The organism is Citrobacter sp. RHBSTW-00986 (assembly GCF_013783065.1).
GTDB lineage: Bacteria > Pseudomonadota > Gammaproteobacteria > Enterobacterales > Enterobacteriaceae > Citrobacter > Citrobacter braakii.
The window spans coordinates 2,876,697-2,992,039 of sequence record NZ_CP056200.1 but is presented as its reverse complement, the minus strand read 5'-3'; the positions used below and the strand labels follow the sequence as shown (position 1 = coordinate 2,992,039).

The following is a 115,343-nucleotide window of genomic DNA, read 5'->3' as shown; positions in this document are numbered from 1 at the left end:
AACGTCGCGGATATGTTCCATCCCGATAACTTCCGTCCAGCGTGAAATGCGCTTGTCAGACCAAAACCAGGCCATTCCGGTTTCCATCACGCCCATGCCCACGGACTCGAAGTTCTTGATGATCATCTGCTGGCGTTCCTGCTCGCTCATTTGCGGGAAGCACAGTTCCAGATTACGGGAAACAATTTTTGCCCGACGTTTCATCAAACGTAATGCCAGACGACCTAATGCGCAGCCCAACTTGTAAAGAACCGGGTAGGGTAACTGCACGATTAACCAAAGGATGCCAATGCCCAGCCAGGTTAACCAATAACGTGGATGCAGTAACGCAGCCGAAAACTTGGGTAAATTCGTCATGTCTATCCTGTCTTCAAACGACCAATTGCCTGTATTGTCGCATTTTTTCGCGCATATCAAAAATTTGTGACGGGAGAACGGTGATTAAACCAGCAATTGTTGTTGCACTTTTATATTGGAGTAAGAAATGTAGCGTAAAATGTGTGGATGTAAATTGGCGGTGTTTGCTTTATTATGCCGCCGATTTTCATTTTCTCCCTATTTGCAGGATACGTACACCATGCCAGTGTTACACAACCGCATTTCGAACGATGCGCTCAAAGCCAAAATGTTGGCTGAGACCGAGCCGCGCACGACGATCTCATTCTATAAATATTTCACCATCGCCAATCCTCAGCACACGCGTGATGCGCTGTACCAGATGTTCACTGCATTGAACGTCTTCGGGCGCGTTTATCTTGCCCATGAAGGAATCAATGCGCAAATCAGCGTACCGCAAAGCAACGTCGAGGCATTCCGCCAGCAGCTTTATGCGTTTGATCCCGCATTCGCCGGGTTACGTCTGAATATCGCGCTGGATGATGATGGTAAATCGTTCTGGGTGCTGCGCATGAAAGTGCGTGAACGCATCGTGGCGGATGGCATTGACGATCCGCAATTTGACGCCAGCAACGTAGGTGATTACCTGAAGGCGGCGGAAGTAAACGCCATGCTGGACGATCCTGACGCGGTATTCATTGATATGCGCAACCACTATGAATACGAAGTGGGCCATTTCGAGAATGCGCTAGAAATCCCGGCAGACACGTTCCGCGACCAGTTACCGAAAGCCGTTGAAATGATGCAGGCGCATAAAGATAAAAAAATCGTTATGTATTGCACGGGCGGGATCCGTTGTGAGAAAGCCAGCGCCTGGATGAAACACAACGGATTTAGCAAAGTCTGGCACATTGAGGGCGGTATTATTGAATATGCCCGCAAGGCGCGTGAACAGGGGCTTCCTGTGCGTTTTGTCGGTAAAAACTTCGTTTTTGATGAGCGTATGGGGGAAAGGATTTCTGAAGATGTTATTGCGCATTGCCATCAGTGCGGAACGGCGTGCGACAGCCATACTAATTGCAAAAATGATGGCTGCCATCTGTTGTTTATCCAGTGTCCGGCCTGCGCGCAGAAGTATAACGGCTGCTGTAGCGAGTTGTGTAGCGAAGAGAGTAAGTTGCCGGAAGAAGAGCAACGTCGTCTTCGCGCCGGACGTGAAAATGGCAACAAAATCTTTAATAAGTCACGCGGTCGCCTGAATACCAAACTGGGTATTCCGGACCCTGCGCAATAGTCATCATGCCGGATGGCGGCTTTAGCCCCATCCGGCAACTCATACGTTACTTCTGTTGGACGCCTTCCACTGAGATGATCAGATCGACTTCCTGAGACGCCGGGCCGAGATCGGTGGTGATGTTGAAGTCCTTCAGCTTAATTTTACCTTCTGCTTCAAAACCTGCACGCGTGCCACCCCACGGATCGCCGCCCTGACCGATCAGCTTCGCATCCAGCGTAACCGGTTTGGTGACGCCGTTCAGGGTGAGATTACCGGTGATATCCAGGTCGTTCCCCTCTTTCTTCACGCTGGTAGAGCTAAAGGTCGCCTGCGGGAATTTGGCCACGTTAAGGAAATCTGCGCTACGCAGGTGCTTGTCGCGTTCGGCGTGATTGGTATCAACGCTGTTGGTGTTGATGGTGACGTTAACCTTATCGGCTGAGGGATTTTTCTCATCAAAGGTAAAAGTCCCGTCGAAATCTTTAAATGTGCCGTACAGCCAACTGTAACCCAGGTGCTGAATACGGAAATTAACAAAGGCATGCTGTCCTTCTTTGTCAATTTTGTAATCTGCCGCCAAGGCTGACCCGGTGGTGAATAATAGAGAGGCGAGTGTAAGTCCCAGCAGGTTTTTTTTCATTTTAAGCTCCATAGTCAGATGACGATTTTCCCAACATGCGATTCAGGGTATCGTCGTTATCGATAAAGTGATGTTTCAGGGCCATCAGTCCGTGCAGAAGCGATAAAACCACCACAGTCCACGCAAGCCACAGGTGCAGACTACCGGCGAGGTCGGCCTGAGCGCCCGCATTGGCAAGGGTGGCAGGAATGTCGAACCAACCAAATACGCTTATCGCTTTGCCATCAGCGGTGGAAATCAAATACCCGCTGATGACAATTGAAAAGAGCAATGTGTATAGCGCGAGGTGACCCAGTGCCGCCGCGATGCGGGTGAAACGGGAATAACTTGCCAGCGCAGGAGGAGGAGGGGAGATCAACCGCCAGACGACGCGGATAACCAGCCCCATCATGAGCACAACGCCGATGCTTTTATGCAGTTCAGGGGCCTGGTGATACCAGCCGTCGTAATAGCTGAGTGTGACCATCCACAATCCCAGCGCAAACATGCCATATACAGCAATCGCAATCAGCCAGTGTAAAGCGGCAGACACCACGCCATAGCGTTGTGGAGTATTATTGAATTGCATAAGTGCACCGTTAGATATTTCAGAAGTGAATAAAAATGGCGCGTAAAAGACATTAATGCAACTAATAAATAACAATAATGGTGATATTTGTTTTTGATTCAATAAAATTGATTGAATTATGAAGTAATCATCAAGGAATTAGTGGGGGGGGGATGATGTGAAGCCTTGGTTTGTGGGTGTTTAAGGTGTTTTTCTTGTTCAGTTAATTGCAATGAAAATTAAGTTAATATCAGTTTATGTCAATTAGTGTCAGTGTTGCGGATTCAGAAAAACATAATATATATCACATCCATAATTGCCAGCAGCGACCATAAAATAATGTAGAGCATAAGATGCTCGCGAATATTATTAACCAGATAGTGAAAGATGCGGCGCATCAACGTTATTCCTGTCATTAAAAATGGCCTCACCAACGAGGCCATTCATTTATTATCGCTTAAAACGACTTAGCCTGAAGGGCGTCAGGTCAAAGTCAGACGATTTGTCCTGGGCGAAGTCTGCCGCAATCTCTCCGAGGACAGAGGTAAACTTAAAGCCATGTCCGCTCAGCCCGGTGATGATCAGCGTGTTGTCATGCTCCGGTAGAGTATCAATAATAAAGTCTTCATCTGGTGAGTTATCATAGGTGCAGGACGCACCGTGCAGACAGCAGCCTACGCCTGGCAGAATTGTGCGCAGGAATGGGAAGGCTTCAGAACCATCGCTGGCTACAGCGGCAAACGGCTTGCGCTCTTCTGCCGAATGAATTACCTGTCCGCCATTGTGCTTACCAATTTTTAGCTCGTCATTTTCTGCCGGGAAACCGTAGAATTGATCGCCATTTGGTAGCTCCCCGGTGAAGGCAGGGAAGTTATTCTTAACGCTGTAACGCCCATCGGCTTGATACCAGGCGAACACTTTGCGTACCGGTTGTATCGGTAGTTCAGGGACTAATGCCTGTACCCAGGTTCCGGCGCTGATCACCGCTTTTTGCGCGTGATAGTCACCATCGGCGGTTTCTACCGTGACGCCATCATCACTATGACGAATTGCGCTGACCGGGCATTTAAATAGCTGCGCACAGCCTGCTTCTTCCGCCAGACGGATCCAGGTTTTAATCGCTAACTCACTACGTAAAAAACCAGACTCCGCTTCAAACAGACCGATATAGTTTTCAGGTACGCGAATCTCTGGCCAGCGCGCCATAATGGCTGCTGCATCCAGTTGTTCAACATTGAGTTGCCACTGTTTTGCGCTTTGCGCCGCGGTCGCTAAGAAGGTTGAATCTGCCGGACCAAGGTTGATGACACCAGAGCGCACAAAAATCGGCTCTTCATTTTGGGTGGATAATTCATCCCATAATGTTTGCGCACGCAGCACCAGCGGAACATATTTTTCACCTTCGCCATAGGCATGACGAATTAATCGAGTGTCGCCGTGGTGGCTGCCCTGCTGATGCGGTGGCATATGCGCATCGATCATCAGAACCTTCAGACCGGCGCGAGTGGCATAGTATCCGGCTGCGGCGCCCACGGAACCGCTGCCAATTATGATTAAGTCGTATTTCATCCGCTTCTCTCTGCAATCGCGATAGTAGCAGGGTAAATAAGTGACCCGGAATATTCAACCTGGAAATAAGAAAGGCACCGGAAAGGTGCCTTTTGATGGTTGGATGTATCAGATTTAATGTCGCTGATACTCATTTACCTGGTAATCGCCGGATTCAATTTTAGCGATTCCTGCTTCTAATATCGAAATAAATTGCCTGGCAACATCAGTGGTTAACCAGAGCGTTTGACCAACTTCAGTCCCATCCGGGTCTGGACGATTCGGGGTCTGGTAGTGCAAACGCAGCATCAGCGCATCGTAGCTATCAACAGTGCTGATGTCCCATCCTACTAACGGATGAGTCTGAATGACTTCATTATTCTTTTCCATCATGCCCCCTAATTCGTGTTACTAGACAACGGTTTTCGAGGTTCAATGCATTTTTTCTGAAGCAACTTCAGTATATCAATAAATAAGGGTATTCATTGAAAATTTAAAGAGGTAAGCACATAAAATTTTCGTTTTCAGCGTTATCTGACTAACAAACCGACATGTTATTCATTTTTTTTAAGCATGTTGCACAATTATTTTGGTGTTGTGGTTAAAAGATAACCAGGGATTTATTATTAAAATATAAGTTTGCCAGAAGGAATGAACGATTGATTAAAAGATGGTGTGTATAAAAAAGCCGGGGCGACCCGGCAAACAAACATCACTGCATATCATTATTTATTCATTGATGAACCAGTCATCCGCGCTTTCCCAGGTCTCCTGGAGGATCTCGCTGATGCGTTCTTTATCCTCTTTGGTGGCACCAATAACCGACAGATTGTTTGCGCCGGCATAACGGACGGTAACGTTACCTTCGTTATCCGGAAAATGGTGCTGAATACGGCGGGAGAGTTCACCTGCCAGCGCGTCAATTGCACCAGCAGGTAAAGGTGAAGTTTTGGCAATAGTGACTTCAATACGCATAGTAGCCCCCTGTGGAATATACTGTTTATTTATACAGTTATTCTCACCAGTTGGCTACACTTTTTTTAGCTTTTCACGGACCAGAGTACCGTTTCGCCACCCAGGAAAGGCACCAGCGTATCATCTTGCAGCGCAATGCTCTCCGGGACCTGGTGCTCCACGCGTTCCAGTTCAATAAAGGTTTCATTCACCGGCAAACCGTAGAACTGTGGGCCATTGAGTGAGCAGAAGGCTTCAAAATGGTCCAGTGCATTCATCTCTTCAAACACGGTGGCATAACTGCCCAGTGCGGTCGGCGCATTAAAGCAGCCCGCACAGCCACAGCTTGACTCTTTGCGATGACGCGCATGCGGCGCTGAGTCGGTACCGAGGAAGGCGCGGTTAAACCCGCTGGCGACCAACTCACGCAGCGCCTGTTGATGGACGTTACGTTTGAGGATCGGCAGGCAGTACAGATGAGGGCGAATCCCGCCGACCAGCATGTGGTTGCGGTTAAACATCAGGTGCTGCGGCGTAATGGTCGCCGCCAGAAGGTCGTTGCCGTCGCGCACGTATTCGGCAGCATCTTTAGTCGTGATATGTTCAAACACCACTTTCAGCGCAGTTAAACGCTGACGCAGTGGTTCCATCACCGTTTCAATAAAGCGCGCCTCGCGATCGAAAATATCGATATCCGCATGCGTCACTTCGCCGTGCACCAGCAGAGGCATACCCAATTTTTCCATCCGTTCCAGCACTGGCATGATGGCATCAATAGAGGTTACGCCATGCGTCGAGTTGGTGGTGGCATTGGCCGGATAGAGTTTTGCGGCGGTGAACACGCCTTCGTTGAATCCACGTTCCAGCTCATTGGGATCCAGCGTATCCGTTAAGTAGCAGGTCATTAATGGCGTGAAGTCGTGTCCGGCAGGTACCGCGTCAAGAATTCGCTGGCGGTAAGCGATAGCCGCGTCCACCGTGGTGACGGGCGGAGCCAGGTTCGGCATGACAATGGCGCGGCCATAAACTTCGCTGGTATAGGGCACGACAGTTTTTAACATGTCGCCATCGCGAAAGTGAAGATGCCAGTCGTCTGGGCGGCGGATCTTTAAAACCTGGGATGGTGCAGTCATCAATATGCTCCGGCTGAGGATAGTCTTTTTTGCCGGAAACAAAGGATAAGCGGAAACGTTTTCGTTTGCACGAAAAAAAAGGGCGCATCGGCGCCCTCTGTCATATTAGTCGGTGAACGGGATAATGATTTCTCCCGGTTTCACCTCAATGCCTTTCGCCAGTTTTTTCGCCAGCGCTTCCCCCTGGCTGCTGTCATCCCGCAGAATGTACGCTGGCTGCTGGTTGAAATAGTTGCGCAGCGACTGATTTAAATAAGGCATCAGCGTTTGCAGTACCGACTGCATTTTTTCCGGCGTGACGGTAGCGTCCACGACTTCCATTTCTTGCAGATAAATCGCGCCTTTTTCTTTATTGAAAACCGGTAAGGCTTTTAGCTTCAACTTCATGGTTGCTTTCTGACTGCCAAACAGGGAGTTCATGTCCAGGTTGGCGTCTCCGGTCAGCGTCACTTTATTGGGTTCTTCACGGCCTATCTGGCTGGCGAGATTGTTCAGTACGATATGTGCTTCAGCGACGCCAGGCAAACCGATATCTTTTGAAAAGTTATTATTCTTCGCCAGGGCCTGATTAATCTCTTGCTCGCTAACCGTGTATTGCGTGAGTTGATTACAACCAACCAACAGGCCGCTGACAATTAGTGCAGCGGCAAAAAAAAACTTTTTCATGGGGTTCCTCAGCATGATGCTTGTGGTGTAATCGTGACACAAAGCATCATCGAGCACCAGCGCTGCGGGTAACAGCAGAAAAAACTGAAAAATGCGCGTACACCAGATTGGCTATCAGGCGTCAGGCTCCAGCATACCACGCGTTGGGCGTTTGAGACTGAATTGCCACCCCAGCGCCAGGAAAGTGATGAAGCCGATAATGCCGAGCATCATCCAGGGCAGCTCCGGTTGTGCCAGGGCTTTACCCATGTCAAACAGCCAGCCGCCGCCGATATAACCAATGGCGCCGCCGATGGCGAGTCCCAGTCGACTGAAACCCATATAGCTTCCCCGGGCCCGTGCATTCGCCAGCGAGGCGCTCAGGGTTTCACGCGCCGGTTCGGCGATGATTGAGCCAATATAGAACGTGCAAATCAGGGTGAACAACTGCTGCAAATTCCCGACCAGGCTGATGGGCATCATGCTTAAAGACATCACCAGCAGACCGGCCATCAGGCGATGCTCAAGGCGAAAGCGTTTTTCACTCCAGCGGGCAATCGGGTAGAGCAACGTTAAAGAGAGGCACGCCTCAATGGCATACATCCATTTCACTGCGGCCGGTGACCCAGCGATGTCGTTTACCATTATTGGCAGCATCAGCATCACTTGTACCGCCAGCATGTAATAGCCCGCCAGCGTCAGCACATAAGTGACAAAGCGCTTGTCATGCATCACATGGCTCATTCCTTCGCGCACCGGAATTTTCACCGTTGACAGCTTCCATGCCGGAAGCAGCCAGGCGTTAAACGCCGCGCACAGAACGAACAAAATTGCGCCGGTGGCACACACCAGACGGAAATCGTATTGCAATAACCAACTGCCGAGCAACGCGCCAACCACTGCCCCGGCGCTATCCTGCATCATCAGAATAGAGAAAAAACGCCCGCGCTTTTCCGGACGGATCAGTTTGACCACCAGCGCCGAGCGGGGAGGGTCGAACAACGTGCCGCCCAGCCCGGAAAGAAAGCAGGAAAACCATAGCAGCCACGGTTCATGGGCAATGCCCATGGTGGCGAATCCGGCAGCGCGCATCAGCATGCCGGTGACGATCATCGGTTTTGCCCCGAAACGGTCAGCAATAGCACCGCCGAAGATACCTAAACCTTGCTGGATAAATTGACGTAATCCAAGCGCGATACCGACCATCACGGCGGCCCAGCCCATTTGATCGACGAAACGAATTGAGATCAGCGGGAAAACGACGAAGAAACCCAGCACGACCAGCATGTTATCGATAAGAAGGAAGTATTTACCCAGGTTCCTTGCCTGCGAGACTTGCGACATTTCCCCTCCAGGGAAAAACTCGTCACTCTGGATAGAGTTTAAAAGATAAGCACCTCCTATTCTGCGGTGTCGTCATCGCTTTTCCCACCCTTCGCGGGACAATATTTTTTTATCAAAAGTCCGTCTTGATAGAGAGTTTTCATCAAAATGTGTGAATAATTCAAAAAATGGCATTTTGCTCTTTTCACAGGGCGTATTTGCGCAGGTATAGTAATGCGAATAGCGTATTGAAGACGTTACGGGAAGGAGTAGGTATAGAATGTTTGGCTATCGCAGTAACGTGCCAAAAGTGCGCTTAACCACGGACCGCCTGGTCGTGCGTTTAGTGCATGAGCGTGATGCCTGGCGTCTGGCAGATTATTACGCAGAAAATCGTCATTTCTTAAAACCCTGGGAACCTATTCGCGATGAAAGCCACTGTTATCCGTCAGGCTGGCAGGCGCGTTTGAGCATGATATCTGAGTTTCATAAACAGGGCACCGCTTATTACTTTGCGCTGCTCGATCCGGAAGAAAAAGAGATTATTGGCGTCGCGAACTTCTCGAACGTCGTGCGGGGATCTTTCCACGCCTGTTATCTCGGTTACTCCATTGCGCAGAAGTGGCAGGGGCAGGGGCTGATGTATGAAGCCTTAACCTCGGCCATCCGCTATATGCAGCGCACGCAGCATATTCACCGCATTATGGCTAACTACATGCCACATAATAAACGCAGCGGTGACCTGCTGGCGCGACTGGGTTTTGAAAAAGAAGGGTATGCCAAAGACTACCTGCTGATTGACGGGCAGTGGCGCGATCACGTGCTGACGGCGTTGACCACATCAGAATGGACCCCCGGCCGCTAAGTTTCAGATGCAGCCATGATTAATGGAGAAGACGATGAAATACGAATTAACCGCCACCGAAGCACGGGTGATTGGCTGTTTATTAGAAAAACAAGTGACTACGCCTGAACAGTATCCGCTCTCCGTTAACGGAGTCGTAACCGCCTGCAATCAAAAAACGAATCGTGAACCCGTAATGAACCTGTCGGAATCCGACGTGCAGGATCAGCTTGATAATCTGGTGAAACGGCATTTCCTGCGTACGGTGAGTGGCTTTGGTAATCGCGTCACCAAATATGAGCAGCGTTTCTGCAACTCTGAGTTTGGCAATCTTAAGCTCAGCGCGGGGGAAGTCGCGCTCATTACCACGCTGTTGCTGCGCGGCGCTCAAACACCAGGTGAACTGCGTAGCCGCGCCTCCCGGATGTACGAATTCAGCGACATGGCCGAAGTAGAGTCGACACTGGAGAAACTGGCAACCCGGGAAGATGGTCCTTATGTCGTTCGCCTGGCGCGTGAGCCGGGCAAACGTGAAAGCCGTTATATGCACCTGTTTTGCGGTGACGTTGATGAAGCGATGACCACGGCAGATGAACTTCCGGCAGCTTCGGGCGATCTACAGGCGCGCGTTGACGCGCTGGAAACAGACGTCGCGGAGCTTAAGCAGCGGCTTGATTCCTTGCTGGCGCACCTGGGAGACTGATGTGAATAAATTACGTATCGGCGTTGTCGGGCTCGGCGGGATTGCGCAAAAGGCCTGGCTGCCCGTGCTGGGCGCTAGTGCAGACTGGACGCTGGAAGGGGCATTTTCACCTTCGCGGGAAAAAGCGCAGCGTATCTGTGATACCTGGCGGATACCCTACGTTGATTCACTGGTTAATCTGGCGCAAACCTGCGATGCGGTTTTCGTCCATTCCAGTACCGCAACGCACTATGCGGTGGTCAGCGAACTGCTGAATGCCGGGGTTCACGTGTGCGTGGATAAACCGCTGGCGGAAAACCTGCGCGAGGCTGAACAATTGGTGGAGCTGGCCGAGCGGAAAAAGCTGACGCTGATGGTGGGGTTTAACCGTCGATTTGCGCCGCTGTATCAGGATCTCAAATCCCAGTTGGGCAATGCGGCGTCCGTACGCATGGATAAGCACCGGACGGACAGCGTCGGGCCGCACGATCTGCGCTTCACTCTGCTGGACGACTATCTGCACGTTGTCGATACCGCATTGTGGCTGGCGGGAGAGAAAGTGCAGTTAAATCACGGTACGCTGTTAACCAATGAATCCGGCGCGATGCTCTATGCGGAGCACCATTTTTCTGCCGGGCAAATGCAGGTAACGACCAGTATGCACCGCCGCGCCGGTAGCCAGCGCGAGAGCGTGCAGGCGGTGACGGATGGTGGCCTGATTGACGTCACGGATATGCGGGAATGGCGGGAAGAGCGCGGGCAAGGAGTGGTGCACAAGCCGGTAGCAGGCTGGCAAACTACCCTGGAACAGCGTGGTTTTGCCGGATGCGCACGTCATTTCATTGAGTGCGTGCAAAATCAGACGGTTCCCCAGACGGCAGGTGAGCAGGCGCTCCTGGCCCAGCGCGTTGTCGAAAAGCTGTGGCGGGAGGCAATGGCTGAATAACCCCCTGTAACATCTGGCGGTAGTAATTCATTGTAATCCAGGTACTATATGCCAACTCAAAAATAACACCTCTTTTCAATCATAGGCTGGTTTGTCGGCCTGATAAGACGCTACGGCGTCGCCATCAGGCACAGCAAAAGTGCCGGATGGCGGCGATCATGCCTTATCCGACCTACGGGCAGGTTTGTCGGGGTTTTGCCTCAGAGTCTGGAATACAACATAGATGAATTTATTAAAGTCGCTGGCAGCCGTCAGCTCGATGACGATGTTTTCACGTGTGCTGGGTTTTGCGCGTGATGCGATTGTCGCCAGAATCTTTGGCGCAGGGATGGCGACTGATGCCTTTTTTGTGGCATTCAAACTTCCTAACCTGCTGCGCCGAATCTTTGCTGAGGGCGCTTTTTCGCAGGCGTTTGTGCCTATTCTTGCCGAATATAAAAGTAAGCAGGGGGAGGATGCGACCCGCGTCTTTGTCTCTTACGTTTCTGGGCTGTTGACTCTGGCGCTGGCCGTGGTGACGGTCGCCGGGATGCTGGCTGCCCCGTGGGTGATTTTAGTCACCGCGCCTGGGTTTGCCGACACCGCGGACAAATTTGCGCTGACCACTCAACTGCTACGGATCACCTTTCCGTATATTCTGCTGATCTCACTGGCTTCGCTGGTGGGTGCGATCCTGAATACCTGGAATCGCTTTTCCATTCCGGCGTTTGCGCCGACCTTTCTGAATATCAGCATGATCGGTTTCGCGCTGTTTGCTGCTCCTTATTTTCACCCTCCGGTGCTGGCGCTGGCGTGGGCCGTTACCGTTGGCGGCGTGCTGCAGCTGATTTACCAGCTTCCGCACCTGAAGAAAATTGGCATGCTGGTGCTGCCGCGCGTGAACTTCCGTGATGCGGGGGCGATGCGCGTCGTCAAGCAAATGGGCCCGGCGATCCTTGGGGTATCTGTCAGCCAGATTTCACTGATCATCAATACGATTTTCGCTTCATTTCTGGCCTCTGGCTCAGTGTCATGGATGTATTATGCTGACCGTCTGATGGAGTTTCCGTCTGGCGTACTTGGTGTCGCGTTGGGGACTATCCTACTGCCCTCGCTATCCAAAAGTTTTTCCAGCGGTAATCATGATGAGTATTGCCGTCTGATGGACTGGGGCCTGCGTTTGTGTTTTCTGTTGGCATTACCGAGCGCCGTGGCGTTGGGAATTCTGGCCAAACCGCTGACGGTTTCTCTGTTCCAGTACGGTAAATTTACCGCCTTTGACGCAGCGATGACGCAGCGCGCGCTGGTGGCATACTCGGTAGGTTTGATTGGCTTGATCGTGGTGAAAGTGTTGGCCCCTGGTTTTTATTCGCGCCAGGATATTAAAACGCCAGTCAAGATTGCCATTGTCACGCTGATTATGACCCAGGTAATGAACCTGGCGTTTATTGGACCGCTGAAACATGCCGGGCTGTCGCTGTCGATTGGTCTGGCGGCGTGTCTGAACGCTTCACTGCTGTACTGGCAACTGCGGAAACAGAAAATTTTTACCCCACAACCGGGTTGGGCCTGGTTCCTGGCGCGACTGGTGATTTCTGTGCTGGTGATGTCGGCGGCACTGGTTGGGATGCTCTACATCATGCCGGACTGGTCGCAGGGAACGATGTTATGGCGTCTGCTGCGTCTGATGGCCGTTGTGGTGGCAGGTATTGCTGCTTACTTCGCTGCGCTCGCGGTGCTGGGCTTTAAAGTGAAAGAGTTTGTGCGCCGGACGGCGTAACAGATTAATGCCGGATGGCGGCATGACGCCGTATCCGGCCTACAAAACGCGTAGGCCTGATAAGCAAAACGTTATCAGGCTAGCATCAGATAGAGAATTTTTTCCCGCCGCGGTGCGCAGCAGAGGTTTGACCGTTTGCGCCATACAGCGCCGGTTCCTGGTGCGGTTTCAGCACTTGAATCGCTTGTTGATTGCGCTCGATCTGCCCTTCCAGCAGCCAACCATTGTGCTGGTTGAGTTCGCGTAGGTCCTGTGTTTTCCGGGTAATGGTCTGCCAACGCTCGGCAATTTCATCATTGGCGCTGCGTGTGGCGTCATGCTCCAGACGGCGCTGCTGCTCCAGATAATCAAGGGTTGCCAGCAAAGAGCTTTTTTCTTCTGTAATACGCTGTAGCTGGCTGCCGTTAATATATCCTGCGGAAAGCTGCTGCTGTTCAGCATCCATTACCGTTTTCAGGTCATTGAGGACGGTCGTCATCTGGTCAAGTATTTCTGACAAACGAGTCATACTTTATTTACTCTGTAAGTAGCTCTGCGCCTCGCGGATCAGCGAGTCGGCAATTTTTCCGGTGTCCATTTTCAGCTCGCCATTACGGATTGCGGTTTTGAGTGCTTCCACGCGTTCCATATTGATGTCATTGGTGCCGGGCTGCATCAGTTTGGCCTGGGCGTCGCTCAGCATGACGCTGGTGCTGGTGGTGGCGGTGGTTTTTTCCTTCCGCGTTTTTTGTACCGGCGCATCGCTGGTTTCACGTGGCTGAACGGTACTTACTGGCTTCAATGGTGAGGTACGATCAATGCTCATTTTGTTTATCCTCATCGAGGGGTTACGCTATAGCGGCCCGCTGTAATCATTGGTTGTTTATCTATCGGCACACGCTAAAAAATCTTTAACCTATTATAGGTTAATAAGAATATTCCCATCAGAATCGACGACACCGCTCACCACCTGGCCTGAAATCATCCGTACTCGGGCATTCTGGGCGACGGCGGCATTGTTCAGCGCTTTACCTTCGGCATTCACCCGAAAGCCATCTCCGTTGGCAATAACCAGGACGCGCTGACCGGCCTTGATTCGCCATGCCTGGCGCAACATGGAAAGCTGTATCGGCTGACCTGGCACCAGATCGCGCAAGCTTACGGCATCCTGCACCTGATTCATATCCAGCACGGCGCGCGGAGGGAGTTGGTCCAGTCGACCTCGTTTTAGCGTTACGCTGGCCGAAGTCAGGGCGCTACCCCGAGCGACGGGCGCGGCGGCAACAACGTAGTTTCCCGTGGCCTGCACGTTCACCTGCAGATAACGTTTCTCGTTGGCGCAGCGCGCCAGCACGTTCACATTACCCCACAATTTTGCACTCCCGGACACGCTTAATGCTGGTTGTTCGCAGCTCGGCAATAAGTTTGGCGACGTTCGGATAGTAACGACGACCTCATCGCTAAATCCGGCCAGACGCTGGGAAAACCATGCCGTCAGCTGTGAATTCAGGTCTTGCGCCAGCGTCATAGGACTGAACAGCAGTGCTGCCACGACGACTCCACGATTAAACGTTTGCATCAAAACCTCGTGCTTTTTCAGGTAGTGACAGGATTCTACCTGTGTGACGCAGTCATCAACGCAACAAATAGCGACGCATTTTGCGTTTATTCCGGCGATAACGCGCGCGTAATGGGATTTAAGCTGTCGGCTGAATTTTGTCATTTGCGGAGGAGATATGCTCGATAAGCTCGACGCCGCCTTACGTTTTCAACAGGAAGCGCTGAATTTGCGCGCCCAACGCCAGGAAGTATTGGCGGCCAACATAGCCAATGCCGACACGCCGGGGTATCAGGCGCGCGACCTGGATTTCGCCAGTGAATTAAAAAAAGTCATGGTGCGAGGACGGGAAGAAACCGGCGGTGTCTCGTTGACGCTGACCTCTGCACAACACATTCCGGCCCAGACCGTTTCAGCTCCTTCTACGGAACTGCTCTACCGCATTCCTGATCAGCCGTCTCTCGATGGCAACACGGTAGATATGGACCGGGAGCGTACGCAATTTGCAGACAACAGCCTCAAGTATCAAATGGGGCTGACCGCGTTGGGTGGACAAATCAAAGGCATGATGAACGTGCTGCAAGGAGGGAACTAATTCGTGGCGCTGTTAAATATTTTTGATATCGCAGGCTCTGCGCTGACGGCTCAGTCTAAGCGCCTGAACGTGGCGGCCAGCAACATGGCGAATGCGGATAGCGTCACCGGACCTGACGGTCAGCCGTATCGCGCGAAGCAGGTTGTGTTTCAGGTTGATGCCGCGCCAGGTGCGGCAACCGGTGGCGTAAAAGTCGCTGACGTCATTGAAAGCCAGGCGCCGGATAAGCTGGTTTATGAACCCGGTAATCCGCTGGCCGATGCGAACGGTTACGTAAAAATGCCGAATGTGGACGTCGTCGGCGAAATGGTCAACACCATGTCAGCCTCGCGTAGCTACCAGGCAAACGTCGAAGTGCTCAATACGGTGAAAAGCTTGATGCTCAAAACGCTGACGCTAGGCCAGTAAAAGGAGGCGCACATGTCTATTGCTGTAAAAATGAATGACCCGAGCACGACGGGTGTGAATGACGCAACGGGGAAGAGTTCACTGACGGGCAGCAACGCCGCGGACCTGCAAAGCAGCTTCCTTACGCTGCTGGTTGCACAGCTGAAAAACCAGGATCCAACCAACCCGCTGCAAAACAACGAACTGACCACCCAGTTGGCGCAAATCAGTACCGTGAGCGGAATTGAGAAACTGAACACCACGCTGGGATCGATCTCCGGGCAGATCGACAACAGTCAGTCGCTGCAGGCCAGTACGCTGATTGGCCACGGTGTCATGATCCCAGGTACCACCATCCTGACCGGTAAAGGTACGGAAGAGGGCGCAAAAACCACCACCACGCCGTTTGGCGTTGAACTGCAGCAACCGGCAGACAAGGTTACCGCAACCATTACCGATAAAGACGGCAAGGTGGTACGCACCATTGATATTGGTGGGTTGAAAGCGGGCGTTCATACCTTTACCTGGGACGGCACCATGACCGATGGCACGGATGCGCCAAGCGGTTCTTACAACGTGTCAATTGCTGCCAGTAATGGCGGAACACAACTGGTGGCTCAGCCGCTTCAGTTTGCGCTGGTGCAGGGCGTTATTCGCAGCAACGGCGGTAATACGCTGGATCTGGGCACCTATGGAACCACCACCCTCGACGAAGTACGGCAGATCATTTAAGCCTTCACACTTATCAGGAGTAAGTCATGGCCTTTTCACAAGCGGTCAGCGGTCTGAACGCTGCAGCGACCAACCTCGATGTCATTGGTAACAACATCGCCAACTCCGCCACCTACGGTTTTAAATCCGGTACGGCCTCTTTTGCCGATATGTTCGCCGGTTCTAAAGTGGGTCTGGGCGTTAAAGTTGCGGGCATTACCCAGGACTTTACCGACGGTACCACGACCAACACTGGTCGCGGGCTGGATGTCGCTATCAGCCAGAACGGTTTTTTCCGCATGGTAGACAGCAACGGTTCCGTTTTCTACAGCCGTAACGGTCAGTTCAAGCTCGATGAAAACCGCAATATCGTCAACATGCAGGGGCTACAACTGACGGGCTATCCGGCTACCGGTACACCGCCAACGATACAGCAAGGTGCTAACCCGGCGCCGATCACTATCCCGAATACGCTGATGGCGGCTAAAACCACCACGACTGCGTCAATGCAGATCAACCTGAACTCCACTGACAAGGTGCCAACGAAGACCCCGTTTAATCCCAGCGATGCGGATTCCTACAACAAAAAAGGCTCAGTTACCGTTTTCGATAGCCAGGGTAACGCCCACGACATGAATATTTTTTATGTCAAAACAGGCCCGAACAAATGGGATGTCTACACCCAGGACTCCAGCGTTGCGGGTTCAGTTGCCAACAAGAATGCGGTGATGAACTTTAGTGCTAACGGTACGCTGACCTCAGTGAACAATTATGTTCCAGGGACTGTGCCAGTAGATCCAGCAGATCCGACTGGACCAAAAATCCCCGTTGAAGGCCCAGCTAATGCCCAACCGCAAATTCAGATAACGACCGGTACGATCAATGGCGCAGTTCCGGCGAACTTCTCCCTGAGCTTCCTCAATTCCATGCAGCAGAACACTGGCGCCAACAACATCGTTGCCACGAATCAGAATGGCTATAAGCCGGGCGACCTGGTGAGCTACCAGATTAACAATGACGGTACTGTGGTCGGTAACTACTCCAACGAACAGCAACAGGTTCTGGGGCAGATCGTGCTGGCAAACTTTGCCAACAACGAAGGTCTGGCTTCTCAGGGTGACAACGTCTGGGCAGCCACTCAGTCTTCCGGCGTGGCGCTGCTGGGTACCGCAGGCGAGGGTAACTTCGGCAAGCTGACCAACGGCGCGCTGGAAGCATCAAACGTGGATTTGAGTAAAGAACTGGTGAATATGATCGTCGCCCAGCGTAACTATCAGTCGAACGCGCAGACCATCAAAACCCAGGACCAGATCCTCAACACGCTGGTCAACCTGCGCTAAGCGCCTGACGGGATGGCTTAATGGATCACGCAATTTATACCGCCATGGGCGCGGCCAGTCAGACGCTGAATCAACAAGCGGTGACGGCCAGCAACCTGGCAAACGCCTCAACGCCGGGTTTTCGTGCGCAACTCAATGCGCTGCGCGCGGTTCCCGTTGAAGGATTGTCTTTACCGACGCGTACGCTGGTGGTGGCCTCCACGCCGGGGGCCGATATGACGCCGGGTCAGATGGACTATACTTCACGTCCGCTGGACGTGGCGCTGCAACAGGATGGCTGGTTGGCTGTGCAGACCGCGGACGGTAGCGAAGGATATACCCGAAATGGCGCCATTCAGGTAAGCCCTACGGGGGAACTGACCATTCAGGGACACCCGGTGATTGGCGAAGCCGGACCAATAGCCGTACCGGAAGGTTCAGAAGTCACGATTGCGGCAGACGGCACGATCTCGGCGCTCAACCCTGGCGATCCGGCTAACACCGTTGCGCCAGTTGGGCGACTGAAACTGGTGAAGGCCACGGGGAGTGAAGTGCAACGTGGCGATGACGGTATGTTCCGTCTGACCCAGGCCGCGCAGGCTACCCGTGGCGCTACGTTACAGGCTGACCCCAGCATTCGCGTTATGTCGGGCGTGCTGGAAGGCAGTAACGTTAAGCCGGTAGCCGCGATGAGTGACATGATCGCCAACGCCCGTCGTTTCGAAATGCAAATGAAGATTATCAGTAGCGTGGATGATAACGCGGGTCGCGCCAACCAACTGCTGTCGATGAGTTAATACAGGACATTTTATGATCAGTTCATTGTGGATCGCCAAAACCGGCCTGGATGCGCAGCAAACCAACATGGATGTGATTGCCAACAACCTGGCAAACGTCAGCACCAACGGATTTAAGCGTCAACGTGCCGTGTTTGAAGATCTGTTGTACCAGACGATTCGCCAGCCTGGCGCACAGTCTTCTGAACAAACCACACTGCCGTCTGGTTTGCAGATTGGTACCGGTGTGCGCCCGGTCGCGACCGAGCGTTTACACAGCCAGGGGAACCTGTCGCAGACCAACAACAGTAAAGATGTGGCGATTAAAGGGCAGGGCTTTTTCCAGGTCATGCTGCCTGATGGCACGTCCGCCTACACCCGTGACGGTTCTTTCCAGGTGGATCAGAACGGTCAACTGGTGACAGCGGGTGGTTTTCAGGTTCAGCCGGCTATCACCATCCCGGCTAACTCGCTCAGTATCACCATTGGACGCGACGGTATCGTCAGCGTAACCCAGCAGGGCCAGGCAGCACCGGTTCAGGTTGGGCAGCTTAACCTGACTACTTTTATGAACGATACCGGTCTGGAAAGCATTGGTGAGAATCTGTACACCGAAACGCAGTCATCCGGTGCGCCGAATGAGAGCACTCCGGGGCTGAACGGCGCGGGTCTGCTGTACCAGGGTTATGTTGAAACCTCTAACGTCAACGTGGCGGAAGAGCTGGTTAACATGATCCAGGTTCAGCGCGCTTACGAAATCAACAGTAAAGCGGTATCGACCACCGATCAGATGCTGCAAAAACTGACGCAACTCTAAAGTGTGGCCCGGTGGGGTGAAAGCCTCACCGGCACACTGATTTTGAAGATGACCGCAATGCGAAAATACGCGCTTCACCCATACCCAATTTTAGCCCTGTTGGTGGTTTCATTGACAGGATGCGCCTGGATCCCGGCCACGCCCCTCGTGCAGGGCGCAACGTCTGCCCAGCCTGTTCCTGGCCCGACGCCGGTGGCGAATGGATCAATCTTCCAGTCGGCCCAACCGATTAACTACGGTTATCAGCCGCTATTCGAAGACCGCCGTCCGCGCAATATTGGCGATACGTTGACCATCGTATTGCAGGAAAACGTCAGCGCGAGCAAAAGTTCTTCGGCTAATGCCAGCCGCGACGGCAAAACCAACTTTGGCTTTGATACCGTACCGCGTTATTTGCAAGGACTGTTTGGCAACGAGCGTGCTGACGTAGAAGCTTCAGGCGGTAACACCTTTAACGGTAAAGGCGGCGCGAACGCCAGCAATACCTTCAGCGGTACGCTGACCGTAACGGTCGATCAGGTACTGGTGAATGGCAACTTACATGTTGTGGGTGAAAAACAGATCGCCATTAATCAGGGCACTGAATTCATTCGCTTCTCCGGGGTCGTTAACCCGCGCACCATCAGTGGCAGCAACTCCGTACCGTCAACTCAGGTTGCGGACGCACGTATTGAGTATGTCGGCAACGGCTACATCAATGAAGCGCAGAATATGGGCTGGTTGCAGCGTTTCTTCCTTAACTTGTCGCCGATGTAAGCGAGGTAGCCAGTGTTTAAATCTTTAGTTGGAATGGTACTGGTGCTGATAACCACCTTTGCGCATGCCGACCGTATTCGTGACCTGACCAGCGTTCAGGGCGTGCGGGAAAACTCGTTGATCGGTTATGGGCTGGTGGTCGGTTTGGATGGCACGGGTGACCAGACTACGCAGACGCCGTTTACTACGCAAACGCTCAACAACATGCTTTCGCAGTTGGGAATTACCGTGCCAACCGGCACCAATATGCAACTGAAAAACGTGGCGGCGGTGATGGTGACCGCGCAATTCCCGGCCTTTGGTCGTCAGGGGCAAACCATTGACGTGGTGGTCTCTTCCATGGGGAACGCCAAAAGCCTGCGCGGCGGAACGTTGCTGATGACCCCGCTGAAAGGGGTCGATAGCCAGGTATATGCGCTGGCGCAGGGGAATATTCTGGTAGGCGGTGCAGGCGCGGCTGCGGGTGGTAGCAGCGTGCAGGTAAACCAGCTCAATGGCGGACGTATTACCAACGGCGCGACCATCGAACGTGAATTACCCAGCCAGTTCGGCGGCGGTAACACCATTAATCTGCAGCTCAATAATGAAGATTTCACTATGGCGCAGCAGATAACCGACACCATTAACCGTTCGCGCGGCTTTGGTAGCGCCACTGCGCTGGACGCCCGGACGATTCAGGTACGCGTGCCAAGCGGCAACAGTTCGCAGGTGCGTTTCCTTGCTGACATCCAGAATATGGAGGTGAACGTCACGCCGCAGGATGCGAAAGTGATTATCAACTCGCGCACCGGATCCGTTGTCATGAACCGTGAAGTCACGCTGGATAGCTGTGCCGTCGCGCAAGGCAACTTGTCGATAACGGTAAACCGCCAGGCGAACGTCAGCCAGCCGGATACACCGTTTGGGGGTGGACAGACTGTGGTGACGCCTCAAACCCAGATCGATCTGCGCCAGAGCGGCGGTTCGCTGCAAAGCGTGCGTTCCAGCGCCAACCTGAACAACGTTGTGCGTGCGCTTAATGCGCTAGGGGCAACGCCGATGGATCTGATGTCCATTCTGCAATCGATGCAGAGCGCGGGATGCTTACGCGCCAAACTGGAAATCATCTAATGATTGGAGACAGCAAACTGCTGACCAGTGCCGCCTGGGATGCGCAATCACTGAACGAACTGAAAGCGAAAGCGGGTCAGGACCCGGCGGCGAATATCCGCCCGGTTGCCCGTCAGGTTGAAGGGATGTTCGTACAAATGATGCTGAAAAGCATGCGTGAAGCGCTGCCGAAAGATGGCGTTTTTAGCAGTGATTCGACACGTTTGTATACCAGCATGTATGACCAACAAATTGCGCAGCAGATGACCGCAGGCAAAGGTCTGGGACTGGCTGAAATGATGGTTAAGCAGATGACCGAAGGTCAGGCGCAACCCGCAGACGATGCGCCGCAGGTGCCGATGAAGTTCTCTCTGGAAACGGTGACCAGCTATCAAAACCAGGCGCTGACGCAACTGGTCCGTAAAGCCATTCCCCGGGCGACGGAAAACAATGATGAGCCGCTGTCAGGTGACAGCAAAGACTTCCTCGCCCAGCTATCGCTGCCAGCTAAGCTGGCAAGTCAGCAAAGCGGGGTTCCGCATCATCTGATTCTGGCGCAGGCGGCGCTGGAGTCCGGATGGGGCCAGCGACAAATCCGCCGTGAGAACGGTGAACCGAGCTTTAACATTTTTGGCGTGAAGGCTTCGGGAAGCTGGAAAGGCCCAACCACCGAAATCACCACCACCGAATATGAAAACGGCGAGGCGAAAAAGGTGAAAGCCCGATTCCGCGTCTATAGCTCTTACCTTGAGGCACTGTCGGATTATGTCGGTCTGATATCGCGTAACCCGCGCTATGTGGCGGTAACCGCCGCTGCTACCGCCGAGCAGGGGGCACAGGCTTTGCAGAATGCCGGTTACGCGACTGACCCTAACTATGCGCGTAAATTAACCAGCATGATCCAGCAGTTGAAATCGATGAGCGAAAAAGTGAGCAAAACCTACAGTACGAATATCGATAATCTCTTTTAAATAGCTCAAGTCTACCAACCTGCTGCCGATAATAACGAGTATTGAAGGATTACAAGGAACCTCCATGTCCAGCTTGATTAATAACGCGATGAGTGGACTCGCCGCAGCGCAGGCCGCGTTGAATTCTGCCAGTAATAACATCTCCAGCTATAACGTTGCCGGATACACCCGTCAAACGACAATTATGGCGCAAGCGAACAGCACGCTGGGTGCGGGGGGCTGGGTTGGCAATGGCGTCTATGTTTCTGGCGTACAGCGCGAGTATGACTCCTTTATCACGAATCAGTTACGTGCCGCGCAGAACCAAAGCAGCGGCCTGACAACGCGCTATGAACAAATGTCGAAAATCGACAATCTGCTCTCCAGCAAAACCAGTTCCATTTCGACCTCAATGCAGGACTTTTTTACCAGCCTGCAAACGCTTGTCAGTAACGCGGAAGACCCGGCGGCGCGCCAGGCGCTGATCGGTAAAGCTGATGGTTTAGTCAACCAGTTCAGAACAACCGACCAGTATCTGCGCGATCAAGACAAGCAGGTTAATACTGCGATCAAGGCCAGCGTTGACCAGATCAACAACTATTCAAAACAGATTGCCAGCCTCAACGATCAGATTTCCCGTCTGACCGGCGTCGGCGCGGGCGCATCGCCTAACGATTTACTCGACCAGCGCGACCAACTGGTCAGTGAACTGAACCAGATTGTCGGTGTTGAAGTCAGCGTTCAGGACGGCGGGACTTACAACATAACCATGGCGAACGGTTATTCACTGGTGCAGGGCAGCAATGCACGCCAGCTGGCGGCTGTACCCTCCAGTGACGATCCCAATCGAACCACAGTGGCCTACGTCGACGGGGTTGCCGGCGAGGTTGAAATTCCCGAAAAACTGTTGAATACCGGTTCACTGGGCGGGCTGTTGACCTTCCGTTCTCAAGAGCTTGACCAGACGCGTAACACGCTGGGCCAACTGGCGTTGGCGTTCGCCGATGCGTTTAACACCCAGCATAAAGAGGGTTTTGACGCGAACGGCGATCAGGGTAAGGATTTCTTTGCTATCGGTAGCCCGGCAGTATTCAACAACGCTAAAAATACAGGAACAGGATCGTTAAGCGCGAAGATTACCGACAGCTCTGCTGTACAGGCGACCGATTATAAAATCGTTTATGACGGGACGGACTGGCAGGTTACTCGCCTGGCGGATAATACCAGCTTCAAAGCTACCGTTACCGGTGGGAAGATGTCCTTTGACGGGATGGAAATCACCGTAAATGCTGGCGCAAAAGCAAATGACAGCTTCACAGTGAAACCTGTCAGTAACGCCGTTGTTGATATGAAAGTCATGGTGACCGATGAGTCGAAAATCGCCATGGCCCAGGTCTCAAAAAATGATCCGGACCCGGATAGTGATAAGGGAAAAAGCGATAACCGTAACGGTCAGAAACTGCTGGATCTGCAGACCAAAGCTACCGTGGGTAATAAGACCTTCAACGATGCTTATGCCACGCTGGTAAGCGATGTCGGGAACAAAACCGCGACGCTGAAAACCAGCGCCATTACCCAGAACAACGTGGTAACGCAGCTTTATAAGCAGCAGCAGTCTATTTCCGGCGTCAACCTCGACGAAGAATACGGTAACTTACAGCGCTACCAACAGTATTACCTGGCTAACGCGCAAGTGCTGCAAACTGCAAATGCGCTGTTTGATGCACTGATTAATATTCGCTAAGGGAGAGGGACACAATGCGTATCAGCACCCAGATGATGTACCAGCAGAATATGCGTGGCATCACTAACTCTCAGGCTGAATGGATGAAGTTCGGCGAGCAGATGTCAACGGGCAAACGTGTGATCAACCCATCTGACGATCCGATCGCCGCCTCGCAGGCCGTGGTGCTTTCTCAAGCACAGGCGCAGAACAGCCAATATACGCTGGCGCGTTCATTTGCGACGCAAAAAGTATCGCTGGAAGAGAACGTACTGAGTCAGGTAACGACGGCAATTCAGACCGCGCAGGAAAAAATTGTCTATGCCGCGAACGGCACGTTAAGCGATGACGACCGTGCATCGCTGGCCACCGACCTGCAGGGGATCCGCGATCAACTGATGAACCTGGCGAACAGCACCGACGGTAATGGACGCTATATTTTTGGCGGATATAAAACAGAATCTGCACCATTTGCTCAGGCAGATGGCGCTTACAGTGGCGGTACAACAAATGTGACCCAGCAGGTCGATGCCTCCCGTACCATGGTTATTGGTCATACTGGCGATAAAGTATTTGTTAATCTGACCAGTAATGCCGTACCGGAACCAGGCGGCGGTACTCAGGAAAAGAACCTGTTCAAAATGCTGGATACCGCTATTGATGCGCTCAAAACCCCTATTGAGGGCAATGACGCGGCAAAAGCTACCGCCTCTGCAGCCATTGATAAAACCAGTCGTGGCCTGAAAAATTCATTGAATAACGTGCTTTCTGTTCGTGCAGAATTAGGGACTCAGCTCAGCGAGTTAAGTTCACTGGATTCACTGGGCGCCGATCGCGCATTGGGCCAGACTCAGCAGATGAGCAATCTGGTGGATGTTGACTGGAACGCAGCTATTTCGTCCTACGTGATGCAGCAGGCCGCACTGCAGGCATCGTACAAAACATTTACCGATATGCAGGGAATGTCGCTATTTCAGCTGAACCGGTAACACACTTTTGAACATATCTTGAAACTGGATATGTTTGTCTGCCCGCTCCTTTAACACCCCGGAGCGGGCATTTTTTTAGGCCACTGTTTTTTCTCAGCGACAGATTCCCCGTTAATCTTATTACCCGCGCAATCGCACCGCTAAAGATTGCCAGCGTAACCACGCCTTCTCAGTTTGTCAGTGTGTAGAGCAGAGATAAAAAAAAGCCGACCCGAAGGTCGGCTTTGATGTTGATTATGACTTACTCAACGGGCTGCGGGCGCGTTGCTGGCGCAGTCGCCTGGTGCGTGGCGCTGTGTCCACCTGCGGCACCTTTACCTTCAAAGGTGAATTCCGGGCGTTGCCAGTCACTATGACGCGGCGCTTCAGGCACATACTCTGGTGCCGGAGCACGGGTCATCGGGGCGGCCGCGTGGCTGTGAAGATGTTCTGCGTCAACGTGGGTTGCGACAACTTCAGCCTTAACGACTGCGTCTTCGACGACAGGTGCGGCAACAACCTCTTGCGGCGCGGCAACTTCTTCAACCACTGGCGCTGTTTCCACAACCTCGGCAATCTCTTCAGCCACTTCAGGCTGAGAAATAACAACCTCCGCAGATTCTTCGACAACCGGCGCAGCCACGATTTCAGCGACAGGTTCGGCTTTCGCCGCGGTATCCTCAGCAACAGGCGCGTCAGATTCAGCGATAATTTGCGGTTGTTCCTCGACCGGAGTAGCGATGACTTCCGGATGCGTGGTTTCAACGACGGTAGCCTGAGGTTCAGCAATGACCACCTCTGGCTGTACGGTTTCAACCGACGCAGGGGCGTTCACAATATGCTCAACGGCAGCTGCAGCAACCTGAGGCTCTACGGCGACAGGTGCAGTTTGCCCCTGAACCGTTTCCTGCTCGCGCTGCTCTGCAACCTGCTGATCCTGAGGACGAGCAACAGGGTAGCGGATCCAGACTTTACCGGACGCTAATTCTGGAGATGCGCAGGCAACCGTTAACGGCATCGGCGACTGAACCGGGTAACGCTCATCACGATAGCGACGACGACGCTGTCCACTGACGCGCAGATGGCGAGGTGAGCGACGGGAACGACGCGGCATACCATTAGAGTCACGCGCTTCGCTGTTGTCTTCCTGCTCAGTCGCAACGACGGCAGGCAGATCAACTTTCGCCAGTTCAGTACGCTGTGCCGGTACGGGCTGTTCAGTTGGCTGAGCGACAGCCGTTTCAGCGACCACCTCGACAGTAGCGACTTCGGCTTCAACAGCCGGGCTGTCTGTGTAACGAACTTTCTGAGTCAGCTGACGCTGTTTACGGCGAGTCTGAGGCTGACGAACGCGCTCTTCCTGCTCGGTATCCTGCGCAGGTTGTTCTGCCAGGTTCAGCTCTTTAACTTCCTGCTGCGCCTGACGCTTATCATCGTTGCGACGGCGGTTGCGCTCGCGACGCGGAGCCTGCTGGTCATCACCGGATTTCGCTTTGTCAGCGACCTCAGTAGACTGCTGGCGGTTATCGCGCGCTTCCGCATTTTGCTGCTGCGACTGACGGCGGTTACGGCGGTTGTCTTCACGGTTTTCGCCGCTTTCTGAACGCTCGTTACGGTTATCACGCTCGCCACGGTTGTCGCGATTATCACGACGATCGTTACGGTCGCGACGATTGTTCTGACGCGGTTTACGACGATCCTGCTGGCGATCGGTTTTCTCTTCCGCTTTCGGCGCAGGTTGTTCAACCGGTTTCACTTCTTCACTACCGCTGAAGATGGACTTCAGTGCGCTGAAGAAACGGCTAATCAAACCTGGCTGTGCGGCGACGGCCGCGGTCGCTGCTGCGGCTTTAGGTGCGGCGGCCTTCGCAGTAGGTTCCTGCAAAGCAGGGGCTGGCGGTACCTCTGGCATAGCAAAGGTGGCCAATGCCGGCTGCTCTGGCTGTTTACGCTCGACGAACTCTTCTTCCGTCGGCAATGCCATCGCTTCTTCATGCAGTTTCGGCAGCAGGTAGCTCAGGGTTGGTGTTTCTTCCCCTTTGCGTACGCGCAGCACGGAGTAATGCGGGGTTTCCATCTGATCGTTTGGCACAATCACACAGCGCACGCCATTCTGACGCGTCTCGATGGCATTTACCGCGGTACGTTTTTCGTTGAGCAGGTAGGATGCGATCGGCACAGGAACAATAGCGTGAACTTCCTGCGTATTTTCTTTCAGCGCTTCTTCTTCGATCAGACGCAGAATAGACAGCGACAGTGATTCGTTATCACGTACGGTACCCGTGCCGGAGCAGCGTGGGCATACGTGATGGCTGGATTCACCCAGCGACGGGCTCAGACGCTGGCGGGACATCTCCAGCAGGCCGAAGCGAGAAATATGGCTGATTTGAATACGCGCTCTGTCCTGACGCACGGCTTCACGCAGACGGTTTTCAACCGCACGCTGGTGACGAACCGGCGTCATATCAATGAAGTCGATTACAATCAGGCCGCCGAGGTCGCGCAGACGCAGCTGACGAGCAATTTCATCGGCTGCTTCAAGGTTGGTGTTGAACGCAGTTTCTTCGATGTCGCCGCCGCGGGTCGCGCGTGCGGAGTTGATATCGATAGCGGTCAGCGCTTCTGTGCTGTCGATAACGATTGAGCCGCCGGACGGCAGACGCACTTCGCGCTGGAACGCGGACTCAATCTGAGATTCGATTTGATAGTGGCTGAACAGCGGGATTTCACCGGTGTACAGTTTGATTTTGCTGCTGAAATCCGGACGACCCAGCGCGGCGATGTGCTGACGCGCCATCTCCATAACTTTCGGGTTGTCGATGAGGATTTCGCCGATGTCCTGACGTAAATAGTCACGGAATGCGCGAACGATAACGTTGCTTTCCTGATGGATCAGGAACGGAGCAGGGCGGCTGTCAGCGGCTTTTTGAATCGCTTCCCAGTGCTTCAGGCGGAAACTCAGGTCCCACTGCAGCGCTTCGGCAGATTTGCCGACACCTGCGGTACGCACGATAAGCCCCATGCCATCAGGCAGTTCCAGGCTTGCCAGCGCTTCTTTTAATTCGGTACGGTCGTCGCCTTCAATGCGACGGGAGATACCGCCCGCGCGCGGGTTGTTCGGCATCAGAACCAGATAACTACCTGCCAGGCTGATAAAGGTGGTCAGCGCAGCGCCTTTATTGCCGCGTTCTTCTTTATCGATCTGAACAATGACTTCCTGACCTTCGCGCAACACGTCTTTAATGTTGGGACGACCATGGGAGTTGTAGCTAGCGGGGAAGTATTCGCGGGCAATTTCTTTTAACGGGAGGAAACCGTGACGTTCAGCGCCGTAATCAACAAAAGCAGCTTCCAGACTCGGTTCAATACGGGTAATTTTGCCTTTATAGATGTTGGCTTTTTTCTGTTCGTGTCCAGGACTTTCGATATCCAGATCGTACAGACGCTGCCCATCTACAAGGGCGACACGCAACTCTTCCTGCTGAGTCGCGTTAATTAACATTCTTTTCATCGTAACTTACTCATTATTCTTACATTGACGACTAAGCTGCGGGCAGAGTAATGCCTTTCCGGGTGTGAACCGATGGCCTCGTGTCTATTCGCGTCGCCAACCTCACGGTTATCGTCAGCTCAAAGAGGCGCAGAGTGTCGGTTGCCTGTATTTCATACGGAAACACAGCGCAATTATCAGGGGAACAGTCTGGGTGTTACTCTCCAGAGAAGCTTCCATTGTGCTTATCGTCTTTCACGCTGTGGGTGCGTTGGCTTCATCTTCTTACCCCAACCACTTACAGGAGTAAGCACCTGGGGTTCCCAGACTTGCCGCCTTCCTACAACGCGAAATCTATAGAGCACTTACCGGTAAGGACTGCAACCCGCAGCCCGCTAACTGCCTGAAAGATCAATACGTCTTACGCCATTGCTGCGTTGATGATCGGTCGGGCAAAATTGGGTCATTCCGGAAATGGTCTTGTTTTAACAAGATTCAACACGGAAACAACCTCATTATTCCACTGCTAACCTTGTTATAGCAAGATGACTTTTGCCATTTATCACCCGGTTACTCACAGTTTTTTCACTTCCGCGTAGTGATTGCTTTAATAACCACCAAATCGGCTATGTCAAACTTAAGTAATAAGGTATAGCAGTTAATATAAGCATAGAAAAATGTGTGGCGCGAATCTTGATGGCTATTTAAAATCGGCCCCCATGAAAACAGAGACTCCAGCCGTAAAAACAGTTGCCATTACTGCCGACGAAGCAGGGCAACGCATCGACAACTTTTTGCGCACCCAGCTCAAGGGCGTGCCGAAAAGTATGATTTATCGCATTTTGCGTAAAGGCGAAGTGCGGGTGAACAAAAAACGCATTAAACCCGAGTACAAACTCGAAGACGGGGACATTGTGCGTATTCCACCTGTACGTGTCGCTGAACGTGAAGAAGAGGCCATTTCACCGAATTTGCAGAAGGTCGCGGCGCTGACCGATGTCATTTTATATGAAGATGACCACATTCTGGTGCTTAACAAGCCTTCAGGTACGGCCGTGCATGGTGGAAGCGGGTTAAGCTTTGGCGTCATTGAAGGCTTACGTGCGCTGCGCCCGGAAGCGCGTTTCCTTGAACTGGTGCATCGCCTCGACCGAGATACCTCCGGCGTGCTGCTGGTGGCCAAAAAACGATCTGCCTTGCGTTCGTTGCATGAACAACTGCGTGAAAAAGGCATGCAGAAAGACTACCTCGCGTTGGTACGCGGCCAGTGGCAGTCCCATGTCAAAACCGTGCAGGCCCCGCTGTTAAAGAACATTCTGCAAAGCGGCGAGCGCATTGTGCGGGTGAATCAGGAAGGCAAACCATCGGAAACACGCTTTAAAGTGGAAGAGCGTTATGCGTTCGCTACGCTTGTGCGCTGCAGTCCCGTGACTGGACGAACGCACCAGATTCGCGTGCATACACAATATGCCGGACATCCGATTGCCTTTGACGACCGCTATGGCGATCGTGAGTTCGATAAGCAACTGGCAGATACCGGGCTGAGCAGGCTCTTTTTGCACGCCGCTGCGTTGAAATTTACTCATCCTGGGACGGGTGAAGTAATGCGTATTGAAGCGCCAATGGATAAGCAGTTGAAGCGCTGCCTCGAGGTGTTACGCAGTAAAGGCTGATGCGCATTGATATTATCGCGCATTACCTGTAGGCCTGATGGCGCTGCGCCTATCAGGCCTACAGGATTGGCCTGTACAGCCGTCAACCCGTCAGGCTTTTAACGGGTTCATATCTTCTCGTCGCAGCATTTGACACAGTGCGATTAGCGGCAAACCGATTAAGGTATTTGGGTCGCGACCTTCCAGGCGCTCAAAAAGTGCAATGCCCAATCCTTCGCTTTTAAAACTACCGGCACAATGGAGCGGGCGCTCTTTGCGCACGTAATCTTCAATTTCCGTTTCGCTTAAGTGACGAAAATGGACGTCGAACGGTTCAACTTCAGTTTGTAAATGTCCGGTCGCAGAATTATACAGCGCCAGTCCGGTATAAAACGTCACAATATTGCCACGGGCTTTGAGTAACTGCTGGCGTGCATTTTCTTCTGTTAACGGTTTGCCGGTTATTTCACCATCGAGAACACAAATTTGATCGGAACCAATAATAAGATGCGATGGATAACGGTGGGCGAGAGATTGCGCTTTTTTCTGCGCCAGTCGCAAGACTAAGTGCCGGGGGGCTTCGCCCGGTAACGGCGTTTCATCAACCTCTGGTGCTGCGCATTCGAACGGGATTGCCAGTTTTTCTAGTAAAGCGCGACGCCAGGGAGAGGTAGAAGCAAGAATAAGTTGAGGCATATTTTTTCCCTCGCATATAGCGTATTGATGAGAGCCATTTTAAACTATGGACTTCGTCCTACAAGCTGGCTGTAATGGCTTGTGTTGAGCGATTTTAAGTCGATGACCCGCAATGTGTGCGAATTATTGGCAAAAGGCAACCACAGGCTGCCTTTTTCTTTGACTATATGACGTTACAAAGTTAATATGCGCGCCCTATGCAAAAGGTAAAATTACCCCTGACTCTTGATCCGGTTCGTACGGCTCAGAAACGCCTCGATTATGAAGGTATCTATACTTCTGATCTGGTTGAGCGTGTCGCCGATTCTGTAGTCAGTGTGGACAGTGATGTGGAATGCTCCATGTCGTTCGCTATCGATAACCAGCGCCTTGCCGTTATAACCGGTGATGCAAAGGTGTCGGTTACGCTCGAATGTCAGCGTTGCGGGAAACCGTTCCCACTTCATGTTCACACAACATATTGTTTTAGTCCTGTCCGTTCTGACGAGCAGGCTGAAGCACTCCCGGAAGCGTATGAGCCGATTGAGGTTAACGAATTCGGTGAAATCGATCTGCTTGCAATGGTTGAAGATGAGATTATCCTCTCCTTGCCGGTAGTTCCGGTGCATGATTCTGAACACTGTGAAGTGTCCGAGGCGGACATGGTCTTTGGCGAATTGCCTGATGAAGCGCAAAAACCAAACCCATTTGCCGTATTAGCCAGCTTAAAGCGTAAGTAATTGAGGAGTAAGGTCCATGGCCGTACAACAGAATAAACCAACCCGTTCCAAACGTGGCATGCGTCGTTCTCATGACGCTCTGACCGCAGTCACCAGCCTGTCTGTAGACAAAACTTCTGGTGAACAACACCTGCGTCACCACATCACTGCCGACGGTTTTTACCGTGGCCGTAAGGTAATCGCTAAGTAATCACGCATGACTCAATGACTTTCCTGCTACGGTGAGAAAGACAAAGAGTACACGCGTGATGAAGCTTAGTGAGGCTTTCCCCGGGTAACTGGGGAAACACCTAACCGGGCAGCGACGATACCTTGACACGTCTAACCCTGGCGTTAGATGTCATGGGGGGAGATTTTGGCCCTACCGTGACAGTGCCTGCAGCATTGCAGGCACTGAATTCTAATTCGCAACTCACACTTCTTTTAGTCGGGGATCCCGATACAATCACGCCATTACTTGCCAAAGCTGACTTCGAACAACGTTCACGTCTGCAGATTATCCCTGCTCAGTCAGTTATTGCCAGTGATGCCCGGCCCTCGCAAGCTATTCGCGCCAGTCGTGGAAGCTCAATGCGCGTTGCCCTGGAGCTCGTGAAAGAAGGTCGAGCGGAAGCCTGTGTGAGCGCCGGTAATACAGGTGCGCTAATGGGTCTTGCGAAGTTATTGCTCAAACCCCTTGAGGGGATTGAGCGTCCTGCGCTGGTGACGGTTTTACCCCATCAGCAAAAGGGCAAAACGGTGGTGCTGGATTTGGGCGCCAACGTGGATTGTGATAGCACGATGTTGGTGCAATTTGCCGTCATGGGTTCCGTGCTGGCAGAAGAGGTGGTTGGAATTGCCAATCCCCGTGTTGCGTTGCTCAATATCGGTGAAGAAGAAACCAAGGGTCTCGACAGTATTCGGGATGCTTCTGCAGTGCTAAAAACAATCCCTTCTATCAATTATATCGGCTATCTTGAAGCCAATGAGTTACTGACTGGCAAAACTGATGTGTTGGTCTGTGACGGCTTTACAGGTAATGTCACATTAAAGACGATGGAAGGTGTTGTCAGAATGTTCCTTTCACTGCTGAAGTCTCAGGGTGAGGGCAAAAAACGGTCGTGGTGGCTGCTGTTATTAAAACGTTGGTTACAAAAAAGCCTGACAAGGCGATTTAGTCACCTCAACCCCGACCAGTATAATGGTGCCTGTCTGTTAGGATTGCGCGGCACGGTGATTAAGAGTCATGGTGCGGCCAATCAGCGAGCATTTGAAGTCGCGATTGAACAGGCAGTGCAGGCGGTGCAGCGACAAGTTCCTCAGCGAATTGCCGCTCGCCTGGAATCTGTATACCCAGCTGGATTCGAACTGCTGGACGGTGGCGAAAACGCAAACTCGCGAGCACACAGATAACCGTGCGTTTGTGAATGCTGCCAACGTATCAGCGATTTGCTCGTGGCGGTATATAACCAAAAAGTGACTGAGCGTACATGTATACGAAGATTATTGGTACTGGCAGCTATCTGCCTGAACAAGTGCGTACTAACGCCGATTTGGAAAAAATGGTTGAGACATCTGATGAGTGGATCGTCACTCGAACAGGTATCCGTGAACGCCATATTGCAGCGCCAAATGAAACAGTTGCGACGATGGGCTTTGCCGCCGCAAACCGTGCAATTGAAATGGCGGGCATCGACAAAGAACAAATTGGTCTGATTGTGGTTGCCACCACATCATCCACACACGCATTTCCAAGTGCGGCATGCCAGATCCAAAGTATGCTGGGGATCAAAGGCTGTCCGGCGTTTGACGTTGCAGCCGCTTGTGCCGGTTTCACCTACGCCCTGAGCGTTGCCGACCAGTACGTTAAGTCTGGCGCAGTGAAGCATGCTCTGGTGGTTGGCTCAGATGTCCTCGCTCGTACCTGTGATCCAACCGATCGCGGGACGATCATTATTTTCGGTGATGGCGCAGGTGCCGTTGTACTGAGTGCATCAGAAGAGCCCGGCATTCTCTCTACGCATCTGCACGCTGATGGTCGCTATGGCGAACTGTTGACGCTGCCTAATGCCGATCGCGTGAACCCGGAAAACCCGATTCACCTGACGATGGCGGGTAACGAAGTATTTAAAGTCGCGGTGACCGAGCTTGCACACATCGTTGATGAAACGCTGGAAGCAAATAATCTCGATCGTTCTGCACTGGACTGGCTGGTGCCGCATCAGGCAAACCTCCGCATTATTAGCGCAACCGCGAAAAAGCTGGGTATGTCGATGGATAATGTTGTCGTGACGCTCGACAGACATGGCAATACCTCCGCGGCCTCCGTACCGTGCGCGCTGGACGAAGCCGTCCGCGACGGGCGTATTAAAGCTGGGCAGTTGATATTGCTTGAAGCCTTTGGGGGTGGATTCACCTGGGGCTCTGCGCTGATTCGTTTCTAGTATAAGGATTTAAACATGACGCAATTTGCATTTGTGTTCCCGGGGCAGGGTTCCCAGACCGTTGGGATGTTGTCTGAAATGGCAGCAAACTACCCAATTGTTGAAGAAACTTTTGCTGAAGCATCAGCTGCACTGGGCTATGATCTGTGGGCGTTGACTCAGCAGGGGCCGGCCGAAGAGCTGAATAAAACCTGGCAGACGCAGCCAGCACTGTTGACTGCCTCTGTTGCGCTTTATCGCGTATGGCAGCAGCAGGGTGGTAAAACACCTGCGCTGATGGCAGGTCACAGCCTGGGCGAATACTCTGCGCTGGTATGTGCGGGTGTTATCGGTTTTGCCGATGCCGTTCGTCTGGTTGAACTGCGTGGCAAATTCATGCAGGAAGCGGTACCGGAAGGCACTGGCGGCATGTCTGCTATTATCGGTCTGGACGACGCTGCTATTGCTAAAGCGTGTGAAGAGTCTGCCGAAGGCCAGGTGGTTTCACCGGTAAACTTTAACTCACCAGGTCAGGTGGTTATTGCCGGGCACAAAGAAGCTGTAGAACGTGCCGGCGCAGCCTGTAAAGCTGCTGGCGCTAAGCGTGCTCTGCCACTGCCGGTCAGCGTTCCTTCTCACTGCGCGCTGATGAAGCCTGCTGCTGAGAAACTGGCCGTTGAACTGCAAAAAATCACTTTTAACGCGCCGACTGTTCCGGTTGTGAACAACGTCGACGTGAAGTGCGAAACAGACGCAGACGCTATTCGCGATGCGCTGGTTCGCCAGCTGTACAGCCCGGTTCAATGGACTAAAACCGTTGAATTCATGGCGTCCCAGGGCGTAGAGCACCTGTATGAAGTTGGTCCGGGCAAAGTTCTGACCGGTTTGACGAAACGTATTGTTGACACCCTGACTGCTTCGGCAATGAATGAGCCGGCGGCATTATCTGCGGCGCTAGAGCAATAAAAGAGGAAGACCATGAGTTTTGAAGGAAAAGTCGCGCTGGTTACCGGTGCAAGCCGTGGCATTGGCCGCGCAATTGCTGAAACACTCGTTGCCCGTGGCGCGAAAGTTATCGGTACTGCAACCAGCGAAAGCGGTGCGCAGGCCATTAGCGATTACTTAGGTGCAAATGGTAAAGGTCTGATGTTGAATGTGACCGATCCGGCATCTATCGAATCTGTTCTGGGAAATATTCGCGCAGAATTTGGTGAAGTCGATATCCTGGTCAATAATGCCGGGATTACTCGTGATAACCTGTTAATGCGCATGAAAGATGACGAGTGGAACGATATCATCGAAACCAACCTGTCATCTGTTTTCCGTCTGTCAAAAGCGGTAATGCGAGCTATGATGAAAAAGCGTCATGGGCGTATTATCACTATCGGTTCTGTGGTTGGTACCATGGGAAATGCGGGTCAGGCTAACTACGCTGCGGCGAAAGCGGGTCTGATCGGCTTCAGTAAATCACTGGCGCGCGAAGTTGCGTCTCGTGGCATTACTGTAAACGTTGTTGCTCCGGGTTTTATTGAAACGGACATGACGCGTGCGCTGTCTGATGATCAGCGTGCGGGTATTCTGGCGCAGGTTCCTGCGGGTCGCCTTGGCGGCGCTCAGGAAATCGCCAGTGCGGTTGCATTTTTAGCTTCTGACGAAGCAAGTTACATCACAGGTGAGACTTTGCACGTCAACGGCGGGATGTACATGGTTTAACCACGAGATAAAAAAATTTGCGTTATTAGGGTGAATGCCCTCAAAATAACGTAAAATCGTGGTAAGACCTGCCGGGATTTAGTTGCAAATTTTTCAACATTTTATACACTACGAAAACCATCGCGAAAGCGAGTTTTGATAGGAAATTTAAGAGTATGAGCACTATCGAAGAACGCGTTAAGAAAATTATCGGCGAACAGCTGGGCGTTAAGCAGGAAGAAGTAACCAACAATGCTTCCTTCGTTGAAGACCTGGGCGCAGATTCTCTTGACACCGTTGAGCTGGTAATGGCTCTGGAAGAAGAGTTTGATACTGAGATTCCGGACGAAGAAGCTGAGAAAATCACTACCGTTCAGGCTGCCATTGATTACATCAACGGCCACCAGGCGTAAGTGAACATCTCCAGGCGGTCATTCGACCGCCTGAGTTTTATCTTTTTATCCCACTTGAATTATTTTCCCTCCCTGGAGGACAACCGTGTCTAAGCGTCGTGTAGTTGTGACCGGACTGGGCATGTTGTCTCCTGTCGGCAATACCGTAGAGTCTACCTGGAAAGCTCTCCTTGCCGGTCAGAGTGGCATCAGCCTGATCGACCATTTCGATACTAGCGCCTATGCAACGAAATTTGCTGGCTTAGTAAAGGATTTTAACTGTGAAGACATTATCTCGCGCAAAGAACAGCGCAAGATGGATGCTTTCATTCAATATGGAATTGTCGCTGGCGTTCAGGCCATGCAGGATTCTGGTCTCGAAATTACGGAAGAGAACGCTCACCGTATTGGCGCCGCTATCGGCTCTGGTATTGGCGGTCTCGGATTGATCGAAGAAAACCACACCTCTTTGGTGAATGGCGGTCCACGTAAGATCAGCCCGTTCTTCGTTCCGTCGACGATTGTTAACATGGTGGCAGGTCACCTGACCATCATGTACGGCCTGCAAGGGCCAAGCATCTCCATTGCGACCGCCTGTACTTCAGGTGTGCATAACATTGGTCATGCAGCACGTATCATTGCATACGGCGATGCAGACGCGATGGTTGCGGGTGGTGCAGAAAAAGCCAGTACCCCGCTGGGCGTGGGTGGTTTTGGTGCGGCACGTGCGCTGTCTACACGTAATGATAACCCGCAAGCGGCAAGCCGTCCGTGGGATAAAGAACGTGATGGCTTTGTGCTGGGCGACGGCGCAGGCATGGTGGTACTGGAAGAGTACGAGCATGCGAAAGCGCGTGGTGCAAAAATCTATGCTGAAGTCGTTGGTTTTGGCATGAGCAGCGATGCTTACCACATGACGTCACCACCTGAAAACGGTGCGGGCGCTGCGCTGGCAATGGTCAACGCACTACGCGATGCGGCTATCGAAGCGGGTCAGATCGGCTATGTCAACGCGCATGGCACGTCTACTCCTGCTGGCGATAAAGCCGAAACCCAGGCAGTGAAATCTGTCTTTGGCGATGCGGCAAGTCGTGTGATGGTAAGCTCCACTAAATCCATGACCGGACACCTGTTGGGTGCGGCGGGCGCGGTAGAGTCTATTTTCTCTATCCTGGCGCTGCGCGATCAGGCTATTCCGCCAACCATCAACCTGGATAACCCGGATGAAGGTTGTGACCTGGACTTCGTACCTCACGAAGCGCGTCAGGTTAGTGGTCTGGAGTACGCACTGTGTAACTCCTTCGGCTTTGGTGGTACCAACGGCTCTTTGATCTTTAAACGCGTTTAGTTATAAACGATGATGCTGGACATTTTATGTCCGGCATCAGATTAAAGCGACATGTTCATCCTTTGTATTACTTCCCCTCTGTCCCCCAGCTTTTGCCAGGAAATTTCACACTTCCCTTTTTCAGGACACCAGTCATTGGCTCGCTGACTAAACGGCGGCACCATTCCCCCCTGATACATTTTACCATTGATCTGTAATGCCGATAGCGTCACGTACCAGGGTGAATCGTTGCTGACGGTCACACGTTTGTTATGGCGTTGCCACGTTAACGGTTTACGCTTCGCCACCGGTGTCGTCGGCATCCCCGTCGGTCGCCAGAGTATTTTTATCTGCTGACTTACGGCGATTTTTACCGGAGACACCAACCCTTCGCTGCTGTCTGTCGGTGGAATGGCTGCCACAGAGAGCCAGAATAAACTTTCCCGATCGCCTGGCAGCGAATCATCCACATAAATGATTTTAATCTGCTGCTCGTCTCCACCATTAACTACTACTAGCGGTGGTGTAGCAATAAACGGTGATTTTTGCGGCTCGGTGGTAGGGCTCAGCTGCCCGGAAGTGCTGAATCCGTTATCACTGACAATTTTGCTTTGTACCAGAAAAGGTTCTTTTTCAGTATTTCGCAGCGCGACGACCAGCGTTTTATCCTCCTGCGGGAAGATAAAACGTGTGCCTCCAACCACCACGCCGCAGTTCGCGTGATAGGGGAACAGTAGCAGGGTCGTTAGTACCCAGAGCAACTTCTTCATGATTATGGCCATGTCAGTGAAAGCTTAGCGCTGGCGTTCGCTTCACCAGGCTCTAACGGGACGCTAAGTGCGACGTACTGTGCATAAAACTGGAGTGTTTGGGTGTCGGCGTCCGGTATCAGAGAGTAAAGCTGGCCGCCATTTGTGTTGTCATTTAAGTTGATAGGTGTCTTGCTCTTATCCAGAATGCGGATTGCCAACTGGCTGATAGAGAAGTCGTCCAGCGCCAACAGAGCGCTATCCCTGGATGCCCCGGTGCCGGTAAACGCTATCTGGACTTCTCTCATATCTGGGCCACAGTTTTCAAGCTGGACGGTAAATTCTACGGGGGGGCTAACATCGTTGACGTGATCAAAATTTAGCACCAGATGCGTCCCCATCGGGACGTCTTTGGTTTTGTCTGCCAGTGCGACCTCACAGGTGCTGTCAGTGATCCTGCCGATGAGCTGTAACTGAAATGAGTCCGTTTCAACAGCATAAGAACTGAAAGAGAGGTTTAGCCAAAACAGGCAAAGTGCGTACTTCACTTTTTTACTCCTCATAACGCAAAGTCACCCACAAGATAGCGTTCGCCTCTCCAGGCGTAACCTGGTCCTGGGTCGCACGATAGCGAAGTTTCAGGGTAGGCAGCGGTGTATCACCCTTCTGCATAGGGACTTTAACCACATCACTGTTCAGTGCGATGCGCTGATCGCTGTTATCGAGAATTTCAATGGCAACGCCGCTGGCGGTTCTGCTGCCATCTTTGGTCGTTATCTGCAATAGCTCCGTATCTGCCGAGTCCCCGGTTCCTCCGAGGATCATGCTGATGGCGTTAGTCGAGTTTGGGTTAAGCTGGCAGTTCTCAAGCGTGATATTCAGGGGGACGGAGGGTGAAACATCTCCGGTATGAGTGAATAATTTTCTTTCATGCTCGCCCAGATTAATCACTCTGTTGTAGTCGCTCGTTTTGACATCGCAGGAGCGCGCCAGAATGTTTCCTGTGAAATAGAGGGCACTACTGCCAGCTTGAGTGTCAGCCTGACAGCATGAGGTAAAGGTCAGCGCAATCAGTAAGTTATAAATTGGTATTCGCATTTAAATATCCCTCCTTATGGCACATACACATCCAGTAACGCTGTGGCTGAATAGCTGCCAGGGGCGGGATCCTCCGACGATACTTTTACTGGCCATGATTTCAGCGTGATTGTTGCTTCGCCGTTGTGCGTATCTAACAGGAAAGGCACGCGTATCGAGGGGTCGCTTGTCAGGAGCTGTGTTTCCGGGCTCTGGGCTGATTGCGCCGAGAGCATGATGCCGATATTGTCGTTAGTGGTTTTAATCGCGCCATAGCCACCTGCGGCGGCAGTGGCTTCCATCCCGAGACTGAGCTGCTCTGTTGCGTGAACATTGTCACAGTGGGCTTTCACGGTGATCACTTTGGGTTCATAGGTGTCGGGTTTTGCCCCCGGTACTTTAAAGTCTCCCGCCCATGCATTACCCAGATCTATCGACAGCGTTGATCCGGCGTTGATAGTACAAGACTGCGGCACGATGATTGAACCCGAGACAATAACTTGTACCATAGGAGAGGGGCCGTAAGAGCCTTTGGTATGTGAACCCCACAGCTCAGCGACAACTGTTGGTGGGATGACGATACGAGACGAGGCGAGTTCTTTCTCTATCCGCACTATAATATATCCCTCACCCCCGCTGCTCCAGTGAGAACCGGGTTTGGAATGATCGTCAGGCGCCAAATTGCTGGCATCATTCAGCGGCACGCGCAGCTCACCATGGCCAACAATATATATGTGTGTTTGGACAGAAAGCGTGTTATCGGTACCTGGGATGTAATAGAAACGGGCATTGCCAGGAGCTTCACTTGTAAGCTGTGGGCCTGGGTTGGCTTTAAACCAGGTTTCGGTTTTTACGCCAGGTTCGTTGTCGCACCAGCCGACGTATGTCCCTCCCTCATCCCAGTCCTTGCGGATTGTTTGTCCAGGGGTGATCTTCGTGACATCGCTGACCGTTGTATTGAGTGAGAAAATATACTGGTGAGCGGTTCCTATTCCCGGTGTTCTGGTATCAGAACCCGCAGCACACCAGCCGGTGTAGGCGAGTACGCTGTGGGAAAAGCCAACGCTCATGATAAGCGCCAGGCAGGGAAGGGTGGCTTTTAAGATTCTCTTCATTACTGACACTCCACCTGTAGTTGTAACAACGGCGTATCGTTGGCTGATAGCTGATAATTTGCCTGGCAGCGCTGGTTGGTGTTTTTACCCCAGCTTGCTTTCAGTATTCCCTGCGCGGCAAGGCCGCTCATAAAGACTTGCCCGTCATCGCCAACAATACTGGTATTGTCGTTTTCTTCGCCAGTTACCGTGGCACCGAAGGGAATCGGTTTGCCGTTGTGAGTTAGGGTGATCAGCGCGCGCGCGCCCACTTTGGCGTTGAATTCGGCGCGCACGATGGCTCCTTTGGTGGGAACGACATACTGGACGTTGTGGGTGATCTCTACGTCATCGTTGATATCCGAAGCACGCAGGGCGATACGGTTCTGTCGCCAGGCGGTCGCCCAGGGGATCACTGTATAACCGCGGGAGTCAGTTTTAATTCCCGTGGCATTTTCCAGTGCCACACCCTCCGCCCCTGGCGCTTTGATAAGCACGTTGGTATCGCCGAGTTCCTGGCTTAAGGTGATGCCGTTAGCGTGTACCAGGGCACTGCCCTGAATTCCATAGCTGAGCTGATTGCCGTGAGTGTCGTAGCTATACGCAAGGTTGGTTTGTGCTCTGGCACCCCGGTAGCCCAGACTGGCATTACCACCGTAGCTGGTGTTCTGGTTGCTGACGTTCTGTCTGATGTTGTAGTTCAGGTTACTGTCTTTGAGCAGCGTGCCGGAGAGCCCCAGGCTGTTGCTACTGTTACCATTACTGTCCGTATTGTTGCTATAGCTAACCCAGGCGAGGTTGCGGGCGCTGCTGTAATCATCCGAAGCGGGTAAAAATGCACTCAATGGGACAGAGAGGTTAATGAACAGGATACGGTCGTTGCTGCTGCCGCTTATCTTGTTATAGCTGTAGGTTACGCTGTAGGTCAGCTTGTCGAGCGTACCGTTGTAACCGGTCTGGATATTGCGGGTTGACGCACTGGAGTTCCAGTAATCCTGATTATCCGCACTCACGAACACGGATCCCCATTCGGCCAGTGATTGGGAAAGTGTGAACTGAAACTGCGAGCGTTTATTCTGGCCCAGGTTCCAGGTGTTGAGTACGGTGCGGTCGTCGTCTTCATTCCATGATGCTTTATCCCCCGACATTCTGTTCCATGTCGTGTCCTGTAGGGTATAGAAGCCGCGTGTGGAATATCGGTATCCCGCCAACTGAATGTGGGTATTGGTCTGCTCTAGCGTTTTGGAGTAAAGGAAACGATACGATTCACCACTGTGTCTGGAGTCATCGATCAGGGTGCTATCGGCGTGAGTCACGTCCACAGAGATAGCGCCTAAACTTCCCATATTCATACCCAGACCGAGCGCCTGTGAACGATATTTGTCTGACCACTGCATGCCGCCATACAGCGTGGTGTTATAGGGAAGCCCCCAGAATAACTGGGCCTGCGCCACCTCCGGATTATCCTGATGGTTGTCGTTCGACTGGTACTGACCGACCGCAATGTTGTAGTTGACTCTCCCTTCGCGCTGCAGCATTGGAACGGCGGCGTAAGGGACGATAAAGCTGCTTTGGCTGTTATCCGACTCTTTGATAGTTACTTCCAGATCGCCGCTAGATGCCGCCGGATAGAGATCGTTAATCACAAAAGCACCCGGTGGAACATAAGTTTGGTAAATCACATAACCGTTTTGTTTTACGCTGACCTGGGCATTACTTCTGGCCGTACCATGAATGGTCGGTGCAAAGCCCTGCAAGCTGTCTGGATACATTCCATTTTCAGATTCCAGTTGTGCACCGCGTAAGTTAATGCTGTCAAAAATCTCGCCAGAGGTCCAGGTGTCGCCCAGCATCAGTGTGCTGCGTAGCGCGTTAATACTGCGTGTTAACGTGGTGCTGATATGCTGAAAATTACCGCCAGAGGAGTTGCTGCTGCTGTTTTGGTTGTTCCAGGTGGAGTAGTCGCGCAGGCGCCAGGGGCCTAAATTGAGGCCACTTTGCAGATTGAGGAAGTTATCGTCACCGGACATCCCGCCGCTACCGGTGCTGCCGCTATACTGGTAGTTAAACCGAAGCGCGGTGATACCGTCATCCCACTCCGCAGGGTCAATATAACCACGGGCGTTTTGCTGTATCAAAATCTGTGGCACGGTGATTTTGAGCACCTGGCGTCGAGTGTCGTAATTCACCGTCGTACCATCGATTTGATGAGTGATAACCTGGCATGAGCCCTCTGCAACCGGTTTTTTCCCGGGGGGAGGTTTGATACCTAACATTTTAAATTCAGCGTCGCTAAAGCAGGGCTCTAACGTGCCGTTGTTAAGCTCAAACGCGATATCCTGGGTGCCGGTATGCTCATTATTAAGCCACAGCTCAACGTGGTATTTTCCAGGCGGTTGCGTTGCGCCTTGTTCAAAAAGGTCGAGCGCCGCGACGGCAGAGGGGTCGTTAGATAAAAATGCCGGATCAAAATGGAGTTTATCCGCCCCTGCGCTATCGCTTGCGCAGAGCAAAGCGATAGCAGAGAGATGGCAACCGCATAAAAAGGCGGCATTACGATGAATTTTCATTTCATCGCCCTTGTGATAACAGGCGTATAGGAACCGTAATCATTCACAGTCTGGAAAGAAACTGCCCCCTTTGCCCCGACGGGGAGTGGCAGATAGGTCTCTTTAAACGGTTCAATGGTATTACTGGGCAGTTTTGCGGCGCCGACCTGAACATTGACCAGGCTAAGGTAATACGGTGTCGGATTATTGATGATTAGGTCAGCGTTGTCGCGGCGGAACTGCAACATCCCCGGCGCATCGCTAAACTTCACTGACAGATCATGTGGACGAACTAGCAGACGAATACGGTTCTGAATGGCAATTTTCAGTGAGTTTCCCTGTTTTTCGCTTTCAGAGGAGGGAATTGCTTTTACATTAATCCAGTAAAGCGTTTCGCGATCGTCCGGGAGTTTTTTCCCGGTATAAATGATGCGTAAACTGTTTTCATCTTGCGGATTCATAACAAATAAAGGCGGTGTGATAATAAAATCATTAACTTTATTTCTGGAAAAGTCTTCAATAAAGGATTGCACCAGGAAGTGTTGTTTGGGGCTGGTATTACGCACTCCGAGCATTGTTTGTTTTTCACCCGACGCGATGACAATTCGTGAACTATTTAACCCAATGCCGCCGACGAGTGATGTATCCGCTGAACTGGCATTTGGGAGAGAGAACAAAATAAATAGGAAAATGAGAAGGCGATGTAAAATAAGCATAGTCCTGTGCCTTATTATGTGTAATCCGTTACATAACAGTTGAGGGTGATGAAATAAACCCCCCTTCGCAACAAGTGGCCCTCTGATGCTCTGTCATGAAGGGGGGGGGGAGTTAGTTAAACGTTACGTCGAAAGTGGCGGTAGCTAATACATCTCCGATACTTACCGTTGATTCCGTTGCAATATAGTCGGCTTTAAAGGTTTGCTCGCCAGTTGCTGCTCCCACTGGAATAATGAGCGGGGTTGTAGTGCTTTCGTTAATTTTAACGGGAGTTGTGCCATCGTTTTCGAAGAGCGCCACGCCGACGCCAGTTGCTGCATCGCTGGCCGCGATATTTTTCAGCACCTCGCTATTACTGGTATCAGTCTCGCCTTTAAATTTAAAGGTTACATCTTGCGCCTGACTGGTATCACACTGCTCCAGATGAATCGTAAACTCAGCCGGTTGGCTGCCGACCTGTCCTACAGAGGCAATTGAAGCGCCAGAGCCATAGAACTGGTTTTTTGCAACGTCATTCAGTGTAACGTTTTTGCTATTATCGCTCTGTGCTACTACGCAAGGTGGAGAGACAACTTTACCATTAAAATTAATGGTTCCGGCATTTACTTCAGTAACCGAAGCATTTGCTAGTGACGCAGAACCAATTAAAGCGATACCTAATAAACTATTTAAATGTTTCATTTCCATTTGACTAATCCTTATCGAGTGGAGTAATAGGTTCGGTTTTGAGCATAACAATACATGGCTTACATATAGGCATGGTAGGTGCTAATGATAATATTATATATCGTGCTGCTTCGGTAATACTATAGTGACTTGTTTTTTTGTTTTCAATTTGTTTTTTTCTTTCTGAATGTTAATGACTTGGATTGTATTTGTCGTGATTATATCTTGTTGTTTGATTATTAGTTGTTTGGATTAATTTTAATTATTAATTGGTTCTGCAAATGTGATTTGGAATGCCTTGTTTTCATTCAAATAAAAAGCGAGGATCTGGGGTGTTTGATTTAAATGGAGAGTCGTTTTGCTTTATGATTTTTAGCGAGACAGGGAGAAATATAAAGGGGATTTTTTAATGTTCATAATTTTTGTGAATGTATATTTATGGTTCTTGCATGCCAAAATCAGTCTTTCCTATTAGGTCAGTCACGGTGCGCAATGGACCAGGCGATGCTTGCATAAAATGGTCATGAAAGGCACTCTTGACGAAGAGAACGAGGAGAAAGCATGTTTGTAATTAACGGCCAGCCTGCTGAAAATCTTGCTGTAACTGATAGGAGCATTCAGTTTGGTGACGGGTGTTTCACCACGGCTCGCGTAGTGAACGGGCGAGTTCAATTGCTGGAAATGCATCTGCAAAGGCTGCAGAAAACGTGCGACGTACTGATGATCCCTTTTACGGCATGGTCTGATTTGCGCCTGGAGATGCAGACGATTGCCAGGGCTGATAATACCGGAGTGGTCAAGGTCATCCTAACCCGCGGAGCCGGATCACGGGGCTACGGCCTGGCGGGATGCCATACCCCTACGCGAATTGTTAGCGGAACCCCTGCTCCGACGCATTATGCCACCTGGCGTCAGCAAGGAATAACTCTGTCGCAAAGCTCCGTGCGATTAGGACGAAATCCGTTACTTGCTGGCCTGAAACACCTTAATCGACTGGAGCAGGTGCTGATCCGCGCTCATCTTGAGCAGACAAACGCCGATGAGGCGCTGGTCCTTGACAGCGAAGGGTGGCTTACGGAATGCTGTGCCGCGAATTTATTCTGGCGCCGGGGAATGGATGTGTTTACCCCGTGTCTCGATCAGGCGGGCGTTAACGGTATTATGCGCCAGCACATTATCAGGCAGCTCGCCGCTTCGCCATATCGGGTGGCGGAAGTTGCCGCTCGCCTTGAGATGCTGGTCGATGCGGACGAAGTTTTAATCTGCAATGCACTGATGCCGATTGTTCCGGTGCAAAAATTTGAGGGCCAACGCTGGCCGTCGCGCGAACTTTACCAATATTTAGCCCCACTGTGTGAGTTGTCTGATTAGCATGAAGAAATTGTTAGGCGTTTTATTATTGTTGCTGGTAGTGATGGGTATCGCTGCCGGGTTCGGCGCGTGGAAAGTTCGCCAACTGGCGAACAGTACGCTACTCATCAAAGAAGAGGCTATTTTTTCCCTGAAGGCAGGCACTGGGCGTCTGGTGCTGGGCGAGCAACTTTATCGCGAAAAAATCATCAATCGTCCGCGTGTGTTCCAGTGGCTGCTGCGTGTGGAGCCCGAACTGTCGCATTTTAAAGCCGGAACCTACCGTTTTACGCCCGACATGACGGTCCGGGACATGTTGCAACTGCTGGAAAGCGGTAAAGAGGCGCAGTTTCCGTTACGTCTGGTTGAAGGGATGCGTTTGAGCGACTACCTCAAGCAACTGCGTGATGCGCCGTACATAAAACATACGCTGAGCGATGATAAATACGAGACCGTTGCACAGGCGCTGAAGCTGGAAAACCCGCAATGGGTGGAAGGCTGGTTCTGGCCAGATACCTGGATGTATACCGCCAATACAACTGACGTGGCGTTACTAAAACGCGCACATCAGAAAATGGTTAAAGCGGTAGACTCCGTCTGGGAAGGGCGCGCTGAAGGCCTGCCTTATCAGGACAAAAATCAGCTGGTAACCATGGCCTCTATTATCGAAAAAGAGACTGCGGTTGCCAGCGAGCGTGATCAGGTGGCCTCCGTCTTTATTAACCGCTTACGGATTGGCATGCGTTTACAGACCGATCCGACGGTGATTTACGGGATGGGGTCACGGTATAATGGCAAGTTGTCGCGTGTGGATTTAGATACCCCGACCGCCTATAACACCTATACCATTACGGGGCTGCCGCCTGGCCCGATTGCCATGCCGGGAGAGGCCTCATTGCAGGCCGCGGCGCATCCGGCAAAAACGCCGTACCTCTATTTCGTGGCTGACGGTAAAGGCGGTCACACGTTTAACACCAATCTTGCCAGCCACAACCGGTCCGTGCAGGATTACCTGAAAGTGCTTAAGGAAAAAAATGGGCAGTAACTATATCGTCATCGAGGGCCTGGAAGGCGCCGGAAAAACCACTGCGCGTAACGTGGTGGTAGAGACACTTGAGCAACTCGGTATTCGTGACATGGTTTTTACCCGCGAACCGGGGGGAACACAGCTTGCTGAGAAACTAAGAAGTCTGGTGTTGGACATTAAGTCGGTGGGTGACGAGGTCATCACTGACAAAGCTGAAGTTCTGATGTTTTACGCCGCGCGCGTACAGCTGGTCGAAACCGTTATTAAACCTGCGCTGGCAAAAGGCGCATGGGTAATTGGTGATCGTCACGATTTGTCGACCCAGGCGTATCAGGGGGGCGGACGCGGCATCGATCAAAACATGCTGGCAACCCTGCGCGATGCGGTGCTCGGTGATTTTCGCCCGGACCTGACGCTCTATCTGGACGTGACTCCAGAAGTCGGATTGAAGCGTGCCCGTGCACGCGGCGAGCTGGATCGTATTGAGCAGGAATCTTTCGATTTCTTTAATCGCACCCGCGCGCGCTATCTTGAACTGGCTGCCAAAGATGCCAGCATTCGTACCATCGACGCTACGCAGCCGCTGGAAGCTGTGATGGCTGATATCCGCAATACCATCACCCAGTGGGTGCAGGAGCAGGGCGCATGAAATGGTACCCATGGTTACGGCCAGATTTTGAAAAACTGGTAGCCAGCTACCAGGCGGGTCGTGGTCACCATGCGTTACTGATTCAGGCGTTACCCGGAATGGGTGACGACGCGCTGATTTACGCGCTCAGTCGCTATTTAATGTGCCAGCAGCCGGAAGGGCATAAAAGCTGCGGACACTGCCGGGGCTGTCAATTGATGCAGGCGGGGACGCATCCTGATTACTATTCGCTGCTGCCGGAAAAAGGCAAAAGCACGCTGGGGGTTGATGCGGTACGTGAAGTGAGTGAAAAGCTGTACGAGCATTCACGCCTTGGCGGTGCGAAAGTGGTGTGGATCCCTGATGCTGCCCAGTTAACTGATGCTGCTGCCAATGCTCTGCTAAAAACGCTGGAAGAACCGCCAGCACAAACCTGGTTTTTCCTCGCCAGCACAGAGCCTGCGCGATTGCTGGCGACATTGCGCAGCCGCTGCCGGTTACACCATCTTGCGCCGCCGGCTGAGTCGTACGCTATCTCCTGGCTCGCCCGTGAAGTGACCGCATCTCCAGAAGCGCTGTTGAGCGCATTACGCCTGAGCGCGGGTTCGCCTGGTGCGGCACTCTCGTTGTTACAGGCTGAAAGCTGGGCGCATCGCACAGATTTTTGTGCGGCACTGGTAAACACATTAAACGCAGGTGACTGGTATATCCTGCTCGCGGCGTTAAACCACGATCAGGCCGCCGCCCGTTTACACTGGCTGGCAACGTTGTTGACGGATGCCTTGAAGCGTCCGTATGGGGTTTCCCATTTAACCAATCCTGATGCGCTGGACCTGATATCTTCTATCGCAGAACGGTTATCCGTCGCCCGGATACAGGCGATACTCGGTGACGTTTGTCATTGCCGTCAGCAGTTGCTGAACATAACAGGCGTAAACCGTGAACTGGTGTTAACCGATCTTATCCTGCGTATTGAGCATTACCTGCAACCAGGCACCGTATTGCCGGTTCCCCATCTTTGAGAGAGACATTATGTTTTTAGTCGACTCACACTGCCATCTTGATGGCCTGGATTATCAATCTCTGCATAAGGACGTGGATGACGTGCTGGCTAAAGCGGCCGCACGCGATGTGAAATTCTGTCTTGCCGTCGCGACCACTCTGCCAGGATACCGCAGTATGCGCGAACTGGTCGGTGAACGTGACAATGTGGTGTTCTCCTGCGGCGTGCATCCGTTAAATCAGGATGAAGCCTATGATGTTGAAGACCTGCGCCGTTTTGCCGCCGAAGAGGGCGTTGTGGCGATGGGGGAAACCGGGCTGGACTATTTCTATACGCCGGAAACAAAGGTGCGCCAGCAGGAATCTTTTATCCATCATATTCAGATTGGCCGTGAGTTACAAAAGCCAGTTATCGTGCATACCCGCGATGCGCGAGCCGATACGCTGTCTATTCTGCGCGAAGAAAAAGTGACGGATTGTGGTGGCGTACTACACTGTTTTACAGAAGACAGAGAAACGGCGGGCAAATTGCTGGACCTCGGATTTTATATCTCGTTTTCCGGCATCGTCACGTTCCGTAACGCAGATCAGCTCCGTGATGCCGCCCGCTATGTTCCTCTGGATCGGTTGCTGGTTGAGACAGATTCTCCCTACCTTGCGCCTGTACCGCATCGTGGAAAAGAGAACCAGCCCGCCATGACCCGTGACGTTGCGGAGTATATGGCCGTAGTGAAAGGTGTTGCCGTTGAAGAACTGGCGCAGGCAACCACTGATAACTTTGCCCGCCTGTTTCACATCGACGCTTCTCGCCTGCAATCCGTTCGTTAACTGACTTTTTTTAAAGCTCGTAATTAATAAGCAAAGCGAGTAAAGTTCACCGCCTCAAAATGGGCGGTGAATAACCGGTTTGACACATTCAGAAACGCATTTTATCGGAATGTGAGGATTTTACGGCCTTCCACGACTGAATTGTGATAGCCGTCAAACAAAAACAAACTGAATTATTTTACTCTGTGTAATAAATAAAGGGTACTTAGATGCCCTGTACACGGCGAGGTTCTCCCCCCTCGCTAATGCGTGAGAACGTAGAAAAGCACAAATACTCAGGAGCACTCTCAATTATGTTTAAGAATGCATTTGCTAACCTGCAAAAGGTCGGTAAATCGCTGATGCTGCCGGTATCCGTACTCCCGATTGCAGGTATCCTGCTGGGTGTCGGTTCCGCTAACTTCAGCTGGCTGCCAGCCGTTGTATCGCACGTAATGGCAGAAGCAGGCGGTTCTGTTTTTGCAAACATGCCGCTGATTTTTGCCATCGGTGTCGCGTTAGGCTTCACCAATAACGACGGCGTATCTGCACTGGCATCCGTTGTTGCCTACGGCATTATGGTTAAGACCATGGCTGTTGTTGCGCCGCTGGTTCTGCATTTACCTGCTGAAGAGATCGCAGCTAAACACCTTGCTGATACGGGTGTTCTCGGGGGGATTATCTCCGGTGCGATTGCAGCGTATATGTTCAACCGTTTCTACCGTATCAAATTGCCTGAGTATCTTGGCTTCTTTGCGGGTAAGCGCTTCGTTCCTATCATTTCTGGTCTGGCCGCTATCTTCACCGGTGTGGTTCTGTCCTTCATTTGGCCGCCGATCGGGACTGCTATTCAGACGTTTTCCCAGTGGGCTGCATACCAGAACCCGGTCGTAGCGTTCGGTATCTATGGCTTCATTGAACGCTGCCTGGTGCCGTTTGGTCTGCACCATATCTGGAACGTTCCATTCCAGATGCAGATCGGTGAATACACCAATGCTGCGGGCCAGGTATTCCACGGCGATATCCCTCGCTATATGGCGGGTGACCCGACTGCGGGCAAACTGTCTGGTGGCTTCCTGTTCAAAATGTACGGTCTGCCGGCTGCCGCTATCGCTATCTGGCACTCTGCTAAACCAGAAAACCGCGCGAAAGTGGGCGGTATCATGATCTCCGCGGCGCTGACCTCGTTCCTGACCGGTATTACCGAACCGATCGAGTTCTCGTTCATGTTCGTGGCACCGATCCTGTACATCATCCACGCAATTCTGGCTGGTCTGGCATTCCCGATCTGTATCCTGCTGGGTATGCGTGACGGTACGTCGTTCTCCCACGGTTTGATCGACTTTATCGTTCTGTCCGGTAACAGCAGCAAACTGTGGCTGTTCCCGATTGTCGGTATCGGTTATGCGATTGTTTACTACACCATCTTCCGTGTGCTGATCAAAGCGCTGGACCTGAAAACTCCGGGCCGTGAAGATGCTACCGAAGACACCAAAGCGGGTGCGTCCGGCGAAATGGCTCCGGCCCTGGTTGCGGCATTCGGCGGTAAAGAAAACATCACTAACCTCGATGCGTGCATCACTCGTCTGCGTGTCAGCGTCGCTGACGTTGCCAAAGTGGATCAGGCTGGCCTGAAGAAACTGGGTGCAGCGGGCGTTGTAGTGGCGGGTTCCGGTGTTCAGGCTATCTTCGGTACTAAGTCCGATAACCTGAAAACTGAAATGGATGAGTACATCCGTCACAGCTAAGCAGTAAAAAGTTGGGGAGAATTAAGGCAGCCTGCGGGCTGCCTTTTTTAATGCATTAATTGGCCTGAACGCGAATCGGCGCAGTGGCGGCGAACAACCACGGACGAGCCTCTGCGTTCACGCGTGGGGATAACGTCTCTCTGACCTGCTGGTGATAATCATCAATCCACTGCTTTTCAGCCTCACTTAGCAGGTGCAGTTCAACCAGACTTAAATCAATCGGCACCAGCGTCAGCGTTGAGAAGCGACAGAAGCCAGGACGACTGTTGATAATCTCCACCTGATTCTCAATACGGATCCCATATTCTCCGGCCAGATAATAACCCGGCTCGATGGTAATGATATTGCCCGCAACCAGAGGCCAGGGGTTTACTTTTTTGGCAATGCGATGGGGCTGCTCATGGATCAGGAGCTGATGGCCTACGCCGTGTCCCGTACCGTGATCAAAATCCAGACCCAGATCCCACAGCGCCCGACGGCTAAAGGCATCCAGTTGATGACCCTGAGTGCCGCTGGGAAATTGCAGCGAGATAAGCGACAAAAAGCCTTTTAACACAGCGGTGTAATGCAGACGACGCTGCGGATCTTGTGGACCAAACGCGAGGGTGCGCGTTGTATCCGTCGTACCATTATGGTACTGGCCGCCGGAATCATTCAGATACATGGCCTGAGAGGTAATGGGCGTATTGGTTTTTTCGCTGGAATGGTAATGGCACATTGCGGCATTGCTGGCTGAGGCCGAAATCGTGTTGAAGCTTTGCTCGATAAATCCCGGCTGCTGCTGGCGAAATTCCAGTTGCCTGGCCTGCGCTTCCAGCTCAGTGACCGGATTGCCTGCCGCTTCGCGCAAGGGAACTTCATGGGTAAGCCATGCCAGAAAGTTAACCCAGGCCGCGCCATCTTGTTCATGGCATTCCCGATAGCCCGCCAGTTCAACGTCATTCTTGTGCGCTTTCATCAAGGTGATGGGATCGGGTGCCCATAAGACTTCGCCACCGTGTTCTATAATGGCAAAACGCAGCGCGACCGGGGCGTAGTCTTTATCGACCAAAAAGCGTTTCCCTTTGGCCAACTGCTGGCAGCGGGCAAGAAAACTCTCTTGTGGGGCCAGCGTGAGCGTATTCAGCAGTGCAGCAGGGAGCTGCTGGGTTTTGTTGCTATCAACAAACCATTCCAGCTCGCCGCTGCGATGGAGCAGGGCGAACGAAAACGGCACTGGCACCATTGGCAGATCGGAACCGCGCACATTCAGCAGCCAGGCAATGTTATCCGGCAGCGTGATCGCCAGAACGTCGGCCTGTTGTTGCGTGAGCAGATCCACGACGCGGGCTCGTTTTTGTGTGCTGCTTTCCCCGCTGATTTCAATGGGCATTTCACGAATGATGCCGCAGGGTGCAGCCGGGCGGTCAAGCCATACCTGGTCGAAAGGATCTTGCTCAAGAGACACCAGCTCGCAATGGGTCGCCGACAGTGCTTCAAACTGGCTGTTGACCATCAGCAACGGTTCAAAACCGATACGCGCGCCCGCAGCAACGTGAGACTGCAAATAGTCGGCCAGCGGTTCGTCATGTAAATGGTGAATTTCAAAATCATCCAGCGAGACTTCATTGCGCACCTGGACCTGATAGCGTCCATCGACAAACATTAATGCGCGGTCGCGCAGGACCAACGCGAGACCAGCGGAGCCGCTAAAACCGGTCAGCCAGGCCAGCTTATTGTCATGCGGTGTACAATCTTCGCTTTGGTGAGCGTCGGCGCGCGGAACAATCATGCCATCCAGCCCTTGCGCTAACAGCAGGTTGCGCAGAGCGGAAAGAGGAGTTGAGTTGTGCATAGTTACCTTCAGGCCTTAACGGAACGGCGGTTCGTTGAACGTACGTAATTTACGGGAGTGCAGTCGATCGCCTTCAGCACGCAGACGATCAATTGCCCGGATACCTATTTGCAGGTGCTCGGAAATGGCACCTTCATAAAAACGGTTGGCCTGACCAGGCAGTTTGATCTCGCCGTGCAGCGGTTTATCGGAAACGCACAGCAGCGTGCCGTAAGGGACGCGGAAGCGGTAGCCCTGGGCGGCGATGGTGGCGCTTTCCATATCAATAGCCACCGCGCGACTGAGGTTAAAACGCAGCGCAGAAGCGGAATAGCGTAACTCCCAGTTGCGATCGTCGGTGGTGACGACGGTACCGGTACGCAGGCGCTGTTTAACCTCTTCGCCGGGCATGCCGCTGACTTCTTTGGTGGCGTCATACAGTGCGCGTTGTACTTCCGCAATGCTCGGAATCGGAATATCCGGCGGTAGTACGGCATCCAGCACATGGTCGTCACGCAGATAAGCGTGGGCCAGAACATAGTCGCCAATCGCCTGGCTTTCGCGCAGGCCGCCACAGTGTCCAATCATCAGCCAGACGTCAGGGCGCAGGACGGCCAGATGATCGCAAATGGTTTTGGCGTTAGACGGGCCAACGCCGATATTGACCAGCGTGATCCCCTGACCGTCGGCGGTGATTAGATGCCAAGCGGGCATCTGATGTTTCTTCCAGGCGAGATCGGAGATGGCCTCTTCCGGAGCTTCCGTTTCAGCGGTGATCCAGATCCCGCCCGCGCATGACAGCGCGATATAGGGGCTGTTCGGATCGAGGATCTGGCTGCAGCCCCAGCGCACGAACTCATCGACATAGCGGGTGTAGTTGGTGAACAGCACAAATGGCTGGAAATGTTCAACCGGCGTTCCCGTGTAGTGACGCAGTCGTGCGAGCGAAAAATCTACTCGTCGGGCGTCGAAGTGCGACAGCGGGGAGAATTCCGCCGGATGATAGGTACCGTCGGCTGTTTCGTCGCCGATTTGTGACAACTCGGTAGTGGGGAAATGGCGCGTTAATCCGGCGCTCATCGAGCGGTCGAGCGTCAGTTCAGAACCATCAATCACATAGGGATAAGGGATTTCATGCTGCGACGGTTCGACGGAGATATGCGCATCATAATCCTGATACAGCAGCGTGAGTTGTTCTTCAAGATAGGGACGAAAAAGCGACGGACGGGTGATCGTAGTGGTATAGCTGCCCGCATGGGTAAAACGGCCATAGGCACGGGTTTTCGGGGGATTGGTGGCGCTGCCATCCCAGGTGACACAAAGCGATGGGTAAACAAAAAGACCATTATGGCGGGCGATTATGTCAGGGAGCGTCCCTGTTTCAATGTACTTACCAATGGCGCTACGCAGTGCTTTAACCGACTGCTCGTACAGCGCGTCCAGTTTATCCAGTGCCTGAGTTGGGGTCAGGCTGGAGCCCTTATTGTTCATGTCTGTCTCCTTGTTCCACAGATGTACTGCTCTCCCGATAGTATGTCACAGGAATATGAAACAAAAGTCAGACGTTGAGGAAGATTGTGCGAAGGCCGAATGACCTTCGCATCAGGGCTTAACTGTGCTGCTTATCCCGCATCAGCAATGCAGTGGCGGCGGAAATAAGACACCCGGCCATCAGATAAATGGCCACGCTGTGCCAGTCTCCGCCCGAGAATGTCACCAGTGCCGCAGCAATGAAGGGGGTAAAACCACCGCCAACCACACTTGCCACCTGATAGCCAACGCCTGCGCCGCTGTAGCGATAACTTGCGCCAAACAAACCGGTAAACATAGGCTGCTGTACGCAGACCACCATATCGTGCGCAATATTGGCCAACATAATCGCGAAGAACACGATCCAGAAAATAGACTGTGCTTCCAGCGCCATAAAGAACGGGAAGGCGCTCAGCGTACCGACCAGTGCACCGGTAATGTACACGCGCCGTCGACCAAAGCGGTCGGCAAGCCAGGCAAAGCAGGGGATGGTCAGACAGCTCAGTCCTCCCACTAACAAACCGATATTCAGAAACAGCTCGCGCGGTAGGCCCAGGTTCTGCGTAGAGTAATTAAGGGCAAACGCGGTGACGATATACATCGTCAGCAGTTCACATAAGCGCAAGCCGATAATTTTTAAGAATGCGCCCGGATGACGGATTAACGCCTCGACCACCGGTAACCGCTTTTTCTCTGGTTGCGCTGCCTGTTGCTGCTGTTCGAATTCGGCTGATTCATCCATTCTGTTGCGCATCCACAACGCGCCCAAAACCAGTACGATGCTGAACAGGAACGGAATACGCCAGCCCCAGCTCAGGAACTGCTCATCGGTAGTTTGCGAGCTAATCAGTGAGACCAGACCGGTAGAAAGCAGCAGTCCGACGCCGTAACCGACCTGAACGCCACTGCTGTAGAAGGCTTTTTTATTTTTCGGCGCGCTTTCGACCGAGAGCAACGCCGCGCCGCCCCATTCACCACCAACGGCGAATCCCTGAATGGCGCGTAGCGTCACCAGCAGCACAGGGGCCCACCAGCCAATAGTGTCAAAAGAAGGAATAATCCCTATCAGCGCAGTGGCAATCCCCATCATCCAGACGGTGAGCATCAGCATGCGTTTACGGCCAAGGCGATCGCCAAAGTGGCCGAAGATAACCCCGCCTAACGGACGGAACAAAAATCCGACGCCAAAGGTGGCAAATGCGGCAAGTGTTCCCATTGCCGGGCTAACCTGCGGGAAGAACTCGCGATTAAAGACCAGTGCGGCGGTGATGCCATAAAGCAGAAAATCATACCAGTCGACCACGGCGCCAGCGAAGCTACCAAGCGCAGCGCGTCGGGCACGATGAAGCGAAGAGACGTCCTCTTGGGGACCCGCGGAGGTGAGAGTGGAATCCATAGTTATCCTGTCTGTACTGTCTTTTAGTTATTAGTATTTGAATTGGGCTACACACATTGCAGTCGATATATTAACGACCGTTATGAGATTACCGCGACAGACGGGAAGAGAAAACGATTATCTCCCTCACCAGAGGGCTACATGAAAAATAAGATGAATGAAAAACAGAAAAGCAAAAAGCCCGCTTAAAAGCGGGCTTCTCTAAATTTGGCTCCTCTGACTGGACTCGAACCAGTGACATACGGATTAACAGTCCGCCGTTCTACCGACTGAACTACAGAGGAATCGTTTGAACGAGGCGCATATTAGCGAGGGCGATGAGGCTTGTCAAAGGGGGAAATACATTTGTGCGTTCGTTTGCTGACAAAATCAGCAAAGCGGCGATCTTTCCGTCTTTTTATGCTTTTGCCCCATTCTGGTGCGCGTCTACCTCTTCCAGGGCAGCCAGAATGAGAGATTCAGGTGTGCAAAAAGTCCATTCTTCACCTTTGAGCCTGACTTTACGCGGTTTTAACCGTAAAACACGGCTGCTGACTAAACTGGCAAGCATCTTGCAATCCTGAATTTAATGACTGCCAGCACGGGTTCTGGTATTCCGACAGGAGGCAAAATGAACTTCAGACGACTGAAATATTTCGTGAAAATCGTCGATATTGGTAGCCTGACCCAGGCAGCGGAAGTGTTGCATATCGCGCAACCTGCGCTGAGCCAGCAGGTTGCTACGCTGGAAGGCGAACTGGATCAGCAACTGTTGATTCGCACCAAGCGCGGCGTCACACCGACGGAAGCGGGGAAAGTGTTGTATGCCCATGCGCGGACGATTTTACGCCAGTGCGAGCAGGCGCAACTTGCGGTCAATAACGTAGGTCAGACCCTGGGGGGACAGGTCTCTATTGGCCTGGCGCCGGGGACAGCGGCGTCAGCCATCACTATGCCGTTATTACAGACAGTACGAGCAGAGCTGCCCGATGTGCTGGTCTATTTGCATGAAAACAGTGGGGCGGTGCTGAATGACAAGCTGCTCAGCGGGCATTTAGACATGGCGGTGCTCTACGAGCGCTCACCCGTGGCGGGTATCAGCAGTCAACCGTTGCTTAAAGAGGATTTGTACCTGGTCGGGACGCGTGATTGCCCAGGACAAAGCGTCGATTTAGCCGCGGTGGCGCAGATGAATCTGTTTTTGCCACGGGATTACAGCGCAGTTCGCCTGCGTGTAGATGAAGCTTTTTCGCTTCGTCGCCTGACGGCAAAAGTGATTGGCGAAATTGAATCTATCGCCACCTTAACGGCTGCCATCGCCAGTGGGATGGGCGTCACAGTGTTGCCTGAGTCGGCGGCCCGTTCATTATGTAATGCCGCGAACGGCTGGATGGCGCGGATAACAACCCCGTCGATGAATCTGCCATTATCGCTGAACGTCTCAGCCAGAGGGAGCTTATCGCCGCAGGCACAGGCCGTGAAGGAGATCCTGTTGTCGCTGGTAAGCCGTCCGGCACTGGAAAACCGCGAGCTACAGCTGGTCAGCTAAACCTTATTCCCTTCAGGAATAAGATGCGGGTTTTTATTATTTGTTATGCCGGGCATCAGACTTTAACAATAGCGTAATGTCTGATGTGCCCGGAGCAAAAAGTGAATTTCCAGCAACTTAAAATAATCCGCGAGGCGGCCCGTCAGGATTACAACCTGACGGAAGTCGCGAATATACTGTACACCTCGCAGTCGGGAGTAAGCCGACATATTCGTGAACTTGAAGATGAACTTGGCATTGAGATTTTTATCCGTCGCGGTAAACGCCTGCTGGGCATGACCGAACCGGGCAAAGCCTTGCTGGTTATTGCCGAGCGTATTCTGAATGAGGCCAGCAACGTTCGCAGACTTGCGGATCTGTTTACCAATGACACGTCCGGTGTACTGACGATTGCCACCACGCATACACAGGCACGCTATAGCCTGCCCGCGGTGATTAAAGCCTTTCGTGAGCTCTTCCCTGAGGTGCGTCTGGAACTGATCCAGGGTACACCGCAGGAGATTGACGTACTGTTGCAAAACGGTGGGGCAGACATCGGGATTGCCAGCGAGCGACTGAGCAGCGATCCGCTGTTGGTAGCTTTTCCCTGGTTTCGTTGGCACCACAGCCTGCTTGTTCCTCACGACCATCCCTTGGTGAAAACGTCTCCTCTCACACTGGAATCTATCGCCCACTGGCCATTAATTACGTATCGTCAGGGGATTACGGGGCGTTCCCGTATCGATGAGGCATTTGCCCGTAAAGGGTTAGTGCCGGATATTATCCTCAGCGCCCAGGACTCGGATGTGATTAAAACCTATGTGTCGCTGAGGCTGGGAATCGGGCTGGTGGCAGAACAATCCAGTGGAGAGCAGGAGGAGGGGAGCTTAACCCGTCTGGATACCCGGCACTTATTTGATGCAAATACCGTCTGGCTGGGCCTGAAACGCGGGCAACTGCAGCGCAACTATGTCTGGCGATTTATTGAGCTATGCAACGCAGGGTTATCCGTCGATGAAATCAAGCGCCAGGCGATGGAGCCAGATGAAGCCGTGATTGATTATCAGATATAATGCAAAAAGTCTGCTTAGTTTCCTAAGCAGGCTTCTTAAATTTGGCTCCTCTGACTGGACTCGAACCAGTGACATACGGATTAACAGTCCGCCGTTCTACCGACTGAACTACAGAGGAATCGTGTGAACGAGGCGAATATTAGCGATGCCACTCAGCGTTGTCAAAGCCTGAATAGATAAATGCGATCGTTTGCTGAAATATTCCCCATTTCGCCGCTTATTCAGACGCAACCGGTTGTTTTATGCACTTTTCACGCTCGGGACGAGGGTATTTCCATAACCAGCGGCCTGTAACCATACGCCAGTAAAATAACGCGGCGCGCACGGCCCAGTCGAAGAACATCCCTAACCAAACGCCGACTACACCCCATCCTAATACAATTCCCAAGGTGTAACCCGCCACAACGCGACAGCCCCACATGCCCAACATCGATACCCACATCGCAAAACGCACATCACGTGCGCCCTTAAACCCTGATGGTAGCACCCAGGATGCTGCCCATATCGGCATAAACGCTGCATTGAGCCAAATTAGGATGACTATGACCTCTTTTACATCCTGATCGTGGGTATAAAATGAGGCCATAATGCCGGCAAAAGGGGCGGTTAGCCAGGCGATGGCGGTTAAGCCGATTGTTGAGAGCCAGAATATATGGCGTAACTGGATTTCCGCTTGGGCTATCTGACCATTTCCCAGACGCCTGCCGGTAATGATTGTCGACGCGGAGCCTAAAGCATTCCCCGGCAGGTTGATGAGTGCGGCGATGGAAAATGCAATGAAGTTTCCGGCGATTACGCTGGTTCCCATGCCGGAGACAAACATCTGCGTTAACAGTTTACCGCCATTAAATAGCACTGACTCAATACTTGCCGGAATACCGATCCCCATAACTTCCCAGATAATGGCGAGATTGAGCGGCTTAAAATAGCTTTTGAAGGGAATACGCAGCGCCGGATTAAAACCAATCATCAGCACCCAGATAATGGCGAACGCACCGATGTAGCGTGAAATGGTCAGCCCGAGTCCTGCCCCCACAAATCCCAGCCCTTGCCAGGAAAAGACCCCGTAGATCAGGATGCTGCTGATGATGATATTTAGGATATTCATACCGCCATTAATCAACAGCGGAATTTTGGTATTTCCGGCTCCGCGGAGTGCGCCGCTACCGATCAAAGCAATGGCTGCCGCCGGGTAGCTGAGCACCGTTAGTTCCAGATAGGTGAGTGCCAAGGCCTTAACATCGGGGGTTGCTTCACCGGCGACAACGTCAATAATCTGTTCACCAAAATAGTGAATGACCGCTGCCAGCACGGTAGCAAAAATCGTCATGATCACCAGCGATTGTCTGGCTGCTGCCCTTGCCCGTCGACGATCTCGTTTTCCCAGGCTAAATGCTACCACCACCGTGGTTCCCAGATCGATGGCGGCAAAAAACGCCATGATGACCATATTGAAACTGTCGGCGAGACCAACGCCAGCCATTGCTTCTTTTCCCAACCAGCTAACAAGGAAGGTACTCAGTACGCCCATCAACAGTACACAGGTGTTTTCCAGAAAAATGGGGACCGCAAGCGGAGTGATTTCGCGCCAAAAGAGAACCTTATAACTCTTGCGTTTGGCATACCAGGGCGTGCGGGACGCGACCTGGCGTAAGGCAGCGGAGACGTTCAAAGTGGACCTTAAAGAAGAAAGTTGAAACCTCATTTCAAATGATGAGGGAGAAACCAAAAAGCTGCAAAGTTTTTTCCATTTAAAATGTCTGGAAATGCAACAAACTGTCGAGAGAAGCATCAATTGAAACTTTTTCGGGGAAATGGGGTTTGACAAAATTTTTTTCGCCGCTAAGATAAGCCTCCACAACGATTCCTCTGTAGTTCAGTCGGTAGAACGGCGGACTGTTAATCCGTATGTCACTGGTTCGAGTCCAGTCAGAGGAGCCATATTTAAGAAGCCCGCTTAAGGAAACTTAAGTGGGCTTTTTGTTTTTAATGCTTTAGGCGACATCAGGCTTGCCAATGGCTTTCCCATCCAGCTTGCCTCAAGTTTCGCAGGGTTTTACCCGAACGAGAGGGGCAAGCAGCATAATCACGCCCATCATGGCGGCCATCCCTATATATACGACAGGAAACCCCGTTAGTTCAGCGACCAGACCTACAGGAGCAGGTGCCAGCAACGTGCCCAGATAACCAATGGTGGTAACGATACCCATTCCTGCATTGGTTGAGATATCAGGCTGGTTTCCGGCCGCGGAAAAAGCAATCGGTACCAGATTGGCGATACCGATACCAGCAATAGCAAAACCAACGGTAGCCTGCCAAGGGTTATTTGCCGCTGCCGCTGCCAGCAGTCCGATTCCAGCCACCAGACTGGATGTGCGCATTACAAAAATGGCATCGAAACGATTGCGAATGAAATCCCCCAAAAAGCGAAAAATCGCCATGGTTCCCGCGAAGCAGGCAAAAGCAAGACTTGCCGTTTCCGTAGTTGCATTAAGGTTTTTCAGTAAATAACGTGACGACCAGTCAACGACCGCACATTCCGGGATCATGGCCAGCAGGGCAATAACACCGATAACGTAGATGGTGCTCGAATGATGAGGCTGTTTTTCTTTAATTGAACGTTTAATTTTTATCGATTTATCTTTGATGACATGTGGGCATACCGACAATGTTATCGCTAAGGAAAACGTGCCAATCAAAAAAAGGTGCGTGAGAAAACCGAACTGCTTAACCAGATACCCCCCAATCAGGCCTGAAGTGAAAAGCCCTATGCTCCAAAAACAGTGACATGAAGATAACACTGTGCGTGATAAGGCTTTCTCGACGGCAACTGCATTCGAATTCATCGCAACGTTCATTGCCCCGATCATGGCACCAAGAAAAAAGAGGATCGGTGTTAACAGGTAGATATCAGGTGCGAGTCCCACAGGAATAAGAGCAGGCGAGGCTGCGATGGAAAAAATACGCACGATGCGTTGTGAGCCATATTTTTCCATCGCCATGCCGGATAGCGGCATCATAAATAATGCACCCAGACCGAAAATAAGTATTAAATGGCCTATTACTTTATCAGTAATGTGAAAACGTGAAACCAGTTGGGCAATTTGCACAGCCCAGGCACCGGTAACTAATCCATTAACAAAAAATAATGTTGTAACAGCCCAGCGTCCTTTTTGCGCTATTTCCATTGATGGCCCTTTTTACTCTACTTTGTTTCTTGAGATGCGTCTTTTTTATCGATCATCAAAACATGCCCTGGGCAAAATGAAATCGCGATGTTTCCATCCAGTCGTGATATGACTTCAACACCGGTAAAGTCCGAAATAGTAAGCCGAGCTCCGCAGGAAATCAGTTCAGCGCTACCGATCCCGACGCAAAAAGCTCCAGCTGCAACAGCAGACGTGACGCCACTTTTGGAATCTTCAAAGACGATTGTTTTCTCCGCGGGAATAGCAAAACGCTCGGCTGCAAGAAGATAAGGGTCTGGGAAAGGTTTCCCTCGGGCGACGTCATCGCGCTCAACAATCACAGAAATGCAGGACTGAATCTGAAGCATCGCCGTCACACGGTCGATTTTCTCACGCCAGCCGCTGGTTACAATGCCAACCTGAATACCTGAGGCATCCAGTACGGTAATAAGTTCTGCGACTCCCGGGATAGGATTATAAGACGCAGTATTTTCAACATGAATAATATGAGCCTGAACCTTTTGCTGATCAACGAGCGGTAGGTCACTGAAGAGCGCCCGAATAGTATGCGGACCAGGCTGTCCGTGAATATGCTTAATAATTTCATGCTCCGATATTGTTTTACCATACATTGCAGCCGCTTCACGCCAGGCTCTTTCAATCACTTCATTTGAATCAATAAGCACACCGTCCATATCAAATAATACGGCAGCTGCTTTCAGGATGGCATTACACATATTTTATTTCCTTATTATTAAGTTAATTCGTTTGGCTTAGGCTGGATGCAACGACAATTTGCCCTAAAGAGATGCCACCATCATTAGTGGGGACGAGTTGATGGCAGTAAACTTTAAGTCCGGCCGCTTGCAGTCTGTCAAGGGCATTGTAGAGAAGGAACGCATTACAAAAGACACCTCCACTCAGTACAACTTGCCGTGTCATGGCAAGGGCAGATAAACGAGTAGAGACTGCGGTAATAATCTCTACGATAGTTGAATGAAAGCGCCTGCTTAATTCAGGTAAATCGAGGGAGTGTACTGTTAATGCTGTAATCATCTCATGAACCATCGGGCGATAATCCACCTCGAGATGGTCTTCTGACTCGACAATCGAGAAAGAAAAAGGTTGCGACATATGAAGATCGCTCTGCAATAATGCTTCCAATTCAATGGCGGCCTGTGCTTCATATTCAATATGTGTACAAATGCCCATTAATGCGGAAATGCCATCGAAAAGTCGGCCGATACTGCTGGTTACTGGTGTATTGATCCTTCGGAAAGTCATTTTGGCGAAAACGTCCCTCTGGACAGCCGACAATGTTTGCAGGCCAGGAATAGAAAGCTCAGGAATATATTCCCCGTAGATTTCCGTTAATAACGAAATAGCAATCCGAATGGGTTCTTTAACCGCGCTATCACCGCCTGGTAGGCCGATATAACGAAGGTGTGCTGCACGTTTAACGCTTCTGGTATCCCCTACAAGAAATTCGCCACCCCAGATAGTGCCATCAACGCCGTAGCCCGTACCGTCGAACACAACGCCAATAGTTTTTCCACTGAGTCCGTTTTCAGCCATGCACGATGCCATGTGTGCATGATGATGCTGCACCTGAATAACCCGCAGTTGCGATTGTTCCAGTGCACGACGCGTCGAGCGAAACGCTGGATGGAGATCGCAAGCCACAACCTTCGGCTCAATATTAAGAAGCTTTTGCAGATGATTAACGCACGTAAGGTGTGATGTAAACGTAAGATCATTTTTGAGATCGCCAATGTGCTGGCTCATAAACACCTCATTACCCTTCGCTATACTCACGGTTGTTTTTAGTTCTGCGCCAAGAGCGATGATCGGATCAACCCGGGAAGTAAGGTGTACAGGATAGGGGGCATAACCTCGTGAGCGCCGAAGGAATGAAAGGTTATTACCATGGGTCATGACACGGACAACGGAATCATCGACACGAGTATGAATGTCACGATCGTTAAGAATAAAATAGTCTGCGATTTCACCCAACTGCACAATAGCACTCGTATTATCAAATACGATTGGATGGCCTGAGAGATTACCACTGGTCATCACCAGGGCTGGCATTGTGGTATCTTCTAGCATTAAATACTGAAGTGGTGTTGATGGGAGCATGACACCAATATTGGGGTTATGCGGTGCGATGATTTCCGGCAGTGTATTTTTACGTTTACGCAGTAATACGATTGGGCGCTCAACACTTTCCAGAATTTTTTTTCATGCGCGCTGACACGGGCTATGCGAGCTGCCTGATTTGAATCCCTTACCATAATAGCAAAAGCTTTGGCATCTCTGTGCTTGCGCTTTCGCAGTTGCGAAACGGCATTTTCATTATTCGCATCAACAACCAGATGAAAACCACCAAGGCTTTTCATCGCAATAATCGCGCCCTCTTGTAGCCTTGCTAGGGCAAATTTGACGATATCGTTTGTGATTATCGTTTCGCCGTTGCAAGACCTTAGGTCCAGTTTTGGTCCGCATTCTGGACAAGCATTGGGCTGCGCGTGATAACGGCGATTATTGATGTCATCATACTCACGCTGACAGGCAGGACACATTGCAAAGGCTTGCATTGTTGTTTGTGAACGATCATAAGGCATTGCCTGGATAATTGAGTATCGTGGCCCGCAGTTGGTGCAATTAATAAAAGCGTACCGATACCTCGGGTTTAGCGGGTCAGACATTTCATTAAGGCAATCCTGACAGACGTTTGAATCTGGTGGGATAATAGTATCCATCCGCGCCAACTGACGGCTTTTACGGATACTAAATTCTGCGTATTGTTGAACCGAATTTTCTCGTGGTACTTCCACAATACTATTGATGCGGGCCATTGGTGGCGGTTTAGATACTAGCTCATCAATGAGTTGCGCGATATGTCTGGACGTGGCCTGTAGCTCTAGCAATACGCCTTCGGAATCATTAAGTACCCAGCCTGTGGCTTCGAAGGTGCGAGCCAGTCGATGGACTAAAGGACGAAATCCTACCCCCTGGACGATACCGCAAATGCGGTAACGCCGGGTTTCCACTGCGTCGCATTGCTTAGCAGAGTCGTGGCAATTCTGCACCGTAGAGCTCCTCTATAGTCGATACGGTTCCATCCTGTTCAAGCATGCTGACTTTGGCTTGAGGGATTGTTAATACCTCGCCAATAATCGCGGCCTTTTGGCCAAGCGGGTGCGCTTGTAAGAGTTTGAGCACTTCTTCTGCACTATCCGATTCTACAAACAAGCAAAGGCATCCCTCGTTAGCAAGATTGATGACATCGACGCCCAGCATATTTGCTGCCATCGCTGTTTCAGGCTGGATCGGCAAAGATTGTCGCTCACAACGCATTTCATGTTTTGCTGCACGCGCATATTCATGAAGCACTGCAGAGAGGCCACCGCGAGTTACATCCCTCATTGAGGTAATTTTTCCGGCAGGAACGGTATCGAGAAGTTGACGAATCATCATGTTGAGTGGGGCGCAGTCGCTGAGGATATTTCGTTCAAATCCTAGTCCTTCTCGCAGGGATAGCAGGTGGATAGAGTGATTTCCAATATAGCCACTCAGTATTATTTTTTGCCCAGGACGAACGTTTTTAATTGAAACAGGGGACTGTTCAAGAACGCCCAAGCCAGCCGTGTTAATGAACAGACGATCGGCTTCTCCCTTCCCAACAACTTTGGTGTCCCCGGCAACGATTTTGACGTCTGCCGCAATAGCAGTATCGCGGACCGATTCAATAATAGTGACGAGTTCGGATATGGGCATGCCGTCCTCAATAATAAGACTCAGCGTCAGATACAGCGGACGTGCGCCACTCACAGCAAGATCGTTGACGGTACCGCATACCGCAATTTTACCGATATCCCCATTACCAAAGATCAGTGGTGTAACAACGAAAGAGTCGGTAGTAAATGCAATTTGTCGCGACGGTAGGTCGAGTAAGGCGCTGTCTTCCATGGTACCCAGATAGGTATCGCCGAGAATTTCCGCAATTAGTTCGACAAGTTCTCGACTAAGGCGAGCGCCTGTCCCATGGTCCAGAACAACGGTATCTGTCGGTTCCAGTTCCTGTATTAATGGATTTTTCATGCGGATTTCCCTTCATTGCGCTCAGGAAGATCGCTATGTTTTGCCAACAGCGATAAAATCTCAGTTGAAGGGGCAACGGTTGCGCAATAGTTGGCAAGCCACTCTAAGGCGCGAGTGGTGTCATCTGTGGAAGGGGCAAAAACGCAGTCCTCTGGCACCCACACATTGTATCCGCGGAAAAAAGCATCTGCAGCGGTGGTTTGAACGCAGACATGCGTTTGCAAACCGGTCACGATAACCGTTTTGATGCCCAGATTTTGCAGCGTTTCATCGAGGTTATTGTTAAAGAAACCACTGTCTCTCCCTTTTACTACGATGAGGTCAGAAGGGTGGTAAATACTGTCGATTATTTGGTTTTCTGGCCGCCCGGCCAAAGCTGGAATACCCGCAGCGCGATTTTTATAGCGGCGCTGTACTGCGGGGTCGTCGGGATCGTTTATTAACTGCAAATGGATGACGGCCTGGTTTTGGTTTCTGACATCATCAAGAAATTGATTAAATGCTGTTAGTTTTTGTTCTAATTCCTGAGCCGATCGGGTGATTTTATACGTAAACTCATATTGCAAATCATTTGTTAGCACGGCTACATTTGGCATATTTATATTCCTTTATAATTAAATATTGATGGGTTTTTTTTACAGTTTTCTACTGGTCAGTTATTTTCCTTTATTGCCATCCCTTGCTATCATGGGCCTGTTATAGGTATTTGTATAATTCCATTTTTTTCAGGGTTCAATAAATGAAAGGAATAGATATAAAACTGCTTCGAGCTTTTGTTACCTTGGCGATGAAAGGAAGTTACAGCAATGCTGCAAAAGAACTCTTCTTGACGCAACCAGCACTATCAAAGCAGATACAGACGCTGGAACATTTGACAGGTGGCGTTCTTTTTTTGCGCGGACGTCATGGCGCAAGTTTAACTGTATTGGGGCAGCAGCTTTTTTCTAAGGAAGGTGCGAACAAGTTCCTGATATGAGATCATCATATTCATCCGGAGCGCATCCCAGAGGGACATCATGAGCCATCAACTCACCTTCGCCGATAGTGAATTCAGCACTAAGCGCCGTCAGACCCGAAAAGAGATTTTCCTCTCCCGCATGGAGCAGATTCTGCCATGGCAGAATATGACCGCTGTCATCGAGCCGTTTTATCCCAAGGCGGGCAATGGCCGACGGCCCTATCCGCTGGAGACCATGCTGCGTATTCACTGCATGCAGCATTGGTACAACCTGAGCGACGGTGCCATGGAAGATGCCCTGTACGAAATCGCCTCCATGCGCCTGTTTGCCCGATTATCCCTGGATAGCGCCCTGCCGGATCGCACCACCATCATGAATTTCCGCCACCTGCTCGAGCAGCATCAACTGGCCCGTCAATTGTTCAAGACCATCAATCGCTGGCTGGCCGAAGCAGGCGTCATGATGACCCAAGGCACTTTGGTGGATGCCACCATCATTGAGGCACCCAGCTCTACCAAGAACAAAGAGCAGCAACGCGATCCGGAGATGCATCAGACCAAGAAAGGCAATCAGTGGCACTTTGGCATGAAGGCCCACATTGGTGTCGATGCCAAGAGTGGCCTGACCCACAGCCTAGTCACCACCGCGGCCAACGAGCATGACCTCAATCAGCTGGGTAATCTGCTTCATGGAGAGGAGCAATTTGTCTCAGCCGATGCCGGCTACCAAGGAGCGCCACAGCGCGAGGAGCTGGCCGAGGTGGATGTGGACTGGCTGATCGCCGAGCGTCCCGGCAGGGTAAAAACCTTGAAGCAGCATCCGCGCAAGAACAAAACGGCCATCAACATCGAATACATGAAAGCCAGCATCCGTGCCAGGGTGGAGCACCCGTTTCGCATCATCAAGCGGCAGTTCGGCTTCGTGAAAGCCAGATACAAGGGGCTGCTGAAAAACGATAACCAACTGGCGATGTTATTCACCCTGGCCAACCTGTTTCGGGTGGACCAAATGATACGTCAGTGGGAGAGATCTCAGTAAAAACCGGAAATAACGCCAGAAATGGTGGAAAAAATAGCCTAAATAGGCTGATTCGATGTGTTTGCGGGAAAAAAATCGGCCCAGATCCGCGAAATTTTAATCAGCGAGTCAGCTTGGGAAGAAATGACCTGCTTATTCGCACCTTCCCTAAAGCAAATGAGCTTTTACAATCCCATATTGAATTTCTGAACTATGCGAGAGAGGTAAATTCAAAAAATCGTGAAAAGTTATTTATGGGCTTTGGGATTTCGTCATTTCAGCAAGTTCCAAAGTGGATAAGACAATTTCATCAGCAAGTTCCTGAGTGTGAGGTTGTTATTAATCATCTTCCTTCTAGTGTTCAAATGAAAATGCTGTTGGAGGGGCGGTTGCATATTGGTTTTGTGCGGGCACCTGTAAGTAAAGGTCTGGTTTCATATATTCTTTATGAGGAAACGCTGGCGCTTGCTATGCCGGCGAATAGCGATATACACAATATGAATATTCAGAGTGCACTATCGGCATATCCCTTACTCCAACTCGATCCGTCTACCAGCCCTTGCCTTGCTGAACAAACTGCACATTTTCTCCAAAGTAACCAGTTGAAGGCTGTTACGGTGTCCGCTACGGATGATATGACGTCGTTACTGGCATTAATTGCTGGTGGTAACGGCGTTGCCTTTTTACCCGCAAGCGTTCGTACTTTTTTGCCCGCCAATGTTAATTTATTAATGCCTATGGAAAAGCAAATACGCTGGGATATAGGTGTGGTGTGGAACCCAAAAATAAAAAATCATCGTCGGGATGATTTTTTGCGCTTGGTCGTAGCAGGAGATACCTCTATTGTGGTGTAAAAAAGCGGGAGTTTTCGCCGCAATGTATCAATATCACTCCACCTGACGAGCAGGTGGAGCGTGATGTGTTTCGAATCAGAACTGATAGCTGGCGGTGACGCTGACGTTGCGCGGCTCGCCATAGACGATAGATCCGTCGACATTGGTGTCGTAGGTTTTATCGAACAGGTTATTGAGGTTACCCTGCACAGAGAAGTTTTTCGTCACCTGATAGCGAGTGAATAAATCGACCAGGGCGTAGCTTCCCTGTTCCGCACGGAATGTGCCAAACGGCGTGACCGTATCGCTATAAACACGATTCTGCCAGTTAACCCCACCGCCCACGGTCAGTTCCGGCATGGCTGGCATGCGATAACGGGTAAACAGTTTTACTGTGGTACGCGGTAGGTTCGGGTTTACCGCATTGCCTTCGTTGTCTTCAGCAACATAGCATGTCGCGCCGAACGTCATCTGCCAGTTATCGGTGATCGCACCGTTAACTTCGAATTCGACCCCTTTGCTGACCGTTCCATCCATCGCTCTATAGGCCGTGTCGCCATTGCTACCGGCAATTGGTACGCCGGTTGATTTGCCCACGTTATCCTGTTCAATGCGGAACACCGCGAGGGTGGTGGTTAAACGGCTGTTCATCCAGTCGGACTTCAGGCCAAGTTCATAGTTATTGCCGGTAATTGGGGAAAGATATTTACCGGAACTGTCGCGCTTGTTCTGCGGCTGAAAGATTGAGGTATAGCTGGCGTACGTAGACCAGTTATCGTCAATGTCATACACCAGGCCTGCATACGGCGTGGTATGGTTTTGTTCCATGCTGTAGGAGAGGGTGTCGATACGCCAGTTGGTATAACGCGCGCCGACAATCAAATGCAGTGGGTCGGCCAGAGAAATACGTGTTGCGGCGTAGAGCGATTTCATGTGCGTGGTATCGTCCTGGGCCAATGACTGCGGGACCCAGTTGGTTTCCGGGAAGTTACCATCGAAGGTATAGAAGCTGCCGATTTCGTTGGGGAATACGTTCGCCCACGCGCTTTCGTAACGGTTATTCTGTTTGCTGTAGCTGCCGCCCAGCATCAGATTATGCTGACGACCAAACAGGTCGTAACCGCCGTCGGCGAACAGATCGACGGCATCTACCTTACGCTTCCCGCTGTTCCAGCCGGTACCTCCGACGTAGTCATAGCCCGGACCATAGCTGCCATACGGGCCAATCAGCGTGCCATCGGCTTTATTGACATAGGCATCGACGTACATCATTTTACTGTCAAACTTGACCTCGGAGTGGGTGGCATTCATTGTCGCCTGCCAGGTATCGGCAAAACGTTGCTTGATGGTGACAAACACTTTGTTGAAGTCTTTATCGTTGTACGCCCAGTCCGGCGCAGTGCTGCGCGAGCGGTCATAGCTGTTTTTACTGCCGTCGGTATTCCAGCGCGGCAATCCACCCCAGGTTGGGCTGTTGATATCAATGCGCTGGTATTCATAACCCGCAGACAGGCTGGTGGTGTCGCCCAGATCGGCATCGACAATCCCGGAGAAGAACATTTTTTCGCTATTGTAGCGATCAAGCCAGGCGTCGTTATTCTGGTAACCCGCCACGATGCGCCCGCGCACGTTGCCGTCTGCCGTGAGCGGGCTTTGAAGATCGGTCACATATCGTTTTTTATTCCAACTGCCATATTCCGCAGAAACATTACCGGTGAACTCGCGGCTGGTGGCATGCTTACGGATCATATTAATCGACGCTGAGGGGTTACCCGTCCCGGTCATTAGCCCGTTTGCGCCACGGACCACTTCGACACGCTCAAAAAGGGCCGTGTCGGAAAGGGCATCACCGAGATTCCAGCGGGATTCAAAATAGGTCGGAATCCCATCGACCATATAGTTATCAATCTGAAATCCGCGAGAGTAATAGCTACTGCGATCTGAATCCGCCTGACTTCTGCTTATCCCCAACGTGTTGTCCATGACATCGCCCAGCGTTTGCAGTTGCTGATCTTCCATGCGCTGCTGACTGATAATACTGACTGATTGCGGAATATCGCGCTGCGTCATCTGCATTTTGGTGCCAGCAGTCGTTGATTTGATGCTGTAATCCTGCTCCTCGCTGGATGTAGCTGGAGCAGAGCCCTCAACGATAACCGTCTCTTCAGCAGGGGCTGCGAGGCTGGTGGAAGGCAATAGTGCTAACGTGATGCAGGCTGCCAGTACAGAAGGGGCAAGCCCCGGTTGGCGTTGGTCATCCCCGTTGTGTGTTGTGAAAGACATCGAAAAGTCCTTGATAATTATTAATATTAAGTTCGAATCACTGAGGTTGCGATGAACCTTTTGGTTGTAAATTATTAAGTTCGTATATGAATGCAAATGCGAAATATACGCATTCACATTCAATGTGTAAACAGATGCTACGGTATAAATGAAATGTTGTTTCAGTACTATGCTTAAGCAATAGCGACGGGAAATGGTTATAAGAACAACAGTGGCAGGGCTTTTTGCTTAAAAAATCGAGGGTTAAAGTTGAAAGAGCGTGAGTAACTCGCTCATACTCTATACTCGCAGAGTGACCCGGCGTAGCATGGCATAACGCTTGGGCTGTTAATGAAAAAGGAAAACGTCGTGGCAGAAGAAACTATATTCAGCAAAATTATCCGTCGTGAAATTCCGTCAGATATCGTGTACCAGGATGAACTGGTCACTGCGTTTCGTGATATTTCCCCTCAGGCACCTACGCACATTCTGATCATTCCTAACGTCCTGATCCCGACCGTCAACGATGTGACAGCGGAACACGAGCAGGCGTTGGGTCGCATGATCACCGTAGCGGCGAAAATCGCCGAGCAGGAAGGCATTGCTGCGGATGGGTATCGTTTAATTATGAATACCAATCGTCACGGCGGTCAGGAGGTGTATCACATTCATATGCACCTGCTGGGTGGACGTGCGCTGGGTCCAATGCTTGCGCATAAAGGTCTGTAAGCATGACCAGAGGATGCATTGCACTTTCACTGAGCTTGCTGCTACTGGCTGGCTGTCGGGCACATCCTGAAATTCCGGTAAGTGATGAACAGTCGCTGGTGATGGAATCAACGATTCTGGCGTCGGGCATTACAGCAGAACAGCCGACGTTAACCACGTCTGATATTCAGGCCTCAGCATCCTCGCGACTTTATAACGAAAGACAAGAACCCGTTACCGTTCATTATCGGTTTTACTGGTATGACGCCAGAGGACTGGAAATGCATCCTCTGGAAGCGCCACGCAGCGTGACTATCCCGGCTCATTCGTCGGTGACGCTGTACGGCAGCGCCAATTTTTTGGGGGCGCACAAGGTTAGACTTTATCTTTATTTGTAAGGGGTGAATCTTGATGATCAAAATGAATCGCTACGCACTGATTGCCGCGCTGGCGATGTTTCTCTCTGGCTGTGTGGCGCAACGTGAGCCCGCCCCCGTAGAGGAAGTGAAGCCGGTGCCGGAACAGCCCGCGCAGCCGCAACAGCCGGTGCCGGTTGTACCAACGGTGCCAAGCATACCGCAGCAGCCGGGTCCGATTGAGCACGAGGACCAAACGGCGCAGCCGACGCCACGTCAACGTCACTATGACTGGAACGGGGCTATGCAGCCGATGGTCGGTAAAATGCTGCAGGCTGACGGCGTCAAAGCGGGAGGCGTTCTGCTGGTTGATAGCGTGAATAACCGGACCAACGGCTCGTTGAACGCCGGTGAAGCCACCGAGACCTTGAGGAACGCGCTGGCGAATAACGGCAAGTTTACCCTGGTTTCCGCCCAGCAGTTGGCTGTCGCCAAACAGCAGTTAGGTCTGTCGCCGAACGACAGTCTGGGAACGCGCAGCAAAGCGATTGGTATCGCCCGTAACGTTGGCGCACAGTATGTGCTCTATTCCAGCGCCTCCGGCAACGTCAATTCGCCGGCGCTGCAAATGCAATTAATGCTGGTACAAACTGGCGAGATAATCTGGTCAGGTAAAGGTGCCGTACAGCAACAATAACCGGCTGACGCGCGACGAGGTGTTGTCGCGCTATTTCCCGCAGTATCATCCCGTCGTAGCCAACCAGAGCGGCCTGAGCGGCGGGAGCTGCATCATCGAACACGATACCCACCGCTTAGTGTTGCGCTGTCATCACGACCCTGACGCGCCGGAATCGCATTTCTTACGCCACTATCACGCGTTAAAGCACCTGCCTGAAAGCCTTGCACCGCGCCCCCGCTTTTATATACGTGGGTGGATGGCGGTCGACTTTTTTCACGGTAAGGTTGAATCCAGATTACCGGACGCCGACGAACTCGCTGGCTTATTGTATCATCTGCACCAACAACCCCAATTGGGCTGGCGAATCAGTCTGCTGCCGCTACTCGAACAGTACTGGCAGTGTGGCGATCCGGCGCGTCGCACGCCATGCTGGTTGCGAGCGTTGAAGCGACTCAGGAAAAGCGGTGAGCCTCGACCTTTGCGTCTGGGGCCTCTGCATATGGATGTCCACGGTGACAACATCGTACGTACAGCATCAGGGCTGCGGCTGATTGACTGGGAATATGCCGGAGACGGTGATATCGCTCTGGAGCTGGCGGCGGTTTGGGTCAACGACGAATCTCAGCACCAACGGCTGGTTCGCGCCTACGCCCAACGAGCGCACATTGAACAAAACGCGCTGTGGCGGCAGGTCAGACGATGGCGGCCCTGGGTCATAATGCTGAAAGCGGGGTGGTTTGAGTATCGCTGGCGACAAACTGGCGATCGACAATTTATCAGGCTGGCCGATGAAACCTGGCGGCAGCTAATAATGAAAGGATAAGGAGAGCAGTGTGGGCCCAGTAATGTTGGATGTCGAAGGGTATGAGCTGGACGCTGAAGAGCGTGAGATTCTGGCGCATCCGCTGGTAGGTGGGTTGATCCTCTTTACCCGAAATTATCATGACCCGGAACAGTTGCGTGAATTAGTGCGCCAGATTCGCGCGGCATCACGCAATCATCTGGTGGTGGCGGTAGATCAGGAAGGCGGCAGGGTACAGCGTTTTCGCGAAGGATTTACGCGTCTGCCTGCGGCCCAATCCTTTGCAGCACTGCACGGTCTGGAAGAAGGCGGCAATCTGGCGCAGGACGCCGGATGGCTAATGGCCAGCGAAATGATCGCAATGGATATAGATATCAGTTTTGCGCCGGTGCTGGATGTGGGGCATATCAGCGCGGCAATTGGCGAACGCTCTTACCATGCCGATCCGCGGAAAGCGCTGGCTATGGCGACTCGCTTCATTGACGGTATGCATGCTGCTGGCATGAAAACTACCGGTAAACATTTCCCCGGGCATGGGGCTGTGACGGCGGATTCGCATAAAGAAACCCCAACCGATCCACGTTCAGAAGCCGAAATTCGTGCAAAAGATATGTCCGTGTTCCAGACGTTGATAACGGAAAACAAACTCGATGCCATTATGCCTGCGCATGTCATCTACAGTGACGTGGACCCGCGTCCGGCGAGCGGTTCGCCACACTGGCTGAAAACGGTGCTGCGTCAGGAGCTTGGTTTCGATGGCGTCATTTTCTCCGATGATTTGTCGATGGAAGGGGCGGCGATTATGGGAAGTTATGCGGAGCGTGGTCAGGCATCGCTGGATGCGGGTTGCGATATGATCCTGGTCTGCAATAATCGTAAAGGCGCGGTCAGTGTGTTAGATAATCTGTCGCCGATCAATGCAGAACGTGTTACACGTTTGTATCATAAAGGTTCATTTTCACGTCAGGAACTGATGGACTCGGCACGCTGGAAGACGGTAAGCGCCCAGCTCAACCAGCTTCATGAGCGCTGGCAGGAAGAGAAAGCAGGTCATTAACGCAAGTTTGGCGAGGATGCGATGATTATCTATTTACACGGTTTTGACTCTAACAGCCCGGGCAACCACGAAAAGGTGTTGCAGCTGCAGTTCATCGACCCGGATGTCAGGCTGATTAGCTACAGTACGCGGCATCCTAAACATGACATGCAGCATCTACTGAAAGAAGTGGACAAAATGCTGCAGCTTAATGTGGACGACCGTCCGCTGATTTGTGGCGTGGGGCTCGGGGGATATTGGGCTGAACGGATTGGTTTCCTGTGTGATATTCGTCAGGTAGTGTTTAATCCCAACCTGTTCCCGTATGAGAACATGGAAGGAAAAATCGACAGGCCTGAAGAGTATGCCGATATCGCGACAAAATGCGTGACCAATTTCCGCGAAAAGAATCGCGATCGCTGCCTGGTGATCCTGTCACGTCATGATGAAGCGCTCAATAGTCAGCGTTCGTCAGAAGAGCTGCATCATTTTTACGAGATAGTCTGGGACGAAGAGCAGACGCACAAGTTTAAGAATATCTCCCCGCATTTGCAGCGCATCAAAGCGTTCAAGACGTTAGGTTAATCCTCCATGAACGTGTAAAAAACCAGCCTTCGGGCTGGTTTTTTTGTTCTTAAAGTTCGTGTTGTCTATCTTTTCAGCATCAAAACTTGATACACATCAATTTTGGTATGACCAATGCACCGTTCGTGTTATTCTCACTCTCGAAGAACATTTTCATTATCGTAACTTGTTGTTAATTAAAGGCTATGCCTATAACCTTTAATTAACAATTGGTTAATAAATTTAAGGGGGTCACGTTGACTACACCATTAAAAAGAATCGTGATTGTCGGCGGCGGTGCTGGCGGACTGGAAATGGCGACGCAGCTGGGTAAAAAGCTGGGGCGCAAGAAAAAGGCCAAAATCACGCTGGTGGACAGAAACCACAGCCATTTATGGAAACCGTTACTGCATGAAGTCGCGACGGGTTCCCTGGACGAAGGCGTGGATGCGCTGAGCTATCTGGCGCATGCCCGTAACCACGGTTTCCAGTTTCAGTTGGGTTCGGTGGTGGATATCGATCGCGAAGCGAAAACCATTACTCTTGCCGAGCTGCGCGATGAGAAGGGCGAGCTGCTGGTTCCTGAGCGCAAAGTCCCGTATGACACATTGGTAATGGCGTTGGGCAGTACCTCCAACGATTTCAATACGCCGGGCGTCAAAGAAAACTGCATTTTCCTGGATAACCCGCATCAGGCGCGTCGTTTCCACCAGGAGATGCTGAATCTGTTCCTGAAGTATTCCGCGAATCTGGGCGCTAACGGCAAAGTAAATATCGCCATTGTCGGCGGCGGTGCGACGGGGGTTGAACTCTCAGCCGAGCTGCACAATGCGGTAAAACAGCTGCACAGCTATGGTTACAAAGGGCTGACCAACGAAGCGCTGAACGTTACGCTGGTAGAAGCCGGTGAGCGTATTCTGCCTGCGTTGCCGCCGCGTATTTCCAGTGCTGCGCATAATGAGTTAACCAAACTGGGCGTACGCGTACTGACCCAGACGATGGTAACCAGCGCTGATGAAGGCGGACTGCATACCAAGGATGGCGAGTACATTGAAGCCGATCTGATGGTGTGGGCTGCGGGGATCAAAGCGCCAGACTTTATGAAGGACATTGGCGGTCTGGAAACCAATCGTATTAACCAACTGGTGGTTGAGCCGACTCTGCAGACCACGCGCGATCCCGACGTGTACGCGATTGGCGACTGCGCTTCCTGCGCTCGCCCGGAAGGTGGTTTTGTGCCGCCGCGCGCTCAGGCTGCGCACCAGATGGCAAGCTGCGCAATGAACAACATTTTGGCGCAGATGAACGGCAAGCCGCTGAAATCGTATCAGTACAAAGACCACGGCTCTCTGGTTTCACTTTCTAACTTCTCTACCGTGGGTAGCCTGATGGGTAACTTGACCCGTGGTTCGATGATGGTAGAAGGGCGTATTGCGCGCTTTGTGTACATCTCACTGTACCGCATGCACCAGATTGCTCTGCACGGTTACTTTAAAACCGGTCTGATGATGCTGGTTGGCAGCATTAACCGGGTGATCCGCCCGCGTCTGAAACTGCATTAATACGGCTTATGGCGTCGGATGATTGTACTTATCCGGCGCCTTCCTTCAGAGTTCTCCGAATCATCCTGCCTTCGCTCCTCCTCGTGCTATTTTCATCCGTAATCTGATTGGCATTCCTTACCTTCTGTTGCAAAGTTGTTGCTAATAGCAAAAAAGGAGGAAGTCCCGTGAATAAATCTATGTTGGCGGGTATAGGGATTGGCGTAGCTGCTGCGCTGGGTGTTGCAGCGGTGGCCAGTCTTAACGTTTTTGAGCGTGGCCCACAGTATGCACAAGTTGTCTCTGCAACACCGATTAAAGAGTCGGTAAAAACACCGCGCCAGGAGTGTCGGAATGTGACGGTCACACACCGTAAGCCGGTACAAGATGAAAACCGTATCGCGGGTTCCGTGCTGGGTGCGGTTGCTGGTGGCGTTATCGGCCATCAGTTTGGCGGCGGACGCGGTAAAGATATTGCTACCGTGGCCGGCGCTTTAGGCGGCGGTTATGCAGGTAACCAGATCCAGGGGTCGATGCAGGAAAATGATACTTACACTACTACGCAGCAGCGTTGTAAAACGGTGTATGACAAATCTGAAAAAATGTTGGGCTACGACGTGACGTACAAAATTGGCGATCAGCAGGGGAAAATCCGTATGGATAAGGACCCCGGCGCGCAAATTCCGTTGGATAACAACGGACAGTTGGTACTAAATAACAAAGCGTAAAATAGCATTATCCTGAACATTAGCCCCCCATTCGCTCAGGCTGGGGGGCTTTTTTTATCAGAAGGTTAAGGCGTAGTTCAGACCAAACGTGCGGCCCCGGCCTTTGTATTCATACAGTGACGGGCTACCGTAGGTTGGGCTGTACAGCAGTGGCGCGCGTTGTCCCCACAGCGTGGTGTATTCTTCATTCAGCAGGTTTTCCACGCTAAAGGTCAGTTTACCCAACGGGAGCTGATAGCTGCCGATAAAGTCCATCGTGTTATAGCCGTCCAGCTTATTGCCGCTGGCGTCCGTCAGATCAAATGTTTGCTGGCTCTGTACGCGCAATGTCCACGGTTCAGGTGCCCAGCCGACCCACGCGGTGGCTTTGGACGGGGAAGCCAGGGTGACATCCCATTTCTGCCACTTACCGTTTTGCTTCACTTCCGATTTAATGACGTTGAAGTTGCCGCCCAGACTCCAGTCCGTATCCGCAATGAAATAATCCACCGCACCTTCAAGGCCATAAATGCGGCGATCGTCGGGCTGGACGTTAATGGTCATATCGCTGCGGTTGATAACGATCGATTTATCCGAAGTGGAGTAGTAAGCGGCCAGCTGCGTGCGCAGACTGTCGCCAGTGTAGCGCCATCCCAGTTCGTAGGAGTTAACTTTAATCCCCTCCAGGCGTGAGTCCGCCACGTTGACGCTGCGCTGGAGCTGGTAATGATCGCCAACCAGGGAATAGGTGCCGTTACCGTAATATTTCCCCGGGTCCGGAAGCTCCACGCCCTGAGAGAAGTTAAACCATGTCTGCTGACGGTCGGTCAGGTGGGCGAGAATACCGGCGTTAAACAGGAAATTATCGTAATCGGTTTTACCGCCAGGAATGGTATCGGCGGAGTTTGCCAGGCCGGTGGCAATTCCCTGTTGTTGGGCATAACCAACGAAATCATCCACCCTGTTTTCGGTCCATTGATAGCGCACACCGCCGCTGAGGGTAAAGATGTCGTTAATGTCATAGCTGTTCTGCAGGAAAGGTGCGAAGTTGGTGATGCTGTAACCGGGGTAACGCCCGGTGGTATAAGCGGTTCGGTTGTCCATACCGCCAGAGGGCAGGGACCAGGCCAGATCGAAGAATTTCTGATTGGAATCGAAGGTTTCGTGATCGGCATCGACACCCCACGTCAGCTCCCAGTTGTCCATCAGCTGGCTGTTGAGGGTGATTTTGGCACCAAACTGGTCTGTGTCCTGCTGCGATGCGGAGAAACTGGTGACCTTGCCTTTGCTTAGCGTAGGGAAGGGGTAGAATTTCAGCGATTCGTCACGGTAATAGATTTGGCTGACCAGGTTCTGGCCGAAGAAATCTGCGTCTGAATACTGCAGGCTGATCAGATGACGCTCGGTGCCGGGAATACGATCGGAATTCAGTCCGCTGCTGGTATAAGCCTTACCGTTTCCCGTCACGGCGGACATGTTCTCGCCAAGATCCAGTCCGTAATCGTCATCCCCCTGGCTCTTATAATACTGCGTAACCAGTTGTAACTGACGGTTGTCGTCAAGCTCAATCGTTCCGGTGCCCATCACGTCCAGACGATCGGAGTGCTGCAGGCCGGTTTGGGTGTTATCCAGCAGCAGGGCATCGTGATTGCCGTCATACCAGCCGCCAAACCGTTGATACGCGACGGACATGCGCCCGGAAGCGCGATCGGTTCCTCCGCTCACCGCCGCGGCAACGCGTTCATCATGATCGTTACTGTTATTGAAGCCGCTTTTACTCCCCAGTTCGAGTTCTACTTCACGCTCCGGCTGGCCTTTTTTGGTGACAATGTTGATTAACCCACCGGTACTGCCGCCGCCATACAGTGAGGTAGCGCCTGAGATGACTTCAATGTGTGCGATGTTAAACGGATCAATAGAATCAAGTTGACGACTGTCAGTACGCGAGGAGTTCAGACGGACACCGTCTATCAGTACTACGATGGCACGACCGCGCATATTCATGCCGTAGTTTGTGCGCCCTTGGCTGCTGACATCGATTCCTGGGATTAACTGAGCAAGAACATCTTTGAACTCTTTCCCCCCCTGAACCTGCTGTTCAATCTCGCTTCCTTCAATAACCCAGGTCGTTTGCGCCATTTCTGCCACGGTGCGTTGACTACGGTTGGCACTGACGATGAGGTTATCTTCCTCAGCCGCGATGGCTGGGAGAGTTAAAGACAACAAGAGAGGATTGAGCACCCAGAGACGCTTATGCATTTGTATTCCTTTTAAAAAGAGTCGATCTGTTTTTGTTATGGCGGTAGAGAAACCGATGGTTACATTGTGAAACAGGCGTTAAAACAAATGCGAATATTGCTGATAATAATTGTTGTTATCAATACATTTTACAAAAAATGATCGGATAAAATGCTGAAAACACTGAATAATGTAGGGGTAATCCGCGGAAATCTAACCGGGGGCTTAATCAGCTCCCGGTGGTGTCAGTACTGCGGGGAAATAGCGGGAAAGGGTTAAACTTTGATAAGTTCAGGCCACAGTCGCAGAGTCGTGTGTGCGATCTGCATCAGTTTTTCAAACGTTGCGCCTTCACGGGCGCTGATCGACATACCCTGTAAAATACAGTTCAGGTATTCGGCCAGTTTTTGTACATCGCAATGGGCCGGAATTTCGCCTCGTTGCTGGCGCTGGTGAAGGAACTGGGTAAGCGTCTGTTCCTGCATGGCATGGCGGGATTTCACCGTGTGCGCAATATCCCGGGAGGAGGCCGCCAGTGTCGCAGATGTGTTAATCATGAAACATCCCGCCGGGGTGTCTTTACTGGTAAAGCAGGTCGCTATTGCGGTGAAATAGTCTTCCAGCGCGCACTCAAGACTTTTTTCTTCACAAAATAACTGGGCTTCATGTTTCGCCGCGAAGCGGGTGATGTAGCGGTCCAGTACGGCACGAAACAACCCCTCTTTATTGGTGAACTCCGCATACAGCGTGGGCGCTTTTGCGCCGGTTGCTTCTACCAGATCGGCGAGCGATGTCGCTTCATACCCGTGCTGCCAGAAGAGTGTCATGGCCTTATCAAGCGCGGCTTCCCTGTCGAACACTTTTGGTCGGCCACGGCTTTTTTTAGCACAACCTGTCATTTCAGTTGTCATGGTGCCGATGTACCTTTGTTGGGTTTATTGAATAACCATTATAAAAATATTCGACTGCACACTCCAGCGGATTAGCGATAAAAATAATTTAACGCTATTGATATGAAAAATAAGGTCTTTGTATTTTATATAACGATCATTATAAAAAAATGTTGACGTGTGACCTGGATCACATCTATGATTTACCTATCGATCGTTAAGTTAATCTTTGCGACACACATTCATCTGCTAAAGGTCACTATCATGAAAAACGTAAAAACTCTGTTTGTTGCTGCTGTTCTTAGCTCACTCTCATTTGCAAGCTTTGCTGCCGTTGAAGTTCAGGCCACACCTGCGGGCCAACAGAAAGTCGGTACTATTTCTGCGAATGCGGGGACTAACTTAGGTTCTCTGGAAGATCAACTGGCGCAGAAAGCGGATGAGATGGGGGCGAAGTCTTTCCGTATTACTTCCGTTACCGGTCCTAACACCCTCCACGGGACTGCAGTTATCTACAAATAAGATTTAACCCATCGCAATGCCACTGCGAGTTAAATAAAAAACCCCCGCGGAATAAAATCCAGCGGGGGTTTTTTATGCGCTGAGTTTACAGCGGTTGTTGAGCAACGTCGTGATGACGGGTGACATCGACCGGCATGCCTGAGCGAATCTCCATCGCATGTTCCATGACGGCAGAGTCCGTTTGCGCCGCATTCTTAAACGTCTGCATGGATGCGTTCAGCACGATCGGCAGCAATTGCGGGTCGTCATTGATTTTTTCGGACAACGGCTGGTGTACTTCAACCAGGCGCACGCCGTTAGGTTCAACAGATGCTTTGATTGGCGTATTGATAATATTGACCTTGGTCCCTGGCTTCACCTGACGGAACAGGGTTTCGATATCACCGTCGCGTAGACGAATACAGCCGGAACTGACGCGCATTCCGATGCCAAAGTCAGCATTAGTTCCGTGCAGCAGGTACACACCTCCGTATGCCGCTAAGCGAATAGCATGATGGCCCATCGGGTTATCCGGCCCGGCAGGCACTACGGCAGGAAGGTCGATCCCGTTTGCTTTGTATCGCGCGCGGATATTTGCCGTAGGCGTCCAGGTCGGGTTGGCACGTTTATCAGAGATGGTGGTTACCATTGTGGGCGTCAGCGTGTCACCGCCTAACTGGCCAATACCAATAGGATACACGGTCACCGAATTTGTCCCTGGCTGGTAATAATAAAGACGCAGTTCGGCGAGGTTGATAACAATGCCTTCGCGTGGCGCATCCGGCAGCAGGGTTTGTAACGGAATAGTCAGCACGCTGCCCGGGCGTGGTACGTAAGGGTCAACGCCGGGGTTGGCCTGTAGCAGCGCCAGAAAGCCGACATTGTATTTTTTCGCAATCGCTTCCAGAGAACCGCCATTGTCTTCGACAACGTGAACGGCATTCTGACCCACCACGCGGCTTCCCGGTGGCGGCAGCGGCCAGGTATTTGCCTGGGCCGGAAGTGCTAACGCGAAGGTCGCGGCAAGCGTAAAAAATGCTAACCAGCGAGAGAGTCGTTTATTGTTTAACATCACCATAAATCCATTGTTTTTACGTGGTTTTTATTATGTAAAAGTAAACAAGAATTATGGCGGTTTGCAGTGTCGGGAAGTGCAGGGAAGTGCAAAGAGTTTGTAAATTCATCAGGCCGGGTGAGTGGAGGACTCACCCGGCTTGACGCTAGGCTACGGCGTTCTCTTCAAGCTGGCGCATAAACTGGCGAACCCAGTCGATCCGTGCTTTACGCTCGCCCAACTCCTGCATGAATTTCAGGCGTGTTGGACCATCCAGACGGAAGTGCTGCGGTTGTTTTTGCAGTAAACCAATTAGCCAGACCGGGTTAACGTGGTTTTTCTCGGCAAACTCAATAGTACCGCCTTTTTCATTGCCCTCGAGCTTTCTGATCCCCAGTTTCTGCGCCTGCTGGCGTAAACGGGCAATATCCAGCAACGTCCGGGCCGGGTCGGGCAGCAGGCCAAAACGGTCTATCAGCTCGACCTTAATTTCTTCCAACTCGGTTTCGCCTTTCGCACTGGCAATGCGCTTGTAGAACGACAGTCGCGTGTTGACATCCGGGATATAGTTATCCGGCAGAAGCGATGGCATGCGCAGTTCGACTTCGGTTTGCTGGCTGGTGAGATCTTCCAGCGACGGTTCACGCCCTTCTTTGAGCGCATCGACAGCGTTTTCCAGCAGCTCCATATACAGTGAGAAACCGATGCTTTCCATGGAGCCACTTTGATCTTCGCCCAGCAGTTCCCCTGCGCCACGAATTTCGAGGTCGTGGGTCGCCAACGCAAAACCTGCACCTAAATCTTCCAGCGAGGCGATGGCTTCCAGGCGTTTTTGTGCGTCGGTGGTCATCGCTTTTGGGTGCGGCGTCAGCAGCCAGGCGTATGCCTGATGGTGTGAGCGTCCCACGCGGCCCCGTAGCTGATGCAATTGCGCTAAACCGAAGTGGTCAGCTCGTTCAATGATGATGGTGTTGGCAGTGGGAATGTCGATCCCGGTTTCGATAATGGTGGTACACACCAGCACGTTAAAACGCTGATGGTGGAAATCGTTCATCACGCGTTCCAGTTCGCGCTCGCGCATTTGCCCGTGGCCGATACCAATGCGCGCTTCCGGCACCAGTTCCGCTAATCTGTCAGCGGTTTTCTGGATATTTTCGACGTCGTTAAAGAGATAATAAACTTGTCCCCCGCGCATAACTTCACGCAGGATAGCCTCGCGTACCACCAGGTTGTCATATTCGCGCACGAAGGTTTTGACCGCCAGACGACGAGCGGGCGGTGTGGCGATGATCGACAGATCGCGCATGCCGCTCATCGCCATGTTGAGCGTGCGCGGAATTGGCGTTGCCGTCAGAGTCAGAATATCTACATCCGCGCGCATTGCCTTGATACGCTCTTTGTGGCGAACGCCGAAACGGTGCTCTTCATCGACAATCAGCAGCCCCAGATCTTTTAGCTTCACATCCGCTTGCAGCAGTTTGTGAGTGCCGATGAGAATATCGATTTTACCTTCGGCAACCTGCTCCAGAATCTGCGCTTGCTCTTTGGCGCTACGGAAACGGGACAGCATCTCAATGCGTACCGGCCAGTTGGCAAAGCGGTCGCGGAAGTTGTCGAAGTGCTGCTGAGCGAGCAGGGTGGTCGGTACCAACACGGCAACCTGCTTGTGATTCTCTACGGCGAGAAAGGCGGCACGCATCGCGACTTCGGTTTTACCAAAGCCGACATCGCCACACACCAGGCGGTCCATGGCCAGTGGTTGACACATATCGCTGAGTACCGCGTTGATCGCCTGCGCCTGGTCGGGCGTGGTTTCAAACGGGAAGCTGTCGCAAAACAGCTGGTACTGTTCACGGTCATGCTTAAAGGCAAAGCCTTCTTTCGCTGCGCGCTGGGCATAAATATCCAGCAGCTCTGCCGCGACATCGCGGACTTTCTCAGCGGCTTTCTGTCGGGCGCGTGACCAGGCATCACCGCCCAGTTTATGCAGCGGCGCATTCTCTTCCGCGCCGCCGGCGTAGCGGCTGATCAGATGCAGCGACGACACCGGCACATACAGTTTGGCGTCGTTGGCATAGGTGAGCATCAGGTATTCACCGGTAATGCCGCCTGCTTCCAGCGTGGTCATACCGGCATAGCGACCCACGCCGTGCTCCAGATGAACCACTGGCTGACCGGGATGCAGCTCCGCGAGGTTACGAATTAACGTGTCCGGGTTGATGGTGCGACGAGAATCCTGGCGGCGACGCGCCACACGTTCACCGAGCAGATCGCTTTCACAAATCAGCGCCAGATTGCGTTTGCTATCGATGAAGCCGTGCTCGGCTGAGCCAATCATCAGATAACGACCGTTGTCTACGGCTTCGTCGAGTCGCAATATCCGCTTCGGCGCGACTTTGATGCGGGCGAGTAGTTCGCCTAGCGCTTCCCGGCGTCCTTCACTTTCCACCGAGAAAATTACCGGACCGGTAAAGCCTTCAAGGAATTTACGTAATGCATCTAACGGTGCTTTTTGCTGTGCCTGAACGGCGATATCCGGCAGCTTCTGGAACCCGAGGTTGGTATTCGCCGCTTTCTTCGGCAGACTCTCGGTTTTCAGCTGAACGCGCGGCCAGCGTTTAAGTTCAGAAAACAGCTCATCAACCCGCAGCCACAGCGATTCCGGTGGCAGAAGCGGGCGCATCGGATCAACGCCGCGATTCTCAAAGCGTGACAGGGTATCGGCCTGGAAGCGTGCTGCGCTGGTCTCGATATCGCCGGTATTTACCAACAACGTATTGGCGGGGAAGTAGCTGAACAGCGGCGGCAGCGGCTCGCTGAAAAACAGCGGCTGCCAGTATTCAATCCCCGTAGGTAACGTGCCTTTGCTGACCTGTTGATAAATATGCTCGGCGTCGCGTTTTACCTCAAACGTATCACGCCACTGACTACGGAACAGCTCAATGGCCGTTTTGTCAGTCGGGAATTCGTGTGCGGGCAGCAAATTAATGGCATCGACTTCTTCCAGCGTGCGCTGAGTGTCAGTATCAAACAGACGCAGGCTGTCGATTTCGTCATCAAAGAAATCCAGACGATAAGGCAATTCGCTGCCCATCGGGAACAGATCTAACAATGCGCCACGCGTGGCGTATTCGCCGTGTTCCATGACCTGATCAACATGGCGATAGCCAGCACTGTCCAGTTGTTCGCGCAAGGCGTCGCGCGAAAGCCGCTGGCCTTTTTTCATGACCAGCGCATGACCGTGCAGATAGCTGTGCGGACAGACACGCTGCATCAGCGTATTTACCGGAACGATCAGTACGCCGCGCTGCATGGCGGGCAGTTGATACAGCGTGGAGAGCCGTGAGGAGATAATCTCCTGATGGGGAGAAAAGCTGTCATAGGGAAGCGTTTCCCAGTCGGGCAGGTTCATCACCATCTGGTCAGTAAACTGACGAATTTCATCATGCAGACGCAAAGCATTTTGCATGTCCGGTGCGATCAGCACCACTGGACCCGCGTGACGTTCGGCGATTTCGGCGACCAGCGTTGCGCAGGCGGCACCCGTAAGCTCACCCAACTGGCGCTGATCGGAAGCGCCCGTTGGGAGCGTGTAACGATGTTGTTCAGGCATTCGGTTGTCAGGATCTCGTTTAGATATACATCTGATAAGCAATGTTCTTTATTATCCGTGATCGTTTCTCATAAGCAAATTGATTCGCCCCCGAATGGGGGCAAAAAGCGCGAAGGGGTTAGCGCGAGGCGAGCGATAAAGAGGGTGGGGAAAAGAGCAGATCGGCCACGGTTTTTTGTGAAATCTTACGCACCAGCAGGCCAAACAGGGTGCACAGCAGCAGACAGGCGAACGGATACACCAATAGCAGGGCCAGCTCCGCGTATGCAGGCCAGGCGGCATGATTGATTTTGGGGATAAGCGTTAAGCTGAACAGCTCAACCAGAATACGGTGAGTGGTGTAGATGGCGATGGTATTGGCGCCAATCACGCTTAACGGACTGGACGCGCGCATGCCAAAGTGGAGCTCGAACTGATAAAACAGCTTCATGATCAGCACAATGGAAAGGAGAGAAAGCAATAGCGAGACATTTGCCAGCCACGCGACGACGGCGACGATTGTGCAACCCAGAACAATGACCGCATGACGGCGCAGGGGCACCTCCTTGATCCACGCCATCAACATTGCGCCAAACCATGCGCCGAGGCTATACCAGGGCAAATTGCGAATCACGCTGTTCATTCCCCACCATGGGGTCGGGAAAAAATTGATCGCCACGCTCAGCGCCACAAATAATGCTAACAACGGTATCGCCCAACGGCTGAAAATTTTACACAGAACAAAATAGACAATCAGCGCGTACAGATACCACAGGCTGGTGCTGGCGGTCAGCATCCCGTGGGTAAAACCCGCAATCGAATCCGCATAAGCGGCGTTGGCGGCATGGGTCAGATCGCGCTGCGGGGCGAGCCAGTTATTGAGCGTCACCAACGCCAGCCATTGCACCACTCCCCAAAGCACCAGCACCCAGGCGATACTCCAGATCCGTTTCTCCACGCAGGTTGTCCACGGGACGTTATCGATGTAGCGACGGATCAGATACCCCGAAATAAAGAAAAACACCGGCATGCGAAACGGTGCCAGGTACAAATTGAGGTAAATCCAGCATTTGCTCAACACCTCTGACAGTGGATGCTGAAAAGTGGTGAGGTGCGGGTAAAATGTGATCACCGAGTGGTAAATCACCACCAGGCAAATGCATAACCCCTTGATTTGATTAATCCATAGTTCTTTTTTATTCATTGAGACGGCGCATCCATATTGATTGCAATAGCCTGCCATCCTGCGCAACCCGCTGTGCGCTGTAATGCGTAACTGTCTGCATTTTGTTTTTTTAGGATAAAGGTCAGGGAGCAGGGTTGCAGGGGAGAGGGACAACTTTAGCGGTTTGATTTATTTATACTTTTAAGAATAGTGCTGACGAACACTTACGGTTCAGTCATTTACCCATTCCGCTTTCGCTTATATACTCGTGACTTTGCTAACAGCAACCAGACGGATTTCATGTACCAACCTGTCGCTCTATTCATCGGCCTGCGTTATATGCGTGGGCGTGCAGCAGATCGCTTCGGTCGCTTCGTTTCCTGGCTCTCCACCATTGGCATTACTCTCGGGGTAATGGCGCTGGTTACGGTGTTGTCGGTGATGAACGGTTTCGAGCGCGAGCTGCAAAACAATATTCTTGGCCTGATGCCTCAGGCCGTCCTCTCGTCTGAACAGGGTTCCCTAAACCCGCAACAGCTACCGGAAAAAGCGGTGGTGTTGAACGGCGTCAACCGCGTCGCACCGATAACCACGGGGGATGTGGTACTGCAAAGTGCGCGTAGCGTGGCAGTCGGCGTGATGCTGGGTATTGACCCGGCGCAAAAAGATCCATTAACGCCATATCTGGTCAATGTGAAGCAAACAGATCTGCAGCCGGGTAAGTATAATGTCATCCTCGGAGAGCAGCTTGCCGGGCAACTGGGTGTTAATCGTGGCGATCAAATTCGCGTGATGGTGCCCTCAGCCAGCCAGTTTACCCCCATGGGGCGTCTGCCGAGCCAGCGTCTGTTTACGGTAATTGGCACCTTCGCCGCCAACAGCGAAGTCGACGGCTACCAGATGCTGACCAACATCCAGGATGCGTCACGTTTGATGCGTTACCCGGTGGGCAATATTACCGGCTGGCGTCTGTGGCTCAACGAACCGTTAAAGGTTGATACGCTGAGCCAGCAAACGCTGCCGCAAGGTACCAAATGGCAGGACTGGCGCGAGCGCAAAGGGGAATTGTTCCAGGCCGTGCGTATGGAGAAAAACATGATGGGGCTGCTGCTTAGCCTGATCGTGGCGGTGGCGGCATTTAATATTATTACCTCGCTGGGTCTGATGGTAATGGAGAAGCAAGGGGAAGTGGCGATTCTACAAACGCAGGGGCTGACGCCGCGGCAGATAATGATGGTGTTTATGGTTCAGGGGGCCAGTGCCGGGATTATCGGCGCGCTGCTGGGCGCGGTGCTGGGCGCATTACTCGCCAGTCAACTGAACAACCTGATGCCAATTATCGGTGTGCTTCTGGATGGGGCTGCGCTGCCGGTCGCCATTGAGCCGCTGCAGGTTATCGTCATTGCGCTGGTGGCGATGGCCATCGCGCTGCTGTCTACGCTTTATCCTTCCTGGCGCGCTGCCGCCACTCAACCCGCTGAGGCTTTACGTTATGAATAAGATCCTGTTGCAATGCGACAACCTGTGCAAACGCTATCAGGAAGGCACAGTGCAGACCGATGTACTGCACGATGTCAGTTTTTGCGTCGGTGAAGGTGAGATGATGGCTATTGTCGGCAGCTCCGGTTCCGGTAAGAGTACGTTGCTGCATCTGTTAGGCGGTCTGGATACGCCAACTTCCGGCGATGTCATTTTTAGCGGTCAGCCGATGAGCAAACTCTCGTCGGCGGCGAAAGCGGAACTGCGTAATCAGAAGCTGGGCTTCATTTATCAGTTCCACCATCTGCTGCCGGACTTTACCGCGCTGGAAAACGTGGCGATGCCGTTGCTGATCGGCAAGAAAAAACCGGCTGAAATCACCGAGCGCGCACGGGATATGCTGAAAGCAGTAGGGCTGGACCACCGTGCCAGCCATCGTCCGTCTGAACTTTCAGGCGGTGAACGCCAGCGCGTGGCCATCGCTCGTGCGCTGGTGAATAACCCGCGCCTGGTACTGGCGGATGAGCCAACGGGTAACCTTGATGCGCGTAACGCGGACAGCATTTTCGAGCTTCTGGGTGAGCTGAACCGCTCTCAGGGCACGGCATTTTTGGTGGTGACACACGATCTGCAACTGGCGAAGCGCATGAGCCGCCAGCTTGAAATGCGCGATGGTCGCCTGACGGCTGAACTGAGCCTGATGGGAGCTGAGTAATGGCTTCGCCTTTATCGTTATTGATTGGTCTGCGTTTTAGCCGTGGCCGGCGGCGCGGCGGCATGGTCTCGCTGATTTCCGTGATTTCCACCGTTGGCATTGCGTTGGGCGTCGCGGTGTTGATCGTCGGCTTAAGCGCCATGAACGGATTTGAGCGTGAGCTGAACAACCGTATTCTGGCCGTGGTGCCGCACGGTGAGATTGAAGCCGTGAATCAGCCGTGGAACAACTGGCAGGAAGCGCTCGACAAGGTACAGAAGGTACCAGGCATTGCCGCTGCGGCGCCTTATATTAACTTTACCGGGCTGGTGGAGAGTGGGGCGAACCTACGCGCAGTGCAGGTGAAGGGCGTTGATCCGCAGCAGGAGCAGCGTTTAAGCGCGCTACCCTCGTTTGTGCAAAACCACGCATGGGATAATTTCAAAGCTGGTGAGCAACAAATCATTATTGGTAAGGGAATTGCCGATGCGCTGAAGGTGAAGCAGGGCGACTGGGTATCGATTATGATCCCTAACGCCAGTGCGGATCATAAGTTACAGCAGCCTAAACGCGTGCGTTTGCACGTCACGGGGATCCTGCAACTGAGCGGTCAGCTCGATCACAGCTTTGCCATGATCCCAATGGAAGATGCGCAGCAATACCTGGATATGGGATCCAGCGTTTCCGGGATCGCGCTGAAAGTGAACGACGTGTTTAACGCTAATAAGCTGGTGCGAGACGCGGGTGAAGTCACCAATAACTATGTGTACATTAAGAGCTGGATCGGTACTTACGGTTATATGTATCGCGATATCCAGATGATCCGCGCCATTATGTATCTGGCGATGGTGCTGGTGATTGGCGTGGCCTGTTTTAATATCGTTTCCACGTTAGTGATGGCGGTAAAAGACAAAAGCGGCGATATTGCGGTATTAAGAACCCTGGGGGCTAAAGATGGCCTTATACGTGCCATTTTTGTCTGGTACGGCCTGCTGGCGGGGCTGTTCGGTAGCCTGATAGGCGTCGTCATTGGGGTGGTTGTCTCGCTGCAACTGACGCCGATCATTAACGGGATTGAAGCTCTTATCGGCCATCAGTTCCTGTCCGGCGATATCTATTTCATTGACTTCCTGCCATCGGAATTACACTGGCTGGATGTGATTTACGTGCTGGTGACAGCACTCGTGCTGAGTCTTTTGGCAAGTTGGTATCCGGCGCGTCGCGCCAGCAATATTGATCCTGCGAGAGTACTTAGCGGCCAATAACAATATATACACGAAAGCATTCATGCGGCGGTAAGGCGGCAAACCGAAATCTCCATGAGCATAGATGACGATGTGACTGGAGGGTGAGTGCGCAGCCAACCCCAAGGCATCTTGAAGGATGACGTGTATCAAGGAGCGGTGATGTATTACGGATTTGACATCGGCGGAACCAAAATTGCGCTGGGCGTGTTTGATAAGCAACGTCGTTTGCAATGGGAAACACGCGTCCCTACGCCTCGCGACAGCTATGACGCTTTCCTTGATGCGGTCTGCAATCTGGTGACGGAAGCGGACCAGCGGTTCGGCGTTAAAGGTTCGGTAGGCATCGGCATTCCTGGCATGCCGGAAACGGAAGACGGCACGCTGTATGCGGCCAACGTTCCTGCTGCCAGTGGTAAGCCGCTCCGCGCCGATCTCAGCGCTCGCCTTGACCGCGATGTGCGTCTGGATAACGATGCTAACTGTTTTGCTCTTTCCGAAGCCTGGGATGACGAGTTCACCCAATATCCACTCGTGATGGGGTTGATCCTCGGCACCGGTGTTGGCGGCGGTCTGGTGCTTAACGGGAAATCTATCACCGGGCGCAGCTATATCACCGGCGAGTTTGGTCATATTCGTTTGCCAGTCGATGCGCTGACGTTGATGGGCTTTGATTTCCCATTGCGCCGCTGCGGGTGCGGTCAACTGGGATGCATCGAAAGCTATCTTTCCGGCGGTGGATTTGCGTGGTTGTATCAGCATTACTACCATCAATCGCTGGATGCCCGTGAAATTATCGCGCTGTGGGAGCAGGGTGATGAACAAGCACGTGCCCATGTTGAACGCTATCTGGATTTGCTGGCGGTGTGCCTTGGGAATATCCTGACTATCGTCGATCCTGATTTGGTGGTGATTGGCGGAGGCTTGTCGAATTTTACCGCTATTACGACGCAACTGGCGGACCGACTGCCACGTCATCTGCTGCCGGTTGCCCGGGTGCCGCGTATTGAGCAGGCGCGGCACGGTGATGCGGGCGGGATGCGCGGAGCCGCTTTCCTACATCTTACCGATTAATACAAAGAGGTTGTTATGCTGTCGCGCCGGGGTCATCGGTTAAGCCGCTTTCGTAAAAATAAACGCCATATGCGCGATCGCCTGCGTCAACGAATCTTTTTCAGAGACAGAGTGGTGCCTGAATTGATGGAAAAACCAAGAGTGCTGGTACTGACGGGAGCGGGAATCTCCGCTGAGTCAGGAATTCGAACCTTTCGCGCGGCGGATGGTCTCTGGGAAGAACATCGGGTAGAGGACGTTGCGACTCCGGAAGGATTTAGTCGTAATCCGCAACTGGTCCAGTCGTTTTATAACGCCCGTCGTCATCAGTTGCAACAGTCAGAAATCCAGCCTAACGCGGCGCATATCGCGCTGGCAAAACTCGAAGCCGAGCTGGGCGACCGTTTTTTACTGGTGACGCAGAACATTGATAATCTGCATGAACGTGCGGGCAGCCAGAACGTAATCCATATGCACGGCGAACTGCTCAAGGTTCGCTGTTCTCAAAGCGGGCAGATTCTGGAGTGGACTGGCGATGTGACTGCGGAAGATAAATGCCATTGTTGCCAGTTTCCGGCGCCACTGCGCCCGCACGTGGTGTGGTTTGGTGAAATGCCGCTGGGCATGGATGAAATTTATATGGCACTGGCAATGGCCGATGTGTTCATTGCGATTGGTACATCGGGCCATGTATACCCGGCAGCGGGGTTTGTGCATGAAGCTCGACTACATGGGGCGCATACGGTAGAGCTAAATCTCGAACCGAGCCAGGTAGGAAGCGAGTTTGAAGAGAAGTATTACGGTCCGGCAAGCCAGGTGGTGCCTGAGTTTGTTGAGAAATTATTGAAAGGACTGTGATTTTTATGCCCGATACGCGCAGCGCCATCGGGCATTCCTTACAACGCTGAATTAACGTCCTGCTTTCAGCTTCTGATAATACTCTTCATAGATAGCGCTGGCGGAACCGACATCGTTCTGCCATTCCCCTTTGTTGATGGTTTCTGCATCCGGGTAAAGGGTTTTATCGTTCGCGACTTCAGGGCTTAACAGCTTACGTGCTGCCAGGTTTGGCGTCGGATAACCGATGGTTTCCGCGACTTCTTTCGCCACGTCCGGGCGTAGCAGGAAGTTAATCAGCTTCAGCGCACCTTCTTTATTTTTTGCGTTTGCTGGAATAGACAGGCTGTCCATCCAGAAAATCCCACCTTCTTTCGGCCATACCACTTCCAGCGGTGTACCTGCCTGACGCGCAACATACGCGGAGCCGTTCCACACCATCCCCAGATTGACTTCGCCTTCCATATACGGGTTGGCCGGGTTGTCAGAGTTAAATGCCGCGACGTTAGGCATCAGCTTCTTCAATTCGTTATAGGCGGCTTCAATCTCTTTAGGATCGGTGGTATTGCCGGAGTATCCCAGCTTGCGCAGCGCCATCTGGAACACTTCTCGCGCATCATCCGTTAACAGCAGGCTACCTTTGTACTCCGGTTTCCACAGATCGGCCCAGCTGGTTACTGTTTTCGGGTCGATGGCATCGCTATTGATGCCAATGGCCGTCGCACCCCAGATATACGGGATAGAGTAGTCATTGTTGGGGTCGAATGGCTTGTTGAGCATTTCCGGATCGAGGTTGTGGAAGTTGGTCAACGTCGACTTGTCGATCTTCTGGATCATGCCTTCTTTGCGCATTTTATCGACGTAATAGGTGGACGGAACCACCAGATCGTATGCGCCGTCTTTATAGGTTTTGAGCTTGGCGTACATGGTTTCGTTCGACTCGTAGGTCGAATAGATAACCTTAATGCCGGTCTCTTTGGTGAACTGCTCCAGCAGTCCAGGCGGGACATACTCGGTCCAGTTATAGAAATAGAGCGTGTTGTTGTCATTAGCGTGAGCGGCGCTCATGCCCAGTGCCAGAGCACCCGCCGCGAGCAGGTGGCGTGACCATTTTTTCATCATTTAACGTCCCCTGAATTAAGGGCCTTAGCGGCCCTTGGTTTTATCACGTGCAATAAGCTGGCTGGCAATCACCATAACCAGCGACAGAACCAACAAAATGGTCGCCAGCGCGTTCACCTCTGGTGATACGCCGACTTTTACCATTGAGTAGATTTTTAACGGCAAAATTTCATAACCAGGCCCGGTAACGAAGGACGACACGACGACATCATCCATCGACAACGTAAAGCTCAGCAACCAGCCGGCAGCCACTGCAGGCATTGCCAGAGGCAGTATAATCTTGCGCAGAATAGTCACTTCACTGGCGCCGAGATCTTTGGCGGCTTCAAGCATTCGTACATCAAAACCTTTCAGACGTGAGTAAACCGTCACCACCACAAAAGGTAGACAAAAAGTGATATGCGAGAACAGCAGTGACCAGAAACCCAGTTGAATGCCGATCAGCATAAACAGCACCAGCAAAGAAATCGCCATTACGATATCCGGCGACATCATCACCACGAACAGCATGCCGCTGACAAACGGTTTACCGCGAAAACGGTAGCGGTACAGTGCAACCGCTGTGAGTGAGCCGATCAGCGTGGCAAACGTGGCGGATAGCACCGCCATCGTCAGCGAGTGTTGCGCTGCCTGTAGCAGGCTGTCGTTGTTCATCAGCAGGCCGTACCATTTGGTGGTAAAACCCTGCCAGTTGATGCCAAAGCGCGAGCTGTTAAAGGAGTTCACAATCAAAATAATGATTGGAATATACAGATACGCGTAGATGGCGGTCATAAAACCGCCTCTGAGCAGCCGACCGATCATTCGCGTTTCACCTTCTTGTTCAGAAGGCGCGATGTTTTCAGAGTATTGAAAATAATCAACTTTTTCTCTTCTCCAAAATCTCTCCAAAACTTCCCGCCAAAACAGATAGCCAAAAAGAAGCAGCTATCACTAAGGCCGCGAATTTTACAACAATTTTTAGGATGATCGGGAAAAAAAGGCCATTTAAATGACCAGCTTTACTCATTGCTGACTGCGAGTGGCGGTATAGCAATCGGTTCAGGGAACAATTAGCGCAAGCTACCGCTGTGGTGGTAAAGGGGAGGTACTTGACTGCAAAGCCACGAAAGAGCATGGCGTCCCAGTGTTTGAAACCTGTGAACGCTGCAGGGAGCATGCTTAACGAAGGGTAACGAAATTGACGGGAATAGTGGTTTTTGGGATATCAATTTCCTGGCCCGGTGGTAACAAAAACAGAAAACACCAGAACGGCGTTTTACGCTATCTACAGCGTAAATTTCTTGAATCACCCTGTTTTACGACACAAGAATTTACCTTTAATGACACCGTCAAAGAAACGGCCTTTAGATTGCACCGTGAGAAAAGAGTTATAGATGCTTTCAGGAACGCCCACATACTGGAAAGTTGAAGAATTTACGAAACCAATCTCCAGTATCTTTTCTAATGGGTAGTAACCAATAAATTTTATTTTTGATGAAATCATTGCCTGTCGTTGCATTTTTTCTCCTTCAATTTTTTTAATTTTCCTTCTCTGATAATACACTGATATGAAACAAAAGGAGCATAGTTTTGTAAATGTTATGGCTGTTTCAGAATTTACTGGTTGGAAGAAATGATTTTCTTTGTTGCTATTAATTTCCTCAGCTGCGAAAAATAGCACGAAAATTCGTTGCTGGATTTTTACGGATTGAAACGGGGTTTCCTTTAAGTTGCTGATAAATATATTCTATTTTATTTTTCGTTATCCAGGGGACGACCGGCAGTATGTTATTGCTAGTGAACAGAACTCATTGATTATGCTGTCTCAGTTTCCATTTCTAAGATTTTGCGAAAAATTAAATGAAAAAATAACTTGCTATTGTTTGTGGGGTGTGTGATTAATGAGGGGTTGGTTAGGTACACAGACCCATTAAAGCGGTTTAGTAAAGCAGTTCTCATCTCAAGCGTTATCCACAGATAATCCTTTCTTTTGAGCCTTCTTATCGTTACTAATTAGATTGTGTGCGAAGCCCTTTTCGCCGTAAGGCTACATAGAATTTAAGGAATTACCTGTGTCTAATAAAATGACTGGTTTAGTAAAATGGTTTAACGAGTCTAAAGGTTTTGGTTTTATTACCCCTGACAATGGTAGTAAAGATGTGTTTGTACACTTCTCTGCTATTCAGAGTGGTGGCTTTAAAACGCTGAATGAAGGCCAAAAAGTTGAGTTCAGCATTACTGCTGGTGCAAAAGGGCCGTCAGCTGAAAACGTTGTAGCTGCCTGATATTTTTCCTGATGTAAACCAATATACGATAGCGAAGACGGTGAATGCCTGAGTAGATATATTGGTTTTTCAGAAACTCAACATCTGTCGACATAAAGCTGAACAGATGTCTGAGTCTAATCATTGGGTAGAACAGTTGAAATGATTATTTTATGAATGTCATTTGTTGTTTTACCTCTGTAGTTTTTCTTGCACGCTTAAGTGCATTCGTAAAAGCTAACAACATCCCAAAAATCGCTGGTGCTATAATATAAAGAAAATTATATTATTTTAGATTCCTCATGTGAACTGATAAGAAATATTTATTTTTTATTGCTTTTAATAGTGAGTTGTAACCTGATACTGAAAACCAAGAGAAACTATTAGTTAAATAGATCTTTTGGATATCACTGCGGTAGTGAGTGTTGTAGCAAATAAAGGCTAACATCATGACCGACCATATTTATTTTAAGTGCCCTTGTTGTCATGGGTCACAGTACAGAACTTCCCATTTTGATGTGACTGAGAAAAATCCCTTTGGTGCAAAGTGTATTTTTTGTAAATCATCAATGATCACACCAGATAACTATGCGCCATATACTTCCAGTAAATCAAATGAACAGGTGTTGCGAAAGTAACATTTGGCTCTGACCTTCCAGTTAAGGCGGCAAGATTCATTATCATTGCCAGGCACTGGTTTAAGTCCAACAAGGGCCGTCAGTCAGCTACTACCTCATCGAATTGAGCGGGCGACTTTTGAACTTGCAGGAGACGAGGGTTTGATCCTCTATGGCTACACCATGAATAAAAACCTCGTTCTAACGGGGTTTTGTCATTTCAGGGGTATCCGTGCAACATACAAGTAAGTTGGGCAAAGAATTGTATTTTTTGTTTTGCTATTAACATCATGCCTGATGTGTAACGGTATTACTAATAACCATATAAAGGGCAACGCATTGAGAATCATACAAAACCATATTATGGCCCAGGAAATTGGTGAAACAGTTATCCAGCTACTTGAAAATGGCAAAAGGGTTACGACAGGGAATATCATTGATTTGCTCGAACGGAAAAGTCATGCCTTGCACGGTCAAGAGGCCGATGAGATAAGAGAAATATTGATATTTATCAGGAAAAAATCTGTTCTGTAAACGTGTTATAAATCACGTACGGTGCTCACGGATTATGGTTTCTCAATCAAAGACCTACTGAGAGGCATCCAGCCTGGTAGTGCAAAACTCTTCTTTTCTGGCCCACACAATAGAATGGGCCTTTTTCATTACTAAAAGATAGGTTGTGATATCTGGACGGTGTGAGGCAATAATGATTACATATTTGTCGATTGACATTGAAATTAATTATTTTCTGTAAGCGCTTTTGTGATTAGGGTTGATAGTGCTTCAAGTTGGATAGCAAGCTGAATGCTCAACCAAACATATCCGTGAACGGCGCTTTCAATGATTTCCTCGCCCTCATTGGCGAGTAAAAGACAATGCAACTCTTTAGTAATTTCGAGAAGATGCTCGCTATTTGATGCTATCGGCGTTGGGTTTCCTTCATGCAAGGCATGTGCGAGGGTGTTGAGGGTGCTACGGGTCATTTGTTCCATATCTGACAGCGTGTGAGTATTCAATATGAGAAATCGACTGCCACGGGATGCCCAGTGGGCATTTATCTGAAATTTTTGCGCCGCTATCATATCGCGGGTTATCGATTGAATATCTTCAAGTAGACTCTTCGCAATCTTTGTTTCTTTATTTACTGGTGTAATAAGGCTGCGCATTTTTACTACATTATTCAGCGCTCGCGTTTGAAGTTTGGCCATTCTCGGGGGCGCAAGAACGTTTCGGGAGACTCCCGCAGTTGTTATTTTTAGATAATCAGAAAGAAAGTCAGCAAGTTGTATACGCCAGTTAATGAATGCTCTTTGGGGAAAAATGCTGGTAAACAACATCGCCAGAATGCATCCTATAATAATGTTGGTGCTTCGCCACAATGCTGTTTGTAAGTCTCCTGCAGGAGCGCTGCTGACAACCGCCAGCGTGATACCAATCAATAATGCGGCATAGGGACGTTTACTCATGGCCAGAAAACCACAAAGGAAAGCTGCGCATCCACACCACAGCATCATCATAGTGAGAGAGTACATTTCAATGTGTAATGCGATGATCCCCAAAATCGCACCCCCTACAGTTCCCGCCATACGTTCAAGTGCCCTGGGTATCACATTGCCCATGTAACTAATTGGTCCCATGACCACAACCAGTGTAATCAGGGGCCAGGAGTGGTCTGGTAAATTCAACATTCTTATCAGTAAGAAAGTTATAACAAATGCTAAAGCAATACGGATCCCATGAACTACACGATAGTTGCGGTAAATCTTAAGTTCTAAAGGACTTATCGGTTTATTCCGTTCAATGGAAAAAATATTGTTTTTCATTGGTTAAAATCTTTAACATAGACAGAATTATAGAGGATGTTCAGATATACACTGAAAAAATAATCTCGTCTTACTTTTTTAACTTATAAAAAAGGAGGGCGATACCTGATATAGGTTATTGTTAATCAATTGCTAATGCAGTAGCGAAAGAAGACGTAATATTTTAATACCCACATTATCTTTGGATTTGCCATTATGGTGGTAAGCGGTTCTACACATATTGAGTGGCCCATGACTTAAATTCAACATGTTGACTTTGACGGATATTAAAAAGTTGTGGACTTCCAAAATACTGGTTAGCATGTTTAAAACGTTTTCTTTTTCAGGTTGTTATAAGGCTAAGCAAAACAGGTCAGATGGTTTCTGTGCACGGCTTTATATCAGCAACGGTATCATTATATTTATAACATATGCACTTTGATGAGCTAAGGCCCGGACCAAAGCTCATGAGATATAAGTTCTGGCTACATTAGATGGAAGCAGTACACAACCTATTCATGTGTTATCGAAAAGCAACTACGTAAACAGAAAGTGCAAGTGCGAGAAATATCCAGTATTGAGAATGGTAATGGAAAAGTTTGAGCATAAATATCCTCCACAGATTCGGTTCCTAATTAATGGCAGATTTAAATGTCAACAACAAACAAAAAAGCATGGGCATTGATTGTTTGATTGTTTCATATTGTTTCAGTGATGCGCTATGACGGTGCGTTTGCACCAACAATAGGATTCTTGCATTGTTATGGTGAGCTTAGTGTCAGCCGGGCATTAAGACGCGATCAATCTACTGATAAATATAACCCAGGCAGCCATATGCGGCTTTTTCTATCCTGTCTGTTACTCTTTGCCAGCCGCACACCGATACCACAAAGCTTGCCCGCCGCCTGAATGCCGCAAAGCACACCGGAAATCTTGCCGTTCCTGCCAAAAGCAAAACAGCCGGAGCTGACGTTGTAATCCTCTCTGACATGCTCGGAAATTTCGTGGTAGATGCTAAATATTATGCTGAGATGGAGGAAATACGACTCTTCCGTGAGTCAAAATCCCTGAAAACTTAGGGTGATAGATAAAGGTCTTAAGCAGCATGACATAATTTTCGATTTAAGCTATTTAAATTCATTTTTATGATAAGAATCATGTGCGATTTCCCTATAAAACTAAATCTTGCTATGTTTGGTTAATCATGCGTTAATGAATTCTTGGTTTGTAACGAATTTATCTAAAGCAAGTGCTGTATTAATTTTATTTCTTGTTCCTGTTGAGACTTCCTTGCTGGCTTTTCTCTCTGATAGTTTTTCGGACCATTCTGCCCAAGGGCTTACTCAAGAAAGGTAATAATTATGTCTAATAAAATGACTGGCTTAGTTAAATGGTTCAATCCTGAAAAAGGTTTTGGGTTTATCACCCCTAAAGATGGCAGTAAAGATGTGTTTGTACACTTTTCTGCTATCCAGAGTAACGATTTCAAGACGCTGAATGAGAATCAGGAAGTTGAGTTTAGTGTTGAACAGGGACCTAAAGGCCCCTCAGCAGTTAATGTCGTGGCTGTATAAGGTAACTGTTATTACACATAATATTCACTTCAGATGCCCGTGCTGCCACGGATCTCAGTACAGAACGTCGAGCTTTGATGTTACTGAAAAAAATCCTTTCGGAGCAAAATGTATTTTTTGCAAATCGGTAATGATTACATTTGACAATGTTGCGCTATACATTCGTTCTGGTCAGACTTCGTTAGATTTTAGAAAATAAAGTTCAGGTTCCTTATGGAGCCTTTTTTGTATGCTAAACCGTTCATCTTTGTACGAACCATCACGGTATCATTATGAAAAAAGTAATCGTTTTTTTTAACTCAGAACCGGCAGTTGTTGTATCCGTAATGAAGGGAATTACTTCGATAATGCGTGAGTTTCCCAATGGGGAAAAAGCACACCTGTCCGTGATGTCAGCAGGATTTCCATCTCTGACAGGAGACCATAAAATAGTTTATGTTGCCTCTGATCGCGATGTCAGTTCCGAAGAGATTCTCGAGGCAGCATCGAAGCTTTTGAAGTGACATCTGATTGTTTCTTTACCGACCGAGATAGTAGTCCAGTGGTTTGCAGATGTTTTGCGCTTTTCTTGTATGAAGATTGTACTGCAACCTCTTGATTATTGAGTCTTTCCATTCTATCTTTTAAACATGTCAGCGCTGTTATAAGTGCTCCACGGGGAATGTTACATACTTGGCGTTGATACGTTAGAGATCAAGAGAGGTAAATAATGAACGTCGAAGAGTTAAAAACAAAAACTGAAGCGGATATTTCTGAATTCATTACAAAAAAAATTGTTGAACTCAAAAAAAAGACAGGAAAAGAAGTTTCCGACATCCAGTTTACTGCTCGTGAAAAAATGACTGGGCTTGAAAGCTATGATATTAAAATTACATTGATCTAATTGTTAAAAGACCCAGCTTGAATGAAAAGCATTATCTTAAAAGGTAATGCTTTTTTATTACTGTCAAAAAATTTGGATGTTGTCAAAACCTTCATTTTTAACCATAGAGACAAGGCCTGACTTTTTAATGGGGCTTTTCCGATGCCAGCCCGCGCTATCGGGCTACTGCTGGCTCAGGGCAGGGAATGCACTTGTCGAATATTTCGTGGTCAGTGGGTATCACATTGAGGGGAGTGGGATGACGTAGTAGCCTGCGAATGGGTTAATTATCATTTCGGTCGGGATTGTTAGATAACCCAACACCTACTTTTACCGCAGCAAACAACATAATGCACAGAGCGGTAATGACGGTAAATACCAATGAAAGGCTGGTAATCATAAATTTTCTTCATTTCAGATGGATTTTATTATTAGACTAAGACATAAAGGAAAAGTTCAGGGTAAATATCATAGTATTTCCCGGAAAAAATATCGAAGCGGGTCATTGTATAGCAGAGCGGGCTGCAGGGAGCCGTATCCAAGAGTGGCGGATCAACGGTCTCAACGGCCCCTGTGGCTGCAAATATCTATCTTGGCAAACGTCGTCATCTACCCTGTGATATCCCCCTTTTGGATAAAAAATAGGAAGATAAATTAAATGGTTAAATTTTATCCAAACGTGGTACAGTGAATCTCATTCATCGAAAGGGTAATCATCATGTCTCTCATCGATTACGCAATGAAGTACCTCGGCGGCGTATCGACGACTACTGTCATCTGCCCGGCCTGCGGCTTACGTTCATCCCAATCTATTTCTAAAATTCGCCTTAAGCAGACAATGCTGTGCCCTGGCTGTAAAACACTGTTTGTTTCACCACGATAATCCTGACACTTAGTTGCACCTAAACCCGGTGTTCTATACTTAAGTCAAATCCCGGCAGCTGTTAAATCCCTGATGCCTTACGCCCATCCTGAGAGAACGTTTCTGAACTGATTTCGCAACTGCTCCTGCATGCTAACTCTGCATCAGAGCAATGCTATGAAAATGAACCCCAGGGCGTGGTTTAACCGCTCCCATATTCCGATGAATGCTACCGAAAGCGTAACGTTTTCGGCGAACGATCCTGCCGGTGAAAGCACTCTGCAGTCAGAACTCTTTTCGACCGCCCAGATGGAACGCTACGGTCAGAAGCTCGCACGGACCCATAAATTATCGCCGGATAAACATCCTTATTATCTTCTAAAAAGACTCGGCGAGAATGAGGCCATCATTACCCAAAGCTGTTATGAGCTTAACGCGGGTAAAAAGACCAGCATCATGCCTGCCGGGGAGTGGTTGCTGGACAATTATTATCTGATTGAGGAACAAATCCGCACTGTCCGTCAGCACTTGCCGAAAAGCTTTGGTAAAGGTCTCCCGTCGCTGATGTCGCCGCTGAATTGCCCACGAATTTACAATATTGCATCAGAGGCCATTGCTCACGGTGACGGGCGCTGGGATGCTGCCAGCCTGACCAGCTATCTCACCGCCTATCAACAGGTGACCCCGCTGACATTAGGTGAAGTCTGGGCGTTACCGGGAATGCTGCGCCTGGCGCTGATTGAAAATCTTCGTCGTATCAGTATCGAAGTGATCAAAGCGCAGCAGGACAGAACGCTGGCTGATATGTGGATAACAAAGATTTTCGGATGTGCAGAGAATGCCCCTGGCGATTTAATCATGGTGGTTGCCGATATGGCACGCTCCCGACCTACGTTAACCAGTGCGTTTGTCGCAGAGCTGGTGCGGCGCCTGCAGGGGCATGGCAATGCGCTGTCGTTACCTCTGACCTGGGTTGATCAGTGCCTTCGGGAACAGGGGATCACCACCGACGTTCTCATACATAATTTCAATCAACAGCTTGCCGCCAGCCAGCTATCTGTCAGTAACAGTATCGCGGGTCTGCGATTACTGAGTGAAACGGATTGGGCTGATTTCGCCGAAACGATAAGTGTCGTCGAACAGGCATTACGTAATGATCCTGCCGGTATCTATCCTCGGATGCACTTCAATACCCGGGATCATTACCGGCACGTTGTTGAGGTACTGGCCAGAGACAGTGGTCTCAGCGAGCCTGACGTTGCTGACAGGGTGCTGACGCTTTCAGGAAACAGTGCTCCCGATACACTGGAACATCATATTGGTTATTATCTCGCAGGCGAAGGTCGGCAGGCGCTGGAAATTCATCTGTTAGCAGACACCTCAAGGCTCATGCGCTTGCGGCACAGTTTCAACAGAATAACCCTGCTGTCATGGCTTGGAAGCCTGGCGTTGTTGACAACCGCAACGACCGCGGCAATTTTGCACGAAACAGCCATGCAGGGCGCAGACTGGCTGTTAATCGCGGTGATATTCCCTCTGATTATCGCTGTAACTCAGTTGATGAGCGATTTACTCAGTGACGCCACCACCCGTTTTCGCGTTCCTCGCCCCTTGCCGCGGATGGATTTCTCAACCGGCATTCCCCCTGACAGCGCCACCCTGTTAGTCATCCCCTGCATGCTGACCAGCCACGCAAGTTTCAGCCAACTCCTCACCAGTCTTGAAGTCTGCTGGCTGGGGAATGAAAACGAAAATCTCAGGTTTGCGCTGCTCACTGATTTCGCTGATTCTGCAAATGAACCCTCGCCGGAAAGCCAGATGCTGCTCAGACAGGCGATCGCCGATACGAAGGCGCTGAATCGCCGCTATCCCTCCAGCCGCCCACGTTTTTACCTGCTACACCGCCAGCCTGAATGGAACCCCGCGGAAGGAACGTGGATGGGCTATGAACGCAAGCGGGGAAAACTGGCGTTACTGAACAGCTGGTTGCGCCATCCGGGGACACAATTCGTCAGCGTTGCAGACATGCCTGCTAACCTTTTACCGGGCCACATTAAATACGTCATTACCCTGGACAGTGATACGGTGCTGCCGCGCGATACGGCGCACAAACTGGTCGCGACGATGGCGCATCCGCTGAATACGCCAGAGTATGATCCGGTACGCCAGAGGGTTGTCAAAGGATTTGGCATTTTACAACCCGGCCTTGCGGAGGAGATACCACGCAACGGTCAGGGACGTTACGCCGCCATGCGCAGCAGCATACCGGGCAATAATCCCTATTCGATGATGTCTTCGGATATCTATCAGGATCTTTTTGGGGAAGGATCGTTCGTGGGCAAAGGGATTTACGATGTTGACATTTTTATGCAGGCCACTGCCAACACCTGCCCGGAAAACCTGGTTCTCAGCCATGATCTACTCGAAGGATGCTATGCACGTTCGGGTCTGCTGAGTGAGGTGTTACTCTATGAACAGTACCCGAATAATTATCTGTCGGATGTTGCACGTCGTTCACGCTGGATCCGGGGTGACTGGCAACTGCTTAACTGGCTGAAACCACGTGTCAGAAGAGCCGATGGAACCCGGACCAGGAATCCGCTGACCGCGCTTTCTTACTGGAAATTACTCGATAATCTGCGTCGCAGTCTGGTCGCCCCTTCATTACTGGTATTGCTGTTCTTCACCCTGCTAGGGGTACCTAATCCGGTTTACTGGCTGGGCGTACTGTCGCTGATATGGCTGTTGCCAACCATCCTCTGCATCACCCATGACCTGCTGCATAAACCTCTCTGCGTCGCCGCCTGAAGCCGCATCTGTTACTGGTAGGGGCGGGCGCGCTGAAGCGTTTGTCAGGTATCGGCCTTAATTTTGCGATACTGCCGCACGAAGCCGGATATTCGCTAAAAGCGATCGCCGTGACGTTATGGCGATTGGGGATCAGCAGGCGTCACCTCAGCCAGTGGGTCAGCCACAGCCAGGACAGCAATCAGGCCGGACCCACTGTCGCGCGTTTTTATCAGGCGATGTGGCTGAATGTTGCATGTGGTGTGATGCTGATAATACTGACCGGACAATTTGCTCCACAACTGCTGGGGATTGCGTTGCCGATCGGTTTGTTATGGTGTGTGGCACCGCTGCTGATGAGCTGGTTGAGTCGCCAGCCTGCGCGTAAGGTGTTTTCGCCCAATCCGGAACAAAAACAGCTGTTGCGCCAAACAAGCCGTGAAATCTGGGCGTTTTTTGAAACCTTTGCCACAGAAAAAGAAAACTGGCTTCCGCCTGATAACTACCAGGAAATACCGCAGCCGATGGTGGCCCATCGAACTTCTCCTACCAATATTGGTCTTTCCCTCATGGCTAACCTGACGGCATGGGACTTTGGCTACCTGCCCGGCGGGGAAGTGCTCCGGCGCGTGTCGCTCACGCTCGACACAATGGATAAAATGGAGCACTACCGGGGCCATCTCTACAACTGGTATGACACTCGTACGCTGGCCCCCCTCAGCCCACGCTATATCTCAAGCGTTGACAGCGGCAACATGGCAGGGCATTTGTTGACACTGCGTGCAGGGCTGTCCGCCATGCGTCATCAGCCAGTTTTAAATCGCCAACAGATACTGGCAGGGCTGAACGATACGCTGGATATTCTGGAAAAACAGTGGGGTCAGAACCCGCCTGACAGCTTGCGGTTGCTGCGAAAACACTGTCTGAGCGCGGTGTCGCTCTCTCCGCAGACATTTTTCAGCGAGCTGAAAAATATGCGCACCCAGTGCAATCACCTGAACACGCTATGCCATCAGGGATCTCCTCTTCAGATGCGTTGGGCAGGACATCTGGAGCATCAACTGGTTCAGCTTTGCCATGAGTGGTCGCTGCTGCTTGGTTGGTTACCTGCATCCTGGAACGAACAGACGCTGCCGACTTTGTGCGAGCTTGCGCGCGCAACATTTACTGGTGTAGGAACCCCCCCGGCGTCAGCGACGGAGCAGGCCCGGATGCGACTCAATATTATCACTGAACTTGAACAACGGCTGGATGAGCATGCCCGGATGGATTTCGCCTTTCTGTACAGCGAAGCAACCAGTCTGCTCAGTGTTGGCTATAACTGTGACACGAATATGCCTGACAAGAGCCACTACGATCTTCTACCGTCTGAAATCCGCCTGACCAGCTTTCTTGCCATTGCCACTAATCAACTGCCTCTTAAAAGCTGGTACGCGCTTGGGCGACTGTTCACCACCATTGACAATGAAACAGCCCTAATGTCATGGAGCGGGTCAATGTTTGAATACCTGATGCCGAATCTGGTAATGCCCACCTGGCCTGGCAGCCTGCTCGATGAAATGAGTCAGTCGGCGGTAATGCGCCAGATTCATTGGGGGAAAGAACGCGGAGTACCGTGGGGCGTTTCAGAGTCTGGTTATCATGCTTTTGATGTTCAGCATAATTATCAATATCAGGCATTTGGTGTGCCGGGTCTCGGCCTGCGCAGGGGGCTTGCCGATGACATGGTAGTCGCCCCTTACGCCACACTGCTGGCGTTGATGGTCTCCCCACAGAAAGCCTGTGAGAACCTTTTCAGGCTGCAAAAAAATGGCGCACATGGTGAATACGGTTTTTATGAAGCGCTGGACTATACTCCCTCACGCCTCGCAACCGGTCAGCTCTATGCGGTGGTTCAGTCCTGGATGGCGCATCACCAGGGCATGGCGTTTCAGGCGCTGGCTCATGTGCTACTTGACGCCCCGATGACTGAACGCTTCATGTCCAGTACGGTCTTCCGCTCAGCGAGCCTGCTGTTACAGGAACGCGTGCCGGATGCGGTCGATCTGTACAGCCCACGCCGTCATTTTGAATCTCATGAGGGCAGGGTCAAACCCGTTCGCTATGAACCCCGTATTTTCTATGGCGTGGACACGCCGGCCCCGGATATTCAACTGCTGTCCAACAACCATTATCATCTGATGTTGACCACGGGCGGCGGCGGCTATAGTCGCTGGAATAATATTGCGCTCACGCGCTGGCGCAGTGATACCACCCGCGATAACTGGGGAGCCTTTTGCTATATCCGCGATATACAGACGGGGAATGTGTCGAGCAATACCTGGCAACCGACAGCCCACACCAGCGGGCATGACGAGGAAGTGATATTCACCGATGCGAGTGCTGAATTCAGACGCACTTTCGATGGGCTCAGCGTCAAAACTCAGGTTGTGATCTCCCCGGAGGATGATATTGAGTTGCGACGACTCACACTGATTCATCGTGGTCGCCAGCCCCGCTCTCTGGAACTGACAACCTATGCCGAAGTAGTACTGGCGCCTGAAGCCAGCGATCTGGCACACCCGGCATTTAGCAATTTGTTTATTCAGACGGAACTGGATCCTGAGCGTGACGCTATTCTTTGCCACCGGCGCCCGCGTTCACCGGGTGAAGCGAGTCCCTGCCTGTTTCACATGATGGTGGTGCATGGCGATAACCGTCATAACGTTTCGTTTGAAACAGACAGGGCAAAATTTCTTGGTCGTGGCAGAAACCCTGCGGATGCCCAGGCAATAAAGGCAGGCGGGGCGCTCAGCAACACGTCGGGGTCAGTGCTGGATCCGATCCTGGCAATACGCCACACCATCACTCTGCAGCCGGGGCAGCCGGTCACGATTGATATCATTTATGGCATCAGCGAGACCCGCCAGCAGAGCCTGGCGTTGCTGGAAAAATACCGCGATTACCCTATCGCTGATCGCGTCTTTGAACTGGCCTGGTCTCACAGTCTGGTGGTGTTACGCCAGATGAACGCCAGTGAAGATGATGCCACTTTGTTTAATCGTCTTGCCAGCGCGGTGCTTTACCCTGTCCAGGAGCTGCGCGCCGAAGGCCAGGCGATCAGCCGCAACCGGCGTGGTCAGTCCGGTCTGTGGGGCTGGGCAATTTCAGGCGATCTGCCGATAGTGCTGATCAGTATTACCAGCGAGGAAAGTATTGCTTCAGTGACCACACTGATTCAGGCGCACCGTTACTGGAGACAGAAAGGACTGGATGTTGATTTGGTTATCCTGAATAACAGTCCCGGCGGCTACCAGCAGGGCTTACAAAATCAGATTATGGACTTAATTTATGCCGGGTCTGAAGCCAGCCTGCTGGACAAAACGGGCGGTATTTTTGTTCGTAATGGCGAGCATCTCTCTGCTGAGGATAAGTTGCTTTTGATGAGCGTGGCCTGTCTTTATCTTGATGACCGCACAGGCAGTATTAATGAGCAGCTTAATCAGCGTACTCATACCCTGAAACCTCAGGCCAGAGCACTCATTCCACGAGCTGTGCGCGAGCGTAATCAACATACGGACTGGAGCCCCGATATCAGTCAGTTATGCCATTTCAATGGGTACGGTGGATTTTCTCAGGATGGTCGGGAATATCAGATTGTCCTGCGGGAAGATGCGCAGACACCGGCTCCCTGGTCAAACGTACTGGCAAATGCCCGTTTTGGCACTGTGATTTCAGAGGCGGGACAGGCCTACTCCTGGTATGAGAATGCACAAGAATACCGGTTGACACCGTGGGAGAACGATCCGGTGAGCGATCGCAGCGGCGAGGCGTTTTATCTGCGCGATGAAGAGAGCGGTGAGTGTTGGTCACCGACGGCTTTACCTGTTCGCGGACATGGTGATTACCTGACCCGCCATGGTTTCGGTTACAGCGTGTTTGCCCATCGAGAGAATGGTATAGACAGCGAGCTGACGGTCCTGGTTGCCGAAGAGACGCCGGTTAAACTGGCGCTCCTGACGCTCAGTAACTCTTCGGGGCGGACACGCAAACTTTCCGTCACCGGCTATGTGGAGTGGACGCTCGGAGGAACACGAACTCGCTCAGCCCCTCACATTGTGACACATGCGGCCAGACCGCCTGGCGGCTGCGGAGTGCTGGCGAACAACTTTTATGGTGATAACGGTAGCGGTCGTACTGCCTTTTTTGCCGTCAGCGGTAATGACTGTTCGTTGACCGGGGATCGCCGGGAGTTTATCGGTCGTAATGGTTCTCTACACGCCCCGTCGGTCATGAAGCTACGCAGGCTTTCAGGTAAAACGGGCGCCGGTCTGGATCCCTGCGGGGCAGTACAATCGGCGGTAACATTAATTGATGGCGATCAGAGGACGTTTATTTTTATCCTCGGCGCAGAGGAGAATCATATTCGAGCTCAGGAGACGCTTGCCCGTTATATGAATGAGGACACGGTCCGCCAGGAGCTGAACCGGGTTCACAACCACTGGCACAATGTGCTCGATAAAATTGTGGTTAACACCCCCGACACATCGGTAAATTTACTGGTGAATGGCTGGCTATTGTACCAGACGGTAGCCTGTCGCCTGATGGCTCGCAGCGGTTACTACCAGTCCGGCGGCGCATTTGGTTTTCGCGATCAACTGCAGGATACGCTGGCGCTGAGTCATGCTGATCCGAACCGGATGAGAGAACAGATAATCCTGTGTGCATCACGGCAATTTATTGAGGGTGATGTACAGCACTGGTGGCACCCGCCACACGGCAACGGGGTGCGCACCCGCTGTTCCGATGACTATCTGTGGCTTCCGCTTGCCGTTTGCCACTATGTTGAAACGACGGGGGATATGGATGTACTGGAAACACGTATTCCTTATCTGGAGGGACGTCCGCTTCAGCCTGGTGAAGAGTCTGCCTATGATACGCCGGTGATCAGCGGTACCGAAGAGACACTCTGGTTACACTGCGTCAAAGCCATTAAGTATGGACAACAGTTCGGGGAGCATGGTCTGCCGCTGATGGGGGCGGGTGACTGGAATGACGGCATGAACCGGGTGGGGATCGACGGCAAGGGTGAAAGCGTCTGGCTGGGCTTCTTTCTGTTCGACATTTTGCAGCGGTTTGCGGCGCTGGCTGATCGCAGGCTGGATGAAAGTGTCACCTCAATGTGCCGTTCACAGGCTGTGCGCCTGCAAAGTAATCTCGAAGCCCACGCCTGGGATGGGGAATGGTACCGGCGTGGATATTTTGACGATGGTACTCCCCTGGGGTCGAAAGCCTCACAGGACTGCCGGATTGATGCGATTGCCCAGAGCTGGTCAGTATTGTCCGGGGCCGCTAGCCCGGGACGGTGCGCAAAGGCCATGCAGGCGCTGGACAAACACCTTGTGGATAGCGAGGGGGGACTGATAAAACTATTAACGCCGCCTTTCGATGGGCACGGTCCAAATCCGGGTTACATACAGGGCTACCTGCCTGGTGTGCGGGAAAACGGAGGGCAGTATACACATGGCGCTATCTGGGCTGTGATGGCATTTGCCCGAATGGGGAATGCCGAACGTGCCTGGCAACTCTGGTCCATGCTCAGCCCGATAAATCATACTCTGAATGCGAACTCAGTCGGGATTTATAAAGCCGAGCCTTATGTCATGAGCGCTGATGTCTACAGCGTCGCTCCCCATATCGGACGTGCCGGATGGAGCTGGTATACCGGTTCATCAGGCTGGGCCTGGCGTTTACTTACCGAGGAATTACTGGGGATAAAACGTTCCGGTGCTGACCTTACGGTTCATGCCCGGTTGCCGGATGGGTGGCCGTCTTTTTCTATGACTTATCAATATGGCGAAAGCCATTATCAGATTAGTGTCTCACACGGCGATGCAGAATATCGCGTTACATTGGATGGTGTTCTCCTCCCTGATGACAGAATACCGCTGCGGGATGATGGACAAAACCATACGGTTGAGATTATTCAGAACTGACACTGAGTCCGGACGCGCATTAACGTCTGCCGTTAATGCGCTGATTATCCCTGAGAACCTCAATCGCTGTCTGCATGGCGATTTTGTCATCTCGTTTTTTTTGCTTGTCCTGCATGACCTGAAGGTATTCCAGCAAAGTTCGGGTATTAATAGGTCGGCCCTGTTTGCCGACTGCCAGCACGGCTTCGCCAAGAATAATTTTCACTGGTGGCAACTGGGCCGGGTACCAGTCAAGGGTGTCTTCTGATTTCATGATAAATTTCTCACGGAAGGGTATTATATCATAAATCAGACGTTTATTTTTCAATATCTGATATCCTGATTTAATCATAAATTAACATAACTTAAGCCAGTTATTTTTATATTAAGGCGTATAATAATTACTGTGTTCCTCAGAGAATTATTTATGTCTTATACAAAAGGACTCAGGCACTTTAAAGAAAGACCGGTGCATGTTGCCTGCCCGGTATGCGCATACAGAGCCGATCAGAAAGCAGGTAAACTAAGAAAAGATGCGGTTCTGGAGTGCCCTGCCTGCGGGCTGTTGTTCAGACCATCAGAATGCTGGTGTATCGGCGGCTGATCGGCTTCTGCCACCTAACGTGAGTGATATTGGGAAATGACAATATTGCTCCTGTACTGTAGTTTGAGAGGATATGATGATGAAATCTAAAAAATCTATTTTTATTGAAGGACATATCCTTTCGAACAGCTGTCATGGGCAGGTTGGTCAATCTTTCTGTATCCACAGGGCCAAGTTTAATAATGGTAAATATGCGATTATCCGGGAAGCATCCGGAATATGTTTCAAGCCTGGCGAAATTATTCAACGAAACGATTGCGAGTGGTTTTATAACCTTACCAAAATTCGCCTTCTCTCATTTGAGTACCTTGAAGATGATGAATCCAGAAGACAATTTCTTGAATATCGATAATAAATTCATGCGTATCATGACGGCATAATTTTGCGGGTTTACAATTCCTTTCTGATTTTACAAATCTTATCCCCGTTCCTGACCTGGCATGCAGTTTACTTGAGGGTAAACTGCATGCCATGATCATTTTAACTTTTTGAGTAATATCGGTTAACTATCAATGTCGCTAACCTTCTTGTTCAGCAAGCGGGAGGCGCGCCAGTAGATCAGCAGCATCAGACCCATGACGATGGTCAGCGTAATGCTGGTGGCAGCACCGAACGGCCAATCGCGGATGTTCAGGAACTGAACTTTAATCACGTTGCCAATCAGCAGGTTTTTCGCCCCGCCCATTAAATCGGAAACGTAAAACAGCCCCATTGCGGGCAGCATAACCAGCAGGCATCCGGCGATAATTCCCGGCATCGTTAACGGAATAATGATGCGGGTGAAGGTCTGAAGTTTACTGGCACCCAAATCGCGCGCGGCTTCCAGCAGCGGTTTATCGAGCTTTTCAATGCTGGAATAGAGCGGCATCACCATAAACGGCAGCAGGATGTACACCAGGCCGATAATCACCGCGCTGGGGGTAAACATGATGCGAATGGGGGTATCGATAACGCCGAGCCACAACAGAAATTCGTTGAGGTAGCCCTTGGTGCTGAGGAATATTTTGAGTCCGTAGATGCGAATAAGCGAGTTGGTCCAGAACGGAACAATCAGCAGGAACAGCAGCAATGGACGCACTTTTTCCGGCAGTTTCACCAAAAACCAGGCAAACGGATAGCCGAGCACCAGACAGGCGAGCGTGGCAATCAGCGCCATATTGAGGGAGTGAACCAGTACCTCAAAATAGAGCGGATCGAGCAGGCGTGTATAGTTTTCCAGCGTAAAGACCATTTTGACGAAATTGGCGTCGTCGCGGGTCAAAAAGCTGGTGCCGATGATCATCAGGTTGGGCAGAAAGACAAATAACACAAGCCAACCGACAATGGTGACGATCACCACACTCTGGAATTTACTTGTGTTCTTCATCAGCCAGTACGACCTCCCAGCTTTCTACCCAGTTAATCGCCATTTTCTGGTCGAGAGAGTGGTCAAAGTCAGGATCGTCTTCGTTGAAGAATTCACTGACCATCACCATCTTGCCATTTTCCAGTTCCACAACCGACTCCAGCGTCATGCCCTTGTAGTTGCGTTCACGCACGTAGCCGATCAGGCCTTCGATATGATTGTCGTCGTTGATTTCATCAACGCGCAGATCTTCAGGGCGTAACAGGACGTGCAGCTTCTGCCCAGGAATCACCGCGAAGTTGACATAAATATTGCACTCACGACCTTCAACGTTAGCACGAACGCGCTGTTCGTCCAGACGTTCTATCACCGTCGCGTTAAACATATTGATCTCACCGATAAACCCGGCGACGAACAGATTTTTCGGCTCTTCGTAGATTTCACGCGGCGTACCGTCCTGCTCAATCTTGCCATCGCGCATCACCACGATACGGTCTGACATGGTCAGCGCCTCTTCCTGATCGTGAGTGACAAAGACAAAGGTGATACCAAGCTTACGTTGCAGCGCTTTCAGTTCGTTCTGCATCTGCTTGCGCAGTTTGTAGTCCAGCGCAGAGAGAGATTCGTCTAACAGGAGTAAACGGGGTTTATTGACCACCGCTCGGGCAATCGCTACGCGCTGCTGCTGTCCACCGGAGAGTTGATGCGGTTTTCGCTGGGCGAACTCTTCCAGCTGCACCATGCGCAGAGCTTCGGTAACGCGGGGAGGAATGTCGGCTGCGGGCGTTTTTTGCATGCGTAAGCCAAAGGCCACATTCTCAAAAACGGTCATGTGGGGAAATAACGCATAGCTTTGGAAGACGGTGTTCACGTAGCGGTTTTCCGCAGGAACGTGAGTGATGTCCTGGTTGTCCAACATGATATGACCGGAATCAACCGTTTCCAGACCGGCAATCAGGCGAAGAACGGTTGTTTTACCGCAGCCAGAGGGGCCAAGCAGCGTGAGAAACTCGCCATTATTGATGGTCAAATCCAGGCTGGAAATCACCTCTTTGCCATCGAAACTTTTGCGAATTCCCGCTAATTGCACCAGTGGAGAAAGCGAACGCGGTTGTTTATTCAATTTTTTACTCTGTCCCATGTAAACGCAACGGATGGCTGACCGCTGCGGGGTTCGTGGTTAACCACCTTGATGACTCTTAATGAGGGCCGTTATTCTACGGCAAACCATGGTAATCGCCAATCCTTGTTGCGAATTACTGACTTAGCCCTATAGTCAGAGGGGATGTCAGGGCGAAATATTCTCACTTGCGGGGATAAAAGTGACCTGACGCAATATTTGTCTTTTGTTGCTTATTGATAATGTTGTCACAAAAAGTGAGGGTGACTGCATGGATAAACTACTTGAGCGTTTTTTACACTACGTGTCGCTGGACACCCAATCAAAATCGGGCGTGCGGCAGGTACCCAGCACCGAAGGACAGTGGAAGTTATTACAACTGCTCAAACAACAGCTCGAAGAGATGGGGCTGGTTAACATTTCACTGAGCGAAAAGGGGACGCTGATGGCCACGTTGCCCGCTAACGTTGCTGGCAATATTCCCGCGATCGGCTTTATTTCCCATGTGGATACCTCACCGGATTTCAGCGGTAAAAACGTTAATCCGCAAATCGTTGAAAACTATCGCGGCGGCGATATTGCGTTAGGCATTGGTGATGAAGTTCTGTCGCCGGTGATGTTCCCGGTGCTGCATCAACTTCTGGGTCAGACGCTGATCACCACAGACGGTAAAACGCTGCTGGGTGCGGATGATAAAGCTGGCGTGGCGGAAATCATGACCGCGCTGGCGGTGCTCATCCAAAAAGATATTCCGCACGGTGATATCCGCGTGGCCTTTACGCCGGACGAAGAGGTTGGTAAAGGGGCGAAGCATTTTGACGTTGCGGCATTTGATGCGCAGTGGGCCTATACCGTTGACGGCGGTGGCGTGGGAGAGCTGGAATTTGAAAACTTCAACGCCGCGTCGGTTAATATCAAAATTGTCGGCAACAATGTCCATCCCGGTACCGCAAAAGGGGTGATGGTGAATGCGCTGTCGCTGGCTGCTCGTATTCATGCTGAGGTTCCGGCAGACGAAAGCCCGGAAACGACGGAAGGCTACGAAGGCTTTTATCATCTGGCGAGCATGAAAGGGACGGTCGATCGGGCGGATATGCACTACATCATCCGTGATTTTGACCGCAAGCAGTTTGAAGCGCGCAAACGCAAGATCATGGAGATCGCCAAAAAGGTCGGCAAAGGGTTACACCCGGATTGCTATATCGAACTGGTGATTGAAGACAGCTACTACAATATGCGCGAAAAAGTGATTGAGCATCCGCACGTGCTGGATATCGCCCAGAAGGCGATGCGCGATTGCGATATTGAGCCGGTGCTGAAACCTATTCGTGGTGGCACCGACGGCGCGCAGCTGTCGTTTATGGGATTACCATGTCCGAATCTGTTTACCGGAGGCTACAACTATCATGGTAAACATGAGTTTGTAACTTTGGAAGGAATGGAAAAAGCGGTGCGGGTGATTGTACGTATTGCGGAATTAACCGCAAAGCAGCTGTAAATTTATCGATAGATGCCGGATAGCGCTTTGCTTTTCCGGCCTACAGTATTTCACTCCAAAAGGCCTGATAGGACGCGCTAGCGTCGCATCAGGCACCGTTCGTATTATCCTTCGAAGAACCAGTATCCGCTGTTAACCAGTGCGGCAAGCATGGCAAGGAAAGACGGATCTTCCAGCGCATCCTCAAAGTTCTCGGCCGTCAGAACAATATGGCTGGCAAGCGCTTCCAGGGCAGGGCGATGCGGGGAATCAATTTTCTCACCGTTGGCGTAGACGTCATCGCCGATGCGCAATACGCGCAATCCGCCCAGACGCACTAACACATCCCCTTGCTTCAGGGCATCGTAAATTTCGTCTGGCTGATACGGCGGCTCCGGTGGAGCAATATCCAGCTCATGACGAGACTGAGATATAAACTCGCCAAACCACTGCTGGAAATGTTCCGGCTGATTAATCAGTCCGAGCATCATTTCACGCAGCTTGTCGATTTCCTGCGGCAGAACGTCAGCCGGATGATCGCGCGGCGGCAGGTCAGGATCGCTGTAATACGTGCTGCCCAGCTCACGTTGCAAAACGTAATCGGCGAACCCGCTGATCAGTTCGCGAGTATTCGGCGCGCGGAAACCGACCGAATAGTTCATGGCGTTTTCCAGCGCATAGCCTTCGTGCGGGAATCCTGGTGGAATGTACAGGATATCGCCGGGTTCCAGCTCTTCATCGATGATGGCTTCAAACGGGGCGACCTGCAGCAGGTCCGGGTGAGGGCAGTGCTGCTTCAACTGCAGTTTTTCGCCCACGCGCCAGCGACGTCGACCGGTTCCCTGAATGATAAACACATCGTACTGATCAAGATGTGGGCCAACGCCGCCGCCGGGGACAGAGAAGGAGATCATTAGATCGTCAATCCGCCAGTCCGGCAGTTCGCGAAACGGACGCATCAGTGCGGCGGTTGGCTCATGCCAGTGATTGACCGCCTGTACCAGCAGCGACCAGTTGTTCTCGCCGAGATGATCATAGCTTTCGAACGGACCGTGGCTAACCTGCCATTTACCGTCCTGGTGGCTGACGAGTCGGCTGTCGACTTCGCTTTCCATTGCCAGTCCAGCCAGTTCGTCAGGAGAGAGTGGATCAATAAAGTTGTTAAACCCGCGTTTTAAGACCACTGGGCGTTTCTGCCAGTGGCGTTCAAGAAAATCGTGCCAGTTAAGTGTGAGTTGGTATTCCATAATGAGCATCCCGCAGGCTGGTATCTGCAACCGATTATAACGGATACTTAACCGCAAGCGGGAAATCAGTACATATTTATTACATGCGGCGATTACTCGTCTTTTTGCCCCGGCTGCTGGCGGCCAAAAATAACTTCCATGCGCGCGCCACCCAGCAGGCTATCGCCTGCAATAATCTGCCCGTCATACTGTTCGGTGATTTCTCGTGCCACCGCCAGTCCAACGCCTTGACCTGGCCGTAGCGTATCGACACGCTGTCCACGGTCAAACACCACTTCCCGTTTGCTTTGCGGAATACCAGGACCATCATCTTCAACCAGAATGTGTAGCTGATCCTCGGACAGATGCGCTGAAATCTCGACAAACTCCAGACAATATTTACATGCGTTATCCAGCACGTTGCCCATCACTTCGACAAAATCGTTCTGTTCGCCCACAAAACTGATTTCGGGTGAGATATCGAGATTTATGTTGACGCCTTTACGCTGATACACCTTATTTAGCGCCGAGGTGAGTTTATCCAGCAACGGCGCGACTGGATGCAGTTCGCGGCTAAGCAGCACGCTGCTGCCACGCATGCTGGCGCGATGCAGGTAATAGCCAATCTGCTGGGAAATACGGCTGATTTGTTCCAGCATGATGGGTTCCGCGTCGCTCACGTTCATTTTTTCATTACGCATCGAGCGGAGCGTACTCTGTAATACCGCCAGCGGTGTTTTCAGGCTGTGGGTGAGGTCTGTTAACGTCGTACGGTATTTGTCGTAGCGCTCGCGTTCGCTTTTTAAAAGTCGATTAAGATTGCGGACCAGGCTGGTCAGTTCGCGCGTGGTGGCGGGGTTTAGCATCTCTCGATGATG

108 protein-coding genes, 3 tRNA genes and 4 pseudogenes (2 of these 115 cut by a window edge) are annotated in these 115,343 nt (G+C 51.3%); 64 read left to right on the top strand and 51 right to left on the bottom strand.

Going from position 1 to position 115,343, the window contains the following annotated elements; genetic code table 11:
• A protein-coding gene (locus tag HV345_RS14665) for a Kdo(2)-lipid IV(A) acyltransferase (protein WP_016152612.1) crosses the window boundary here: on the bottom strand, positions 1-357 show its 5' portion. It extends 564 nt beyond the left edge of the window; 357 of the gene's 921 nt are visible here — the first part of the coding sequence; its start codon is at positions 355-357; its stop codon lies off the left edge, out of view.
• Positions 358-577: 220 nt separating this feature from the next.
• Between HV345_RS14665 and HV345_RS14660 the strand changes: the two genes are divergently transcribed.
• Complete coding sequence (locus tag HV345_RS14660; RefSeq protein WP_016152613.1) at positions 578-1,630, top strand: rhodanese-related sulfurtransferase; 1,053 nt, start codon at positions 578-580, stop codon at positions 1,628-1,630.
• Between the two features lie 46 nt (positions 1,631-1,676).
• Here the strand turns inward: HV345_RS14660 and HV345_RS14655 are convergent, their stop codons facing one another.
• The 9 genes from HV345_RS14655 to mdtH form a co-directional block, all read right to left on the bottom strand.
• Positions 1,677-2,252: a YceI family protein gene (locus HV345_RS14655; protein ID WP_181635736.1), complete on the bottom strand. Its 576-nt coding sequence runs from the start codon at positions 2,250-2,252 to the stop codon at positions 1,677-1,679.
• A gap of 1 nt (position 2,253) precedes the next feature.
• Entirely contained in the window at positions 2,254-2,820 is a 567-nt protein-coding gene (locus HV345_RS14650) for a cytochrome b (protein WP_016152615.1), read from the bottom strand.
• 263 nt (positions 2,821-3,083) lie between these two features.
• The gene (locus HV345_RS14645; RefSeq protein WP_003036148.1) at positions 3,084-3,197 is read right to left on the bottom strand and encodes a YceO family protein; all 114 of its coding nucleotides are present in this window, start codon (positions 3,195-3,197) and stop codon (positions 3,084-3,086) included.
• Positions 3,198-3,249: 52 nt separating this feature from the next.
• Entirely contained in the window at positions 3,250-4,368 is a 1,119-nt protein-coding gene (solA, locus tag HV345_RS14640; protein ID WP_181635735.1) for an N-methyl-L-tryptophan oxidase, read from the bottom strand.
• Between the two features lie 114 nt (positions 4,369-4,482).
• Complete coding sequence (bssS, locus tag HV345_RS14635) at positions 4,483-4,737, bottom strand: biofilm formation regulator BssS (RefSeq protein ID WP_003036154.1); 255 nt, start codon at positions 4,735-4,737, stop codon at positions 4,483-4,485.
• Positions 4,738-5,076: 339 nt separating this feature from the next.
• On the bottom strand, positions 5,077-5,322 hold the full coding sequence (dinI, locus tag HV345_RS14630) for a DNA damage-inducible protein I (RefSeq protein ID WP_003036157.1): 246 nt from the start codon (positions 5,320-5,322) through the stop codon (positions 5,077-5,079).
• Between the two features lie 65 nt (positions 5,323-5,387).
• The gene (pyrC, locus tag HV345_RS14625) at positions 5,388-6,434 is read right to left on the bottom strand and encodes a dihydroorotase (protein WP_181635734.1); all 1,047 of its coding nucleotides are present in this window, start codon (positions 6,432-6,434) and stop codon (positions 5,388-5,390) included.
• 105 nt (positions 6,435-6,539) lie between these two features.
• Positions 6,540-7,100, bottom strand: a complete 561-nt coding sequence (locus tag HV345_RS14620; protein WP_016152618.1) for a lipoprotein — start codon at positions 7,098-7,100, stop codon at positions 6,540-6,542.
• A gap of 114 nt (positions 7,101-7,214) precedes the next feature.
• Entirely contained in the window at positions 7,215-8,423 is a 1,209-nt protein-coding gene (gene mdtH / locus HV345_RS14615) for a multidrug efflux MFS transporter MdtH (RefSeq protein WP_181635733.1), read from the bottom strand.
• Positions 8,424-8,682: 259 nt separating this feature from the next.
• On the opposite strand from mdtH, the gene rimJ reads away from it, so the two are divergent.
• The 4 genes from rimJ (at position 8,683) to murJ (ending at position 12,633) form a co-directional block, all read left to right on the top strand.
• A complete protein-coding gene (gene rimJ / locus HV345_RS14610) occupies positions 8,683-9,267 on the top strand; it encodes a ribosomal protein S5-alanine N-acetyltransferase (protein WP_006685101.1) in 585 nt (194 codons plus the stop codon).
• A gap of 34 nt (positions 9,268-9,301) precedes the next feature.
• The gene (locus HV345_RS14605) at positions 9,302-9,949 is read left to right on the top strand and encodes a YceH family protein (protein ID WP_131405800.1); all 648 of its coding nucleotides are present in this window, start codon (positions 9,302-9,304) and stop codon (positions 9,947-9,949) included.
• 1 nt (position 9,950) lies between these two features.
• Complete coding sequence (locus HV345_RS14600; RefSeq protein WP_181635732.1) at positions 9,951-10,874, top strand: Gfo/Idh/MocA family protein; 924 nt, start codon at positions 9,951-9,953, stop codon at positions 10,872-10,874.
• Positions 10,875-11,097: 223 nt separating this feature from the next.
• Positions 11,098-12,633: a murein biosynthesis integral membrane protein MurJ gene (murJ, locus tag HV345_RS14595; protein WP_016152622.1), complete on the top strand. Its 1,536-nt coding sequence runs from the start codon at positions 11,098-11,100 to the stop codon at positions 12,631-12,633.
• A gap of 85 nt (positions 12,634-12,718) precedes the next feature.
• On the opposite strand, the gene flgN is transcribed toward murJ, so the two are convergent.
• From flgN to flgA, 3 genes are all read right to left on the bottom strand, one after another.
• A complete protein-coding gene (gene flgN, locus HV345_RS14590; protein ID WP_016152623.1) occupies positions 12,719-13,141 on the bottom strand; it encodes a flagella biosynthesis chaperone FlgN in 423 nt (140 codons plus the stop codon).
• Between the two features lie 3 nt (positions 13,142-13,144).
• Positions 13,145-13,438, bottom strand: coding sequence for a flagellar biosynthesis anti-sigma factor FlgM (gene flgM / locus HV345_RS14585; RefSeq protein ID WP_016152624.1), 294 nt, complete (start codon positions 13,436-13,438; stop codon positions 13,145-13,147).
• A gap of 93 nt (positions 13,439-13,531) precedes the next feature.
• Positions 13,532-14,191 carry a flagellar basal body P-ring formation chaperone FlgA gene (flgA, locus tag HV345_RS14580; RefSeq protein WP_181635731.1) on the bottom strand — a complete coding sequence of 220 codons (660 nt, stop codon included), beginning with the start codon at positions 14,189-14,191 and terminating at the stop codon, positions 13,532-13,534.
• Positions 14,192-14,348: 157 nt separating this feature from the next.
• Here flgA and flgB point away from each other — a divergent pair, with 157 nt between their 5' ends.
• From flgB to flgL, 11 genes are all read left to right on the top strand, one after another.
• Entirely contained in the window at positions 14,349-14,765 is a 417-nt protein-coding gene (gene flgB / locus HV345_RS14575; RefSeq protein WP_016152626.1) for a flagellar basal body rod protein FlgB, read from the top strand.
• Positions 14,766-14,768: 3 nt separating this feature from the next.
• Entirely contained in the window at positions 14,769-15,173 is a 405-nt protein-coding gene (gene flgC, locus HV345_RS14570) for a flagellar basal body rod protein FlgC (protein WP_006685091.1), read from the top strand.
• Between the two features lie 12 nt (positions 15,174-15,185).
• Positions 15,186-15,884 carry a flagellar hook assembly protein FlgD gene (gene flgD / locus HV345_RS14565; protein WP_016152627.1) on the top strand — a complete coding sequence of 233 codons (699 nt, stop codon included), beginning with the start codon at positions 15,186-15,188 and terminating at the stop codon, positions 15,882-15,884.
• Positions 15,885-15,910: 26 nt separating this feature from the next.
• Positions 15,911-17,203, top strand: coding sequence for a flagellar hook protein FlgE (gene flgE, locus HV345_RS14560; RefSeq protein ID WP_046274760.1), 1,293 nt, complete (start codon positions 15,911-15,913; stop codon positions 17,201-17,203).
• 20 nt (positions 17,204-17,223) lie between these two features.
• Positions 17,224-17,979 (top strand): flagellar basal body rod protein FlgF, encoded by a 756-nt coding sequence (locus tag HV345_RS14555; protein ID WP_016156188.1) that lies wholly within the window; start codon positions 17,224-17,226, stop codon positions 17,977-17,979.
• Positions 17,980-17,992: 13 nt separating this feature from the next.
• Positions 17,993-18,775 (top strand): flagellar basal-body rod protein FlgG, encoded by a 783-nt coding sequence (gene flgG / locus HV345_RS14550; protein WP_003036202.1) that lies wholly within the window; start codon positions 17,993-17,995, stop codon positions 18,773-18,775.
• A gap of 57 nt (positions 18,776-18,832) precedes the next feature.
• Positions 18,833-19,531, top strand: coding sequence for a flagellar basal body L-ring protein FlgH (gene flgH, locus HV345_RS14545; RefSeq protein ID WP_016152630.1), 699 nt, complete (start codon positions 18,833-18,835; stop codon positions 19,529-19,531).
• Positions 19,532-19,564: 33 nt separating this feature from the next.
• Entirely contained in the window at positions 19,565-20,641 is a 1,077-nt protein-coding gene (locus HV345_RS14540; RefSeq protein WP_019076467.1) for a flagellar basal body P-ring protein FlgI, read from the top strand.
• Positions 20,641-21,591 (top strand): flagellar assembly peptidoglycan hydrolase FlgJ, encoded by a 951-nt coding sequence (gene flgJ / locus HV345_RS14535; protein WP_181635730.1) that lies wholly within the window; start codon positions 20,641-20,643, stop codon positions 21,589-21,591. Before HV345_RS14540 ends, flgJ begins: the two co-directional genes overlap by 1 nt.
• 64 nt (positions 21,592-21,655) lie before the next feature.
• Positions 21,656-23,314, top strand: a complete 1,659-nt coding sequence (flgK, locus tag HV345_RS14530) for a flagellar hook-associated protein FlgK (protein ID WP_181635729.1) — start codon at positions 21,656-21,658, stop codon at positions 23,312-23,314.
• Between the two features lie 14 nt (positions 23,315-23,328).
• The gene (gene flgL, locus HV345_RS14525) at positions 23,329-24,282 is read left to right on the top strand and encodes a flagellar hook-associated protein FlgL (RefSeq protein ID WP_016152634.1); all 954 of its coding nucleotides are present in this window, start codon (positions 23,329-23,331) and stop codon (positions 24,280-24,282) included.
• A 241-nt stretch (positions 24,283-24,523) separates the two neighbouring features.
• Here flgL and rne read toward each other — a convergent pair whose 3' ends face one another.
• Complete coding sequence (gene rne, locus HV345_RS14520; RefSeq protein ID WP_181635728.1) at positions 24,524-27,772, bottom strand: ribonuclease E; 3,249 nt, start codon at positions 27,770-27,772, stop codon at positions 24,524-24,526.
• 698 nt (positions 27,773-28,470) lie between these two features.
• Here rne and rluC point away from each other — a divergent pair.
• Positions 28,471-29,424 carry a 23S rRNA pseudouridine(955/2504/2580) synthase RluC gene (gene rluC, locus HV345_RS14515; protein WP_049259723.1) on the top strand — a complete coding sequence of 318 codons (954 nt, stop codon included), beginning with the start codon at positions 28,471-28,473 and terminating at the stop codon, positions 29,422-29,424.
• A 90-nt stretch (positions 29,425-29,514) separates the two neighbouring features.
• On the opposite strand, the gene HV345_RS14510 is transcribed toward rluC, so the two are convergent.
• Positions 29,515-30,099, bottom strand: a complete 585-nt coding sequence (locus HV345_RS14510) for a nucleoside triphosphate pyrophosphatase (protein ID WP_016152637.1) — start codon at positions 30,097-30,099, stop codon at positions 29,515-29,517.
• 197 nt (positions 30,100-30,296) lie between these two features.
• On the opposite strand from HV345_RS14510, the gene yceD reads away from it, so the two are divergent.
• The 8 genes from yceD to fabF all read left to right on the top strand — a co-directional run bounded on the left by yceD (position 30,297) and on the right by fabF (position 36,652).
• Positions 30,297-30,818, top strand: a complete 522-nt coding sequence (yceD, locus tag HV345_RS14505; RefSeq protein WP_003036239.1) for a 23S rRNA accumulation protein YceD — start codon at positions 30,297-30,299, stop codon at positions 30,816-30,818.
• Positions 30,819-30,834: 16 nt separating this feature from the next.
• Complete coding sequence (gene rpmF / locus HV345_RS14500) at positions 30,835-31,008, top strand: 50S ribosomal protein L32 (RefSeq protein WP_003036242.1); 174 nt, start codon at positions 30,835-30,837, stop codon at positions 31,006-31,008.
• A 122-nt stretch (positions 31,009-31,130) separates the two neighbouring features.
• Positions 31,131-32,210 carry a phosphate acyltransferase PlsX gene (gene plsX / locus HV345_RS14495; protein WP_071601761.1) on the top strand — a complete coding sequence of 360 codons (1,080 nt, stop codon included), beginning with the start codon at positions 31,131-31,133 and terminating at the stop codon, positions 32,208-32,210.
• 77 nt (positions 32,211-32,287) lie between these two features.
• On the top strand, positions 32,288-33,241 hold the full coding sequence (gene fabH / locus HV345_RS14490) for a beta-ketoacyl-ACP synthase III (RefSeq protein WP_016152639.1): 954 nt from the start codon (positions 32,288-32,290) through the stop codon (positions 33,239-33,241).
• A gap of 15 nt (positions 33,242-33,256) precedes the next feature.
• Positions 33,257-34,186 carry an ACP S-malonyltransferase gene (fabD, locus tag HV345_RS14485; RefSeq protein ID WP_046274754.1) on the top strand — a complete coding sequence of 310 codons (930 nt, stop codon included), beginning with the start codon at positions 33,257-33,259 and terminating at the stop codon, positions 34,184-34,186.
• Between the two features lie 12 nt (positions 34,187-34,198).
• A complete protein-coding gene (fabG, locus tag HV345_RS14480; RefSeq protein WP_016152641.1) occupies positions 34,199-34,933 on the top strand; it encodes a 3-oxoacyl-ACP reductase FabG in 735 nt (244 codons plus the stop codon).
• Between the two features lie 155 nt (positions 34,934-35,088).
• Complete coding sequence (gene acpP / locus HV345_RS14475) at positions 35,089-35,325, top strand: acyl carrier protein (protein ID WP_000103754.1); 237 nt, start codon at positions 35,089-35,091, stop codon at positions 35,323-35,325.
• An 85-nt stretch (positions 35,326-35,410) separates the two neighbouring features.
• The gene (gene fabF, locus HV345_RS14470) at positions 35,411-36,652 is read left to right on the top strand and encodes a beta-ketoacyl-ACP synthase II (protein ID WP_016152642.1); all 1,242 of its coding nucleotides are present in this window, start codon (positions 35,411-35,413) and stop codon (positions 36,650-36,652) included.
• 41 nt (positions 36,653-36,693) lie between these two features.
• Here the strand turns inward: fabF and HV345_RS14465 are convergent, their stop codons facing one another.
• From HV345_RS14465 to HV345_RS14435, 7 genes are all read right to left on the bottom strand, one after another.
• The gene (locus HV345_RS14465; RefSeq protein WP_181635727.1) at positions 36,694-37,401 is read right to left on the bottom strand and encodes a molecular chaperone; all 708 of its coding nucleotides are present in this window, start codon (positions 37,399-37,401) and stop codon (positions 36,694-36,696) included.
• A gap of 2 nt (positions 37,402-37,403) precedes the next feature.
• Entirely contained in the window at positions 37,404-37,928 is a 525-nt protein-coding gene (locus HV345_RS14460) for a fimbrial protein (protein WP_181635726.1), read from the bottom strand.
• Positions 37,929-37,932: 4 nt separating this feature from the next.
• Complete coding sequence (locus tag HV345_RS14455) at positions 37,933-38,478, bottom strand: fimbrial protein (RefSeq protein ID WP_181626235.1); 546 nt, start codon at positions 38,476-38,478, stop codon at positions 37,933-37,935.
• A gap of 14 nt (positions 38,479-38,492) precedes the next feature.
• Positions 38,493-39,572: a fimbrial protein gene (locus tag HV345_RS14450; RefSeq protein ID WP_181626232.1), complete on the bottom strand. Its 1,080-nt coding sequence runs from the start codon at positions 39,570-39,572 to the stop codon at positions 38,493-38,495.
• Positions 39,572-42,121: a fimbria/pilus outer membrane usher protein gene (locus HV345_RS14445; RefSeq protein WP_181635725.1), complete on the bottom strand. Its 2,550-nt coding sequence runs from the start codon at positions 42,119-42,121 to the stop codon at positions 39,572-39,574. Before HV345_RS14445 ends, HV345_RS14450 begins: the two co-directional genes overlap by 1 nt.
• Positions 42,118-42,816, bottom strand: a complete 699-nt coding sequence (locus HV345_RS14440; RefSeq protein WP_181598346.1) for a fimbria/pilus periplasmic chaperone — start codon at positions 42,814-42,816, stop codon at positions 42,118-42,120. The genes HV345_RS14445 and HV345_RS14440 overlap by 4 nt, the downstream gene beginning before the upstream one ends.
• Positions 42,817-42,928: 112 nt before the next feature.
• Positions 42,929-43,504, bottom strand: coding sequence for a fimbrial protein (locus HV345_RS14435; RefSeq protein ID WP_181598345.1), 576 nt, complete (start codon positions 43,502-43,504; stop codon positions 42,929-42,931).
• 540 nt (positions 43,505-44,044) lie between these two features.
• Here HV345_RS14435 and pabC point away from each other — a divergent pair.
• The 6 genes from pabC (at position 44,045) to ptsG (ending at position 50,045) form a co-directional block, all read left to right on the top strand.
• Positions 44,045-44,854: an aminodeoxychorismate lyase gene (gene pabC, locus HV345_RS14430; RefSeq protein WP_181635724.1), complete on the top strand. Its 810-nt coding sequence runs from the start codon at positions 44,045-44,047 to the stop codon at positions 44,852-44,854.
• A gap of 1 nt (position 44,855) precedes the next feature.
• The gene (yceG, locus tag HV345_RS14425) at positions 44,856-45,878 is read left to right on the top strand and encodes a cell division protein YceG (RefSeq protein ID WP_181635723.1); all 1,023 of its coding nucleotides are present in this window, start codon (positions 44,856-44,858) and stop codon (positions 45,876-45,878) included.
• A complete protein-coding gene (gene tmk, locus HV345_RS14420; protein WP_016156195.1) occupies positions 45,868-46,509 on the top strand; it encodes a dTMP kinase in 642 nt (213 codons plus the stop codon). The genes yceG and tmk overlap by 11 nt, the downstream gene beginning before the upstream one ends.
• Complete coding sequence (gene holB / locus HV345_RS14415; protein WP_181635722.1) at positions 46,506-47,510, top strand: DNA polymerase III subunit delta'; 1,005 nt, start codon at positions 46,506-46,508, stop codon at positions 47,508-47,510. Before tmk ends, holB begins: the two co-directional genes overlap by 4 nt.
• A 10-nt stretch (positions 47,511-47,520) precedes the next feature.
• Positions 47,521-48,318 (top strand): metal-dependent hydrolase, encoded by a 798-nt coding sequence (locus HV345_RS14410; protein WP_016156196.1) that lies wholly within the window; start codon positions 47,521-47,523, stop codon positions 48,316-48,318.
• 293 nt (positions 48,319-48,611) lie between these two features.
• Positions 48,612-50,045 carry a PTS glucose transporter subunit IIBC gene (gene ptsG, locus HV345_RS14405; protein WP_016152655.1) on the top strand — a complete coding sequence of 478 codons (1,434 nt, stop codon included), beginning with the start codon at positions 48,612-48,614 and terminating at the stop codon, positions 50,043-50,045.
• Between the two features lie 55 nt (positions 50,046-50,100).
• On the opposite strand, the gene HV345_RS14400 is transcribed toward ptsG, so the two are convergent.
• From HV345_RS14400 to HV345_RS14380, 5 genes are all read right to left on the bottom strand, one after another.
• Positions 50,101-51,879, bottom strand: coding sequence for an aminopeptidase P family protein (locus HV345_RS14400; RefSeq protein ID WP_181635721.1), 1,779 nt, complete (start codon positions 51,877-51,879; stop codon positions 50,101-50,103).
• 15 nt (positions 51,880-51,894) lie between these two features.
• Positions 51,895-53,349, bottom strand: coding sequence for an AMP nucleosidase (locus HV345_RS14395; protein WP_016152657.1), 1,455 nt, complete (start codon positions 53,347-53,349; stop codon positions 51,895-51,897).
• Between the two features lie 118 nt (positions 53,350-53,467).
• Positions 53,468-54,784: a shikimate transporter gene (shiA, locus tag HV345_RS14390; protein ID WP_016156198.1), complete on the bottom strand. Its 1,317-nt coding sequence runs from the start codon at positions 54,782-54,784 to the stop codon at positions 53,468-53,470.
• 208 nt (positions 54,785-54,992) lie between these two features.
• A tRNA-Asn gene (locus HV345_RS14385) sits at positions 54,993-55,068 on the bottom strand.
• Positions 55,069-55,181: 113 nt separating this feature from the next.
• Entirely contained in the window at positions 55,182-55,334 is a 153-nt protein-coding gene (locus tag HV345_RS14380) for a hypothetical protein (protein ID WP_016156199.1), read from the bottom strand.
• A 60-nt stretch (positions 55,335-55,394) separates the two neighbouring features.
• On the opposite strand from HV345_RS14380, the gene nac reads away from it, so the two are divergent.
• Both nac and cbl read left to right on the top strand, forming a co-directional pair.
• Positions 55,395-56,312 (top strand): nitrogen assimilation transcriptional regulator NAC, encoded by a 918-nt coding sequence (gene nac / locus HV345_RS14375; RefSeq protein ID WP_016156200.1) that lies wholly within the window; start codon positions 55,395-55,397, stop codon positions 56,310-56,312.
• A 101-nt stretch (positions 56,313-56,413) separates the two neighbouring features.
• Entirely contained in the window at positions 56,414-57,364 is a 951-nt protein-coding gene (gene cbl, locus HV345_RS14370) for an HTH-type transcriptional regulator Cbl (RefSeq protein ID WP_181635720.1), read from the top strand.
• Between the two features lie 42 nt (positions 57,365-57,406).
• Here cbl and HV345_RS14365 read toward each other — a convergent pair.
• The 3 genes from HV345_RS14365 to HV345_RS26710 form a co-directional block, all read right to left on the bottom strand.
• Positions 57,407-57,482 (bottom strand) — tRNA-Asn (locus tag HV345_RS14365).
• 99 nt (positions 57,483-57,581) lie between these two features.
• Positions 57,582-59,069, bottom strand: a complete 1,488-nt coding sequence (locus HV345_RS14360) for an EmmdR/YeeO family multidrug/toxin efflux MATE transporter (protein WP_286470248.1) — start codon at positions 59,067-59,069, stop codon at positions 57,582-57,584.
• A 46-nt stretch (positions 59,070-59,115) separates the two neighbouring features.
• Positions 59,116-59,223: a DUF5951 family protein gene (locus tag HV345_RS26710; protein ID WP_353622525.1), complete on the bottom strand. Its 108-nt coding sequence runs from the start codon at positions 59,221-59,223 to the stop codon at positions 59,116-59,118.
• Between the two features lie 6 nt (positions 59,224-59,229).
• On the opposite strand from HV345_RS26710, the gene HV345_RS14355 reads away from it, so the two are divergent.
• Positions 59,230-59,305 (top strand) — tRNA-Asn (locus tag HV345_RS14355).
• Positions 59,306-59,403: 98 nt separating this feature from the next.
• On the opposite strand, the gene HV345_RS14350 is transcribed toward HV345_RS14355, so the two are convergent.
• The 5 genes and pseudogenes from HV345_RS14350 to HV345_RS14330 form a co-directional block, all read right to left on the bottom strand.
• Positions 59,404-60,552, bottom strand: coding sequence for an MFS transporter (locus tag HV345_RS14350; protein ID WP_181635718.1), 1,149 nt, complete (start codon positions 60,550-60,552; stop codon positions 59,404-59,406).
• A 17-nt stretch (positions 60,553-60,569) separates the two neighbouring features.
• Entirely contained in the window at positions 60,570-61,289 is a 720-nt protein-coding gene (locus HV345_RS14345) for an HAD family phosphatase (protein ID WP_181635717.1), read from the bottom strand.
• Between the two features lie 22 nt (positions 61,290-61,311).
• A pseudogene (locus HV345_RS26705) lies at positions 61,312-63,615 on the bottom strand (Sua5/YciO/YrdC/YwlC family protein).
• Between the two features lie 3 nt (positions 63,616-63,618).
• Positions 63,619-64,656, bottom strand: a complete 1,038-nt coding sequence (gene hypE / locus HV345_RS14335) for a hydrogenase expression/formation protein HypE (protein ID WP_181635716.1) — start codon at positions 64,654-64,656, stop codon at positions 63,619-63,621.
• Entirely contained in the window at positions 64,653-65,252 is a 600-nt protein-coding gene (locus HV345_RS14330) for a cysteine hydrolase (RefSeq protein WP_181635715.1), read from the bottom strand. Before HV345_RS14330 ends, hypE begins: the two co-directional genes overlap by 4 nt.
• Before the next feature lie 143 nt (positions 65,253-65,395).
• Here HV345_RS14330 and HV345_RS14325 point away from each other — a divergent pair.
• From HV345_RS14325 to HV345_RS14315, 3 genes and pseudogenes are all read left to right on the top strand, one after another.
• Positions 65,396-65,605, top strand: a pseudogene (locus tag HV345_RS14325) (LysR family transcriptional regulator); the annotation flags it as partial.
• Between the two features lie 67 nt (positions 65,606-65,672).
• Positions 65,673-66,653 (top strand): IS5-like element ISKpn26 family transposase, encoded by a 981-nt coding sequence (locus HV345_RS14320; protein WP_000019450.1) that lies wholly within the window; start codon positions 65,673-65,675, stop codon positions 66,651-66,653.
• On the top strand, positions 66,635-67,486 hold the full coding sequence (locus HV345_RS14315; protein WP_255467558.1) for a LysR family substrate-binding domain-containing protein: 852 nt from the start codon (positions 66,635-66,637) through the stop codon (positions 67,484-67,486). The genes HV345_RS14320 and HV345_RS14315 overlap by 19 nt, the downstream gene beginning before the upstream one ends.
• A 75-nt stretch (positions 67,487-67,561) precedes the next feature.
• Here HV345_RS14315 and fhuE read toward each other — a convergent pair whose 3' ends face one another.
• Positions 67,562-69,748, bottom strand: coding sequence for a ferric-rhodotorulic acid/ferric-coprogen receptor FhuE (fhuE, locus tag HV345_RS14310; protein WP_181635714.1), 2,187 nt, complete (start codon positions 69,746-69,748; stop codon positions 67,562-67,564).
• 348 nt (positions 69,749-70,096) lie between these two features.
• Between fhuE and hinT the strand changes: the two genes are divergently transcribed.
• The 8 genes from hinT to HV345_RS14270 all read left to right on the top strand — a co-directional run bounded on the left by hinT (position 70,097) and on the right by HV345_RS14270 (position 76,141).
• Entirely contained in the window at positions 70,097-70,456 is a 360-nt protein-coding gene (gene hinT, locus HV345_RS14305) for a purine nucleoside phosphoramidase (RefSeq protein WP_016156204.1), read from the top strand.
• 2 nt (positions 70,457-70,458) lie between these two features.
• Positions 70,459-70,833 (top strand): YcfL family protein, encoded by a 375-nt coding sequence (locus HV345_RS14300; RefSeq protein ID WP_019076489.1) that lies wholly within the window; start codon positions 70,459-70,461, stop codon positions 70,831-70,833.
• Positions 70,834-70,846: 13 nt separating this feature from the next.
• The gene (lpoB, locus tag HV345_RS14295) at positions 70,847-71,488 is read left to right on the top strand and encodes a penicillin-binding protein activator LpoB (protein ID WP_016152673.1); all 642 of its coding nucleotides are present in this window, start codon (positions 70,847-70,849) and stop codon (positions 71,486-71,488) included.
• Positions 71,469-72,293: a thiamine kinase gene (gene thiK, locus HV345_RS14290; RefSeq protein ID WP_181635713.1), complete on the top strand. Its 825-nt coding sequence runs from the start codon at positions 71,469-71,471 to the stop codon at positions 72,291-72,293. Before lpoB ends, thiK begins: the two co-directional genes overlap by 20 nt.
• Before the next feature lie 10 nt (positions 72,294-72,303).
• Positions 72,304-73,329: a beta-N-acetylhexosaminidase gene (nagZ, locus tag HV345_RS14285; protein WP_047359323.1), complete on the top strand. Its 1,026-nt coding sequence runs from the start codon at positions 72,304-72,306 to the stop codon at positions 73,327-73,329.
• Positions 73,330-73,350: 21 nt separating this feature from the next.
• On the top strand, positions 73,351-73,893 hold the full coding sequence (gene ycfP / locus HV345_RS14280; RefSeq protein WP_003030817.1) for an alpha/beta hydrolase YcfP: 543 nt from the start codon (positions 73,351-73,353) through the stop codon (positions 73,891-73,893).
• A gap of 236 nt (positions 73,894-74,129) precedes the next feature.
• Positions 74,130-75,434, top strand: coding sequence for an NADH-quinone dehydrogenase (ndh, locus tag HV345_RS14275; RefSeq protein ID WP_181635712.1), 1,305 nt, complete (start codon positions 74,130-74,132; stop codon positions 75,432-75,434).
• Positions 75,435-75,601: 167 nt separating this feature from the next.
• Positions 75,602-76,141 carry a glycine zipper 2TM domain-containing protein gene (locus tag HV345_RS14270; protein WP_003030814.1) on the top strand — a complete coding sequence of 180 codons (540 nt, stop codon included), beginning with the start codon at positions 75,602-75,604 and terminating at the stop codon, positions 76,139-76,141.
• A 57-nt stretch (positions 76,142-76,198) separates the two neighbouring features.
• On the opposite strand, the gene HV345_RS14265 is transcribed toward HV345_RS14270, so the two are convergent.
• The gene (locus tag HV345_RS14265) at positions 76,199-78,379 is read right to left on the bottom strand and encodes a TonB-dependent siderophore receptor (RefSeq protein ID WP_019076496.1); all 2,181 of its coding nucleotides are present in this window, start codon (positions 78,377-78,379) and stop codon (positions 76,199-76,201) included.
• Between the two features lie 254 nt (positions 78,380-78,633).
• The gene (gene comR / locus HV345_RS14260) at positions 78,634-79,269 is read right to left on the bottom strand and encodes a TetR family copper-responsive transcriptional repressor ComR (protein WP_016156207.1); all 636 of its coding nucleotides are present in this window, start codon (positions 79,267-79,269) and stop codon (positions 78,634-78,636) included.
• A gap of 243 nt (positions 79,270-79,512) precedes the next feature.
• Here comR and bhsA point away from each other — a divergent pair, with 243 nt between their 5' ends.
• A complete protein-coding gene (gene bhsA, locus HV345_RS14255; RefSeq protein ID WP_029139491.1) occupies positions 79,513-79,770 on the top strand; it encodes a multiple stress resistance protein BhsA in 258 nt (85 codons plus the stop codon).
• An 85-nt stretch (positions 79,771-79,855) separates the two neighbouring features.
• Here bhsA and HV345_RS14250 read toward each other — a convergent pair whose 3' ends face one another.
• The 3 genes from HV345_RS14250 to HV345_RS14240 all read right to left on the bottom strand — a co-directional run bounded on the left by HV345_RS14250 (position 79,856) and on the right by HV345_RS14240 (position 85,599).
• Positions 79,856-80,821: a L,D-transpeptidase family protein gene (locus HV345_RS14250; protein ID WP_016156209.1), complete on the bottom strand. Its 966-nt coding sequence runs from the start codon at positions 80,819-80,821 to the stop codon at positions 79,856-79,858.
• A gap of 148 nt (positions 80,822-80,969) precedes the next feature.
• Entirely contained in the window at positions 80,970-84,416 is a 3,447-nt protein-coding gene (gene mfd / locus HV345_RS14245; protein WP_016152681.1) for a transcription-repair coupling factor, read from the bottom strand.
• A 118-nt stretch (positions 84,417-84,534) separates the two neighbouring features.
• Entirely contained in the window at positions 84,535-85,599 is a 1,065-nt protein-coding gene (locus HV345_RS14240; RefSeq protein ID WP_181628808.1) for an acyltransferase family protein, read from the bottom strand.
• A gap of 261 nt (positions 85,600-85,860) precedes the next feature.
• Between HV345_RS14240 and lolC the strand changes: the two genes are divergently transcribed.
• The 5 genes from lolC to cobB all read left to right on the top strand — a co-directional run bounded on the left by lolC (position 85,861) and on the right by cobB (position 90,888).
• Positions 85,861-87,060, top strand: coding sequence for a lipoprotein-releasing ABC transporter permease subunit LolC (lolC, locus tag HV345_RS14235; protein WP_003030806.1), 1,200 nt, complete (start codon positions 85,861-85,863; stop codon positions 87,058-87,060).
• Positions 87,053-87,754: a lipoprotein-releasing ABC transporter ATP-binding protein LolD gene (gene lolD, locus HV345_RS14230; protein ID WP_003832278.1), complete on the top strand. Its 702-nt coding sequence runs from the start codon at positions 87,053-87,055 to the stop codon at positions 87,752-87,754. Before lolC ends, lolD begins: the two co-directional genes overlap by 8 nt.
• Positions 87,754-88,998 carry a lipoprotein-releasing ABC transporter permease subunit LolE gene (gene lolE / locus HV345_RS14225; protein ID WP_016152683.1) on the top strand — a complete coding sequence of 415 codons (1,245 nt, stop codon included), beginning with the start codon at positions 87,754-87,756 and terminating at the stop codon, positions 88,996-88,998. Before lolD ends, lolE begins: the two co-directional genes overlap by 1 nt.
• 141 nt (positions 88,999-89,139) lie before the next feature.
• Positions 89,140-90,051, top strand: coding sequence for an N-acetylglucosamine kinase (gene nagK / locus HV345_RS14220; protein ID WP_016152684.1), 912 nt, complete (start codon positions 89,140-89,142; stop codon positions 90,049-90,051).
• A gap of 15 nt (positions 90,052-90,066) precedes the next feature.
• Entirely contained in the window at positions 90,067-90,888 is an 822-nt protein-coding gene (gene cobB, locus HV345_RS14215) for a Sir2 family NAD+-dependent deacetylase (RefSeq protein ID WP_016152685.1), read from the top strand.
• 51 nt (positions 90,889-90,939) lie between these two features.
• Here the strand turns inward: cobB and potD are convergent, their stop codons facing one another.
• Complete coding sequence (gene potD / locus HV345_RS14210; RefSeq protein WP_029139492.1) at positions 90,940-91,986, bottom strand: spermidine/putrescine ABC transporter substrate-binding protein PotD; 1,047 nt, start codon at positions 91,984-91,986, stop codon at positions 90,940-90,942.
• 27 nt (positions 91,987-92,013) lie between these two features.
• Entirely contained in the window at positions 92,014-92,793 is a 780-nt protein-coding gene (gene potC / locus HV345_RS14205) for a spermidine/putrescine ABC transporter permease PotC (RefSeq protein WP_003030794.1), read from the bottom strand.
• 238 nt (positions 92,794-93,031) lie between these two features.
• On the opposite strand from potC, the pseudogene HV345_RS14200 reads away from it, so the two are divergent.
• Positions 93,032-93,139, top strand: a pseudogene (locus tag HV345_RS14200) (antitermination protein); the annotation flags it as partial.
• 138 nt (positions 93,140-93,277) lie between these two features.
• On the opposite strand, the gene HV345_RS14195 reads toward HV345_RS14200, so the two are convergent.
• Positions 93,278-93,490, bottom strand: coding sequence for a KTSC domain-containing protein (locus HV345_RS14195; protein ID WP_016152687.1), 213 nt, complete (start codon positions 93,488-93,490; stop codon positions 93,278-93,280).
• Positions 93,491-94,043: 553 nt separating this feature from the next.
• On the opposite strand from HV345_RS14195, the gene cspA reads away from it, so the two are divergent.
• The 3 genes from cspA (at position 94,044) to HV345_RS14180 (ending at position 95,386) form a co-directional block, all read left to right on the top strand.
• Positions 94,044-94,256, top strand: a complete 213-nt coding sequence (gene cspA / locus HV345_RS14190; RefSeq protein WP_005127641.1) for an RNA chaperone/antiterminator CspA — start codon at positions 94,044-94,046, stop codon at positions 94,254-94,256.
• Positions 94,257-94,684: 428 nt separating this feature from the next.
• A complete protein-coding gene (locus tag HV345_RS14185) occupies positions 94,685-94,873 on the top strand; it encodes a cold-shock protein (RefSeq protein WP_071600303.1) in 189 nt (62 codons plus the stop codon).
• A gap of 342 nt (positions 94,874-95,215) precedes the next feature.
• Positions 95,216-95,386, top strand: a complete 171-nt coding sequence (locus tag HV345_RS14180; protein ID WP_223949811.1) for a hypothetical protein — start codon at positions 95,216-95,218, stop codon at positions 95,384-95,386.
• Between the two features lie 203 nt (positions 95,387-95,589).
• Here the strand turns inward: HV345_RS14180 and HV345_RS14175 are convergent, their stop codons facing one another.
• Entirely contained in the window at positions 95,590-96,675 is a 1,086-nt protein-coding gene (locus HV345_RS14175) for an FUSC family protein (protein ID WP_047359316.1), read from the bottom strand.
• Between the two features lie 827 nt (positions 96,676-97,502).
• Here HV345_RS14175 and HV345_RS26700 point away from each other — a divergent pair.
• The 5 genes from HV345_RS26700 (at position 97,503) to HV345_RS14155 (ending at position 99,111) form a co-directional block, all read left to right on the top strand.
• Entirely contained in the window at positions 97,503-97,733 is a 231-nt protein-coding gene (locus HV345_RS26700; RefSeq protein ID WP_220131815.1) for a DUF2514 family protein, read from the top strand.
• Positions 97,734-98,015: 282 nt separating this feature from the next.
• Positions 98,016-98,228, top strand: coding sequence for a cold shock protein CspG (cspG, locus tag HV345_RS14170; protein WP_003841958.1), 213 nt, complete (start codon positions 98,016-98,018; stop codon positions 98,226-98,228).
• Between the two features lie 10 nt (positions 98,229-98,238).
• Positions 98,239-98,427, top strand: a complete 189-nt coding sequence (locus HV345_RS14165; protein WP_181599297.1) for a cold-shock protein — start codon at positions 98,239-98,241, stop codon at positions 98,425-98,427.
• Positions 98,428-98,500: 73 nt separating this feature from the next.
• On the top strand, positions 98,501-98,731 hold the full coding sequence (locus HV345_RS14160; protein WP_019076503.1) for a hypothetical protein: 231 nt from the start codon (positions 98,501-98,503) through the stop codon (positions 98,729-98,731).
• 206 nt (positions 98,732-98,937) lie between these two features.
• Positions 98,938-99,111, top strand: coding sequence for a GnsA/GnsB family addiction module toxin (locus HV345_RS14155; RefSeq protein WP_016152691.1), 174 nt, complete (start codon positions 98,938-98,940; stop codon positions 99,109-99,111).
• Positions 99,112-99,373: 262 nt separating this feature from the next.
• On the opposite strand, the gene HV345_RS26695 is transcribed toward HV345_RS14155, so the two are convergent.
• Positions 99,374-99,490, bottom strand: a complete 117-nt coding sequence (locus HV345_RS26695; protein ID WP_350185928.1) for a YnaM/YnfT family protein — start codon at positions 99,488-99,490, stop codon at positions 99,374-99,376.
• 318 nt (positions 99,491-99,808) lie between these two features.
• Here HV345_RS26695 and HV345_RS26245 point away from each other — a divergent pair, with 318 nt between their 5' ends.
• Together HV345_RS26245 and HV345_RS14150 are read left to right on the top strand one after the other, a co-directional pair.
• Positions 99,809-99,973 (top strand): YnfU family zinc-binding protein, encoded by a 165-nt coding sequence (locus tag HV345_RS26245; RefSeq protein WP_175299807.1) that lies wholly within the window; start codon positions 99,809-99,811, stop codon positions 99,971-99,973.
• 156 nt (positions 99,974-100,129) lie between these two features.
• Positions 100,130-108,714, top strand: a pseudogene (locus tag HV345_RS14150) (GH36-type glycosyl hydrolase domain-containing protein).
• A gap of 19 nt (positions 108,715-108,733) precedes the next feature.
• Here the strand turns inward: HV345_RS14150 and HV345_RS14145 are convergent.
• Positions 108,734-108,967, bottom strand: a complete 234-nt coding sequence (locus tag HV345_RS14145) for a hypothetical protein (RefSeq protein WP_029139493.1) — start codon at positions 108,965-108,967, stop codon at positions 108,734-108,736.
• A 153-nt stretch (positions 108,968-109,120) separates the two neighbouring features.
• On the opposite strand from HV345_RS14145, the gene HV345_RS26240 reads away from it, so the two are divergent.
• On the top strand, positions 109,121-109,297 hold the full coding sequence (locus HV345_RS26240) for a YnfU family zinc-binding protein (protein ID WP_213083733.1): 177 nt from the start codon (positions 109,121-109,123) through the stop codon (positions 109,295-109,297).
• Positions 109,298-109,799: 502 nt separating this feature from the next.
• Here the strand turns inward: HV345_RS26240 and potB are convergent.
• Both potB and potA read right to left on the bottom strand, forming a co-directional pair.
• Positions 109,800-110,663, bottom strand: a complete 864-nt coding sequence (potB, locus tag HV345_RS14140; RefSeq protein WP_016150058.1) for a spermidine/putrescine ABC transporter permease PotB — start codon at positions 110,661-110,663, stop codon at positions 109,800-109,802.
• Positions 110,647-111,783 carry a spermidine/putrescine ABC transporter ATP-binding protein PotA gene (potA, locus tag HV345_RS14135; RefSeq protein ID WP_016152695.1) on the bottom strand — a complete coding sequence of 379 codons (1,137 nt, stop codon included), beginning with the start codon at positions 111,781-111,783 and terminating at the stop codon, positions 110,647-110,649. The genes potB and potA overlap by 17 nt, the downstream gene beginning before the upstream one ends.
• A gap of 250 nt (positions 111,784-112,033) precedes the next feature.
• Here potA and pepT point away from each other — a divergent pair, with 250 nt between their 5' ends.
• On the top strand, positions 112,034-113,260 hold the full coding sequence (gene pepT, locus HV345_RS14130; RefSeq protein WP_019076507.1) for a peptidase T: 1,227 nt from the start codon (positions 112,034-112,036) through the stop codon (positions 113,258-113,260).
• 104 nt (positions 113,261-113,364) lie between these two features.
• Here pepT and roxA read toward each other — a convergent pair whose 3' ends face one another.
• Complete coding sequence (gene roxA / locus HV345_RS14125) at positions 113,365-114,486, bottom strand: [50S ribosomal protein L16]-arginine 3-hydroxylase (protein ID WP_181635711.1); 1,122 nt, start codon at positions 114,484-114,486, stop codon at positions 113,365-113,367.
• A 92-nt stretch (positions 114,487-114,578) separates the two neighbouring features.
• Positions 114,579-115,343, bottom strand: the 3' portion of a protein-coding gene (gene phoQ, locus HV345_RS14120; RefSeq protein ID WP_046274777.1) for a two-component system sensor histidine kinase PhoQ. Its footprint extends 699 nt past the window's final position; the window shows 765 of its 1,464 coding nt (coding positions 700-1,464); its start codon lies beyond the right edge, outside the window; the stop codon is at positions 114,579-114,581.

Bases quoted from the DNA above. Each gene is read 5' to 3' on its own strand.
- HV345_RS14240 (WP_181628808.1), bottom strand. From the start codon at position 85,599: ATGAATAAAAAAGAACTATGGATTAATCAAATCAAGGGGTTATGCATT.
- HV345_RS14435 (WP_181598345.1), bottom strand. From the start codon at position 43,504: ATGGAAATGAAACATTTAAATAGTTTATTAGGTATCGCTTTAATTGGT.
- bhsA (WP_029139491.1), top strand. From the start codon at position 79,513: ATGAAAAACGTAAAAACTCTGTTTGTTGCTGCTGTTCTTAGCTCACTC.
- HV345_RS26240 (WP_213083733.1), top strand. From the start codon at position 109,121: ATGTCTTATACAAAAGGACTCAGGCACTTTAAAGAAAGACCGGTGCAT.
- comR (WP_016156207.1), bottom strand. From the start codon at position 79,269: ATGACAACTGAAATGACAGGTTGTGCTAAAAAAAGCCGTGGCCGACCA.
- HV345_RS14395 (WP_016152657.1), bottom strand. From the start codon at position 53,349: ATGAACAATAAGGGCTCCAGCCTGACCCCAACTCAGGCACTGGATAAA.
- flgB (WP_016152626.1), top strand. From the start codon at position 14,349: ATGCTCGATAAGCTCGACGCCGCCTTACGTTTTCAACAGGAAGCGCTG.
- tmk (WP_016156195.1), top strand. From the start codon at position 45,868: ATGGGCAGTAACTATATCGTCATCGAGGGCCTGGAAGGCGCCGGAAAA.
- HV345_RS14350 (WP_181635718.1), bottom strand. From the start codon at position 60,552: ATGGAAATAGCGCAAAAAGGACGCTGGGCTGTTACAACATTATTTTTT.
- lolC (WP_003030806.1), top strand. From the start codon at position 85,861: ATGTACCAACCTGTCGCTCTATTCATCGGCCTGCGTTATATGCGTGGG.
- HV345_RS14330 (WP_181635715.1), bottom strand. From the start codon at position 65,252: ATGCCAAATGTAGCCGTGCTAACAAATGATTTGCAATATGAGTTTACG.
- HV345_RS14410 (WP_016156196.1), top strand. From the start codon at position 47,521: ATGTTTTTAGTCGACTCACACTGCCATCTTGATGGCCTGGATTATCAA.
- HV345_RS14465 (WP_181635727.1), bottom strand. From the start codon at position 37,401: ATGAAGAAGTTGCTCTGGGTACTAACGACCCTGCTACTGTTCCCCTAT.
- HV345_RS14360 (WP_286470248.1), bottom strand. From the start codon at position 59,069: ATGAGGTTTCAACTTTCTTCTTTAAGGTCCACTTTGAACGTCTCCGCT.
- potD (WP_029139492.1), bottom strand. From the start codon at position 91,986: ATGAAAAAATGGTCACGCCACCTGCTCGCGGCGGGTGCTCTGGCACTG.
- ycfP (WP_003030817.1), top strand. From the start codon at position 73,351: ATGATTATCTATTTACACGGTTTTGACTCTAACAGCCCGGGCAACCAC.
- HV345_RS14555 (WP_016156188.1), top strand. From the start codon at position 17,224: ATGGATCACGCAATTTATACCGCCATGGGCGCGGCCAGTCAGACGCTG.
- HV345_RS14320 (WP_000019450.1), top strand. From the start codon at position 65,673: ATGAGCCATCAACTCACCTTCGCCGATAGTGAATTCAGCACTAAGCGC.
- potB (WP_016150058.1), bottom strand. From the start codon at position 110,663: ATGAAGAACACAAGTAAATTCCAGAGTGTGGTGATCGTCACCATTGTC.
- HV345_RS14185 (WP_071600303.1), top strand. From the start codon at position 94,685: ATGACCGACCATATTTATTTTAAGTGCCCTTGTTGTCATGGGTCACAG.
- rluC (WP_049259723.1), top strand. From the start codon at position 28,471: ATGAAAACAGAGACTCCAGCCGTAAAAACAGTTGCCATTACTGCCGAC.
- acpP (WP_000103754.1), top strand. From the start codon at position 35,089: ATGAGCACTATCGAAGAACGCGTTAAGAAAATTATCGGCGAACAGCTG.
- mdtH (WP_181635733.1), bottom strand. From the start codon at position 8,423: ATGTCGCAAGTCTCGCAGGCAAGGAACCTGGGTAAATACTTCCTTCTT.
- HV345_RS14445 (WP_181635725.1), bottom strand. From the start codon at position 42,121: ATGAAAATTCATCGTAATGCCGCCTTTTTATGCGGTTGCCATCTCTCT.
- HV345_RS14440 (WP_181598346.1), bottom strand. From the start codon at position 42,816: ATGCTTATTTTACATCGCCTTCTCATTTTCCTATTTATTTTGTTCTCT.
- fabG (WP_016152641.1), top strand. From the start codon at position 34,199: ATGAGTTTTGAAGGAAAAGTCGCGCTGGTTACCGGTGCAAGCCGTGGC.
- flgE (WP_046274760.1), top strand. From the start codon at position 15,911: ATGGCCTTTTCACAAGCGGTCAGCGGTCTGAACGCTGCAGCGACCAAC.
- HV345_RS14620 (WP_016152618.1), bottom strand. From the start codon at position 7,100: ATGAAAAAGTTTTTTTTTGCCGCTGCACTAATTGTCAGCGGCCTGTTG.
- nagK (WP_016152684.1), top strand. From the start codon at position 89,140: ATGTATTACGGATTTGACATCGGCGGAACCAAAATTGCGCTGGGCGTG.
- flgA (WP_181635731.1), bottom strand. From the start codon at position 14,191: ATGCAAACGTTTAATCGTGGAGTCGTCGTGGCAGCACTGCTGTTCAGT.
- ptsG (WP_016152655.1), top strand. From the start codon at position 48,612: ATGTTTAAGAATGCATTTGCTAACCTGCAAAAGGTCGGTAAATCGCTG.
- lpoB (WP_016152673.1), top strand. From the start codon at position 70,847: ATGATCAAAATGAATCGCTACGCACTGATTGCCGCGCTGGCGATGTTT.
- HV345_RS14155 (WP_016152691.1), top strand. From the start codon at position 98,938: ATGAACGTCGAAGAGTTAAAAACAAAAACTGAAGCGGATATTTCTGAA.
- HV345_RS14265 (WP_019076496.1), bottom strand. From the start codon at position 78,379: ATGCATAAGCGTCTCTGGGTGCTCAATCCTCTCTTGTTGTCTTTAACT.
- HV345_RS26245 (WP_175299807.1), top strand. From the start codon at position 99,809: ATGTCTCTCATCGATTACGCAATGAAGTACCTCGGCGGCGTATCGACG.
- nac (WP_016156200.1), top strand. From the start codon at position 55,395: ATGAACTTCAGACGACTGAAATATTTCGTGAAAATCGTCGATATTGGT.
- pepT (WP_019076507.1), top strand. From the start codon at position 112,034: ATGGATAAACTACTTGAGCGTTTTTTACACTACGTGTCGCTGGACACC.
- HV345_RS14540 (WP_019076467.1), top strand. From the start codon at position 19,565: ATGGTACTGGTGCTGATAACCACCTTTGCGCATGCCGACCGTATTCGT.
- HV345_RS14650 (WP_016152615.1), bottom strand. From the start codon at position 2,820: ATGCAATTCAATAATACTCCACAACGCTATGGCGTGGTGTCTGCCGCT.
- HV345_RS26695 (WP_350185928.1), bottom strand. From the start codon at position 99,490: ATGATTACCAGCCTTTCATTGGTATTTACCGTCATTACCGCTCTGTGC.
- mfd (WP_016152681.1), bottom strand. From the start codon at position 84,416: ATGCCTGAACAACATCGTTACACGCTCCCAACGGGCGCTTCCGATCAG.
- lolD (WP_003832278.1), top strand. From the start codon at position 87,053: ATGAATAAGATCCTGTTGCAATGCGACAACCTGTGCAAACGCTATCAG.
- HV345_RS14180 (WP_223949811.1), top strand. From the start codon at position 95,216: ATGGCCCAGGAAATTGGTGAAACAGTTATCCAGCTACTTGAAAATGGC.
- flgL (WP_016152634.1), top strand. From the start codon at position 23,329: ATGCGTATCAGCACCCAGATGATGTACCAGCAGAATATGCGTGGCATC.
- hypE (WP_181635716.1), bottom strand. From the start codon at position 64,656: ATGAAAAATCCATTAATACAGGAACTGGAACCGACAGATACCGTTGTT.
- murJ (WP_016152622.1), top strand. From the start codon at position 11,098: ATGAATTTATTAAAGTCGCTGGCAGCCGTCAGCTCGATGACGATGTTT.
- flgK (WP_181635729.1), top strand. From the start codon at position 21,656: ATGTCCAGCTTGATTAATAACGCGATGAGTGGACTCGCCGCAGCGCAG.
- flgG (WP_003036202.1), top strand. From the start codon at position 17,993: ATGATCAGTTCATTGTGGATCGCCAAAACCGGCCTGGATGCGCAGCAA.
- HV345_RS14510 (WP_016152637.1), bottom strand. From the start codon at position 30,099: ATGCCTCAACTTATTCTTGCTTCTACCTCTCCCTGGCGTCGCGCTTTA.
- flgJ (WP_181635730.1), top strand. From the start codon at position 20,641: ATGATTGGAGACAGCAAACTGCTGACCAGTGCCGCCTGGGATGCGCAA.
- roxA (WP_181635711.1), bottom strand. From the start codon at position 114,486: ATGGAATACCAACTCACACTTAACTGGCACGATTTTCTTGAACGCCAC.
- rpmF (WP_003036242.1), top strand. From the start codon at position 30,835: ATGGCCGTACAACAGAATAAACCAACCCGTTCCAAACGTGGCATGCGT.
- HV345_RS14655 (WP_181635736.1), bottom strand. From the start codon at position 2,252: ATGAAAAAAAACCTGCTGGGACTTACACTCGCCTCTCTATTATTCACC.
- HV345_RS14345 (WP_181635717.1), bottom strand. From the start codon at position 61,289: ATGTGTAATGCCATCCTGAAAGCAGCTGCCGTATTATTTGATATGGAC.
- rimJ (WP_006685101.1), top strand. From the start codon at position 8,683: ATGTTTGGCTATCGCAGTAACGTGCCAAAAGTGCGCTTAACCACGGAC.
- HV345_RS14380 (WP_016156199.1), bottom strand. From the start codon at position 55,334: ATGCTTGCCAGTTTAGTCAGCAGCCGTGTTTTACGGTTAAAACCGCGT.
- HV345_RS14250 (WP_016156209.1), bottom strand. From the start codon at position 80,821: ATGTTAAACAATAAACGACTCTCTCGCTGGTTAGCATTTTTTACGCTT.
- HV345_RS14400 (WP_181635721.1), bottom strand. From the start codon at position 51,879: ATGCACAACTCAACTCCTCTTTCCGCTCTGCGCAACCTGCTGTTAGCG.
- bssS (WP_003036154.1), bottom strand. From the start codon at position 4,737: ATGGAAAAGAATAATGAAGTCATTCAGACTCATCCGTTAGTAGGATGG.
- holB (WP_181635722.1), top strand. From the start codon at position 46,506: ATGAAATGGTACCCATGGTTACGGCCAGATTTTGAAAAACTGGTAGCC.
- flgH (WP_016152630.1), top strand. From the start codon at position 18,833: ATGCGAAAATACGCGCTTCACCCATACCCAATTTTAGCCCTGTTGGTG.
- HV345_RS14300 (WP_019076489.1), top strand. From the start codon at position 70,459: ATGACCAGAGGATGCATTGCACTTTCACTGAGCTTGCTGCTACTGGCT.
- flgN (WP_016152623.1), bottom strand. From the start codon at position 13,141: ATGACTCGTTTGTCAGAAATACTTGACCAGATGACGACCGTCCTCAAT.
- HV345_RS14660 (WP_016152613.1), top strand. From the start codon at position 578: ATGCCAGTGTTACACAACCGCATTTCGAACGATGCGCTCAAAGCCAAA.
- cobB (WP_016152685.1), top strand. From the start codon at position 90,067: ATGCTGTCGCGCCGGGGTCATCGGTTAAGCCGCTTTCGTAAAAATAAA.
- cspG (WP_003841958.1), top strand. From the start codon at position 98,016: ATGTCTAATAAAATGACTGGCTTAGTTAAATGGTTCAATCCTGAAAAA.
- HV345_RS14175 (WP_047359316.1), bottom strand. From the start codon at position 96,675: ATGAAAAACAATATTTTTTCCATTGAACGGAATAAACCGATAAGTCCT.
- fhuE (WP_181635714.1), bottom strand. From the start codon at position 69,748: ATGTCTTTCACAACACACAACGGGGATGACCAACGCCAACCGGGGCTT.
- potA (WP_016152695.1), bottom strand. From the start codon at position 111,783: ATGGGACAGAGTAAAAAATTGAATAAACAACCGCGTTCGCTTTCTCCA.
- flgM (WP_016152624.1), bottom strand. From the start codon at position 13,438: ATGAGCATTGATCGTACCTCACCATTGAAGCCAGTAAGTACCGTTCAG.
- HV345_RS14605 (WP_131405800.1), top strand. From the start codon at position 9,302: ATGAAATACGAATTAACCGCCACCGAAGCACGGGTGATTGGCTGTTTA.
- rne (WP_181635728.1), bottom strand. From the start codon at position 27,772: ATGAAAAGAATGTTAATTAACGCGACTCAGCAGGAAGAGTTGCGTGTC.
- HV345_RS14645 (WP_003036148.1), bottom strand. From the start codon at position 3,197: ATGCGCCGCATCTTTCACTATCTGGTTAATAATATTCGCGAGCATCTT.
- HV345_RS14455 (WP_181626235.1), bottom strand. From the start codon at position 38,478: ATGCGAATACCAATTTATAACTTACTGATTGCGCTGACCTTTACCTCA.
- yceD (WP_003036239.1), top strand. From the start codon at position 30,297: ATGCAAAAGGTAAAATTACCCCTGACTCTTGATCCGGTTCGTACGGCT.
- flgD (WP_016152627.1), top strand. From the start codon at position 15,186: ATGTCTATTGCTGTAAAAATGAATGACCCGAGCACGACGGGTGTGAAT.
- dinI (WP_003036157.1), bottom strand. From the start codon at position 5,322: ATGCGTATTGAAGTCACTATTGCCAAAACTTCACCTTTACCTGCTGGT.
- HV345_RS14160 (WP_019076503.1), top strand. From the start codon at position 98,501: ATGAAAAAAGTAATCGTTTTTTTTAACTCAGAACCGGCAGTTGTTGTA.
- HV345_RS14450 (WP_181626232.1), bottom strand. From the start codon at position 39,572: ATGAAGAGAATCTTAAAAGCCACCCTTCCCTGCCTGGCGCTTATCATG.
- fabH (WP_016152639.1), top strand. From the start codon at position 32,288: ATGTATACGAAGATTATTGGTACTGGCAGCTATCTGCCTGAACAAGTG.
- yceG (WP_181635723.1), top strand. From the start codon at position 44,856: ATGAAGAAATTGTTAGGCGTTTTATTATTGTTGCTGGTAGTGATGGGT.
- solA (WP_181635735.1), bottom strand. From the start codon at position 4,368: ATGAAATACGACTTAATCATAATTGGCAGCGGTTCCGTGGGCGCCGCA.
- HV345_RS14145 (WP_029139493.1), bottom strand. From the start codon at position 108,967: ATGAAATCAGAAGACACCCTTGACTGGTACCCGGCCCAGTTGCCACCA.
- lolE (WP_016152683.1), top strand. From the start codon at position 87,754: ATGGCTTCGCCTTTATCGTTATTGATTGGTCTGCGTTTTAGCCGTGGC.
- fabD (WP_046274754.1), top strand. From the start codon at position 33,257: ATGACGCAATTTGCATTTGTGTTCCCGGGGCAGGGTTCCCAGACCGTT.
- HV345_RS14195 (WP_016152687.1), bottom strand. From the start codon at position 93,490: ATGCAACGACAGGCAATGATTTCATCAAAAATAAAATTTATTGGTTAC.
- potC (WP_003030794.1), bottom strand. From the start codon at position 92,793: ATGATCGGTCGGCTGCTCAGAGGCGGTTTTATGACCGCCATCTACGCG.
- pabC (WP_181635724.1), top strand. From the start codon at position 44,045: ATGTTTGTAATTAACGGCCAGCCTGCTGAAAATCTTGCTGTAACTGAT.
- shiA (WP_016156198.1), bottom strand. From the start codon at position 54,784: ATGGATTCCACTCTCACCTCCGCGGGTCCCCAAGAGGACGTCTCTTCG.
- pyrC (WP_181635734.1), bottom strand. From the start codon at position 6,434: ATGACTGCACCATCCCAGGTTTTAAAGATCCGCCGCCCAGACGACTGG.